The organism is Streptomyces djakartensis (genome assembly GCF_014651075.1).
In the GTDB taxonomy this organism is placed as follows: Bacteria; Actinomycetota; Actinomycetes; order Streptomycetales; family Streptomycetaceae; genus Streptomyces; species Streptomyces djakartensis.
In genome coordinates this window covers 341,731-456,387 of the sequence record NZ_BMWE01000002.1, presented here as the reverse complement: position 1 = coordinate 456,387, position 114,657 = coordinate 341,731, and the positions used below count along the sequence as shown (strand labels likewise).

General features: G+C 71.4%; 105 protein-coding genes, 1 tRNA gene and 1 riboswitch (2 of these 107 cut by a window edge). Of the genes, 69 read left to right on the top strand and 37 right to left on the bottom strand.

Annotated elements, in window-relative coordinates; all coding sequences use genetic code 11:
• Positions 1–1,073: the 5' portion of a ThuA domain-containing protein gene (locus IE212_RS05560; RefSeq protein WP_229864082.1), read on the bottom strand. It extends 1,360 nt beyond the left edge of the window; 1,073 of the gene's 2,433 nt are visible here — the first part of the coding sequence; the start codon lies at positions 1,071–1,073; the stop codon falls past the left edge of the window.
• 235 nt (positions 1,074–1,308) lie between these two features.
• Between IE212_RS05560 and IE212_RS05555 the strand changes: the two genes are divergently transcribed.
• Both IE212_RS05555 and IE212_RS05550 read left to right on the top strand, forming a co-directional pair.
• Positions 1,309–2,286 carry a multicopper oxidase domain-containing protein gene (locus IE212_RS05555; RefSeq protein ID WP_190196551.1) on the top strand — a complete coding sequence of 326 codons (978 nt, stop codon included), beginning with the start codon at positions 1,309–1,311 and terminating at the stop codon, positions 2,284–2,286.
• Positions 2,287–2,391: 105 nt separating this feature from the next.
• Positions 2,392–3,429, top strand: coding sequence for a LacI family DNA-binding transcriptional regulator (locus tag IE212_RS05550; protein WP_190196550.1), 1,038 nt, complete (start codon positions 2,392–2,394; stop codon positions 3,427–3,429).
• 15 nt (positions 3,430–3,444) lie between these two features.
• Here the strand turns inward: IE212_RS05550 and IE212_RS05545 are convergent, their stop codons facing one another.
• Entirely contained in the window at positions 3,445–4,230 is a 786-nt protein-coding gene (locus IE212_RS05545) for a VOC family protein (RefSeq protein WP_190196549.1), read from the bottom strand.
• A gap of 219 nt (positions 4,231–4,449) precedes the next feature.
• On the opposite strand from IE212_RS05545, the gene IE212_RS05540 reads away from it, so the two are divergent.
• On the top strand, positions 4,450–4,695 hold the full coding sequence (locus tag IE212_RS05540) for a WhiB family transcriptional regulator (RefSeq protein WP_190196548.1): 246 nt from the start codon (positions 4,450–4,452) through the stop codon (positions 4,693–4,695).
• A 126-nt stretch (positions 4,696–4,821) separates the two neighbouring features.
• On the opposite strand, the gene IE212_RS05535 is transcribed toward IE212_RS05540, so the two are convergent.
• The 6 genes from IE212_RS05535 to IE212_RS05510 all read right to left on the bottom strand — a co-directional run bounded on the left by IE212_RS05535 (position 4,822) and on the right by IE212_RS05510 (position 13,444).
• Positions 4,822–5,799 (bottom strand): acyl-ACP desaturase, encoded by a 978-nt coding sequence (locus IE212_RS05535; protein WP_190196547.1) that lies wholly within the window; start codon positions 5,797–5,799, stop codon positions 4,822–4,824.
• Positions 5,800–5,990: 191 nt separating this feature from the next.
• Positions 5,991–6,767 carry a dimethylargininase gene (gene ddaH, locus IE212_RS05530; protein WP_190196546.1) on the bottom strand — a complete coding sequence of 259 codons (777 nt, stop codon included), beginning with the start codon at positions 6,765–6,767 and terminating at the stop codon, positions 5,991–5,993.
• Positions 6,768–7,064: 297 nt separating this feature from the next.
• Positions 7,065–9,368: an ATP-binding cassette domain-containing protein gene (locus IE212_RS05525; RefSeq protein WP_190196545.1), complete on the bottom strand. Its 2,304-nt coding sequence runs from the start codon at positions 9,366–9,368 to the stop codon at positions 7,065–7,067.
• A gap of 10 nt (positions 9,369–9,378) precedes the next feature.
• Positions 9,379–11,004 (bottom strand): ABC-F family ATP-binding cassette domain-containing protein, encoded by a 1,626-nt coding sequence (locus IE212_RS05520; protein WP_190196544.1) that lies wholly within the window; start codon positions 11,002–11,004, stop codon positions 9,379–9,381.
• 319 nt (positions 11,005–11,323) lie between these two features.
• Entirely contained in the window at positions 11,324–11,740 is a 417-nt protein-coding gene (ssgD, locus tag IE212_RS05515) for a spore wall synthesis regulator SsgD (RefSeq protein ID WP_190196543.1), read from the bottom strand.
• A gap of 297 nt (positions 11,741–12,037) precedes the next feature.
• Positions 12,038–13,444, bottom strand: coding sequence for a DUF1996 domain-containing protein (locus IE212_RS05510; RefSeq protein WP_190196542.1), 1,407 nt, complete (start codon positions 13,442–13,444; stop codon positions 12,038–12,040).
• A gap of 790 nt (positions 13,445–14,234) precedes the next feature.
• Here IE212_RS05510 and IE212_RS05505 point away from each other — a divergent pair.
• From IE212_RS05505 to mmpA, 3 genes are all read left to right on the top strand, one after another.
• Positions 14,235–14,558 carry a hypothetical protein gene (locus tag IE212_RS05505; RefSeq protein WP_062930312.1) on the top strand — a complete coding sequence of 108 codons (324 nt, stop codon included), beginning with the start codon at positions 14,235–14,237 and terminating at the stop codon, positions 14,556–14,558.
• Between the two features lie 74 nt (positions 14,559–14,632).
• A complete protein-coding gene (locus IE212_RS05500; protein ID WP_190196541.1) occupies positions 14,633–15,328 on the top strand; it encodes an endonuclease V in 696 nt (231 codons plus the stop codon).
• A gap of 70 nt (positions 15,329–15,398) precedes the next feature.
• Complete coding sequence (gene mmpA, locus IE212_RS05495) at positions 15,399–15,545, top strand: morphogenic membrane protein MmpA (protein ID WP_190196540.1); 147 nt, start codon at positions 15,399–15,401, stop codon at positions 15,543–15,545.
• 78 nt (positions 15,546–15,623) lie between these two features.
• Here the strand turns inward: mmpA and IE212_RS05490 are convergent, their stop codons facing one another.
• Entirely contained in the window at positions 15,624–16,799 is a 1,176-nt protein-coding gene (locus tag IE212_RS05490) for a saccharopine dehydrogenase family protein (protein ID WP_190196539.1), read from the bottom strand.
• Positions 16,800–17,029: 230 nt separating this feature from the next.
• On the opposite strand from IE212_RS05490, the gene IE212_RS05485 reads away from it, so the two are divergent.
• Genes IE212_RS05485 through IE212_RS05475 form a run of 3 tightly spaced genes read left to right on the top strand, consistent with a single transcriptional unit; the run spans position 17,030 to position 21,622 of the window.
• A complete protein-coding gene (locus tag IE212_RS05485) occupies positions 17,030–18,190 on the top strand; it encodes a CaiB/BaiF CoA transferase family protein (protein ID WP_190196538.1) in 1,161 nt (386 codons plus the stop codon).
• On the top strand, positions 18,187–19,401 hold the full coding sequence (locus IE212_RS05480) for an acetyl-CoA C-acetyltransferase (RefSeq protein WP_190196537.1): 1,215 nt from the start codon (positions 18,187–18,189) through the stop codon (positions 19,399–19,401). Before IE212_RS05485 ends, IE212_RS05480 begins: the two co-directional genes overlap by 4 nt.
• 34 nt (positions 19,402–19,435) lie before the next feature.
• A complete protein-coding gene (locus IE212_RS05475) occupies positions 19,436–21,622 on the top strand; it encodes a 3-hydroxyacyl-CoA dehydrogenase NAD-binding domain-containing protein (protein ID WP_190196536.1) in 2,187 nt (728 codons plus the stop codon).
• On the opposite strand, the gene IE212_RS05470 is transcribed toward IE212_RS05475, so the two are convergent.
• Positions 21,608–22,312, bottom strand: coding sequence for a MerR family transcriptional regulator (locus IE212_RS05470; protein ID WP_190196535.1), 705 nt, complete (start codon positions 22,310–22,312; stop codon positions 21,608–21,610). The two genes, IE212_RS05475 and IE212_RS05470, sit on opposite strands and share 15 nt — an antisense overlap.
• Before the next feature lie 220 nt (positions 22,313–22,532).
• On the opposite strand from IE212_RS05470, the gene IE212_RS05465 reads away from it, so the two are divergent.
• Entirely contained in the window at positions 22,533–23,999 is a 1,467-nt protein-coding gene (locus tag IE212_RS05465) for an amino acid permease (protein ID WP_190196534.1), read from the top strand.
• A gap of 71 nt (positions 24,000–24,070) precedes the next feature.
• On the opposite strand, the gene IE212_RS05460 is transcribed toward IE212_RS05465, so the two are convergent.
• The gene (locus IE212_RS05460) at positions 24,071–25,594 is read right to left on the bottom strand and encodes a M1 family metallopeptidase (RefSeq protein WP_190196533.1); all 1,524 of its coding nucleotides are present in this window, start codon (positions 25,592–25,594) and stop codon (positions 24,071–24,073) included.
• A 203-nt stretch (positions 25,595–25,797) separates the two neighbouring features.
• Between IE212_RS05460 and IE212_RS05455 the strand changes: the two genes are divergently transcribed.
• The 3 genes from IE212_RS05455 to IE212_RS05445 all read left to right on the top strand — a co-directional run bounded on the left by IE212_RS05455 (position 25,798) and on the right by IE212_RS05445 (position 30,834).
• Entirely contained in the window at positions 25,798–27,756 is a 1,959-nt protein-coding gene (locus tag IE212_RS05455) for a Xaa-Pro dipeptidyl-peptidase (RefSeq protein WP_190196532.1), read from the top strand.
• On the top strand, positions 27,753–29,027 hold the full coding sequence (locus tag IE212_RS05450; RefSeq protein ID WP_190196531.1) for a M14 family metallopeptidase: 1,275 nt from the start codon (positions 27,753–27,755) through the stop codon (positions 29,025–29,027). The genes IE212_RS05455 and IE212_RS05450 overlap by 4 nt, the downstream gene beginning before the upstream one ends.
• 82 nt (positions 29,028–29,109) lie before the next feature.
• On the top strand, positions 29,110–30,834 hold the full coding sequence (locus tag IE212_RS05445; protein WP_190196530.1) for a BCCT family transporter: 1,725 nt from the start codon (positions 29,110–29,112) through the stop codon (positions 30,832–30,834).
• An 85-nt stretch (positions 30,835–30,919) separates the two neighbouring features.
• On the opposite strand, the gene IE212_RS05440 is transcribed toward IE212_RS05445, so the two are convergent.
• A complete protein-coding gene (locus tag IE212_RS05440; RefSeq protein WP_190196529.1) occupies positions 30,920–31,870 on the bottom strand; it encodes an FAD-dependent oxidoreductase in 951 nt (316 codons plus the stop codon).
• Positions 31,871–31,936: 66 nt separating this feature from the next.
• Between IE212_RS05440 and IE212_RS05435 the strand changes: the two genes are divergently transcribed.
• Together IE212_RS05435 and IE212_RS05430 are read left to right on the top strand one after the other, a co-directional pair.
• Entirely contained in the window at positions 31,937–32,959 is a 1,023-nt protein-coding gene (locus IE212_RS05435) for an oxidoreductase (RefSeq protein WP_190196528.1), read from the top strand.
• A gap of 52 nt (positions 32,960–33,011) precedes the next feature.
• Positions 33,012–34,652, top strand: coding sequence for an ABC-F family ATP-binding cassette domain-containing protein (locus IE212_RS05430; protein ID WP_190196527.1), 1,641 nt, complete (start codon positions 33,012–33,014; stop codon positions 34,650–34,652).
• 126 nt (positions 34,653–34,778) lie between these two features.
• Here the strand turns inward: IE212_RS05430 and IE212_RS05425 are convergent, their stop codons facing one another.
• The 4 genes from IE212_RS05425 to IE212_RS05415 form a co-directional block, all read right to left on the bottom strand.
• Positions 34,779–37,160: a Tex family protein gene (locus IE212_RS05425; protein ID WP_190196526.1), complete on the bottom strand. Its 2,382-nt coding sequence runs from the start codon at positions 37,158–37,160 to the stop codon at positions 34,779–34,781.
• 102 nt (positions 37,161–37,262) lie between these two features.
• Positions 37,263–37,394: an LPFR motif small protein gene (locus IE212_RS35385; protein WP_268250573.1), complete on the bottom strand. Its 132-nt coding sequence runs from the start codon at positions 37,392–37,394 to the stop codon at positions 37,263–37,265.
• 124 nt (positions 37,395–37,518) lie between these two features.
• Complete coding sequence (locus IE212_RS05420) at positions 37,519–38,388, bottom strand: SCO6745 family protein (RefSeq protein WP_190196525.1); 870 nt, start codon at positions 38,386–38,388, stop codon at positions 37,519–37,521.
• 146 nt (positions 38,389–38,534) lie between these two features.
• Complete coding sequence (locus IE212_RS05415) at positions 38,535–39,290, bottom strand: enoyl-CoA hydratase/isomerase family protein (protein ID WP_190196524.1); 756 nt, start codon at positions 39,288–39,290, stop codon at positions 38,535–38,537.
• A 218-nt stretch (positions 39,291–39,508) separates the two neighbouring features.
• Here IE212_RS05415 and IE212_RS05410 point away from each other — a divergent pair, with 218 nt between their 5' ends.
• Positions 39,509–40,015 carry an ATP-binding protein gene (locus IE212_RS05410; protein WP_190196625.1) on the top strand — a complete coding sequence of 169 codons (507 nt, stop codon included), beginning with the start codon at positions 39,509–39,511 and terminating at the stop codon, positions 40,013–40,015.
• Positions 40,016–40,059: 44 nt separating this feature from the next.
• On the opposite strand, the gene idi is transcribed toward IE212_RS05410, so the two are convergent.
• The 3 genes from idi to galE all read right to left on the bottom strand — a co-directional run bounded on the left by idi (position 40,060) and on the right by galE (position 43,004).
• Positions 40,060–40,653, bottom strand: a complete 594-nt coding sequence (gene idi, locus IE212_RS05405) for an isopentenyl-diphosphate Delta-isomerase (RefSeq protein ID WP_190196523.1) — start codon at positions 40,651–40,653, stop codon at positions 40,060–40,062.
• Between the two features lie 295 nt (positions 40,654–40,948).
• Positions 40,949–41,887 carry a cation diffusion facilitator family transporter gene (locus tag IE212_RS05400; RefSeq protein ID WP_190196522.1) on the bottom strand — a complete coding sequence of 313 codons (939 nt, stop codon included), beginning with the start codon at positions 41,885–41,887 and terminating at the stop codon, positions 40,949–40,951.
• A gap of 145 nt (positions 41,888–42,032) precedes the next feature.
• Positions 42,033–43,004 carry a UDP-glucose 4-epimerase GalE gene (gene galE, locus IE212_RS05395; RefSeq protein ID WP_190196521.1) on the bottom strand — a complete coding sequence of 324 codons (972 nt, stop codon included), beginning with the start codon at positions 43,002–43,004 and terminating at the stop codon, positions 42,033–42,035.
• A gap of 321 nt (positions 43,005–43,325) precedes the next feature.
• Between galE and IE212_RS05390 the strand changes: the two genes are divergently transcribed.
• From IE212_RS05390 to IE212_RS05305, 19 genes are all read left to right on the top strand, one after another.
• Entirely contained in the window at positions 43,326–45,140 is a 1,815-nt protein-coding gene (locus IE212_RS05390; protein ID WP_190196520.1) for a DUF5941 domain-containing protein, read from the top strand.
• On the top strand, positions 45,137–45,889 hold the full coding sequence (locus IE212_RS05385; RefSeq protein ID WP_190196519.1) for a phosphocholine cytidylyltransferase family protein: 753 nt from the start codon (positions 45,137–45,139) through the stop codon (positions 45,887–45,889). Before IE212_RS05390 ends, IE212_RS05385 begins: the two co-directional genes overlap by 4 nt.
• Positions 45,877–46,938, top strand: coding sequence for an iron-containing alcohol dehydrogenase family protein (locus tag IE212_RS05380; protein WP_190196518.1), 1,062 nt, complete (start codon positions 45,877–45,879; stop codon positions 46,936–46,938). The genes IE212_RS05385 and IE212_RS05380 overlap by 13 nt, the downstream gene beginning before the upstream one ends.
• A complete protein-coding gene (locus IE212_RS05375) occupies positions 46,916–47,695 on the top strand; it encodes a CDP-alcohol phosphatidyltransferase family protein (protein WP_190196517.1) in 780 nt (259 codons plus the stop codon). The genes IE212_RS05380 and IE212_RS05375 overlap by 23 nt, the downstream gene beginning before the upstream one ends.
• Before the next feature lie 5 nt (positions 47,696–47,700).
• The gene (locus tag IE212_RS05370) at positions 47,701–48,573 is read left to right on the top strand and encodes a glycosyltransferase family 2 protein (RefSeq protein WP_190196624.1); all 873 of its coding nucleotides are present in this window, start codon (positions 47,701–47,703) and stop codon (positions 48,571–48,573) included.
• A 99-nt stretch (positions 48,574–48,672) separates the two neighbouring features.
• Entirely contained in the window at positions 48,673–49,602 is a 930-nt protein-coding gene (locus tag IE212_RS05365; RefSeq protein ID WP_190196516.1) for an ABC transporter permease, read from the top strand.
• The gene (locus tag IE212_RS05360) at positions 49,595–50,386 is read left to right on the top strand and encodes an ABC transporter ATP-binding protein (protein WP_190196515.1); all 792 of its coding nucleotides are present in this window, start codon (positions 49,595–49,597) and stop codon (positions 50,384–50,386) included. Before IE212_RS05365 ends, IE212_RS05360 begins: the two co-directional genes overlap by 8 nt.
• 358 nt (positions 50,387–50,744) lie before the next feature.
• Positions 50,745–51,647, top strand: coding sequence for a squalene synthase HpnC (gene hpnC / locus IE212_RS05355; RefSeq protein ID WP_190196514.1), 903 nt, complete (start codon positions 50,745–50,747; stop codon positions 51,645–51,647).
• Entirely contained in the window at positions 51,644–52,594 is a 951-nt protein-coding gene (gene hpnD / locus IE212_RS05350) for a presqualene diphosphate synthase HpnD (protein ID WP_190196513.1), read from the top strand. The genes hpnC and hpnD overlap by 4 nt, the downstream gene beginning before the upstream one ends.
• A 152-nt stretch (positions 52,595–52,746) precedes the next feature.
• A complete protein-coding gene (locus tag IE212_RS34795) occupies positions 52,747–53,190 on the top strand; it encodes a DUF6380 family protein (RefSeq protein WP_229864068.1) in 444 nt (147 codons plus the stop codon).
• Entirely contained in the window at positions 53,187–54,599 is a 1,413-nt protein-coding gene (hpnE, locus tag IE212_RS05345) for a hydroxysqualene dehydroxylase HpnE (protein WP_190196512.1), read from the top strand. The genes IE212_RS34795 and hpnE overlap by 4 nt, the downstream gene beginning before the upstream one ends.
• Positions 54,596–55,738, top strand: coding sequence for a polyprenyl synthetase family protein (locus IE212_RS05340; protein ID WP_190196511.1), 1,143 nt, complete (start codon positions 54,596–54,598; stop codon positions 55,736–55,738). Before hpnE ends, IE212_RS05340 begins: the two co-directional genes overlap by 4 nt.
• A gap of 124 nt (positions 55,739–55,862) precedes the next feature.
• Positions 55,863–57,857, top strand: a complete 1,995-nt coding sequence (gene shc / locus IE212_RS05335; protein ID WP_190196510.1) for a squalene--hopene cyclase — start codon at positions 55,863–55,865, stop codon at positions 57,855–57,857.
• A complete protein-coding gene (locus IE212_RS05330; protein WP_190196509.1) occupies positions 57,857–58,492 on the top strand; it encodes a phosphorylase family protein in 636 nt (211 codons plus the stop codon). The genes shc and IE212_RS05330 overlap by 1 nt, the downstream gene beginning before the upstream one ends.
• Positions 58,493–58,497: 5 nt before the next feature.
• Complete coding sequence (gene hpnH / locus IE212_RS05325) at positions 58,498–59,520, top strand: adenosyl-hopene transferase HpnH (protein ID WP_190196508.1); 1,023 nt, start codon at positions 58,498–58,500, stop codon at positions 59,518–59,520.
• Positions 59,521–59,524: 4 nt separating this feature from the next.
• Positions 59,525–60,682: a flavodoxin-dependent (E)-4-hydroxy-3-methylbut-2-enyl-diphosphate synthase gene (ispG, locus tag IE212_RS05320; protein ID WP_190196507.1), complete on the top strand. Its 1,158-nt coding sequence runs from the start codon at positions 59,525–59,527 to the stop codon at positions 60,680–60,682.
• A gap of 56 nt (positions 60,683–60,738) precedes the next feature.
• A complete protein-coding gene (locus IE212_RS05315; RefSeq protein ID WP_190196506.1) occupies positions 60,739–62,154 on the top strand; it encodes an aspartate aminotransferase family protein in 1,416 nt (471 codons plus the stop codon).
• Between the two features lie 67 nt (positions 62,155–62,221).
• A complete protein-coding gene (locus IE212_RS05310; RefSeq protein WP_190196505.1) occupies positions 62,222–62,875 on the top strand; it encodes a helix-turn-helix domain-containing protein in 654 nt (217 codons plus the stop codon).
• Positions 62,872–62,991 (top strand): DUF6126 family protein, encoded by a 120-nt coding sequence (locus IE212_RS05305; RefSeq protein ID WP_190196504.1) that lies wholly within the window; start codon positions 62,872–62,874, stop codon positions 62,989–62,991. The genes IE212_RS05310 and IE212_RS05305 overlap by 4 nt, the downstream gene beginning before the upstream one ends.
• A gap of 4 nt (positions 62,992–62,995) precedes the next feature.
• On the opposite strand, the gene IE212_RS05300 is transcribed toward IE212_RS05305, so the two are convergent.
• Complete coding sequence (locus tag IE212_RS05300; protein WP_190196503.1) at positions 62,996–63,793, bottom strand: tyrosine-protein phosphatase; 798 nt, start codon at positions 63,791–63,793, stop codon at positions 62,996–62,998.
• 180 nt (positions 63,794–63,973) lie between these two features.
• Between IE212_RS05300 and IE212_RS05295 the strand changes: the two genes are divergently transcribed.
• The 3 genes from IE212_RS05295 (at position 63,974) to IE212_RS05285 (ending at position 68,570) form a co-directional block, all read left to right on the top strand.
• The gene (locus tag IE212_RS05295) at positions 63,974–66,043 is read left to right on the top strand and encodes an alpha-galactosidase (protein WP_190196502.1); all 2,070 of its coding nucleotides are present in this window, start codon (positions 63,974–63,976) and stop codon (positions 66,041–66,043) included.
• 317 nt (positions 66,044–66,360) lie between these two features.
• Positions 66,361–66,515, top strand: a riboswitch (cyclic di-AMP (ydaO/yuaA leader).
• 4 nt (positions 66,516–66,519) lie between these two features.
• Positions 66,520–67,473, top strand: a complete 954-nt coding sequence (locus IE212_RS05290; RefSeq protein WP_190196501.1) for a M23 family metallopeptidase — start codon at positions 66,520–66,522, stop codon at positions 67,471–67,473.
• 311 nt (positions 67,474–67,784) lie between these two features.
• Complete coding sequence (locus tag IE212_RS05285) at positions 67,785–68,570, top strand: SGNH/GDSL hydrolase family protein (protein ID WP_190196623.1); 786 nt, start codon at positions 67,785–67,787, stop codon at positions 68,568–68,570.
• Positions 68,571–69,013: 443 nt separating this feature from the next.
• On the opposite strand, the gene IE212_RS05280 is transcribed toward IE212_RS05285, so the two are convergent.
• A complete protein-coding gene (locus IE212_RS05280; RefSeq protein ID WP_190196500.1) occupies positions 69,014–69,613 on the bottom strand; it encodes a TetR/AcrR family transcriptional regulator in 600 nt (199 codons plus the stop codon).
• Between the two features lie 74 nt (positions 69,614–69,687).
• Positions 69,688–70,866, bottom strand: coding sequence for a glutamate dehydrogenase (locus tag IE212_RS05275; protein ID WP_190196499.1), 1,179 nt, complete (start codon positions 70,864–70,866; stop codon positions 69,688–69,690).
• Positions 70,867–70,993: 127 nt separating this feature from the next.
• On the opposite strand from IE212_RS05275, the gene IE212_RS05270 reads away from it, so the two are divergent.
• Positions 70,994–72,214 carry an MBL fold metallo-hydrolase gene (locus IE212_RS05270; protein ID WP_190196498.1) on the top strand — a complete coding sequence of 407 codons (1,221 nt, stop codon included), beginning with the start codon at positions 70,994–70,996 and terminating at the stop codon, positions 72,212–72,214.
• 46 nt (positions 72,215–72,260) lie between these two features.
• On the opposite strand, the gene IE212_RS05265 is transcribed toward IE212_RS05270, so the two are convergent.
• Positions 72,261–73,373 carry an ABC transporter substrate-binding protein gene (locus tag IE212_RS05265; protein ID WP_190196497.1) on the bottom strand — a complete coding sequence of 371 codons (1,113 nt, stop codon included), beginning with the start codon at positions 73,371–73,373 and terminating at the stop codon, positions 72,261–72,263.
• 14 nt (positions 73,374–73,387) lie between these two features.
• Positions 73,388–74,170, bottom strand: a complete 783-nt coding sequence (locus IE212_RS05260; RefSeq protein WP_229864066.1) for an MBL fold metallo-hydrolase — start codon at positions 74,168–74,170, stop codon at positions 73,388–73,390.
• A gap of 591 nt (positions 74,171–74,761) precedes the next feature.
• Between IE212_RS05260 and IE212_RS05255 the strand changes: the two genes are divergently transcribed.
• From IE212_RS05255 to IE212_RS05200, 12 genes are all read left to right on the top strand, one after another.
• A complete protein-coding gene (locus IE212_RS05255) occupies positions 74,762–75,691 on the top strand; it encodes a sulfotransferase family protein (RefSeq protein WP_190196496.1) in 930 nt (309 codons plus the stop codon).
• A gap of 70 nt (positions 75,692–75,761) precedes the next feature.
• Positions 75,762–77,078, top strand: a complete 1,317-nt coding sequence (locus tag IE212_RS05250; RefSeq protein ID WP_190196495.1) for an ATP-grasp domain-containing protein — start codon at positions 75,762–75,764, stop codon at positions 77,076–77,078.
• Positions 77,075–77,917, top strand: coding sequence for an ABC transporter substrate-binding protein (locus tag IE212_RS05245; protein WP_229864064.1), 843 nt, complete (start codon positions 77,075–77,077; stop codon positions 77,915–77,917). Before IE212_RS05250 ends, IE212_RS05245 begins: the two co-directional genes overlap by 4 nt.
• A gap of 7 nt (positions 77,918–77,924) precedes the next feature.
• On the top strand, positions 77,925–78,779 hold the full coding sequence (locus IE212_RS05240) for an amino acid ABC transporter permease (protein ID WP_190196494.1): 855 nt from the start codon (positions 77,925–77,927) through the stop codon (positions 78,777–78,779).
• A 3-nt stretch (positions 78,780–78,782) separates the two neighbouring features.
• On the top strand, positions 78,783–79,589 hold the full coding sequence (locus IE212_RS05235) for an amino acid ABC transporter ATP-binding protein (RefSeq protein ID WP_190196493.1): 807 nt from the start codon (positions 78,783–78,785) through the stop codon (positions 79,587–79,589).
• Complete coding sequence (locus IE212_RS05230; RefSeq protein WP_190196492.1) at positions 79,576–80,394, top strand: 3'(2'),5'-bisphosphate nucleotidase CysQ; 819 nt, start codon at positions 79,576–79,578, stop codon at positions 80,392–80,394. The genes IE212_RS05235 and IE212_RS05230 overlap by 14 nt, the downstream gene beginning before the upstream one ends.
• The gene (gene cysC, locus IE212_RS05225; RefSeq protein WP_190196491.1) at positions 80,391–80,939 is read left to right on the top strand and encodes an adenylyl-sulfate kinase; all 549 of its coding nucleotides are present in this window, start codon (positions 80,391–80,393) and stop codon (positions 80,937–80,939) included. Before IE212_RS05230 ends, cysC begins: the two co-directional genes overlap by 4 nt.
• 26 nt (positions 80,940–80,965) lie before the next feature.
• A complete protein-coding gene (gene cysD / locus IE212_RS05220) occupies positions 80,966–81,871 on the top strand; it encodes a sulfate adenylyltransferase subunit CysD (RefSeq protein ID WP_190196620.1) in 906 nt (301 codons plus the stop codon).
• A gap of 2 nt (positions 81,872–81,873) precedes the next feature.
• Positions 81,874–83,193: a sulfate adenylyltransferase subunit 1 gene (locus tag IE212_RS05215; RefSeq protein WP_190196490.1), complete on the top strand. Its 1,320-nt coding sequence runs from the start codon at positions 81,874–81,876 to the stop codon at positions 83,191–83,193.
• Positions 83,194–83,306: 113 nt separating this feature from the next.
• A complete protein-coding gene (locus IE212_RS05210; RefSeq protein ID WP_229864080.1) occupies positions 83,307–84,062 on the top strand; it encodes an ABC transporter ATP-binding protein in 756 nt (251 codons plus the stop codon).
• Positions 84,049–84,987 (top strand): ABC transporter permease, encoded by a 939-nt coding sequence (locus IE212_RS05205; protein WP_190196489.1) that lies wholly within the window; start codon positions 84,049–84,051, stop codon positions 84,985–84,987. Before IE212_RS05210 ends, IE212_RS05205 begins: the two co-directional genes overlap by 14 nt.
• Positions 84,984–86,045: a LysR family transcriptional regulator gene (locus tag IE212_RS05200; RefSeq protein ID WP_190196488.1), complete on the top strand. Its 1,062-nt coding sequence runs from the start codon at positions 84,984–84,986 to the stop codon at positions 86,043–86,045. Before IE212_RS05205 ends, IE212_RS05200 begins: the two co-directional genes overlap by 4 nt.
• Here IE212_RS05200 and ddaH (IE212_RS05195) read toward each other — a convergent pair.
• Positions 86,008–86,868, bottom strand: coding sequence for a dimethylargininase (gene ddaH, locus IE212_RS05195; protein WP_190196487.1), 861 nt, complete (start codon positions 86,866–86,868; stop codon positions 86,008–86,010). The two genes, IE212_RS05200 and ddaH (IE212_RS05195), sit on opposite strands and share 38 nt — an antisense overlap.
• Positions 86,869–87,153: 285 nt before the next feature.
• Between ddaH (IE212_RS05195) and IE212_RS05190 the strand changes: the two genes are divergently transcribed.
• From IE212_RS05190 to IE212_RS05115, 16 genes are all read left to right on the top strand, one after another.
• Positions 87,154–87,942 carry a class I SAM-dependent methyltransferase gene (locus IE212_RS05190; protein WP_229864062.1) on the top strand — a complete coding sequence of 263 codons (789 nt, stop codon included), beginning with the start codon at positions 87,154–87,156 and terminating at the stop codon, positions 87,940–87,942.
• A 1-nt stretch (position 87,943) separates the two neighbouring features.
• Positions 87,944–89,245 carry an MFS transporter gene (locus IE212_RS05185; protein ID WP_190196617.1) on the top strand — a complete coding sequence of 434 codons (1,302 nt, stop codon included), beginning with the start codon at positions 87,944–87,946 and terminating at the stop codon, positions 89,243–89,245.
• A gap of 11 nt (positions 89,246–89,256) precedes the next feature.
• Positions 89,257–90,612: a lysine N(6)-hydroxylase/L-ornithine N(5)-oxygenase family protein gene (locus IE212_RS05180; RefSeq protein ID WP_190196486.1), complete on the top strand. Its 1,356-nt coding sequence runs from the start codon at positions 89,257–89,259 to the stop codon at positions 90,610–90,612.
• 57 nt (positions 90,613–90,669) lie between these two features.
• Positions 90,670–91,074, top strand: a complete 405-nt coding sequence (locus IE212_RS05175) for a cupin domain-containing protein (protein ID WP_190196485.1) — start codon at positions 90,670–90,672, stop codon at positions 91,072–91,074.
• Positions 91,071–92,666: a class I tRNA ligase family protein gene (locus IE212_RS05170; protein ID WP_190196484.1), complete on the top strand. Its 1,596-nt coding sequence runs from the start codon at positions 91,071–91,073 to the stop codon at positions 92,664–92,666. The genes IE212_RS05175 and IE212_RS05170 overlap by 4 nt, the downstream gene beginning before the upstream one ends.
• 6 nt (positions 92,667–92,672) lie before the next feature.
• The gene (locus IE212_RS05165) at positions 92,673–94,736 is read left to right on the top strand and encodes an FAD-dependent oxidoreductase (protein WP_190196483.1); all 2,064 of its coding nucleotides are present in this window, start codon (positions 92,673–92,675) and stop codon (positions 94,734–94,736) included.
• A 527-nt stretch (positions 94,737–95,263) separates the two neighbouring features.
• Positions 95,264–97,315, top strand: a complete 2,052-nt coding sequence (locus IE212_RS05160) for an ATP-binding protein (protein WP_190196482.1) — start codon at positions 95,264–95,266, stop codon at positions 97,313–97,315.
• A 56-nt stretch (positions 97,316–97,371) separates the two neighbouring features.
• Entirely contained in the window at positions 97,372–97,806 is a 435-nt protein-coding gene (locus tag IE212_RS05155) for a roadblock/LC7 domain-containing protein (protein ID WP_190196481.1), read from the top strand.
• A gap of 2 nt (positions 97,807–97,808) precedes the next feature.
• Positions 97,809–98,180, top strand: coding sequence for a DUF742 domain-containing protein (locus tag IE212_RS05150; protein WP_190196480.1), 372 nt, complete (start codon positions 97,809–97,811; stop codon positions 98,178–98,180).
• Positions 98,158–98,787, top strand: a complete 630-nt coding sequence (locus IE212_RS05145) for a GTP-binding protein (protein WP_190196479.1) — start codon at positions 98,158–98,160, stop codon at positions 98,785–98,787. Before IE212_RS05150 ends, IE212_RS05145 begins: the two co-directional genes overlap by 23 nt.
• 61 nt (positions 98,788–98,848) lie before the next feature.
• Positions 98,849–99,421, top strand: a complete 573-nt coding sequence (locus IE212_RS05140) for a GAF domain-containing protein (RefSeq protein ID WP_190196478.1) — start codon at positions 98,849–98,851, stop codon at positions 99,419–99,421.
• Positions 99,422–99,600: 179 nt separating this feature from the next.
• Complete coding sequence (tdh, locus tag IE212_RS05135; protein WP_190196477.1) at positions 99,601–100,629, top strand: L-threonine 3-dehydrogenase; 1,029 nt, start codon at positions 99,601–99,603, stop codon at positions 100,627–100,629.
• 35 nt (positions 100,630–100,664) lie between these two features.
• The gene (locus IE212_RS05130; RefSeq protein ID WP_190196476.1) at positions 100,665–101,858 is read left to right on the top strand and encodes a glycine C-acetyltransferase; all 1,194 of its coding nucleotides are present in this window, start codon (positions 100,665–100,667) and stop codon (positions 101,856–101,858) included.
• 31 nt (positions 101,859–101,889) lie between these two features.
• The gene (locus tag IE212_RS05125; RefSeq protein ID WP_190196475.1) at positions 101,890–102,813 is read left to right on the top strand and encodes a LysR family transcriptional regulator; all 924 of its coding nucleotides are present in this window, start codon (positions 101,890–101,892) and stop codon (positions 102,811–102,813) included.
• Between the two features lie 81 nt (positions 102,814–102,894).
• Positions 102,895–103,251 (top strand): MmcQ/YjbR family DNA-binding protein, encoded by a 357-nt coding sequence (locus IE212_RS05120; RefSeq protein WP_190196474.1) that lies wholly within the window; start codon positions 102,895–102,897, stop codon positions 103,249–103,251.
• A 135-nt stretch (positions 103,252–103,386) separates the two neighbouring features.
• A tRNA-Pro gene (locus IE212_RS05115) sits at positions 103,387–103,460 on the top strand.
• A 106-nt stretch (positions 103,461–103,566) separates the two neighbouring features.
• Here IE212_RS05115 and IE212_RS05110 read toward each other — a convergent pair.
• The 9 genes from IE212_RS05110 to IE212_RS05070 all read right to left on the bottom strand — a co-directional run bounded on the left by IE212_RS05110 (position 103,567) and on the right by IE212_RS05070 (position 110,602).
• Entirely contained in the window at positions 103,567–104,094 is a 528-nt protein-coding gene (locus IE212_RS05110; RefSeq protein ID WP_033308005.1) for an NUDIX hydrolase family protein, read from the bottom strand.
• 84 nt (positions 104,095–104,178) lie between these two features.
• Positions 104,179–105,318 carry an amidohydrolase family protein gene (locus tag IE212_RS05105; protein WP_190196473.1) on the bottom strand — a complete coding sequence of 380 codons (1,140 nt, stop codon included), beginning with the start codon at positions 105,316–105,318 and terminating at the stop codon, positions 104,179–104,181.
• A gap of 1 nt (position 105,319) precedes the next feature.
• Positions 105,320–106,723 (bottom strand): type I glutamate--ammonia ligase, encoded by a 1,404-nt coding sequence (locus IE212_RS05100; RefSeq protein WP_190196472.1) that lies wholly within the window; start codon positions 106,721–106,723, stop codon positions 105,320–105,322.
• Positions 106,724–106,754: 31 nt separating this feature from the next.
• Entirely contained in the window at positions 106,755–107,567 is an 813-nt protein-coding gene (locus IE212_RS05095; protein WP_190196471.1) for an SAM-dependent methyltransferase, read from the bottom strand.
• 152 nt (positions 107,568–107,719) lie between these two features.
• Complete coding sequence (locus tag IE212_RS05090) at positions 107,720–108,550, bottom strand: hypothetical protein (protein WP_190196470.1); 831 nt, start codon at positions 108,548–108,550, stop codon at positions 107,720–107,722.
• A gap of 286 nt (positions 108,551–108,836) precedes the next feature.
• Positions 108,837–109,484, bottom strand: coding sequence for an HhH-GDP family DNA glycosylase (locus IE212_RS05085; protein WP_190196469.1), 648 nt, complete (start codon positions 109,482–109,484; stop codon positions 108,837–108,839).
• A gap of 2 nt (positions 109,485–109,486) precedes the next feature.
• A complete protein-coding gene (locus tag IE212_RS05080; RefSeq protein WP_190196468.1) occupies positions 109,487–109,831 on the bottom strand; it encodes a DUF3140 domain-containing protein in 345 nt (114 codons plus the stop codon).
• Between the two features lie 34 nt (positions 109,832–109,865).
• Positions 109,866–110,348 (bottom strand): Dps family protein, encoded by a 483-nt coding sequence (locus IE212_RS05075; RefSeq protein ID WP_190196467.1) that lies wholly within the window; start codon positions 110,346–110,348, stop codon positions 109,866–109,868.
• Entirely contained in the window at positions 110,345–110,602 is a 258-nt protein-coding gene (locus IE212_RS05070) for a WhiB family transcriptional regulator (protein WP_190196466.1), read from the bottom strand. Before IE212_RS05070 ends, IE212_RS05075 begins: the two co-directional genes overlap by 4 nt.
• A 184-nt stretch (positions 110,603–110,786) precedes the next feature.
• Here IE212_RS05070 and IE212_RS05065 point away from each other — a divergent pair, with 184 nt between their 5' ends.
• Together IE212_RS05065 and IE212_RS05060 are read left to right on the top strand one after the other, a co-directional pair.
• Positions 110,787–111,974 carry a thiolase family protein gene (locus IE212_RS05065; RefSeq protein WP_190196465.1) on the top strand — a complete coding sequence of 396 codons (1,188 nt, stop codon included), beginning with the start codon at positions 110,787–110,789 and terminating at the stop codon, positions 111,972–111,974.
• Positions 111,975–112,049: 75 nt separating this feature from the next.
• Complete coding sequence (locus IE212_RS05060) at positions 112,050–112,823, top strand: sulfite exporter TauE/SafE family protein (RefSeq protein ID WP_190196464.1); 774 nt, start codon at positions 112,050–112,052, stop codon at positions 112,821–112,823.
• Here the strand turns inward: IE212_RS05060 and IE212_RS05055 are convergent.
• The 3 genes in view from IE212_RS05055 to IE212_RS05045 are tightly spaced (at most 45 nt apart) and all read right to left on the bottom strand, a layout consistent with a single transcriptional unit that may run on beyond the window.
• The gene (locus IE212_RS05055; RefSeq protein WP_190196463.1) at positions 112,809–113,609 is read right to left on the bottom strand and encodes an HAD-IIA family hydrolase; all 801 of its coding nucleotides are present in this window, start codon (positions 113,607–113,609) and stop codon (positions 112,809–112,811) included. The genes IE212_RS05060 and IE212_RS05055 overlap by 15 nt on opposite strands.
• Before the next feature lie 27 nt (positions 113,610–113,636).
• Positions 113,637–114,407 carry a precorrin-6A synthase (deacetylating) gene (gene cobF / locus IE212_RS05050; protein WP_190196462.1) on the bottom strand — a complete coding sequence of 257 codons (771 nt, stop codon included), beginning with the start codon at positions 114,405–114,407 and terminating at the stop codon, positions 113,637–113,639.
• A gap of 45 nt (positions 114,408–114,452) precedes the next feature.
• On the bottom strand, positions 114,453–114,657 hold the 3' end of the coding sequence (locus IE212_RS05045) for a DUF309 domain-containing protein (protein WP_190196461.1). The gene runs 335 nt beyond the window's last position; the window shows 205 of its 540 coding nt (coding positions 336–540); the start codon falls outside the window, past its right edge; the stop codon is at positions 114,453–114,455.

Sequence of the window (114,657 nt, the reverse complement as noted above, 5' to 3'; positions counted from 1 at the left end):
ACGGTGAGCGTCCCGGCCAGGGTGACCCGCTTGGTCTGAGGGTCGTAGACGTGGATCTCGCCCTTGCCCTTGCCGATGTCGGGGTTGTTCCAGTCGGTGATCACGGGCTGCGAGGAGTCCGCGCCGCCGCGGCCGATGTAGAACACCCGGCCGTCGGGCGCGGTGACCAGCCCGTGCGGTTCGCCGATCTGGTCGTTCTGCCCCGGCTGGTTGGGCCTGGTCAGGCGCTCCGCCGTGTAGTTGGCGTTGATGGTCGCCTTGCAGTCGGCCTGCTCCAGCCGGGTCGTCCACATCAGCGCACCGCGCAGGTGCGCCCGGAAGTCGGTCTCGTCGTAGGACGACACCGTGCCACCCATGCCGGTGTAGAAGGAGCGGCCGCCGTCGTAGTCGCGGCACCAGCTGACCGGATGGTCCCAGCCGTTGGAGCCCGACCCGGGCTGGTAGGTCGATTCCCGGACCCGGGCCACCGTATGGACCTCTCCCGACGGGTTCTTCACCCAGTTCAGCCACTGGTCCGGGCGTTTCCACTGCACCGGCAGGTCCTTGGTGGCCGGGTGCCGGCGGTCGCCGACCTCGACGGTCGCGCGCTGGACGGCCGCCGGGCTCGACGCGGCCGGGCGGGCGCCCACCAGTTGGGTGAACCAGTCCGAGTACGGCTCCGCGCGCGCCGCGTCATGGATGCCGACGAATCCGCCGCCGGCCTCCATGTACGCCTCCAGGCCCGCCTCCTGCTCCGCGTCGAGGACATCGCCCCCGCCGGTCAGGAACACGATCGTGTTGAAGCGGCCGAGCTTCGCCTCGTCGGTGAACACCGAGGCGTCGTCGGTGGCCTGCACCTTGAAGCGGTGGTCGGCCGGGCCCGACAGGCCGATGTCCTCGATCGCCTCGATGCCGGCGTTCACCACCGGCGACTCCTCCCCGGCCGCCGCGGAACCGTGGAAGATCAGCACCCGGACGTTCGCGCCGCCCGGCGGCGACTTGATCGACATCGTTGTCAGCGGGGGTTCCGGATAGGGCGCCGCATCGGCGGCCGGCCCCGACAGCAGTCCGGCGGTCACGACCCCGGCGGCCATGGAGGCCGCCCGGAGACGTCTTCTCTTGCTCGGCCCTCGCAAGTGCACGGGCACCTCCTCGGTCAGCAACACCGCCAAGGAAGCTAAACCCCTTTGCCCGTCCCGCCAATACCTATGACCGGGATGCCATCAACTTTGTCTTGAGTGTGGATAAACGGGAGGGCGACCGGTACCGTCGCACCGGTTCATCACAGGTACGCCTCCGTAAAAGCCTGACCAGGGTGGGGAGTTCCGCATGGACAGACGCAGCTTCAACCGGGGTGTGCTGCTGGGCGGGGCGGCCGCCGCGGCATCGCTGTCCGTGGCTCCGGAGGCCGTCGGCGCCGACAGGCCGGCGAGGACGGCCCCCGCCGGGGGCGAGGTCAAGCGGATCAAGCTGTACGCGGAGAAGCTGGCCGACGGTCAGATGGGCTACGGCCTGGAGAAGGGCAAGGCGAGCATCCCGGGTCCGCTCATCGAGCTCAACGAGGGCGACACGCTCCACATCGAGTTCGAGAACACGATGGACGTCGCGGTGAGCCTGCACGTCCACGGCCTGGACTACGAAATCACCAGCGACGGCACGAAACTGAACCGCAGTCACGTCGAGCCGGGCGGCACGCGCACCTACACCTGGCGCACCCACGCCCCCGGCCGCCGCAAGGACGGCACCTGGCGGGCGGGCAGCGCGGGCTACTGGCATTACCACGACCACGTCGTCGGCACCGAACACGGCACGCGGGGCCTGCAGAAGGGCCTGTACGGCCCGGTCATCGTCCGCCGCAAGGGCGACGTCCTGCCCGACCGGACACACACCGTCGTCTTCAACGACATGCTCATCAACAACAGGCCGCCGCACTCGGGCCCGCACTTCGAGGCCACCGTGGGCGATCGCGTGGAGTTCGTCGTGATCACGCACGGCGAGTTCTACCACACCTTCCACATGCACGGTCATCGCTGGGCCGACAACCGCACCGGCATGCTGACCGGCCCGGACGACCCCAGCCAGGTCATCGACAACAAGATCACCGGCCCGGCCGACTCGTTCGGCTTCCAGGTGATCGCGGGGGAGGGGGTCGGTGCCGGCGCCTGGATGTACCACTGCCACGTGCAGAGCCACTCCGACATGGGGATGGTGGGGCTGTTCCTGGTGAAGAAGCCGGACGGGACGATTCCCGGGTACGACCCGCACGAGCACGGGCAGGAGTCGCCGCCGGGCGGACACGACCACTGACGGGCGCGTGCGGCGGGAGGGGCGGAGGCCCTGACAGAGAGCGCTCTCACCGGGCCGGGCGGCGGGGCTATCCTGATCCGCAGCCGCAGGTGAGGAGCGCCGACCGTGACCGACACAGCACCGCGTCCCACCCTGGAGGCCGTGGCCGCCCGGGCCGGGGTCTCGCGGGCCACCGTCTCGCGCGTGGTCAACGGCGGCGACGGGGTGCGGGACGTCCTCGTCGAGCGGGTCCGCAAGGCCGTCGAGGAGCTCGGGTACGTGCCCAACCAGGCCGCCCGCTCCCTGGTGACCCGGCGGCACGACGCGGTCGCGGTCGTCGTCGCCGAACCGGAGACCCGGGTGTTCGCCGACCCGTTCTTCGCGCTCCAGCTGCGCGGCATCAGCAAGGAACTCACCGCCCACGACAACCAGCTCGTCCTGCTGCTCACGGAGGGCCGCGACGACCACGCCCGGGTCGGCAGGTACCTGGCCGGCGGGCATGTGGACGGGGCGCTGGTCTTCTCCCTGCACCTCGACGACCCGCTGCCGGAGCTCGTCCAGCGGGCCGGTGTCCCCACCGTCTTCGGCGGGCGCCCCGGCTGGAGCGGCGACGGTCGGAATGTGGTGTACGTCGACAGCGACAACCGCGGTGGCGCCCGCGACGCCGTCCGCCACCTGGCCGGCCTCGGCCGTACCCGCATCGCGCACATCACCGGCGCCCTCGACCAGACGTCCGCGGTGGACCGGCTCGACGGCTACCGGGACGTCGTGGCGGACGCCGACCCGCGGCTCATCGCCGAGGCCGACTTCACCCCCGCCGGAGGCGAGCGGGCCATGCGCCGGCTCCTCGACCGCTGCCCGGACGTGGACGCCGTGTTCGCCGCGAACGACCTCACGGCCGCGGGGGCGCTGCGCGTGCTGCGGGAGGCCGGCCGCCGCGTTCCCGACGACGTGGCCGTGGTCGGCTTCGACGACATGCTGCCCGTCGCGGAACAGACCGATCCGCCCCTCACGACAGTCCGTCAGGACATCGAGGAGATGGGACGCCTCATGGCCCGTCTGCTGCTGCGCGACCTCGACCGCGGCACCTCCCACGAGGACGCTGCGGGCGCGCCGGCCGGCGTCGTCCTGCCGACGACGCTGGTGCGACGGGCCTCGGCGTGATCCGGCGGGTGTGCCTCAGGCCGCCGGCGGCTCGCTGCGGATCACCGCGAAGCGGGCGCCGTAGGGGTCGGTGAGCTTGGCGACGCGGCCGACGTCCGGCAGGTCCGTGGCGGGCATGCGGACCGTGCCACCGCGCTCCCGGGCCCGGGCGACCGTGGTGTCCGTGTCCGCCACCTCGAAGTAGGGCAGCCAGTGCGCCTCCTCCTCGGCGGGGTCGTCGGCGAGTGGGACGACACCGCCGAACATGGCGTCCTCGTCCGTTCCCGCGGGATGGAAGGTGGTGTAGGTGCCGCCGGGGAAGTCGACGGCGTACGTGTCGAGGCCGAGCACCGAGTGGTAGAAGGCGGCCGAGGCCGGGACGTCCGCCGTGTACAGCTCCAGCCAGCACAGCGAGCCGGGCTCCCGCACGACGTCCAGGCCCTTGTTGCGGCCCGGCTGCCACAGCCCGAAGGGCACCCCGGCCCGGTCGGCGAGGAGCGCCATGCGGCCGAGGTCCAGCACGTCCATGGGCTGCATCAGCACCGTGCCGCGCGCCTGCTCGGCCGCCTTCGCCGTGGCGTCCGCGTCCGGTGCCTGGAAGTACACGGTCCAGGAGGGCGGGCCCTGATCCGGTGTGGTCTGCATGCCTCCGGCGACGGTCCTGCCGCCGAGCTGGAAGAGGCCGTAGCCGCCCACCTCGGGCCCGCCCGGCTGGAACCGCCAGTCGAACAGAGCGCCGTAGAAGGAGGCGGCGCCGTCGATGTCGGGAGTGCCGAGATCGATCCAGTTCGGAGCGCCGGTGACATAGCGGGTGGTGAGCATCGTGGCCCTCCTCGTACAGAGTCCCGTCGTCTCTCTGCCGAGTCTCGCACCGCCCACCTGAACCCGCCGCCGGAGCGATCGAGCGGTTGCCCCGTGATCCCGCGCGCCGCCGTGCGCCACCGCCTCCGGCAGGCGACCATCGAGCCGGCCGGAGGTCCGTGAACGCGTGTTGATCCCGCGTTGATCGAACGTTTTTCATCGGCCGCGATGCTTCTGACCATGTACATCGACACGATCACCTCGCCCGAAGCCGCCTGGCAGCAGGAGGCGTTGTGCGCGCAGACCGGGGCGGACTTCTTCTTCCCCGAGCCGGGCAGTTCGGTGCGGGAGGCGAAGCGGATCTGCGGAATGTGCCCGATCCGCGCCGCCTGCCTCGACCACGCGCTGAGCAACGACGAGCGCTTCGGCGTCTGGGGCGGCCTGTCGGAGAAGGAACGTCTGGAGCTGCGTCGCGCGTCGCGCTAGTGCCGGGCGTCGCGACGGGGCGAACGTTGCTTGCCGCGGCACTGGCCACCCGGAACGCCGTGCGGCCCCGGCCGCTCGGGGCGGTCGGGGCCGCACGGTCGCAGGATCGTGAGTGCCGGTCCGCCGTCAGGCGCCGGCCCGGGCCGCCATACGGGCCTTGCGGGCGGCCAGCTTCTCGTCGAACTTGGCCGCCTCGGAGTCCAGGCCGCCCATGTACAGGCCGAGTTCCTCCTGAGCCTTGCGGCCCTCCGGGCCCAGGCCGTCGATCTCCATGATCTTCAGGAAGCGCAGCACGGGCTGGAGCACGTCGTCGTGGTGGATGCGCAGGTTGTAGACCTCGCCGATCGCCATCTGCGCGGCGGCCCGCTCGAAGCCGGGGATGCCGTGACCGGGCATCCGGAAGTTCACGACCACGTCCCGGACGGCCTGCATGGTCAGGTCCGGGGCGATCTCGAAGGCCGCCTTCAGCAGGTTGCGGTAGAAGACCATGTGCAGGTTCTCGTCGGTCGCGATGCGGGCCAGCATGCGGTCGCAGACCGGGTCGCCGGACTGGTGACCGGTGTTGCGGTGCGAGATGCGGGTGGCGAGCTCCTGGAAGGAGACGTAGGCGACCGAGTGCAGCATCGAGTGCCGGTGGTCGTGCTCGAAGCCCTCACTCATGTGGGCCATCCGGAACTGCTCCAGCTTGTCCGGGTCCACGGCGCGCGAGGTGAGCAGGTAGTCCCGCATCACGATGCCGTGCCGGCCCTCCTCGGCGGTCCAGCGGTGCACCCACGTGCCCCAGGCGCCGTCCCGGCCGAAGAGCGAGGCGATCTCGTGGTGGTAGCTGGGCAGGTTGTCCTCGGTCAGAAGGTTGACGACGAGCGCGATACGGCCGATCTCGGTGACCTTGGAGTGCTCCTTCTCCCAGGCCTCCCCGTCCTCGAAGAGGCCGGGGAAGTTGCGCCCGTCGCTCCACGGAACGTACTCGTGCGGCATCCAGTCCTTGGCGACCTGCAGATGCCGGTTGAGCTCCTTCTCGACCACTTCCTCCAGTGCGTACAGCAGCTGAGCGTCGGTCCAGGCGCCGGCGGGGCTGCCGAGGTGGGGAGTGGTGATCGTCATGGACTCTCCAGGGGACATGCGTACGAGCGATGTGCGGAAACCTACGGCATCGTAGGCTACGTTTCCGTAGGTTACGAGGCCGTAGGTTAAGGGCCGTGTAAAGCCCCCTGATCAGCGGGGTCGTCCGGACGTGCCCACCGCCGCCCTTCAGTCGCAGGTCGAGGACCGGGCGGAGTGGTGCGCTCACCCGGTCAGACGTACAGCTCGCGCAGCCGCACCGAGAGGCATGTCACACACCCCTCCAGCTTCTCGAACTCGCTGATGTCCACGACGACCGGCTCGTAGCCGAGGTCCGCGAACAGCTCCGCGGTCTTCGGGGCGCTCGCCGCCATCAGCAGCTTGTCGCCGCCGAGCAGCACGACGTGGGCGCCGGTCTCCTCCGGCACGTGCAGGAAGCGCCCGAACAGTGACGGCGTGTCCATCTTCGGGATGTGCCCGATGACCGTCCCGTCCGGCAGCGCGGTGACCGCCGACTTCAGGTGCAGCACCTTGCTCACCGGCGCGGAGACCACCCGCGCGCCCAGCGGTTCGAACGCGGCGCGCAACTGCCGGACGCCGGCGGCGTTGGTGCGCCCGCCGCGGCCCACGTACACGGTGTCACCGACCTTGAGCACGTCGCCGCCCTCCAGGGTGCCCGGATCCCAGATCCAGTTCACCGAGCAGCCGAGGCCGGCCACGGCCTCCTCGACCCCGGCGGTCTCCTCGCGCCGGGAGTCGGCGCCCGGGCGCGCGATCAGCGCGACGTTCTTGTACATCACGACCGTGTCCTCGACGAACACCGAGTCCGGGCAGTCGTCGGCCGGGTCCACCTCGATGGTTTCCCAGCCGTGCGTGCGCAGGGCCTCCACGTACGCCTCCCACTGCTCGACCGCGAGATCGGCGTCCACCCGCTGCCGCTCGATGTGTGTCACCAGCCCTTCGGCAAGACGCGGGCTGGGGCGGCGGACGAGGGCCTTCTTGCTGGGCACGAGCGTGACTCCGTATTCGGATGGGAGGTGTCTGGAGCGCGCCGACGGAGCCTCCGGGGTCGACCGGAACCCATCGGACGTCGGCCGACCATCATGCAGGGCGAGCCCGGGAGACGACACCCCCGGGGGAGGGACGAAAAGCCCGGCACGGTCGCGCTCCACTCAGCGGGTACCTCCACCGGCAGGGCCGACACGTGCGGCCGGCCCACCTCGGCGCCGTGCAGGAACAGCCACCCACAAGGGCCCCGGCCGGGCGGGCCCGGGCCGGCTCAGCCGGTGGCGACACCGTCACCCCCGTCACACCGGCACGCCGGTCTCCGCAGGGGCACCCGCCTGACACCGTGCCCGCCGCAGGTGCTCCCCGGTGAACGATCCCTCCGCCTCCAGAAGCTGAGCCGGCGTCCCCTCGAAGACGACCTGGCCGCCGTCCCTGCCGCCGTCCGGGCCGAGGTCGATCACCCAGTCGGCCCGGGCGACCACGTCCAGGTTGTGTTCCACGACGACCACCGTGTTGCCCGCGTCGACCAGCCGGTCCAGCAGGGCGACGAGTCCCGCCACGTCCGCCATGTGCAGCCCGGTCGTCGGTTCGTCGAGCACATAGACCGCGCCCGTCCGGTGCAGCCGCGTGGCCAGCTTGATGCGCTGGCGCTCACCGCCGGAGAGCGTGGACAGGGGCTGCCCGAGCGTCAGGTACGTCAGCCCGACGTCCCGCAGGGCGCGCAGTCGGCGGCGTACGCCCGGGTCGTCGAAGAAGCCGAGCGCCTGCTCGGCCGTCATCTGAAGGACGTCGGCGATGGAGGCCCCCCGTACGGTCATCCGCAGCACCTCCTCCTTGAAGCGCCGCCCCTCGCAGTCGTGGCAGGTCGTCGTCACCGGGTCCATGAAGGCGAGGTCGGTGTAGATGAGCCCCCGGCCCTCGCAGGTGCCGCAGGCCCCGCTGGAGTTGAAGCTGAAGAAGCCCGCCCCGGTCCCCGTCTCGCGGGCGAAGATCTTCCGCACCGTGTCCATGACCCCCAGGTACGTCGCCGGAGTGGACCGGCCCGAGATCCCGATCGACGACTGGTCGACCACCACGGCGTCCGGGTGCGCGGCGGTGAACTCCCCGGCCAGGGTGGTCTTGCCGGACCCGGCCACGCCGGTCACCGCCGTGAGCACCCCGGCCGGGAACCGTACGGTCACGTCGCGCAGGTTGTGCCGGTCGGCGCCCTTGACCCACAGCTCGCCGGTGGCCTGCCGCACGTCCTCCTTGACCGCCGTCCGGCGGCGCAGACACCGCCCGGTGAGCGTGCCGGACGCGGCCAGCTCGCCGGGTGTGCCCTCGAACACGACCCTGCCGCCCTCGGCACCGGCCCCCGGCCCCATGTCGACCACATGGTCGGCCAGCGCGATGACGTCCGGGTCGTGTTCGACGACCAGCACGGTGTTGCCCTTGTCGCGCAGCCGCAGCAGCAGGTCGCCGAGGCGGCCCACGTCACGCGGGTGCAGGCCGACGCTCGGCTCGTCGAAGATGTACGTCATCCCACTCAGGCTGGAGCCCAGGTGCCGCACGGTCTTCAGCCGCTGCCCCTCCCCGCCGCTGAGCGTGGCCGTCTCCCGGTCGAGGCTGAGGTAGCCGAGGCCGATCGCCTCGATGCGCTCCAGCGCGGCCACCGCCGCCCCCGCGACGGGCCCCGCCACCGGGTCGTCGATCTCCCTCAGCACCGCGATCAGGTCCGTGACCTGCATACGGGCGCAGTCGGCGATGTTCCGGCCGCCGATCCGGGTGGCGAGCGCCGCCGCGTTCAGGCGAGCCCCCCGGCAGGCCGGGCAGACGTCGTCCACCAGGAACTCCCGGACCAGGTCGCGGGTCTTCTGGCTCATGGCCGACAGGTCCCGTTTGAGATACAGCCGCTCGAAACGGTCGGCCAGTCCCTCGTACTCCGTGGTCCAGGTGCCGCCACTGCCCTTCACCGTGACCGTGCTGCCGGGCCGCCCGCGCATCAGGAACTCACGCTCGGCGGTGGTGAACCGTTCCACCGGCTTGTCCGGGTCCAGGTCGTCGCTGTTGGTGTACGTCTGCCCCTGCCAGGTGCCCGCGGCGAACGGCGGGAAGCGGACCGCCCCGCCGGCCAGGGAGCGGTCCGGGTCCAGGATGCGGTCCCAGTCGGGCCGCACCGTCCGGCCGAGGCCGTCGCACTCGGGGCACATGCCCGACGGGTCGTTGAACGAGTACGCCGTGGCCGGCCCGGCGCTCGGGGTGCCGTGCCGGGAGAACAGCACGCGGATCACCGAGTAGACGTCCGTCATGGTGCCCACGGTCGACCGGGAGTGGCCGCCGACCGGCCGCTGGTCGACGACGATCGCGGGGGAGAGGTCCTCCAGTCCGTCCACGTGCGGTCGCTCGTACTTGGGCAGCCGGTTGCGGACGAACCAGGGGAACGTCTCGTTCAGCTGGCGCTGCGACTCCACCGCGATCGTGTCGAAGACGACGGACGACTTCCCCGACCCCGAAACGCCGGTGAACACGGTCAGCCGGCCCTTCGGGATGCGCAGGGTGACGTCCTTGAGGTTGTTCTCACGGGCTCCGGTCAGGGTGATGACATCGTGCGTGAGGTCGGTCATACAGCCGACGCTAGGCGGGAAACCCGACAGCCTCTGGCGTGATTTCCCTCAGTTCTCCCTCCTCCAGCAGCAGCCAGCGCCTGATGCCGACCGACTCCAGGAACGGCAGGTCGTGACTGGCCACGATCAGCGCCCCCTCGTACGACTCCAGGGCCGTGGTCAGCTGCCGCACGCTCGCCATGTCGAGATTGTTGGTCGGCTCGTCGAGCATGAGCAGCTGCGGCGCGGGCTCGGCCAGCATCAGCGCGGCCAGCGCCGCCCGGAAGCGCTCGCCGCCGGACAGCGTCGCCGCCTTCTGGTCGGCTCGCGCGCCCCGGAACAGGAAGCGGGCCAGCCGCGCCCGGATCCGGTTGTCGGTCGCGCCGGGCGCGAACCGGGCCACGTTCTCGGCGACGCTCCGCTCCCCGTCGAGGACGTCGAGCCGCTGCGGCAGGAACCGCAGCGGGACGTGCGCCGTCACCTCGCCCGACTCCGGTGCCAGCTGCCCGGCGATGGTCCGCAGCAGCGTCGTCTTGCCCGCCCCGTTGCGCCCGATCAGCGCGATCCGCTCGGGGCCGCGCAGCTCGAAGCCGCCCGTCACCCGGGCGCCGTAGCGCAGCACGACGTCCTGGAGGGTGAGCACGGTACGCCCCGGTGGGACGGCCGTGTACGGCAGGTCGACCCGGATCTCGTCGTCGTCCCGGACCGCCTCGACCGCGTCGTCCAGCCGCTCCTTGGCCTCGGCGAGCTTCGCCTCGTGCATGATCCGGTGCTTGCCCGCTGACTCCTGCGCCGCGCGCTTGCGCGCCCCCATGACGATCTTCGGCTCTCGCTTCTGGTCCCACATCTTCTGCCCGTAGCGCTTGCGGCGGGCCAGCTTGACCCGGGCGTCGGCCAGTTCGCGTTTCTGCTTGCGGAAGTCCGCCTCGGCGGCGCGCACCGTGCGCTCGGCCGCCTCCTGCTCGATCGCGAGGGCCTCCTCGTAGTCGGAGTGGTTGCCGCCGTACCAGGTGATCCGCCCGGAGCGAAGGTCGGCGATCTGGTCGACGAGTTCCAGCAGTTCACGGTCGTGGCTGACGACGACCATCACGCCCGGCCAGGACTGCACGGCCGCGTACAGCCGTCTGCGCGCGTACAGGTCGAGGTTGTTGGTCGGCTCGTCCAGCAGCAGCACGTCGGGCCGGCGCAGCAGCAGCGCGGCCAGGCGCAGCAGCACGGACTCGCCGCCCGACACCTCGCCGACGGCGCGGTCCACATCGACGTGGCCGAGGCCGAGTTCGCCGAGGGTGGCCAGGGCACGCTCCTCCACGTCCCAGTCGTCGCCGACGGTCTCGAAGTGCGCCTCGGACACGTCGCCCGCCTCGATGGCGTGCAGTGCGGCCCGCTGCGCGGAGATGTCGAGTACTTGGTCGACGCGCAGGGTGGTGTCCAGCGTGACGTTCTGTGGGAGGTAGCCGATCTCCCCGGCCACGCGGACGGTGCCGTCGACCGGTGCGAGCTCACCGGCGATCAGCTTCAACAGGGTCGACTTCCCTGACCCGTTGACACCGACCAGGCCGGTCCGCCCCGGGCCGAAGGCGGCGTCGAGGCCCTCGAAGACGGGGGTGCCGTCGGGCCAGGTGAAGGCGAGGGACGTGACAGTGACGGAAGTAGGCATGCGGGCCTCTTTCGCGGTTGCTTGCGATCAGGGGCAAACGCGTGTCGAGACACCTGCGACCAGAGGAAAAGGCTCCATGGGCACGTCACGGGCATGAGAGAAGCCCTGTACCGGCAGGACGGCTCGGACGCCGAGGTCGCACGCGGCGCACACACCTCATGGGTGTGACGCGGTGTCTCAGGACCTCAGACGAGCAACGTCCCTCTCCAATCGACGGCAACAGGACCGGTGCAACCGTAGAAGGGGGCGCTGAGCCTGTCAACGAATTAACGGCGGACCCACCGGCCGGTCCCTCCACGGCCGGTGGGGGCCGGTCAGCTCAGCACGCGTCCCGCATCAGTTCCGCCAGATCGTGGTCCAGGTCGAGCTGGAGGTGCTCCAGTCCGACCGGCACCAGCTCGCTCGTCGCCTCCAGGAACCGGCGCACCTCGCTGGAGCGGATGTGCACGACGGCGGTGCCCTCGGGGGCGTGGAACTCCAGCACCGTGCGGTCGTACCCGTACGGCCGCACCCGCACGTCGCCGTGGCCCTCGGCGCCCTGCAGGCCCGCCGAGAGCAGCTCGCGCGAGAAGGTCCAGCAGACGTCGACACCCTCCAGCGTCGCCGGGGCGGGGAAGGTCATGCGGACGGCGAACGGGTCACGTCGGTCGTAGTGCAGCGTCGCGGGAATGCTCGGCATACGCGGCGCGGCGGCGACGAGGCGGGCCTCCACGGGCTGCTCGATGACGATGGACAACGCCTTGCTCCCTTGCGACGGCTGGACGGACTTCCGGGCGTATGACACCGGGGCACTGGAAGAGACGACGGAATGAGCCAATCCGTGCACACGAACTGCGAGTGACCTCTGTCACCGCGTTCATGCACGGGAGTGACGTGGCTCTCCTCGCGTGCCTGGTGCTGACGGGAGGGGTTGTCCGGCCGTGCGCCCACCGGGCGGATGCCGACGTCGCCCAGCGCTGGGAGCGGCAGCGCGGGACTCAAGTGAAGCGGGGCGGGCGACGGCCGTACGCCGCCCGCCCCTCGGTCCGTCAGGTCAGCTGCACCTGCGTCCGGTGTTGATGCACTGCACCATCTTGTTCATCAGCTGTGCGTTGAACACGTTGATGAAGTCCCCGTGGTCGGTGACGGGCTTGTGCGCCTGCTCGGGGAAGCCGTCCAGGGCGAAGAACGGACGGGTCTTGCCGTTGTCCTTGAGGCTCGGCGCGTCCACGTCGTACACCAGGCGCTGCACCAGCTGCGGGATGGCCTTGAAGCCGCTCGGGCACCGGCCGCTCGCGTCGGCGAAGGCCACGTGCGTGCGGTGGTTGGCACTGTCGGCGTTCCGGCCGTCCCAGCAGCTCTGGAACTTGAAGGTGCGCACCACGTCGCTGCCGGACGGGCAGAGCGGGTACTTGTCCTTCAGCTGCACCTTGTTCTCGAAGCCGGTGCAGCTCCAGGAGGCGTTGGCGTTGGCCGTGCCGTTGGTGAACGCCTTGGCGTCACCGGTGATGACGCGCAGGAACTTCGGCATCGCCGCGACCTTGCCGCGCGGGCTGCCCACGAAGTTCAACGTGGCCGCCTTGGCGGTCAGGATCCGGCCGGTGTTGCCCTCGGCGCCGCCGCCCAGCTTGTCCGCGTCGAACTCCTTGGTGCCGTCACGCAACCGCAGCACCGGCCAGTAGTAGGTCGACTTGTCGCCCTGGTTGCGGCAGCTGGTCTTGCCGGCCGCCAGGGTCTGGTCGCTGGCGAAGGCGGTGTTGGCCTGGTTGCCGACGTAGTCGTGCATGTGGTGGGCGCCATTGGTGACGCCGGGCGCGACGATGACGTTGTCGGAGTTGTACAGCTTGTTGGCGTTGACACCGCACTTGGTGGTGAAGACGCCGGTGGAGGCCGTCGCCGTCTTGCGCGGGACGCGCACGTTCGGACGTACCTTGGTGATGTCCACGAAGTCGGCCGAGACGGGGCCGTTGCCGGCCTGACCGGCGTTGGTCTGGTTGCCGGTGGCGCGCAGCGTGCAGGCCGCCAGGGTGTCGAGTCCCTGCGGCTTGGCGGCGACCCGGCCGATGGCGATGGCGATCCGGTCGATCGTCGCCTTCCGCTTGTCCTTCAGCGGACTGACGATCGCGTTCTGGGCGAACCCGGGATCCTGCTGGATCGCCCGCTGGGAGGAGGCCAGGCGCTGGTAGGCCTCGGCCACCTGCTTGTCGAGGAGCGCCAGTTCCTTGTCGACCTGGGCGCGGGCCTGCGCCGGAACGGCTGTCAGCTTCTGGCCCACGTCGGGACAGTCGATGGTCGAGGAGGCGGCCTTGGCCTGGTTCTGGGCTCCGCTCGGCGCGCTGGGCTCGCCGGCCGAGGCGTAGATGTTGGCCGCGACCAGTCCGCCGGCTCCCACGGTCAGCGCTGCCACCGCGCCCACCACCCGGCGGGTGGTTCTCGATCTCTTCCGCGTGTTGCGTCTCATCAGGCCTCTCAGAGCATCTTGCGGAGCCGCTGGGGGCTTCCCGCGTCGGAACCTCTCTGAGATACGGATGCGGGCACGGAATGTTCACCGGGTGCGCGGATTCGTGGATTTTTTTCGACCACGGACCCCGGTGCGGTGACGCGCCACCCCGAGAGGGGTGACACCCTTGCGGTCCGGCCTCTGCCGCGCCCACGGCCATGAGCGGGGCCGATGCGCCGGACACCGAGCCGCGCCCGCGGTGTGCCCGGGTGTGCTCGGTGGCGGCAGAAGCACCTGGAAGTGCTGCCGGCCGCGCGGCGGGGCGAGGGGCGGATGCGCGGCGAGCGGTCGGCGCCTGGTCACCTCCGGGCCGAAGCACGCCCGGCTCGCCACCGGCGGCCGCACGTGCGCGGGTGCCGCGCTCCGGCGATCGGCCCCCCGGACGGCCACCGGCACACCCCTCCCGGCGAGCGACCCGGCCCGCGGCTCCTTCGCCCTCCCTTTCCGCGGCGCCGGGCACCGGCCTGCCGCCGCCGCGGGCCGCCACGCGCACCGGCGACGGCCGAAGGAACCTGGCGCGTCGCCGCCGGGCCCCCGCCCGCCTACCGCTCCGGCGCCGCCCGGCTGCGTCGCACCTGGGGCAGCGTCGGCACGAGCTCCTGCGAGCCCGTCGACTGCGCCCCGGAGCACGGCTGCTGGGCCATCGCCGGGCGGGGGCGGGTGGCCCGCCTGGAGCACTGAGCGAGCGGTATGCGGTGAGGGTCGGCAGTGTGGGTACTCGTTCACCGGACGTGAAAGGAAGTGAGCGAGAATGCCACGCGGTTCGAGCTCCAAGCGGGAGCGTCAGTACGAACACATCAAGGAGAGCGCGAAGGACCGGGGCGAGAGCACCGGCCGCGCCAAGGAGATCGCCGCACGGACGGTGAACAAGGAACGCGCCCGCTCCGGCGAGTCGAAGACGGCCAGCCGCACCTCCACGAAGGACATGTCGTCCGGCAAGCGCGGCGGGCAGCGGTCGGGGCAGGGCTCCCAGGGCCCCACCTACGACCAGCTGTACCAGGAGGCCAAGCGCAAGGGCGTAGAGGGCCGTTCCAGCATGAACAAGAGCCAGCTGCAGCGCGCACTGGGCAAGTGAGGCGCATGCCTGACGAGGCCGGCGGGACTTGTCGGTCCCGCCGGCTTTCGCGCACCCCGTAGGCTCGGGCCACCATGACGACGACCGTACCCGTCCCCGACGGCTGGCCCTCGACCGAGGAGCAGGCCCGTGCCGTACAGGACGAACTGCGTGAGCACGTGATCCTCGACGAACCGGGGCCACCGCCCGGGACGGGACACGTGACGGGGGTCGACGTCGCCTACGACGACGAACGGGACGTGGTCGCCGCGGCGGCGGTCGTCCTGGACGCGTCGAGTCTCTCCCTCGTCGCCGAGGCCACGGCGGTGGGCCGGGTCTCCTTCCCCTACGTGCCAGGGCTGCTCGCCTTCCGCGAGATCCCCACGGTCCTCGCCGCCCTCGACGCCCTGCCGTGCCCGCCCGGCCTTGTGGTCTGCGACGGCTACGGCCTCGCCCATCCTCGCCGCTTCGGCCTCGCCAGCCACCTCGGCGTACTGACGGGCCTGCCCACGATCGGCGTCGCGAAGAACCCGTTCACCTTCGCCCACGACGACCCGGCCACCCCGCGCGGGAGCACTTCGGCGCTGCTCGCCGGCACCGAGGAGGTCGGCCGCGCCCTGCGCACACGCGACGGTGTCAAGCCGGTCTTCGTCTCCGTCGGGCACCGCGTGTCCCTGCCCGTCGCCTGTGCCCACACCCTGGCGCTCACCCCCGAGTACCGCCTCCCGGAGACCACCCGCAGAGCCGACGCGCTCTGCCGTGAGGCGCTGCGGCGGACCCGCTCCGGCTGATCACCTGAGTACCGGCTCTGAGTACCCGTACGGATGCCCGGCCACCACCCCGGTCGGCAGGCTGGGGCGCATGACAACCCACCGCGCACCCAAGCCTGTTGCCCACCCGACCCAGACCGTCGAGCGGGCCGTCACCATCGGGCTGATCCTCGCCGTGCTGGCGGGTATCGGCTGGATCGCCGGGATGATCTACACCATCGCCGAGTGGCCGCTCTAGGTGTGCTGTCCGGCGGATCAGGGCCGAGAAGCGACAGTGTCTGATCGCCCCCGCGCGAGCCCTGGGCCGCACCCGGCCTCAGCGCGTGGACGCGACGCGGAAGCGGATGCCCGCCGCGCGCAGCCGTTCGATCAGCGCGTCCCCCATGGCCGCCGCCGTGGTGACCTGACCCGCCGTTCTCGGCAGATCGTCGAAGGCGAGGCAGAGCGCCGACTCGGCGAGCATCTTCGCCGTCTCGCCGTACCCGGGATCTCCGCCGGAGACCTCCGTGAGCACGCGCCGGCCACCGCCCTCGCCCACGAAGCGCAGCGAGAACCAGCTCTTCGCCCGCTTCTCGGGGCTCGGCCCGTCCCCGGGCCTGAGGCGGCCTGACAACCAGCGCCGCGCGGACGGCAGCTGGGCCGCGGCGGCCACGGCGCCCACGGCCGCGACCCCGCCCACGGCGACGGGCAGGCGCCGGACGGCCGCGTACTGCCGGTAGCGGAAGTCGGGCCCGTAGCGGCCGAGGGCCGACGCCGACCGCCGCACGATCTGCGGGTCGATGGTCGGCATCGGCAGCGCCCACGCGCCGACCTCCTTGGCGAACCGGGGCGCACCCAGCGCCGCCGAGACGCGCCGGCCGACCAGCCGCGGCTCGTGCCGCCGCCGGTCCCGCGCGGCCGCCGCCATCTCCCGCAGCCGCGCGAACTGGTTCAGGGCCGAGCCGAAGGTGCCGCCGGAGAAGGCCGCGTCGGCGGTCACGAAGCCGTCCACGGTGAGCGGCACGTCCTCCGGCAGCTGCCGCACGGTGAAGTACACGCCCAGGTCGTACGGGATCGAGTCGAATCCGGCGGCGTGCACCAGCCGGGCCCCGGTCTCACGCGCGCGTGCGTCGTGCCGCACGTACATCAGGTCCACGAACTCCGGCTCGCCAGCGAGGTCGAGGTAGTCGGTCCCGGCATCGGCGCAGGCGGCCACGAGTTCCTCGCCGTACGTCACGTACGGGCCGACCGTCGTGGCCACCACCCGCGCGCTGTCGGCGAGCGCGCGCACCGAGGCCGGGTCGCAGACGTCCGCCCGCAGCACTCCCACTCCCGCACCGCCGGGCAGCCGGTCCCGCAGCCGCTCCAGCTTCTCGGCGCTGCGGCCCGCGATCGCCCAGCGCAGTCCCTCGGGCGCGTGGCCGGCCAGATACTCCGCGGTGAGCGCTCCGGCGAAACTGGTGGCTCCGAAGAGCACGATGTCGTACGGACGGTCCCTGTTTTGCATGCTCATGACACCCCTAGGTCGCGCAGCCCGTGCCGCTGTCGGTGGCCGAGGCTAGCGTGAGGAGTGCGCAGCCCGACGAGGAGCCCGGAGGAGCCCGGAGGAACGACGGTACTGGACGCGGTCTGACCCCGTCCGGCAGATCACTAAGCGCTTGCTCGTTCGGGTCTTGTGCCGAGTGGAACGTGTTCTTAGCATCACTGGTGTTACATCGTTTGTGTCACGGCACTGGGGGTTCGATGACCACGGCAACGACGCCGGCGTGCGGACCGCTCACCGGAGTGCGGGTCGTCGAGCTGGCCGGGATCGGGCCCGGCCCGTTCGCCGCCATGCTGCTCGCCGACCTCGGGGCCGACGTCGTACGGGTGGACCGTCCGGACGGGCCCGGGCTGGCGATCGACCCGGCGTACGACGTCACCAACCGCAACAAGCGCTCGGTGGTCGTCGACCTGAAGTCCCCGGACGGCCCCGACCGGGTTCTCGACCTGGCCGCGCGCGCCGACATCCTGGTCGAGGGCTACCGCCCCGGCGTCGCCGAGCGCCTCGGCGTCGGCCCCGAGGCCTGCCACGCCCGCAATCCCCGGCTCGTCTACGGCCGGATGACCGGCTGGGGCCAGGACGGACCGCTCGCCCAGCGCGCCGGGCACGACATCGCCTACATCGCCCCCACCGGCACCCTCGGCATGATCGGCCGCCCTGACCAGCCGCCGGCGGTCCCCGCCAACCTGCTCGGCGACTACGCTGGCGGCTCCCTCTACCTCGTCGTCGGCGTCCTCGCCGCCCTGCACCACGCGCGCGCGACGGGCACCGGACAGGTCGTCGACGCCGCCATCGTCGACGGCACCGCCCACCTCGCCACGATGATCCACGGCATGCTCGCCGCCGGCGGCTGGCAGGACCGGCGCGGCGCGAACCTCCTGGACGGCGGCTGCCCGTACTACGGGACCTATGAGACGGCCGACGGCGGGCACATGGCCGTCGGCGCGCTGGAGCCGCGCTTCTACGCGGAGTTCCTCGCCGTCCTCGGCATCCAGGACCAGGCGGCGGCCCGCAAGGACGTCACTCGTTGGGGTGAACTGCGCGAACAGATCGCGGCCCGCTTCAAGACCCGTACGCGGGACGAGTGGACGGCTGTCTTCGACGGCTCCGACGCCTGCGTGGCGCCCGTGCTGTCGCTGCGCGAGGCCCCGCACCACCCGCACCTGGCCGCCCGCGGCACCTTCACCGACCACGGCGGCATCATCCAGCCCGCCCCGGCCCCCCGTTTCTCCGCGACCCCGGCCTCCGTCCGAACCGGCCCGGCCGTTCCGGGCGCCGACACCGCGGAGGTCGCCCGGGACTGGGACGTCCCCGGGCTTCTCCCGTCGTCCCGACACCCTCAGCGAAAGGCCTCCTCGTGAGCACCGAAGCGTACGTGTACGACGCGATCCGCACTCCGCGCGGACGCGGCAAGGCCGGCGGCGCCCTGCACGGCACCAAGCCCATCGACCTGGTCGTCGGACTCATCCACGAGATCCGTGCCCGCTTCCCCGGCCTCGACCCGGCCGCCGTCGACGACATCGTGCTCGGCGTCGTCGGCCCGGTCGGCGACCAGGGCTCCGACATCGCCCGGATCGCCGCCATCGCCGCGGGCCTGCCCGACACGGTCGCCGGTGTGCAGGAGAACCGCTTCTGTGCCTCGGGCCTGGAGGCCGTCAACCTGGCCGCGGCCAAGGTGCGTTCCGGCTGGGAGGACCTCGTCCTCGCGGGCGGCGTCGAGTCGATGTCCCGGGTTCCCATGGCCTCCGACGGCGGCGCCTGGTTCAACGACCCGATGACCAACCTCCAGGTCAACTTCGTGCCGCAGGGCATCGGCGCCGACCTGATCGCCACCATCGAGGGCTTCTCCCGGCGGGACGTCGACGAGTACGCGGCCCTCTCCCAGGAACGGGCCGCCACCGCCTGGAAGGAGGGGCGCTTCGAGAAGTCCGTCGTGCCGGTGAGGGACCGCAGCGGCCTCGTCGTCCTCGACCACGACGAGCACATGCGCCCCGGCACCACCGCCGACTCCCTCGCGAAGCTGAAGCCGTCCTTCGCGGACATCGGCGAACTCGGCGGCTTCGACGCGGTGGCGCTCCAGCAGTACCACTGGGTGGAGAAGATCGACCACGTCCACCACGCGGGCAACTCCTCCGGCATCGTGGACGGCGCCTCGCTCGTCGCGATCGGATCCAGGGAGGTCGGCGAGCGCCACGGCCTCACGCCCCGCGCGCGGATCGTCTCCGCGGCCGTGTCCGGCTCCGAACCCACCATCATGCTCACCGGCCCCGCACCCGCCACCCGCAAGGCCCTCGCCAAGGCCGGACTCACCATCGACGACATCGACCTCGTCGAGATCAACGAGGCGTTCGCGGCGGTCGTGCTGCGCTTCGTGAAGGACATGAACCTGTCCCTGGACAAGGTCAACGTCAACGGCGGCGCGATCGCGCTCGGCCACCCCCTCGGCGCCACCGGCGCGATGATCCTCGGCACCCTCGTCGACGAACTCGAGCGCCAGGACAAGCGCTACGGCCTCGCCACGCTGTGCGTCGGCGGCGGCATGGGCGTCGCCACCATCGTCGAGCGCATCTGACCCCCTCCCGACGGATCACACGGAGCACCTCCACATGAGACTTGAGCCCACCACCATCCGCTGGGAGCAGGACCGCACCGGCCTCGTCACCCTCGTCATCGACGACCCGAACCAGTCCGCGAACACCATGAACCAGGCGTTCCGCGACTCCCTCGCCGCCGTCACCGACCGCCTGGAGGCGGAGCAGGACTCCATCCGGGGCGTCATCATCACGTCCGCCAAGAAGACCTTCTTCGCCGGCGGCGACCTGCGCGACCTCATCCGGGTCACGCCCGAGACGGCCCAGGAACTCTTCGACGGCGGCATGGCGGTCAAGCGGAACCTGCGCCGCATCGAGACCCTGGGCAAGCCCGTCGTCGCCGCCCTGGGCGGCTCGGCCCTGGGCGGCGGTTACGAGATCGCCCTGGCCTGCCACCACCGCGTCGCCCTCGACACGCCCGGCTCGAAGATCGGCTGCCCCGAGGTCACCCTCGGTCTGCTCCCCGGAGGCGGCGGCGTCGTCCGCACCGTCCGCCTGCTGGGCATCGCCGACGCCCTGCTGAAGGTGCTCCTCCAGGGCACCCAGTACAGCCCGCGCCGCGCCCTGGAGAACGGCCTCGTCGACGAGGTGGCCGACAGCCGGGAGGACATGCTCGCCAAGGCCCGGGCCTTCATCGACGCCAACCCCGAGTCCCAGCAGCCCTGGGACAAGCCGGGCTACCGGATCCCGGGCGGCACGCCGGCCAACCCGAAGTTCGCCGCGAACCTGCCCGCCTTCCCGGCCACCCTGCGCAAGCAGACGGGCGGCGCCCCCTACCCGGCCCCGCGCAGCATCCTCGCCGCCGCCGTCGAGGGCGCCCAGGTCGACTTCGAGACCGCCCAGGTCATCGAGGCCCGCTACTTCGTGGAGCTCGCGGCCGGGCAGACGTCGAAGAACATGATCCAGGCCTTCTTCTTCGACCTCCAGGCCGTCAACTCCGGCGCGAACCGCCCGAAGGGCGTCGAGCCGCGCACGGTCCGCAAGGCCGCCGTCCTCGGTGCCGGGATGATGGGCGCGGGCATCGCCTACTCCTGTGCCCGCGCCGGCATCGAGGTCGTCCTGAAGGACGTCTCCCTGGAAGCGGCCGTCAAGGGCAAGGGCTACTCCGAGAAGCTGTGCGCCAAGGCCGTCGCCAAGGGCCGTACGACCCGGGAGAAGGCCGACGCGCTGCTCGCGCGCATCACCCCCACCGCCGAGGCGCGGGACCTGGCGGGCTGCGACGCCGTGATCGAGGCCGTCTTCGAGGACACCTCCCTCAAGCACAAGGTGTTCCAGGAGATCCAGAACGTCGTGGCGCCCGACGCGCTGCTCTGCTCCAACACCTCCACCCTCCCCATCACCACTCTCGCCGAGGGAGTGGAGCGCCAGAGCGACTTCATCGGCCTGCACTTCTTCTCACCGGTCGACAAGATGCCGCTGGTCGAGATCATCAAGGGCGAGCGCACGGGGGAGGAGGCACTGGCCCGCGCCTTCGACCTGGTCCGGCAGATCAACAAGACCCCGATCGTCGTGGGCGACTCGCGCGGCTTCTTCACCTCCCGGGTCATCGGGCACTTCATCAACGAGGGCGTCGCCATGGTCGGCGAGGGCATCGAGCCCGCGTCGGTCGAACAGGCCGCGGCGCAGGCCGGCTACCCGGCCAAGGTGCTGTCACTGATGGACGAACTGACACTGACCCTGCCCCGCAGGATCCGGGCCGAGACCAAGCGGGCCGTGGAGGAGGACGGCGGCACCTGGGTCGCGCATCCCGCCGAGGCCGTCATCGACCGCATGGTCGACGAGTTCGGCCGTCCGGGCCGCAGCGGCGGAGCCGGCTTCTACGACTACGACGAGGACGGCAGGCGCACCGGCCTCTGGCCCGGACTGCGCGAGCACTTCACCAAGCCAGGCCACCGGATCCCCTTCGACGACATGCGCGAACGCATGCTGTTCTCCGAGGCGCTGGACACCGTCCGGCTGCTTCAGGAGGGCGTGCTGACCTCCGTCGCCGACGCCAACATCGGCTCGATCTTCGGCATCGGCTTCCCGGGCTGGACGGGCGGCGTGCTGCAGTACATCAACGGGTACGAGGGCGGCCTGCCCGGATTCGTGGCCCGTGCGCGGGAACTCGCCGAGCGCTACGGGGAGCGGTTCACCCCGCCCGCCCTGCTGGTGGAGAAGGCGCAGCGGGGGGAGCGGTTCAGCGACTCAGTCCGGGGCTGATCCGGCCAGCCACTCGCCCAGCTCTTCCTTCAGCGACCGCTGGAAGGCCGTGAGGAGCGCCTGCACCACCAGCGGGTGCATGTGCGCCGACAGGGACCGCACGTCACGCGCGTCACGCTCGGCGACCTCGCCGCGGAAGAGCCGGGAGAGTTCACGGGCCGCGGCGCGCGAGTGTTCGAGGAGAACCTTGCGCGCCGCGAAGATCGCCTCCGGTGAGAGGGGCACGTCCAGCAGCCCGACGCCCAACCGGAGAAGACCGAGGTCGGCCTGGAACCCGCCGTCCGCCCTCCGGACCACGCCCATCGCGACGAGCCGCTCCACGTCCTCCTCGCCGAGCGGCCGCCCGGCGCGCCGCCGCAGCTCCTCCCGGGTGACCGTCTGCACGGCCTCCGGCGCCCAGGACGCCACCACCGCCCGGTGGACGGCGAGATCGTGCGCGCTCAGGTCCGGCGGCAGCTGCCGCAGATAGCGTTCGATGCCCGCCAGCGTCATGCCCTGGTGCCGCAGCTCCTCGATCAGCGCCAGCCGGGCCAGATGCTCCGGTCCGTACCGGCCCACGCGCCGGGGACCGAGCACCGGCGGCGGCAGCAGCCCCTTCGTGCCGTAGAAGCGGACCGTGCGCACCGTGACACCGGCCCGTGCGGCCAGTTCGTCGATCGTGAGGGTCGGCTCCTCGGTGTCGGTCGTCATGTTCAGCAGTATCGCTGTCTCACCAGCGCTGTGAAACCTCCGGAGATCACCGTGACGGCGGTGTGAGAAGCAGCGTTCTGTGACATACGCCACCGCGTGAGCCGCGTAGGGCGGGGGAAGGCGGCCCCTTGGTCTGTGCCTTTACAGCGGGCACGGACCCCATGCATGTCCGGACAGCCGAGCGCGACCCGCTCGGGCGCACCAGAGAGTGGATCCACCCGTGAGCAAGGACGCCGTGAACACGGCAACAGCCGCATCCCCGAGCGACGCGGCCCAGGTGCCCGCGGACGCGGGCGACGCCGGCTACAGCAAGGACCTCAAGCCCCGCCACGTCAACATGATCGCCATCGGCGGCGCGATCGGCACCGGACTCTTCCTGGGTGCCGGCGGCCGACTCCACAGCGCGGGCCCGGCCCTGGCGATCGCGTACCTGGTGTGCGGCATCTTCGCCTTCTTCGTGGTGAGGGCCCTCGGCGAACTCGTGCTCTACCGCCCCTCCTCGGGCTCCTTCGTGTCGTACGCGCGTGAGTTCCTCGGCGAGAAGGGCGCCTATGTCGCCGGCTGGATGTACTTCCTGAACTGGTCGACCACCGGCATCGCCGACATCACCGCGATCGCGCTCTACACCCACTACTGGAGCCTGTTCACCGACATCCCGCAGTGGGTCCTGGCGCTGGCCGCCCTGGCGGTCGTGCTGGCCGTGAACCTGATCTCGGTGAAGATCTTCGGCGAGATGGAGTTCTGGTTCTCGATCATCAAGGTCGCGACGCTCGTCGGCTTCATGCTCATCGGCGTCTTCCTGCTCGCGACGCGGTCCGAGGTGGGCGGGCAGACCCCGGGCCTGGGCGTGATCACCGACAACGGCGGCGCCTTCCCGCACGGCATGATGCCCGTCGTCCTGGTCATGCAGGGCGTGATCTTCGCGTATGCCGCCCTGGAACTGGTCGGAGTCGCCGCGGGTGAGACCGCGGAGCCGGAGAAGGTCGTCCCGCGCGCGGTGAACTCGATCATGTGGCGGGTCGGCCTCTTCTACGTCGGTTCCGTCGTCCTGCTGGCCCTGCTCCTGCCCGGCTCCGTCTACTCCGCCGACCAGAGCCCCTTCGTCACGGTCCTGTCGAAGATCGGCGTCCCGGCGGCGGGCGACGTGATGAACCTGGTCGTCCTGACCGCCGCGATGTCCTCGCTGAACTCCGGCCTGTACTCCACGGGCCGCATCCTGCGCTCCATGGCGATGGCCGGCTCGGCGCCGAAGTTCACCGCGCTCATGAACCGCAGCCAGGTCCCCTACGGCGGCATCCTGCTCACCTGCGCGGTGTGCGTGCTCGGCGTCGGCCTGAACTTCCTCGTGCCGGCCCAGGCCTTCGAGATCGTGCTGAACGTGGCCTCGCTCGGCATCGTCAGCACGTGGGTGATCATCATGATCTGCCACCTGGTCTTCGTCCGCCGCGCCAAGGAGGGCCAGGTCGCCCGGCCCTCCTTCCGCCTCCCCCTCAGCCCGGTCACGGAGATCGCCACGATCGCCTTCCTGCTGGCCTGCCTCGGCATGATGTGGAACGACCCCGAGGTCGGCCGCAAGACGCTGCTGCTCGTGCCGCTCATCGCGGTCATGCTGGTCGCGGGCTGGTTCGGCGTCCGCCGCCGGGTCTCGCAGACGGCCGACCAGGAGCTGTCGCGGCTCACGAGGTAACGGGCCGGGGCCGCTCCCAGGGTGGCGTCAGCCCGGGGCCAGGCCGGTCCGGGGGTGACGCCACCGCCGCGTCAGTGCGGGTGCCTCCCGCTGCCCCGCTCCGCGTGCTCGTGCACGCCGTTCGTCGCCGCGATCTTCCGCCATGACCTCGGCTGCGCCACCGCCCCGCCGGCCGTCCCGACGGACGCGGTCCGGGCCGCCGGTGCCGTCGGCTTGGACGGCTGGAACAGCCAGGTGTCGAACAGCGCGGCCAGAGGCTTGCCGGAGAGCTCCTCGGCGTACCGCTGGAAGTCGGCGACCGAGGCGTTGCCGTGGGCGTACTTCCGCGGCCAGCCCTTGAGGATCGCGAAGAACGCCTTGTCGCCGATCTCGTTGCGCAGTGCCTGCACGGCCAGCGCGCCCCGGTCGTAGACCGCGATGTCGAACTGGTTGTCAGGACCGGGGTCGCCGGGCTTCACCGTCCAGAACGGGTCGTCCGCCGGGTGCGAGGCGTAGACGTGGTCGGCGAGTTCCTGCGCCGTCCCCTCGCCCTCGTGCTCGGACCACAGCCACTGCGCGTACCGGGCGAAGCCCTCGTTGATCCAGATGTCCTGCCAGCGCTTGAGCGACACCACGTCGCCGTACCACTGGTGTGCCAGCTCGTGGACGACGAGGGACACGTTCGACCCGCCCGTGAACTGCCGCGGGCTGTAGTACGGCCGGGTCTGGGTCTCCAGGGCGTACCCGGTGGTCGTGTTCGGCACGTATCCGCCGAGCGCGTTGTAGGGGTACGGCCCGAAGTAGCCGGCCAGCCAGTCCGCGATCTCCCCGGTTCTCTCCAGGCTCGCCCTGGCCGCGCCGTCGTTCGCGCCGAGGTCCTTGCTGTACGCGTTGAGGACCGGGACGCCGCTCTCGGTCGTGCCGGTCGTGATGTCGAACCTCCCGACCGCGAGGGTGGCGAGATACGTGGCCTGCGGCTTGTCGGAGCGCCAGTTCCAGCGGGTCCAGCCGAGCCGTGAACTCGTCGACTGGAGGCTGCCGTTGGAGATGGCCTGGGTGCCGTCCGGGACCAGCACGGACACGTCGTAGGTGGCCTTGTCGAGCGGGTGGTCGTTGCCCGGGAACCACCAGGCCGCCGCCTCGGGCTCGTTCGCCGCGACCCCGCCGTCCGGCGTGCGGTGCCAGCTGGTGAAGCCGTACGCCTTCTTCGAGGACGGCACCCCGCGGTAGCGCACGACCACGGTGACGGGCGTGCCCTTGGCCAGAGGTGTCTTCGGCGTGATCTCCAGTTCGTGCTCGCCCGACGCCCGGAACGAGGCCTTCACGCCGTTGACGCGCACCTCGCCGACGTCGAGCAGGAAGTCCAGATCGAAGCGCGACAGGTCCTGCGTGGTGCGGGCCACGAGCGTCGCCGTGCCCTCCAGCTCGTCCGTGGCCGGCTGGTACTTCAGGCGGAGGTCGTAGTGGGAGACGTCGTATCCGCCGTTGCCGTAGGCCGGGTAGTAGGGGTCGCCGATGCCCGGCGCGCCGGGGGAGTAGGAGGCGGCAGATGCCGGGATCGCCAGCAGGAGAACGGCCGCCGCCAGGGCTCCCGGCGCGATGATTCTGCGGTGCACGCAACACTCCAAGTCGGTAGGGTCCCGAAGTCTTTCCGGAGCCTATTGACCCGTTGCGGCACCGGTCATGTCCATGGCCCCTGGTGTCACACGATCGCCATCCGGCCGACATGAGACCCCTGCCCGCCGGCGACCACCGCCGGACACGCCGGTCCGTCAGGTGCCGTCTTCTGAACAGGAGTTGACCGAGGTAGCGTCCGGCCATGCCGAAACGCACGCGCTTCACGACCTGGAGACCGCTCGCGACGGCGGCCGCGGCCGCCCTGCTGGCCACGCTGCTCACCCCGGCCGCGGCACACGCCGCCCCCCACGGCAGCCGGCCCGTCCACTCCTACGAGAACGCCATCCGCGAGGCCGTCTGGGTGGACACCGGACTCGACGGCGACGGCGACGGAAAGGCCGACCGGGTCGCCGTCGACATCGTCCGCCCCCGCGAACCCGCCCGGCAGGGCCGCAAGGTCCCCGTCATCATGGACGCCAGCCCGTACTACTCCTGCTGCGGGCGCGGCAACGAGAGCCAGAAGAAGACGTACGACGCGAACGGCGACGTCGTACGGATGCCGCTGTTCTACGACAACTACTTCGTGCCCCGCGGCTACGCCGTCATCGGCGTCGACCTGGCCGGAACCAACCGCTCGGACGGCTGCGTCGACGTCGGCGGCCGCTCCGACGTCCGGTCCGCGAAGGCCGTCGTCGACTGGCTGAACGGCCGCGCCAAGGCCTACACCACCCGCACCGGCACCACCCGCGTCAAGGCCGGCTGGACCAACGGCAGGACCGGCATGATCGGCAAGAGCTGGGACGGCACCATCGCGAACGGCGTCGCCGCGACCGGCGTCGAAGGCCTGAAGACCATCGTCCCGATCAGCGCCATCTCCTCCTGGTACGACTACTACTTCCAGCAGGGTGCCCCGCTGTACGACTCCGGCCCCGAATGGCTGTCCGACTTCGTCAACAGCCCCGCTGCCCGCGCCAAGTGCGGCGCCGTGCAGCGCAGGCTCGTCGACGGGGCCCCGCGCACCGGTGACTGGACCGCGCTGTGGAGCGAACGCGACTACGTCAGGGCCGCGCGGAAGGTCAAGGCCAGCGTCTTCCTGGTCCACGGCATGCAGGACCTCAACGTCCGTATGAAGCACGTCGGCCAGTGGTGGGACGCCCTCGCCGAGAACGGCGTCGAGCGCAAGATCTGGCTCTCCCAGACCGGCCACGTCGACCCCTTCGACTTCCGCCGCGCCGCCTGGGTCGACACGCTGCACCGCTGGTTCGACCACGAACTCATGGGCTACGACAACGGCATCGACCGTGAGCCGATGGCCGACATCGAACGGCACCCCGACCGGTGGACGACCTCCAGGGTCTGGCCGCCGAACGGCACCCGGGCCGCCACCCTGCGCCCCGACCGAGGCAAGGCGGCCGGCGTCGGCACCCTCGGCCTGCACCGCGGCCACGGCACCGAGACCTTCACCGACGACCCGGACCTGAGCGAGACCGACTGGGCCGGGCAGCTAGACAAGCCCACACCGGGGAAGGCCGGTTTCGTCACCCCGCCGCTCGGGCGCGCCCTTCGCCTGTCCGGCTCCTCCGAGGTCACCGTCACCGCGACGCCCTCCACGCCGACGGCCCATCTCTCCGCCGTCCTCGTGGACGCCGGCCCCGGCACCATCCGCGACTACGCCGACGACGGTGAAGGGATCACCACCCTCACCGACCGGACCTGCTGGGGCGCGAGCACCACCGGCGACAACGCCTGCTTCAAGGAGACGAAGGCCAGGACCGCCGACGTCGACCACACGGTCGTCAGCCGAGGCTGGGCCGACCTCGGCAACCACGCGTCGGACCTGAAGGGTTCCCCGCTCACCCCGGGCAAGCGGTACACGATCACCATCGACCTGGCGGCGACCGACCACGTCGTGCCCAAGGGGCACCGCCTGGCACTGATCGTCGCGGGCACCGACAAGGGCCTCATCGACCCTCCCGCGGACCGGCCCCGGCTCGAACTCGACCTGTCCCGCACCACGGCGCGTGTGCCGTTCGTCGGCGGAGCCGCCGCCTTCGCCCGGGCCACCGAGGGTGCGGCGTTCACCAGGCCCGACGCCGGCTTCCTGGACGGCGTACGGGTGCCGCGCACCTCCCACCGCGTCCCGGAGGGAGGAAGCCAGTGATCCGCGTCCGCGCACTCACCCTGGCAGCGGCGGCCCTCGCCGCGTCCCTTGCCGCCGTCCCGGCCCGGGCCACCACCGAATCCCCGCCGCGCACCGGCTTCGAACAGTCCCAGGGCGCGCGCTGGACGACCCAGCCCGAGGAACAGGACTTCCTCGAGGCGGTCGACCGGTCGAGCAGCCGCGTCTCGGTGACACGCATCGGCACCACCAAGCAGGACCGCCCGCTCCGGCTCGTCCGGATCGGCACCCGTCCGGCACCCAGCAAGGTGCTGCTCGTCTGCAGCCAGCACGGGGACGAACCCTCCGGCCGGGAAGCCTGCCTGACCACGATCCGCGATCTCGCGTACGCCCGCGACAGCCGCACCCGGCGCTTCCTGGACCGGACCACGGTCCTCGTGGTGCCCACGGCCAACCCCGACGGCCGGGCCGCCGACACGCGCGGCAACAGCGACGGCGTCGACATCAACCGCGACCACCTCGCCCTGCGCACCGCCGAAGGCCGGGCACTTGCCGCGCTCATCCGCGACCAGCGCCCCGACCTCGTGTACGACCTGCACGAGTACGGCGCCACACCCCCGTACTACGACAAGGACCTCTTCGACCTGTGGCCGCGCAACCTCAACACCCACCAGGCGGTGCGCGACGAGGCGAAGACCCTGTCCGAGGAGTACGTCCGCCCCGCCGCGCAGCGGGCCGGCCACTCGACCGGAACCTACGGCATCTGGACCGACCCCGTGACGGGCGAACCGGTCAAACAGGTCGCAGGAGACGGACAGGAGCGCATTTTGCGCAATATGTCCGGTGTGAAGCACGGGGTCGGACTGCTCATCGAGAGCCGCGTGGATCCACTCACGGACGCGGAGAAGCAGGACGCGGCGCTGAACAAACGGCGTCGGGTCACTTCCCAACTGGACGCGCTGGGAGGCCTGTTCCGGTACACCGACGAGCGCCGTGGAGCGGTCGAGGCGGCGACGGGCAGGGCCCGGCTCACGGGCTGGGCCGACACGGGCCCCGTCTACGTGGGCGGTGCCGACAACGACGCGCCCGAACCGGCGGACGTGATCGAGGACCCGCCGTGCGGCTACCGGCTCACCCCTGGGCAGTACGCCGAGGTCGGAGACGAACTCGCGCTGCACGGTGTACGCGTACGCAAGGGCGGTGAAGGAGTGCTCGTCCCGCTGCGTCAGCCCCTGAGGGCACTGGTCCCGCTGTTGCTGGACGCGCGGGCCGCGTACCACCTGACCCAAGCTGTTCCCGAAACGCAATGTTGAAGGGGGTGAATTTGCGCCACAGGTGGTAGGGGCGTTACGGAGGACTTACGTGCCTCCTACGTCCCAATGAAAGGTGCCGCCTGTGACGAACGACCGACCAAGCGATCACAGCCCCCCTGCGGGAGGCACGCTTCCGGGTTCGGAAGCGGGCCTCCCCGGTCAGGAACGGCCCAGAACCGACCGGATAGTCTTCGGCGTCACCGCGGCGCTCACCCTCGCCTTCGTGGTCTGGGGTGCGGTGGCGACCGACTCGCTCGAGGACGTCTCCACCAGCATGCTCAGCGGGCTGATGCACAACGGTGGCTGGGCGTTCATGCTCGCCGCCTCCGGCTTCGTCGTGTTCGCCCTGTGGCTCGCGGCCAGCCGCTACGGGCGCATCCACCTCGGAGCGGAGGGGGAGGAGCCCGAGTTCCGCACGGTGTCCTGGGTCGCGATGATGTTCAGCGCGGGCATGGGCATCGGCCTGATGTTCTACGGTGTGAGCGAGCCGCTCTCCCACTACTCGACCGCCCCGCCGGGCACCAATCCGGCCGACTCCGGCGACCGCATGGAGACGGCCATGGCCACCACCCTGTTCCACTGGACGCTCCATCCCTGGGCGATCTACGCGGTGGTGGGTCTCGGCATCGCCTACAGCACCTTCCGCAGGCGGCGGCGCCAGACCATCAGTGCCGTCTTCACCCCGCTCATCGGCGAGAAGCACGCGAACGGCGCCGCCGGCCGTGTCATCGACATCCTCGCGATCGTCGCGACCGTCTTCGGTTCGGCCGCCTCGCTGGGGCTGGGCGCGCTGCAGATCGGCTCCGGAGTCCAGGAGCTGAACTGGATGGACAAGGTGAGCACCGGGCTGCTCGTCACGATCATCGCGGTGCTGACCCTGGCCTTCGTCGCGTCCGCGGTCTCCGGTGTGGAGAAGGGCATCCAGTGGCTGTCCAACACCAACATGGTGCTGGCGCTGGTGCTCGCCCTGTTCGTGTTCGTCGCCGGTCCGACCATCATCGTCCTCGACCTGCTGCCGACCTCCGTCTTCGCCTACCTCGGCGACCTGCCCCAGCTGGCCGGCCGTACGGAGGCCAGCGGCGGGGAGGGGGTCGCGGACTGGCTCGGCAGCTGGACGGTCTTCTACTGGGCCTGGTGGATCTCCTGGACGCCGTTCGTCGGCATGTTCATCGCCCGCATCAGCCGGGGCCGCACCATCCGGCAGTTCGTCGGCGGCGTCATCCTGGTGCCCAGCACGGTCAGCCTGATCTGGTTCGCGATCTTCGGCGGCTCGGCGATGAAGATGCAGGAAGACGGGCGGCTCGGCAAGGAGGCGACCGCCGAGGGCCAGCTCTTCGACGTGCTCCAGCAGTTCCCCGTCGCGACCGTCACGAGCCTGCTCGTGATGATCCTCGTCGGCATCTTCTTCGTGTCGGGAGCCGACGCGGCGTCGATCGTCATGGGCACCCTGTCGCAGAAGGGCGCGCTCGAACCCGGGCGGTTCGTGGTGGTGTTCTGGGGTGTGGTCACCGGTGCGGTGGCCGCGATCATGCTTCTCGTCGGAAGCGGTCAGGGTGATGCCCTGACCGGTCTGCAGAACCTCACGATCCTCGCGGCGGCCCCGTTCGTCGTCGTGATGACCTTCATGTGCGTCGCCCTCATGCGCGACCTTCGCCGTGACCCGGTCATGGTCCGCGAACAGATGGGCTCCGAGGCCGTCGAGCAGGCCGTCATCGCCGGACACGAGAAGTACGACGGCGAGTTCGAGTTCCGCGTCGGTCCGGGTCGCGGCCCGGACGTCGAGGGAGACCCGATCGGCAAACACTGACCGGTGACCGAGCGGCCCGGCCTCTGGGCCCGGGCCGCTCGGTCCCCTCCGCCTGCTGTGTGTGACCGCGGCGGCTCGGTGGTGTTCAGGCGAGTGCCAGTCCGGCCGCCTCCTCCGCGCACCCCCAGGCCACCGTCACCCCCGCGCCGCCATGGCCGTAGTTGTGCACCAGCAGGCGCCCGCCGGGCAGCGGTTCGCTGTCCAGGCGCACCGCCGGGCGGGTGGGCCGCAGCCCGACCCGGTGGGCCAGCACCCGCGCCCCCTCGAGCTCCGGCCGCAGCGCGGCGCAACGGCGTACGATCGCCTCAGCCGTCGCGGGGTCCGGTTCCAGCGACCAGACGCCCTCCTCCGCCGTACCGCCCAGGACGAGTCCGCCCGGCTGCGGGAACATGTACGCGTACTCCCCGGCCGCGTCGGAGGAGACCAGCCAGGTGTCGATGCCGGGGTTCTCGACGACGACCAGCTGCCCGCGTACGGGAGTCACGGACTCGTCCGGCACCAGCTCCCGCGCGGCCAGGCCCGCGCAGTTGACCACGACCGGTGCCTCGACCTCGGCGAACGAGGTCACCGTGCGCTCCTCGACCACCCCGCCGGCCGCCACGAACCGCTCCCGCAGCCACGGCAGATGCGCCGACATGTCGATGAGCGGCAGCCGGGCCCGCACTCCGGCGCCCGCATACTCCCCGGCCGAGGTGGCGCGCAGCTCCGGCACCCGCCCCGCCAGCCACGCATCGACGTCGTCGAGACGCGTTTCGCCCAGCACCCCGTCGACCACGCGTACGCCGCTGCGCCCGGCCGACTCGGCCAGCTCCTGGTACACCCGCAGCGACCGCAACGCCCACGCCCGCGCCGACGCCACCGGCTCGATCCGGTACGGCCACCACAGCGCGCCCGCGACCGCCGAGGTGGTCGCCTCGACGGAGTCCCGCGTCCACACCCGCACCCGCCGCCCGCGCTCGGCGAGCACCACCGCGGTCGCCAGTCCGACGACCCCGCCGCCGACCACCACGATCTCGCCACCGCGCTCACCGCCCATGCCCGGACCGTAGCGGAATGCGTCCCGCCGTGCTCACATCACGCACGGTGTGGGAATACTCACCCCATGTGTGCCGAGTACGCGACCTTCGGCCTGGCCCCCGCGACGCGGGCCGGCGGCGTCCGCACCGACGGTGGTTACCAGGTCCACCGCGACTTCGTGGACTTCATCGTCGACGGACGCCCGCTGCTGTTCCAGCTCTCCGACCTCGACGCGGTCTCCCCGCTCGCCTCCGACGTACCACCCGCGATCTTCACCGCCCAGGTCCGCAGCCTGCTCCTGGAGAGCCCGGCCCCGCTGCCGGGCGGCCGGTACGTCGTCTACGGATGCCCCGAGTGCGAGGACCTGGCCTGCGGTGCCGTCACCGCGGTCATCCGCCGGGACGGCGAGGACTTCCTGTGGCGGGACTTCGCCTGGCAGACCGGCGAGCACGCCGACCTGGACCTCAACGCCTACCACGGCATCGGCCCCTTCCGCTTCCGCGGCGCCGAGTACCGCGCGGCACTGACCGCCCTGCTCGACGGCTCCGCCCCGGACACCCGGCGCCGGGTCCTGCTCATCGGCTCCCGCGTCGCCGTCCTGGCCAAGCTCGCCGCCGCGTTGCGCACCATCGGCGTCGGCGCCGACATCACCCACGACGTCGACGCGGTGCCCGCCGACGAACTGAGCCGCTACGACGCCGTCGCCTTCGGCCCCGGCGTCGGCGAGCGGGAACGGGCCGCCGTCCGGCGCGCCTTCGAGGACGCCCGGGTCCCGGTCACCTGCGTCGACGGCCTCGCCCCGATCGTCCCCCTCCTCGTCGCCCAGATCGAACACGCCCTGGACCGCGGCCCGGCCGAGCGGCGCCGCCTCACCGGTCTGACCGCGGACGGGGGGACGGCGGACATCGACGTCACCTCCGCCTGCCGGGTCACGCTCACCGCCTACCGCCTCGACCGGCTCGCCCGCCCTCACACCCGCGAGATCTTCGACGGCGTCCTCGAACCGGGCCGCCACCGCGTCGCCCTCGGCGCCAAGAGGATGAGAGGGCGGTCCTACCTGGTGGCGCGCACCTCCACGACTGTGCTGGTGACCGCCGTGCCCCACTGAGAACAGGCAGGCACCCGGACCGGCCGCGGCGGCGATTAGGATCAGCGACCTGATGACTGCCACCCTCGTCGCCAAGAACCTCGCCGCCGGGCACGGCGACCGCTCCCTGTTCACCGGCCTCGACCTCGTCGTCGCGCCCGGTGACGTGATCGGTCTGGTCGGAGCCAACGGTGCGGGCAAGTCCACCCTGCTCAGGATGCTCGCCGGCCTCACCGCGCCCGAGCAGGGCGAACTGCGGCTGTCCCCGCCGGCCGCCACCGTCGGCCACCTGCCGCAGGAGCCCGAGCGCCGGCCCGGTGAGACGGTACGCGGGTTCCTGGCCCGCCGCACCGGCGTCGCCCAGGCCCAGCGGGCCATGGACGAGGCGACCCAGGCCCTGGTCGAAGGGGCGCCCGGCGCCGACGACGCCTACGCCACGAGCCTGGAGCGCTGGCTCGGCCTCGGCGGCGCGGACCTCGACGAACGCGCAGAGGAGATCGCCGACTCGCTCGGGCTCGCGGTCGACCTGGACCAGCCGATGACGTCCCTGTCCGGCGGTCAGGCGGCCCGCGCCGGCCTCGCCTCCCTGCTGCTGTCCCGCTACGACCTCTTCCTCCTCGACGAGCCGACCAACGACCTCGACCTGGACGGCCTTGAGCGCCTCGAACGCTTCGTGAGCGGCCTGCGCGCCGGGACGGTGGTCGTCAGCCACGACCGCGAGTTCCTCACCCGCACCGCCACCAAGGTCCTCGAACTCGACCTCGCCCAGCGGCAGATCAACCTCTACGGGGGTGGCTACGAGGCCTACCTGGAGGAGCGTGAGGTCGCCCGCCGGCACGCCCGGGACGAGTTCGAGGAGTACGCCGACAAGAAGGCGGCCCTCCAGGACCGGGCCCAGACGCAGCGCGCCTGGATGGACAAGGGCGTGAAGAACGCGCGCCGCAAGGCGGGCAACGACAACGACAAGATCGGCCGCAAGTTCCGCAGCGAGGCCAGCGAGAAGCAGGCCGCGAAGGCCCGGCAGACCCAGCGCATGATCGAGCGCCTGGAAGTCGTCGAGGAGCCCCGCAAGGAGTGGGAACTGCGCATGGAGATCGCCTCCGCACCCCGCTCGGGCGCGGTCGTGGCGACCCTGCGGGACGCCGAGGTGCACCGCGGTGACTTCGTACTCGGCCCGGTCTCCCTCCAGATCGACCTCGCGGACCGGGTCGCGGTGACGGGCGCGAACGGCGCCGGCAAGTCCACGCTGCTCGCCGCCCTGCTCGGCCGTGTCCCCCTGCACTCCGGGCACGCCGCCCTCGGCTCGGGCGTCCTGCTCGGCGAGGTCGACCAGGCCCGCAAGCTCTTCCACGGCCAGGAGCCGCTGCTCGACGCCTTCCGCGCGGCCGTCCCGGACACCGAACCGGTCGAAATCCGCACCCTGCTGGCCAAGTTCGGTCTGAAGACCGACCACGTCCTGCGTCCCGCGGCCACGCTCTCCCCGGGCGAGCGCACCCGGGCCGCCCTGGCGCTCCTGCAGGGCCGGGGCGTCAACCTCCTCGTCCTCGACGAGCCGACCAACCACCTCGACCTGCCCGCCATCGAGCAACTGGAGGCGGCCCTCGACTCCTACGAGGGCACCCTCCTGCTCGTCACCCACGACCGCCGCATGCTGGACGCCGTACACCTGACCCGCCGTCTGGAGGTGGCGGACGGCAAGGTCACCGAGCGCTGACAATACGTCAGGCGGGTTCCCACCGGGGGAGGAGATGGCGCGAAGCGCCCCTCCCCGGGGGCGCGGGGAACTGCGCGACCAGCCACAACGGCCCCGCAGCTCCCCACAACCCCTCCGACGGAACCGTCAGCGCCTGCCACCCTTGGGATCCACCAACCCGGCCCGGCGCAGAGCATCGGCCATCGCACTGTTGGCCGGCGGCGGCGCCTGACGCGAACCACCGCCCTGGCCGCCGCGCCCGCCGCCCTGCCGCTGCTGCGGCGGACGCCCGCCGCGCTGCCGGCGCTCACCGGAACCGCCGCCCTGCCCCTGCGGGGCCGCCTCGTCGTCCAGCCGCAGCGTCAGCGAGATCCGCTTGCGCGGGATGTCGACGTCGAGGACCTTCACCTTGACGATGTCACCGGGCTTGACCACGTCCCGCGGGTCCTTGACGAACGTCTTCGACATCGCGGAGACGTGCACCAGCCCGTCCTGGTGGACACCCACGTCGACGAACGCCCCGAAGGCGGCGACGTTCGTCACCACGCCCTCCAGGACCATCCCGGACGACAGGTCGGAGATCTTCTCGACGCCCTCCTTGAAGGCGGCCGTCCTGAACGCCGGGCGCGGGTCGCGGCCGGGCTTCTCCAGTTCCCTGAGGATGTCGGTGACGGTCGGCAGACCGAACGTCTCGTCCACGAAGTCCTGCGGCCTCAGCGAACGCAGCACGGAGGTGTTGCCGATGAGACCGGCGACCTCCTGCCCCGCCGTCTTCACCATGCGCCGGACCACCGGGTACGCCTCCGGGTGCACACTGGACGCGTCCAGCGGATCGTCACCGCCGCGGATGCGCAGGAAGCCCGCGCACTGCTCATACGCCTTCGGGCCGAGCCGCGTCACCTTCTTCAGCTCACCCCGGGACTTGAACGGGCCGTTCGCGTCCCGGTGCGCCACGATGTTCTCGGCGAGCCCGGAGGTGATGCCGGAGACCCGGGACAGCAGCGGCGCCGACGCCGTGTTGACGTCCACGCCCACGCCGTTCACACAGTCCTCCACCACCGCGTCAAGCGAACGCGACAGCTTCACCTCGGACAGGTCGTGCTGGTACTGGCCGACACCGATCGACTTCGGGTCGATCTTCACCAGCTCGGCCAGCGGGTCCTGGAGCCGCCGGGCGATCGACACGGCGCCGCGCAGCGAGACGTCCATGTCGGGCAGCTCCTGCGAGGCGAACGCCGACGCCGAGTACACGGACGCGCCGGCCTCGGACACCATCACCTTCGTGAGGTTCAGCTCCGGGTGCTTGGCGATCAGTTCCCCGGCCAGCTTGTCGGTCTCGCGTGACGCCGTGCCGTTGCCGATGGCGATCAGCTCGACCGCGTGCTCCTTCGCGAGCCGGGCCAGCTTGGCGATCGCCTCGTCCCACCGGTTGGCCGGGACGTGCGGGTGGATGACGTCCGTGGCGACGACCTTGCCGGTCGCGTCGACCACGGCGACCTTCACACCCGTACGGAAGCCGGGGTCCAGGCCGAGCGTGGCGCGCGTGCCGGCGGGGGCTGCGAGCAGCAGGTCGCGCAGGTTCGCCGCGAACACCCGCACCGCCTCGTCCTCGGCGGCGGTGCGCAGCCGCAGCCTCAGGTCGATGCCGAGATGGACGAGGATGCGGGTGCGCCACGCCCAGCGGACCGTGTCCGTCAGCCACTTGTCGGCGGGGCGGCCCCGGTCGGCGATCCCGAACCGGTTCGCGACGATGCCCTCGTACGACGACGGGCCGTCGGTCGGCTCCTCGGGCTCCAGAACGAGGTCGAGGACCTCCTCCTTCTCGCCGCGCAGCATGGCGAGGACGCGGTGCGAGGGCAGTTCGGTGAACGGCTCGGCGAAGTCGAAGTAGTCGGCGAACTTCGCCCCCGCCTCCTCCTTGCCCTCTCGCACCTTGGCGGCCAGCCGCCCGCGCACCCACATCCGCTCGCGCAGCTCGCCGATCAGGTCGGCGTCCTCCGAGAACCGCTCGGTGAGGATCGCCCGGGCGCCGTCGAGGGCGGCCTGCGGATCGGCCACGCCCTTGCCGGCGTCGACGAACGCGGCGGCCGCGGCGAGGGGCTCGACGGACGGATCGCCGAGCAGCCCCTCCGCCAGCGGCTCGAGACCGGCCTCACGCGCGATCTGCGCCTTGGTGCGCCGCTTGGGCTTGTACGGGAGGTAGATGTCCTCCAGGCGCGCCTTGGTCTCGGCACCCCGGATGCGTGCCTCGAGCTCCTCGGTGAGCTTGCCCTGTTCGCGCACCGACTCCAGGATCGCGGTCCGCCGCTCCTCCAGCTCCCGCAGATAGCGCAGCCGCTCCTCGATCGTGCGCAGTTGCGCGTCGTCGAGCATCTCGGTCGCTTCTTTGCGGTAGCGGGCGATGAAGGGCACCGTAGAACCGCCGTCGAGCAGTTCCACGGCGGCCCTGACCTGCCGCTCCCGCACGCCGAGTTCCTCGGCGATCCTGCCTTCGATGGACCCTACTTCGAGGGACCCGGGTGTCGTCACGTCCCGTACCGCCTTCTCCACTGAGGTTGCGCGGCAATTGTGGCAGGTGGCACGGACACTCGGGGGCCAGGGCGGCACCCGGCACGTCGGAAGTGACCCCGATCAGGCCCTGCGGCCGTGGGCGGTGGAGGAAGCCCCGCCGAAGAGCCGGGCCAGAGCCCGGAAAGGCAGTGTCACGACGGTGGCGATGGCGCCGCCGATCTGACGCAGTACATCTGCGATGGCACGGAACACGTAACTCTCCTCTCCTCTCCCGGCCGCTCAGGCCGGGAGAGACCGGGTACCTCGCCATCGCCTCACCATGCGTTACGGCGACACTTTGTCCCTGGCGCGGTTCACGGCCGGGGCGCGGCGGGCCTCACGCCTTGCCCAGCAGATCAGCCGGATAGGCCCCCGCCGTGACCGCCGCGTGCGCGAACGCCCCTCCCAGATCGGTCAGCCGGGCCACGCCCTCCGGGCCCAGGTGCTCGTACGGGGCCCGGTCGAGGCGGTCGGTCTCCCGCTCGATCTCCTGCCGCAGGGCGGCGCCCCGCTCGGTGAGCTCGCCCGCCCCGTCCAGCAGTCCGCGCTCACGCAGCCGGTCCGTCGCCGCGTCCCAGTCCTCCTGGCTCCAGCCGCGGGTGGTGAACACCCACTTCGGTGTCATGCCCTTGCCCGTCGCCGTGTGGGTCACCATCGCCTCCAGACCGTCGAGCCCGGCGGACATCAGCACGGCCAGGTGCCCGTCGCCCCGGTGCTCGCGCAGCAGGGTCGCCGCGTGCCAGTACGCGAGGTGCGGCTCCTCGGGGACGGGCAGGTCGGCGTGGGCGGCGTAGAGCGGCCTCGCCCCGCGTGAACAGGCCTCGGTGGCGCGCAGCGCGAGCCGGGCGGCCTCGGCCATCTCCGCCGACGCCAGGGTCTGGTCGCCCAGCAGGCGGCGCAGTGTCGCGTCGACGGCGCGCGTGCGTGCCGCGAGCACCTGGCCGGGCGTGGCGCTCTCCCACACCGCCGGCACGTGCCGGGCCACCAGCTCGTACTTGTAGTTGTAGAAGGCGGCCGCCACCGCCCCGGCCCCGACGGGCCCGAGGGCGGCGGCCCGGACGGCGAAATTCACCGCGTGGGGACGGGTGATGCCGACGGCACCGAGCTCCCGTCCCAGGTCCGGCGAGAAGTAGTGCGTCGCGTGCAGGGAGTTGAGCACGTTCTGGCAGCGTCGGCCGGCGAGCGGCTCAAGGGCGGCAGTCGTCATGCCCGGCAGATTACCAACCGCTTGGTATGTCCTCCATGGTCGTGCGCCTCGTGGCAGGAAGGGGGGCTCGTCGCCGCCGGACTACGCGGGATCACCGGAGAAGGCCCCCGCCCGCCTCGTCGGACTGCTCCGCTCGCACGCCGACGTCATCCTGACGTAGGGACACTCCAGCCGAACCGCGGCCGCCTGCGCTCCAGGAACGCGGCGACCCCCTCCGCGGCGTCGCCGCCGGCGCGCGCCTGCCCGGCCCAGTACGCGTCCCGGTCCCTGCGCCCGTCCGCGAACTCCTTCGCCGCCGCCTGCGTCAGCTGCGAACGGGAGACCAGGATCCGGGTGAACTCGGCGATCCGCTTGCCGAGATCGCCCTCGGGCACCACCTCGTCGGCCAGGCCGGTGCGCAGCGCCCGGTCCGCGTCGATCAGCTCGCCGGAGAACAGCAGGTACTTGGCGGTGGCCGGTCCCACGAGGGACACCAGCCGCCTGGTCGACGACGCCGGGTACACGATGCCGAGCTTCGCGGGTGTCACACCGAACAGCGCCCCCTCCTCGGCGAGCCGCAGATCACAGGCCGCCGCGAGCTGCGCCCCGCCGCCCACGCAGTGCCCGCGCACGGCGGCCAGCGTCGGCTTGGGAAACGCGGCGAGCGCCTCCTCGGCCGCCACGGCCAGCCGTTGCGCCTCCTCCGGTGAACCCCGCAGCGTCGAGATGTCGGCACCGGCGCAGAACGTGCCGCCCTCTCCGGTGAGCACCAGCGCCCGCACGTCCGGATCATCCGCCAGGGTCTGGAGCAGCGGCGGCAGGGAGCTCCACATCGCCGCCGTCATGGCGTTGCGCTTCTCCGGATGGCGTATGACGACGGTCGCGACCGAGTCGGTCACGCTGTACAGCAGCTGCGGCTCCATGGGCCGGATGCTATCCGGTGGTCAAACACGTACAACCCGAATAGTTCGCCGAGACGGCACAACAGGGACAGGACCAGTCCCACAACTGACCGTGTCATACGCCAATGGTCAGAAGTGCTCGATAGTTGCTGACTTCTGTTCAGTCCCGGGGTCCGCATCGCATCGTTACCAACACTCGAGAGGTGGCGACTATCGAGCGCGAGGGTGGCGAGCGGACGATGGACAACGACGGGCGCGGGTTTGGCCCACGCCCAGAGGGCGGCGCGGCGCCCCTCGGCCCCGGGCCCGCGCATCCGCTGCCGTACGAGGGGGTCTGGCGTTTCACCGCTCCGGCGGTCGAAGCCTCGGTACCGCAGGCACGGCACGCCGTACGGGACCTGCTGCGGCGTCAGGGCGTGCCGGTCTCGGACGATCTCGCCCAGGGGCTGCTGCTGATCGTCTCGGAGCTGGTGACGAACGCCGTGAAGCACGCGGCTGTGCTGTCGCCGACGATCGCGGTCGAGGTGGCCGTCGGGGCCGAGTGGCTGCGTGTGTCCGTGGAGGACAACCACCCGTACCGGCCCAGCGCGCTGGAGACCGACCACGGCCGGACCGGCGGACGCGGACTGCTGCTGGTGCGCGAGATCACCCGGGAGGCGGGCGGCACGTGCGAGGTCGAGCACACCGCGAGCGGCGGCAAGGTGATCTGGGCCGCCCTGCCGCTCAAACCCGTGCACTTTCCTTAGGAGGCCTCACCCGCTCCACGGGGGTGTCACCCTTCTGAGCGCCGTCACCAGCCGGCCGACGACCCCGTCAGTTCCCTGATCGCCGGCCGGGCCGCGTCCAGGACGGTCATGAACCAGGACGAGAAGGTGTCCTTGGCGTGCCGCTCCGCCAGCTCGGGCGGGGTCACGAAGGCCGTCGACGCCACCTCCTCCGTATCCGGCCGCAGCACCGCCTGCACCATGCCGACGAAGAGGTGGTTGTACTCCTGCTCCACCAGCCCCGACTCCGGGTCCGGATGGTTGTAGCGGACCGTGCCTGCCTCCGCCAGCAGGGACGGGGAGGCGCCGAGCTCCTCGAAGGTCCGTCGCGCCGCCGCCGCGAAGGGCGCCTCGCCCGGATAGGGATGGCCGCAGCAGCTGTTCGACCACACACCGGGGGAGTGGTACTTGCCCAGCGCGCGCTGCTGGAGCAGCAGCCGGCCGTACTCGTCGAAGAGGAACACGGAGAACGCGCGGTGCAGCTGACCGGGCGGCTGGTGGGCGGCGAGCTTCTCCGCGGTGCCGATCGTCACGCCGTCCTCGTCGACCAGTTCCAGCAAAATCGCGTCTGCGGTGCCGTTCGACGGGTTGTGCGTCGCGGTGGCAGGTGTGATCGGCATACCCATCCTTCACATCGGTCTTCGCGCCCCAAGTCTGCCGTACGAATCCGGCACTCCCGGCACTTCACGGCCCGCCCGCATGTCCCGCCCGACGGCGCGGAGCGCGGGCGGCGCCGCTCCGCCGCCGGGAGAGGCACCCAGTAGCTGATCGTGCCCGGCCGGGTGGACCGAAAATCGTCCTTGCCGGTGCGGGGAGGGGGCAGGGCGCGGGCGTGCGCCGTAGCGCCGCGTCCCCCGGCGCACTCGCATCCGAATGCGCCCCACCAGTCACGGCCGCCTCACAGAACACTCCCCGTCAGTGACAGAGGTGCGCCTCGTGCTCCGCGTGACCGCTCGGCTCCAGCTGGAAGGTGCAGTGCTCGACGTCGAAGTGGCCGCCGAGGCAGTCCTGGAGTTCGTGAAGCATCTTCTCGTGCCCGATCGCGCTCAGCACGTCCGAGCTGACGACCACGTGCGCCGACAGCACCGGCATGCCGGACGTGATCGTCCAGGCGTGCAGGTCGTGGACGTCCTCGACCCCGTCGGTCGCCAGGATGTGGGCCCGTACCTCCGCCATGTCGACACCCTTGGGGGCCGCCTCCAACAGCACGTGCAACGTCTCGCGCAGCAGTTTCACGGTCCGCGGCACGATCATCAGCGCGATGACGAGCGAGGCGACGGGGTCGGCGGCCTGCCAGCCGGTCAGCATGATCACCCCGGCCGAGACGATCACCGTGACCGAACCCAGGGCGTCCGCCGCGACCTCCAGGAACGCGCCCCGCACGTTCAGGCTCTCCTTCTGTCCGCGCATCAGCAGCGCCAGCGACACCATGTTGGCGACGAGGCCGATGGCACCGAACACGATGGCGAGCCGTCCCTCCGTGTCCGCCGGCGTGATGAAGCGCTGGACCGACTCGTACACCACATAACCGCCGGCCCCGAGCAGCAGCAGACAGTTGGCCAGGGCGGCGAGGATCTCCGCGCGGGCGTAGCCGAACGTGGCCTGGTCGCTGGGCGGGCGGTTCGCGAAGTGGATCGCGAGCAGCGCCATGCCCAGGCCCAGGGCGTCCGTCGCCATGTGCGCCGAGTCCGCCACGAGCGCGAGCGAGTCGGCGAGGACGCCACCGACGATCTGGACGACGACGATGCCGAGCGTGATCGCGAGCGCGATCCGCAGCCTGCCGCGGTACGCCGAGGTCGCCGTGGAGCCGGCCGCCGCGCCGTGCGCGTGCCCGTGATCGTGACCAGCCCCCATGAAGGCCGCCCTCCTCTGTGCGCCGTGATCGGTTTCACCGGGCCCCAGTGAACTACGGGGAGGGGGTATGTGCAACGCGGCACTGAACACCGTTGTCATCTCCCCTGACCTGCGGAAACGATGTGCAGGTCAGGCGGCCCGCCCGTCAGCGTGAGTGGTGCAGCAGCCAGCCCCGCCAGGCCGACTCGGCCATCTCGCGCACCCCGCGCCGCGCGGTCCAGCCGAGTTCCGCTGCCGCCCGGTCCGCCGAGGCCACCGCTCGCGGCGCGTCCCCGGGGCGGCGCTCCTGCACGAGCGGTGGCCGCCGGTCGCCGGTGACCTCGCCGATGACCGAGATGAGCTCGCGCACCGAGACGCCCTCGCCGCGGCCGATGTTGACCGTCAGATCGCCCGCGGCGTTCCCCGCGGCGAGCCGCCGGGCCGCCGAGAGATGCGCCTCGGCCAGGTCGGCGACGTGAATGTAGTCACGGACGCAGGTGCCGTCCGGGGTCGGGTAGTCGTCGCCGAAGATCCTCGGTGCCTCGTCGCGCGTGAGCCGGTCGAAGACCATCGGGACGATGTTGAAGACGCCGGTGTCGGCCAGTTCCGGCGCCGCGGCGCCCGCCACGTTGAAATACCGCAGACATACGGTGGAGATCCCGTGTGCCCGGCCCGCCGCCCGCACCAGCCACTCCCCGGCGAGTTTCGTCTCGCCGTACGGGTTCACCGGCGCGCAGGGCGTGTCCTCCGTGATGAGGTCCACACCCGGGTCCCCGTACACGGCCGCCGACGAGGAGAACACGAAGCGCTCGATGCCCGCCGCGGCGACCGCGTCCAGCAGGGTCGCCAGACCGCCGACGTTCTCCCGGTAGTACCGCGTCGGCTGCGCCACGGACTCCGCGACCTGCTTGCGCGCCGCGAGATGCACCACACCCGTCACGCCGTGCTCGGCGAACACCCGCTTCAGCAGCTCCCCGTCGAATGAGGAGCCCTCCACGAGGGGCACCTCGGACGGGAGCCGCGCGGGCACCCCGGCCGAGAGGTCGTCGAGCGCGACGACGCGCTCCCCGGCCTCGGTCATGGCCCTGGCCACATGGGCCCCGATGTAGCCGGCCCCGCCGGTGATCAGCCAAGTCATGGTCGCCCACCTTAAGGGGTCCTTTCGCCGTGCCCGTCCGGGTCGCGCGGCCGAGGGGCCGCAACGACCGCACCCGGCGCGATGTCCCCGATGTCCGGTCTGGGAGCGCGGTTTGTGGGCCGGGCCCCGGATCCACGATGATGATCGCGGCGGTGGCTGGTGCGAACCACGTCGATCGATCTGCCGAACGGGTGGTGAACGCGGCCTTCCCGGCATCCGATAGCCTCTGCCGACGATGCCGCCCGGGAGCCACCGGCGCGGGACGCCCCCACCATGTACAGCACCGGCGCGGACGCGCCGGTACCCAGGGAGTGAGTTCGGTTGCCGACCGCCATCCTCACCGGTCAGCCGGTCCCCGGTTCGTCGATCGAGGGTGATCTGCGCTCCCTCGGCTTCGACGTGCGGACCGCGTCCGACGCCGCCGAGGCCGAGACCCTGCTCGCCGGCGTGCCGGGCGACGAACGGGTCGCGCTGGTCGACGCCCGGTTCGTGGGGCATGTGCACGCGCTGCGCCTCGGCCTCACCGATCCGCGCTTCCCGCTCGCCGCGATCCCGGGCGCCGTCACCGCGCAGTCCGCCGGCCGCCAGGCCCTGACCCGGGCGATGGCCCGCGAGAACTCGGCCGGCGGCGGCACCACCCTGGTCGAAAGCCTCGCCGACCGCATCCTCACCGCCCTCGACGCCGACGGCACCGACGTGCACCGCCCCGAACTGGGCAGCCTCGTCGCGACCGTCCCGGGCGATCCGCAGGCGCGCAACGAGGCCCGGCAGGCGGTGGCGGACGTCGACGACGAGGCCGTACGCCTGAAGTCGGCCGTGAAGTCACGCGACGGGTTCTTCACCACCTACTGCATCAGCCCGTACTCCCGCTACATCGCCCGCTGGTGCGCCCGCCGCGGCCTGACCCCGAACCAGGTCACCACCGCCTCACTGCTCACCGCCCTCATAGCGGCGGCCTGCGCGGCCACCGGTACCCGCGGCGGCTTCGTCGCGGCCGGCGTCCTGCTCATCGCCTCCTTCGTACTGGACTGCACCGACGGCCAGCTCGCCCGCTACTCCCTGCAGTACTCCACGCTCGGCGCCTGGCTCGACGCCACCTTCGACCGGGCCAAGGAGTACGCCTACTACGCCGGCCTCGCCCTCGGCGCCGCCCGCGGCGGTGACGACGTGTGGTCCCTCGCCCTCGGCGCCATGGTCCTGCAGACCTGCCGGCACGTCGTGGACTTCTCCTTCAACGAGGCCAACCACGACGCCACCGCCAACACCAGCCCCACCGCCGCCCTCTCCGACAAGCTCGACAGCGTCGGCTGGACGGTCTGGGTGCGCCGCATGATCGTCCTGCCGATCGGCGAGCGCTGGGCGATGATCGCCGTGCTGACCGCGGTCACGACCCCGCGGATCACCTTCTACGCGCTGCTCATCGGCTGTGCCTTCGCGGCGACGTACACCACGGCGGGCCGCGTGCTGCGCTCCCTGACCCGCAGGGCCCGGCGGACCGACCGGGCGGCGCGGGCGCTGGCGGACCTCGCGGACAGCGGGCCGGTCGCCGACGTCCTAGCGCGGATTCTGCGCAAGCTGCCCGCCAAGCCGCCGTTCGGCGCCCGGTTCCTCATCGCCCTGCCCGGCGCGGTCCTGCTGGTCCTCACGGCGGCGCTCGAGCCGTACGGCAGCGCGCTGCCCGTCGCCGCCGCGGCCCTGTACGCGCTCACCTCGGCGGCCGCCGTCGCGCTGCCCCTCAAGGGCGCCCTCGACTGGCTCGTTCCGCCGCTGTTCCGCGCCGCCGAATACGGCACCGTCCTGGTCCTCGCGGCCAAGGCGGACGTGGACGGAGCCCTCCCCGCGGCTTTCGGGCTGGTGTCGGCGGTCGCCTACCATCACTACGACACGGTGTACCGCATCCGCGGCAACGCCGGAGCGCCCCCCGCCTGGCTGGTGCGTTCCATCGGGGGGCACGAGGGACGGACGTTGCTCGTCACCGTCCTCGCCGCGCTGCTCACCGCCTCGCAGTTCACGCTCGCGCTCACGGTCCTCGCCGTGGCCGTGGCCCTGGTGGTGCTCGTCGAGAGCATCCGCTTCTGGGTGTCCGCCCACAAGGGTGGCGCGCCCGCCGTACACGATGAAGGAGAACCCGCATGATCGGCCTCGTGCTGGCGGCCGGCGCCGGACGGCGTCTGCGCCCCTACACCGACAGCCTTCCCAAGGCGCTGGTGCCGGTGGGTCCCGCGGGCATAGAGGGCGAACCCACGGTTCTCGACCTCACCCTCGGCAACTTCGCCGAGATCGGGCTCACCGAGGTCGCCGTCATCGTCGGCTACCGCAAGGAGGCCGTGTACGCGCGCAAGGAGGCGCTGGAGGCGAAGTACGGCCTCAAGCTCACCCTCATCGACAACGACAAGGCCGAGGAGTGGAACAACGCCTACTCCCTGTGGTGCGGACGTGACGCCCTCAAGGACGGTGTGATCCTCGCCAACGGCGACACCGTCCACCCGGTCTCCGTCGAGAAGACGCTGCTCGCCGCCCGCGGCGACGGCAAGAAGATCATCCTCGCCCTGGACACGGTGAAGCAGCTCGCCGACGAGGAGATGAAGGTCGTCGTCGACCCCGACAAGGGGATGACGAGGATCACCAAGCTGATGGACCCGGCCGAGGCCACCGGCGAGTACATCGGCGTCACCCTCATCGAGGGCGACGCGGCCCCCGAGCTGGCCGACGCGCTCAAGGCCGTCTGGGAGACCGATCCCCAGCAGTTCTACGAGCACGGTTACCAGGAGCTGGTGAACCGCGGCTTCCGTATCGACGTGGCGCCGATCGGCGACGTCAAGTGGGTGGAGATCGACAACCACGACGATCTCGCCCGGGGACGGGAGATCGCGTGCCAGTACTGACCCGGCTCATCCCCTCCCCGCTCGTCGTCGACATCCGCCCGGGCGCCCTCGACGACCTGGCGTGCGTCCTCGCCGACGAGCGCATCTCGCACTCCGGCCGCCTCGCCGTCGCCGTCAGCGGCGGCTCCGGCGCCAAGCTGCGTGAGCGCATCTCGCCGAGCATGCCCGGCGCCACCTGGTACGAGGTCGGCGGCGGCACCCTCGACGACGCGGTCCGGCTGGCGAGCGACATAAAGGCCGGCCACTTCGACGCGGTCGTCGGCCTCGGCGGCGGCAAGATCATCGACTGCGCCAAGTTCGCCGCGGCCCGCGTCGGCCTGCCCCTGGTCGCCGTGCCCACGAACCTCGCGCACGACGGCCTGTGCTCGCCGGTCGCCACCCTCGACAACGACGCGGGCCGCGGCTCCTACGGCGTGCCGAACCCGATCGCGGTCGTCATCGACCTGGACGTCATCCGTGAGGCCCCGGTCCGCTTCGTCCGCGCCGGTATCGGCGACGCCGTCTCCAACATCTCGGCGATCGCCGACTGGGAGCTGGCGAACCGCGTCAAGGGCGAGCGCATCGACGGCCTCGCCGCCGCCATGGCCCGCCAGGCCGGCGAAGCCGTGCTGCGGCACCCGGGCGGCATCGGCGACAACGCCTTCCTCCAGGTGCTCGCCGAGGCGCTCGTCCTCAGCGGCATCGCCATGTCGGTGTCGGGCGACTCGCGGCCGTCCTCCGGGGCGTGCCACGAGATCAACCACGCCTTCGACCTGCTCTACCCGAAGCGGGCCGCCGCCCACGGCGAGCAGTGCGGACTCGGCGCGGCCTTCGCGATGTGGCTGCGCGGAGCGCACGAGGAGTCGGCGTACATGGCCGAGGTGCTGCGACGGCACGGGCTGCCCGTGCTGCCGGACGAGATCGGCTTCACCACGGACGAGTTCGTCAAGGCCGTCGAGTTCGCCCCGGAGACCCGGCCCGGCCGCTACACCATCCTCGAACACCTCGACCTGAACACCGAACAGATCAAGGACACCTACGCCGACTATGTCAAGGCCATCGGTAGCTGAACTCCGCCCCGTCGTTCACCCCGCGGGGGTGAAGGACCGGCGCAGCGGTGAGCACTGGATGGGACGCCTCTACATGCGCGAGGTGTCCCTGCGGGTCGACCGCTACCTGGTGAACACCAGGGTCACGCCCAACCAGCTCACGTACCTGATGACCGTCTTCGGTGTACTCGCGGCCCCGGCACTCCTCGTGCCGGGGATCACGGGCGCCGTGCTCGGCGTGGTGTGCGTCCAGATGTACCTGCTGCTGGACTGCGTCGACGGCGAGATCGCGCGCTGGAAGAAGCAGTACTCCCTCAATGGTGTCTACCTGGACCGCGTCGGCGCCTACCTCACCGACGCCGCCGTGCTCACCGGCTTCGGCCTGCGCGCCGCCGACCTGTGGGGCAGCGGCCGCATCGACTGGCTGTGGGCCTTCCTCGGAACCCTGGCCGCCCTCGGCGCCATCCTGATCAAGGCCGAGACCGACCTGGTCGGCGTCGCCCGGCACCAGGCCGGCAAGCCGCCGGTGAAGGAGGCCGCCGCCGAGATGCGCTCCTCCGGTATGGCACTGGCCCGCAAGGCCGCCGCCGCCCTGAAGTTCCACCGCCTCATCCTCGGCATCGAGGCGTCCCTGCTGATCCTGGCCCTGGCGATCGCCGACCAGATCCGCGGCGACCTGTTCTTCACCCGCCTGGGCGTGGCCGTGCTCGCCGGCATCGCACTCGTGCAGACCCTGCTGCACCTGGTGTCGATCCTCGCCTCCAGCAGGCTGAAGTGAGCGGCATGAAGGTCGGCGCCGTCATCATCACCATGGGCAACCGCCCCGACGAGCTGCGCGCCCTGCTCGACTCCGTCGCGGGGCAGGACGGCGACCCGGTCGAGGTGGTCGTGGTCGGCAACGGCTCGCCCGTCCCGGACGTCCCCGAGGGCGTCCGCACCATCGAGCTGCCCGAGAACCTCGGCATCCCCGGCGGCCGCAACGTCGGCATCGAGGCCTTCGGCCCCGCCGGCCGGGACGTCGACATCCTGCTCTTCCTGGACGACGACGGCCTCCTCGCGAGCCCCGACACCGCCCAGCTGTGCCGCAAGGCCTTCGAGGCCGACCCGAAGCTCGGCATCGTGAGTTTTCGCATAGCCGACCCCGACACCGGGGTCACCCAGCGCCGTCACGTGCCCCGGCTGCGCGCCTCCGACCCGATGCGCTCCTCCCGCGTCACCACCTTCCTCGGCGGCGCCAACGCCGTCCGCACCCGCGTCTTCGCCGACGTCGGCGGACTCCCGGACGAGTTCTTCTACGCCCATGAGGAGACCGACCTGGCCTGGCGCGCCCTCGACGCGGGCTGGATGATCGACTACCGGTCCGACATGGTGCTCTACCACCCCACGACCGCGCCCTCGCGGCACGCGGTCTACCACCGCATGGTCGCCCGCAACCGCGTCTGGCTGGCCCGCCGCAACCTCCCCGCGCCGCTCGTCCCCGTCTATCTCGGCGTGTGGCTGCTGCTCACCCTCGTACGCCGCCCCTCCCGTCCCGCCCTGCGGGCCTGGTTCGGCGGATTCCGCGAGGGCTGGACGACCCCGTGCGGACCTCGCCGGCCCATGAAGTGGCGTACCGTGTGGCGGCTGACCCGACTGGGCCGGCCCCCCGTCATCTGACAAGCTCGTGTCCGGCAGTACCCGGGAGAGGCCGTACCCTGGCCCCGGCTCATGCGGGCCCGCACAGGCCGCGCATCTCGAAGACGAAAGTTTCCACTAGTGAGTGAGACAACGCATGACGCCACGGTCGCGGTGAGCGCGTCCGCGGCGCCCGACGAGGGCCTCACGGCGAAGGAACTCGCCGCCAGGCACGGGCTGAGTGTGAGCGGCGCCCGGCCCTCCCTCATCGAGTACGTCCGTCAGCTCTGGGACCGGCGGCACTTCATCCTCGCCTTCTCCCGGGCGAAGCTGACCGCCCAGTACAGCCAGGCCAAGCTCGGCCAGCTGTGGCAGGTGGCCACTCCGCTGCTGAACGCGGCCGTGTACTTCTTCATCTTCGGCCTGTTGCTGGAAGCCGACCGGGGCATGAGCCGCGAGGTGTACATCCCGTTCCTGGTCACGGGCGTGTTCGTGTTCACCTTCACGCAGAGCTCGGTGATGGCGGGCGTGCGCGCGATCTCCGGCAACCTGGGTCTGGTCCGGGCCCTGCACTTCCCGCGGGCCTCGCTGCCGATCTCCTTCGCGTTGCAGCAGCTCCAGCAGCTGCTGTTCTCGATGATCGTGCTGTTCGCCATCACGATCGGCTTCGGCCACTACCCCGACCTGTCCTGGCTGCTGATCGTGCCGGTGCTCGTCCTGCAGTTCTGCTTCAACACCGGCCTGGCTCTGATCATGGCCCGGGCGGGCGCCAAGACCCCGGACCTCGCGCAGCTGATGCCGTTCGTGATGCGGACGTGGATGTACGCGTCCGGTGTGATGTTCTCCATCCCGATCTTCCTGCAGGACAAGCCGGAGTGGGTCGCGAACGTCCTCCAGTGGAACCCGGCGGCGATCTACATGGACCTGATGCGCTTCTCCCTCATCGACGACTACAGCTCCAGGTTCCTCCCCGACCACGTGTGGGCGGCCGCGGGCGGCTGGGCCGTGCTGTTCGCCCTCGGTGGCTTCGTGTACTTCTGGAAGGCGGAGGAGAGGTACGGCCGTGGCTGAGCCGACGCAGCAGGGCGAGCGGATCCCGACCGTCATCGCGGACGACCTGCACATCGTCTACCGCGTCAACGGCGCCAAGACCGGCAAGGGCAGCGCCACCGCCGCCCTCAGCCGCATACTCAAGCGGGGCTCCGACGACGCGGAGCGGGGCGTGCGCAAGGTGCACGCCGTGCGGGGCGTCTCCTTCGTGGCGTACCGCGGTGAGGCCATCGGCCTCATCGGCTCCAACGGCTCCGGCAAGTCCACCCTGCTGCGTGCCATCGCCGGTCTGCTCCCCGCCGAGCGGGGCAAGGTGTACACCGATGGCCAGCCCTCGCTGCTCGGTGTCAACGCGGCCCTGATGAACGACCTGACCGGCGAGCGGAACGTCATACTGGGCGGGCTCGCCATGGGCATGTCCCGCGAGGAGATCAAGGACCGCTACCAGGACATCGTCGACTTCTCCGGCATCAACGAGAAGGGCGACTTCATCACCCTGCCCATGCGCACCTACTCCTCCGGCATGGCGGCCCGGCTCCGCTTCTCCATCGCCGCGGCCAAGGACCACGACGTCCTGATGATCGACGAGGCCCTGGCCACCGGCGACCGCAAGTTCCAGAAGCGTTCCGAGGACCGTATCCGGGAGCTGCGCAAGGAAGCCGGCACGGTGTTCCTGGTCAGCCACAACAACAAGTCGATCCGCGACACCTGCGATCGCGTGCTGTGGCTGGAACGCGGCGAACTGCGCATGGACGGCCCGACCGACGAGGTGCTCAAGGAGTACGAGAAGTTCACGGGCAAGTAGCCCCATGCGGCCGGGGCCCCGACGGAACTGTTCCGGCGGGGCCCGGCGTCTGCAAAGGAAACGTCAACTCCGGCTCATCCCGGGAATCTTGGGGTCTTCGGTGTGTTGTCGTGATGGACAGGACACCCTGGCGAAAGCCGACGCGTTGTGCAACGTAAGCTGTACCGGTCTCGAAACATGGCAATCAGGGCGATAATGCGCGACACCACCCGTCGGACCGCCGTGCGGACGGCTGGGCGGCGTGTCCGAAATAGTGCGTATTGGGTCGGCAGTGTAGAACGGGAGATGTGACGGCGATGGCTACGGAAACTCCCCCGCTCCACGCAGCACGTGCCGTCCCCGTGCCGGGCAGTCGGCGGTGACGGGAACCGGCACGGCGCGCGCCCTCGACCCGGAGCGCGGCACTCTCGGCAAGGCCGGCGGCGAGAACTTCCCGGTGGCCCCGTTCTTCCTGCCCCGGGCCTGGCGCCAGGACCTCATGGCCGTCTACGGCTTCGCCCGCCTCGTCGACGACATCGGTGACGGCGACCTGGCCCCCGGCGGCGCCGACGCCCGGCTGCTCGGCGTGCCTCCCGAGGAAGCCGGGAACCGGCCGGCCCTGCTGGACGCCTTCGAGGCCGACCTGCGCAGGGTCTTCGACTCGACGCCGCGTCACCCCCTGCTGCGCCGCCTGCGGCCGACCGTCCGCCGCTGCTTGCTCACCCCCGAGCCGTTCCTCCGGCTGATCGCCGCGAACCGCCAGGACCAGCTGGTCAGGCGGTACGAGACCTACGACGACCTGCTCGCGTACTGCGAGCTGTCCGCCAACCCGGTGGGCCGTCTCGTCCTCGCGATCACCGGCACCTCCACACCCGAGCGGATCCGCCGCTCCGACATGATCTGCACCGCCCTCCAGATCGTCGAGCACCTGCAGGACGTGGCCGAGGACCTCGGCCGCGACCGTGTGTACCTGCCCGTCGCCGACATGAAGAGCTTTCACGTCCAGGAGGCGGATCTCGCCACGAAAACCGCCGGAGCGTCGGTCCGTGCGTTGATTGCGTACGAAGCGCGAAGGGCCCGGGAGCTCCTGAATGAAGGTGCCCCTCTGGTGGGTAGCGTCCACGGCAGGCTGAAGCTGCTGCTCGCAGGGTTCGTGGCGGGGGGAAGGGCGGCCGTCCGCGCGATCGCCGCCGCCGATTACGACGTTCTTCCCGGCCCGCCCAAGCCCGGCAAGGTCCAGTTGCTGCGTGAGGTGGGCGTGACTCTGCGAGGAGAGGGGTGATCCGGACCGTGGAGTCGGAACCACACGCGTCCCCACCGGTACTCGCCGCCTACAGCTACTGCGAGGCCGTCACCGGGCGGCAGGCCCGTAACTTCGCCTACGGCATCCGGCTGCTTCCGACGCCCCAGCGCCGCGCGATGTCGGCGCTGTACGCGTTCTCACGGCGGGTCGACGACATCGGCGACGGCGCGCTGGCCGGCGGCGTCAAGGTCGCCAGGCTGGAGGAGACCCGGGCGCTGCTCACCCGGATCCGCGAGGGAGAGGTCGACGAGGACGACTTCGACCCCGTCGCCGTCGCCCTCGCACACGCCGCCGCGCACTTCCCGATCCCGCTGGGAGGCCTGGACGAGCTCATCGACGGTGTCCAGATGGACGTCCGCGGCGAGACGTACGAGACCTGGGACGACCTCAAGGTCTACTGCCGCTGCGTGGCGGGCGCCATCGGGCGGCTCTCGCTGGGCGTGTTCGGTACGGAACCGGGGGCGCGCGGCGCCGACCGAGCGCCCGAGTATGCCGACACGCTCGGACTCGCGCTCCAGCTCACCAACATCCTCAGGGACGTCCGCGAGGACGCTGCGGACGGGCGCATCTATCTGCCCGCCGACGACCTCGCCAAATTCGGCTGCTCGGCCGGCTTCGGTGGGCCACGACCGCCGGAGGGCTCCGACTTCGCGGGCCTCGTGCACTTCGAAGTGCGACGGGCCCGGGCTCTGTTCGCCGAGGGCTACCGGCTGCTCCCCATGCTCGACCGGCGCAGCGGCGCCTGTGTCGCCGCGATGGCCGGCATCTACCGCCGCCTGCTCGACCGCATCGAGCGCGACCCGGAGGCCGTCCTGCGCGGCCGTGTCTCCCTGCCGGGCAGGGAGAAGGCCTACGTCGCCGTCCGCGGACTGTCCGGTCTGGACGCACGGCACGTGAGCCGACGGTCCATCAGGAGGCGCGCGTGACGAACCGGCGCAGCGGTGGTCAGGTCTTTGAGGGTGCCCGCTCTCGGCACGCCGGGCGGACCCCCGCGTACTGGTTGGCCTCGGGTGCCCGCCCGGTGCGGGGAGCGGCGCCACGCCTCGGCCGCCGGGCTGCGGCCCAGGGGCGCCGGGCCATGCCGGGCCTGGCCGTGCCGGGCGGTGCGTCGGCGTGCGGCCTGGCCGTGTCGGGCGGCGTGGCGTCATGTGGCCTGGCTGTGTCGGGCGGTGCGTCGGCGTGTGGCCTGGCCGTGTCGGGCGGCGTGGCGTCATGTGGCCTGGCTGTGTCGGGCGGTGCGTCGGCGTGTGGCCTGGCCGTGTCGGGCGGCGTGGCGTCATGCGGCTCGGCTGTGTCGGGCGGTGCGTCGGCATGGGGCCGGTGCCTGCGCGGTGCGGCCGGGCGGCCGCCGGTACGGGACCGGGGGAGGAAACGCTTCGCGGTCGCTGACATCCCCCTCCCCGGCACCGCCGCGGACAAGCGGCGGGCAACCCTCCGCCGCGGGGCCGCGTCCCTGACTGAGACGGCCGGCCGTGCGCCGTTCGAGAAGCACGGCCACCGCGCAGGAGAGGGTGCGCCATGACCCACGGCACGCGGTCCCGGGGACCGGTCGAGGACCGGCGGCACGCCGTCGTGGTGGGCGGCGGACTCGCCGGCATCACCACCGCGCTCGCGCTCGCCGACGCCGGGCTGCGCGTCACCCTGCTGGAGAGCAGGCCCAGGCTCGGCGGCCTGGCCTTCTCCTTCCGGCGCGGGGAGCTCACCGTCGACAACGGACAGCACGTCTACCTGCGCTGCTGCACCGCCTACCGCTGGTTCCTCGATCGCATCGGGGGCGCGGCGCTGGCTCCGCTCCAGGACCGGCTCGACGTACCCGTCCTGGATCTCGCGCGCCCCGAGGGACGCAGGCTCGGCAGGCTGCGGCGCGACGCGCTGCCCGTACCCCTGCACCTCGGGCGCAGCCTCGCCACCTACCCGCACCTGTCGCTCGCCGACCGCGCAAAGGTGGGCCGGGCGGCGCTCGCGCTCAAGGGACTCGACCCCGCCGATCCCGCCCTGGACGCCCAGGACTTCGGCAGCTGGCTGGCCGCGCACGGTCAGTCCGCCCGGGCCGTCGAGGCCCTGTGGGACCTCGTCGGGGTCGCCACCCTCAACGCGGTGGCGGGCGACGCCTCCCTGGCGCTCGCCGCGATGGTGTTCAGGACCGGCCTGCTGTCGGGCCCGGGCGCGGCCGACATCGGCTGGGCACGCGTCCCGCTCGGCGAGCTGCACGACCGGCTGGCCCGCGAGGCGCTCGACTCGGCGGGCGTGCGCACCGAGGTCCGTACCCGCGTCACCTCCGTCTCCGGCTACGACGGCGGCCGGTGGAGCGTCCAGGTCCCCGGCGAAACGCTCGAGGCCGACGCGGTAGTGCTCGCCGTGCCGCAGCGCGAGGCCCACGGCCTGCTGCCCGCCGGTGCCCTCGACGCCCCCGGACGGCTCCTGGAGATCGGTACCGCGCCGATCCTCAACGTCCATGTGGTGTACGACCGGAAGGTGCTGACCCGGCCGTTCCTCACCGCCCTCGGCACCCCGGTGCAGTGGGTCTTCGACCGGACCGAGGCGTCCGGGCTGCGCGAAGGGCAGTACCTCGCCCTGTCCCAGTCGGCGGCCCAGGACGAGATCGACGAGCCCGTGGCCGTGCTGCGCGAGCGGTACCTGCCCGAACTGGAGCGCCTCCTGCCGCTGACCCGCGGCGCCGAGGTGAGGGACTTCTTCGTCACCCGGGAGCGCACCGCGACGTTCGCTCCCACCCCCGGCGTCGGGCGCCTCAGGCCCGGCGCCCGCACCAAGGCATCCGGCCTCTACCTGGCCGGAGCGTGGGTCGCCACAGGGTGGCCCGCGACCATGGAGAGTGCGGTCCGCAGTGGAGTCGGTGCGGCGGACGCCGTGCTGGGCGCCCTGGGCCGGCCCCGCCCGCACCGCCTCTTCGAGTTCGAGGAGGCGGCGTGACGCTCGATCAAGGCAGCGCGGCAGGCGGCCCCCGCACCCTCGGTACCGCAACAAGAGGAGTAACTGTGCCCACTGTGCCCCCGGCCTCCGAGGCCGCTCGAGAGACCGCGGTGGACGTGACCGCGCTCCTGGAGCGCGGCCGGACCCTGGCCATGCCGGTACTGCGGGCGGCCATCGACCGCCTGGCACCTCCCATGGACACCGTTGCCGCCTACCACTTCGGATGGATCGACGCCCAGGGCAGGCCCGCCGCAGGTGACGGGGGCAAGGCGGTGCGCCCCGCTCTCGCCGTGCTGTCCGCCGAGGTCATGTCCGCCGCCCCCGAGACCGGCGTCCCCGGCGCCGTCGCGGTGGAACTCGTCCACAACTTCTCCCTCCTCCACGACGACCTGATGGACGGCGACGAACAGCGCCGCCACCGCGACACCGTGTGGAAGGTGCACGGCCCCGCCCAGGCCATCCTGGTCGGCGACGCCCTGTTCGCCCTCGCGGGCGAGGTGCTCCTCGAACTCGGCACCGTCGAGGCCGGCCGCGCCACCCGCCGTCTCACCACCGCCACCCGCGCCCTGATCGACGGTCAGGCCCAGGACATCTCCTACGAGCACCGCGACCGCGTCACCGTCGAGGAGTGCCTGGAGATGGAGGGCAACAAGACCGGCGCCCTGCTCGCCTGCGCCAGCTCCATCGGCGCGGTCCTCGGCGGCGCCGATGACCACACCGCCGACACCCTCGAGAAGTACGGCTACCACCTGGGCCTCGCCTTCCAGGCCGTCGACGACCTCCTCGGCATCTGGGGCGACCCGGACTCCACCGGCAAGCAGACCTGGAGCGACCTGCGCCAGCGCAAGAAGTCGCTGCCCGTCGTGGCCGCGCTCGCGGCGGGCGGGCCGGCCTCCGAGCGGCTCGGCGAGATCCTCGCCGCCGACGCCAAGAGCAGCGACTTCGAGAACTTCTCCGAGGAGGAGTTCGCCGCCCGCGCCGCCCTCATCGAGCAGGCCGGCGGACGCGAGTGGACCGCCGACGAGGCCCGCCGCCAGCACACCATCGCCATCGAAGCCCTCGACGCCGTGGACATGCCCGACCGGGTGCGTGCGCAGTTCACGGCGCTCGCCGACTTCGTCGTCGTACGGAAGAGATGATCACCATCGGCCGAATAGCTCTCGCGTAGTCGCCGGCCGGTGCGGCGAGTTCCGGACCCTGCACCGGCCGACGGCGGACCCACAGCAGATGCACTGCCTTGCACCACTGCACGAAGGGGAAGCCATGACAGCGACGACCGACGGAAGCACCGGGGCCCTGCCGCCCCGCGCCGACGCGGCCAGCGAACACGACATCGAGACCCCCGAGGCGGCCGGGGTACGAGAAGCCGCCGCACGCGCCGCCCGGCGTGCCACCGACTACCTGCTCTCCCGGCAGGACGCCCAGGGCTGGTGGAAGGGCGACCTCGAGACCAACGTCACGATGGACGCCGAGGACCTGCTGCTGCGTCAGTTCCTCGGTATCCGGGACGAGAGGACCACGCGGGCCGCCGCCCTCTTCATCCGGGGCGAGCAGCGCGAGGACGGCACGTGGGCCACCTTCCACGGCGGACCGGGTGAACTCTCCACCACCATCGAGGCGTACGTCGCCCTCCGCCTGGCCGGTGACGCGCCCGAGGCGCCGCACATGGCGCGGGCCTCCGCCTGGATCCGTGAGCAGGGCGGCATCGCCGCCGCCCGGGTCTTCACCCGGATCTGGCTGGCCCTGTTCGGCTGGTGGAAGTGGGAGGACCTGCCCGAACTCCCCCCGGAGATCATCTTCTTCCCGAAGTGGGTGCCGCTCAACATCTACGACTTCGGCTGCTGGGCCCGGCAGACCGTCGTGCCGTTGACGATCGTCTCAGCCAAGCGGCCGGTACGCCCCGCGCCGTTCCCGCTCGACGAGCTGCACACCGACCCCGGCCGCCCCAACCCGCCCAGGCCGCTCGCACCGGCGATCAGCTGGGACGGCGCCTTCCAGCGCCTGGACAAGGGGCTGCACCTCCTGCGCAAGGTCGCGCCGCGCAAGCTGCGCGGAGCCGCCATGAACAGTGCCGCCCGCTGGATCATCGAGCGGCAGGAGAACGACGGCTGCTGGGGCGGCATCCAGCCGCCGGCCGTGTACTCGATCATCGCCCTGCACCTGCTCGGCTACGACCTGAAGCACCCCGTGATGCGCGAGGGGCTGGCGTCCCTCGACCGGTTCGCCGTCTGGCGGGAGGACGGAGCCCGGATGATCGAGGCCTGTCAGTCACCCGTGTGGGACACCTGCCTGGCCGCGATCGCGCTCGCCGACGCCGGACTGCCCGCCGACCACCCGCAGTTGGTGAAGGCGGCGGACTGGATGCTGGGCGAGGAGATCGTCCGGCCCGGTGACTGGTCGGTGCGGCGGCCCGGACTCCCGCCCGGGGGCTGGGCGTTCGAGTTCCACAACGACAACTACCCCGACATCGACGACACCGCCGAGGTGATCCTCGCGCTGCGCCGGATCACCCACCACGACCCGGTACGGGTGGACAAGGCCGTCGGACGCGGCGTGCGCTGGACCCTCGGCATGCAGTCGAAGAACGGCGCGTGGGGCGCCTTCGACGCCGACAACACCAGCCCGTTCCCGAACCGGCTGCCGTTCTGCGACTTCGGCGAGGTCATCGACCCGCCCTCCGCCGACGTCACCGCCCACGTCGTCGAGATGCTCGCCGTGGAGGGCCTCGCCCACGACCCGCGCACCCGGCGCGGCATCGAGTGGCTGCTGGCCGAACAGGAGCCTGACGGCTCGTGGTTCGGACGCTGGGGCGTCAACTACGTGTACGGCACCGGGTCCGTCGTACCCGCCCTGGTGGCCGCCGGCATCCCCGCCGCGCACCCGGCGATCCGGCGGGCCGTGACCTGGCTGGAGTCGGTCCAGAACGACGACGGCGGCTGGGGCGAGGACCTGCGCTCCTACCAGGACGCCGGGGAGTGGAGCGGCAGGGGCGCCTCGACCGCATCCCAGACGGCCTGGGCCCTGATGGCCCTGCTCGCCGCGGGGGAGCGGGACTCCAAGGCCGTCGAGCGCGGCATCGAATGGCTCGCCGCCACCCAGCGGGAGGACGGATACTGGGACGAGCCGTACTTCACGGGGACCGGCTTCCCGTGGGACTTCTCGATCAACTACCACCTCTACCGGCAGGTGTTCCCGCTCACCGCACTCGGCCGGTACGTCCACGGGGAGCCCTTCGCCGACCGGCACAAGGCACGCTGATGAGCGCCCAGCCCGCCCCGCTGCTGATCGCCTGCGCGCTCGGCATCGAGCAGCTCGCCCTGCGCACGGGGGAGCGGGGCGGCGCCGGCGGGCCGGTCACCGTGCTGCGCACGGGCATGGGGCCGGCGGCGGCCGGGCGGTCCGTCACCCGGATGCTCACCGAGGCGGCCCTGCGCGACGCCGCAGTCCTGGCCACCGGCTTCTGCGCGGGGCTCGCCCCGGACATGCACCCCGGTGACCTGGTCGTCGCCGAGGAAACCCGCGACCCGCGCGGCACCACCGGCTGCGTGGGGGCCGATGTGCTGGTCAAGGAGCTGGTGAAGGCGGTGCCCGGGCGGACCGTGCACACCGGGCCGCTCACCGGCTCCGACCACGTCGTACGCGGTCACGAACGGGCCGAGCTGCTCGCGACCGGCGCGATCGCGGTCGACATGGAGTCGGCCGCAACGCTCCTGAGCGCCGTGCGCGCGGGCGAGCGCCCGGTTGCGGCCGTCCGGGTGGTCGTGGACGCTCCAGAACATGAACTCGTCCGGATCGGCACCGTACGCGGTGGAATATCAGCGTTCCGCGTCCTTCGCTGCGTCCTTCCCGCTTTCTACGAATGGCACCGTTCCTTGCTGCTCCCCAGGAGGTGAGCCAGATGGCCATGCCGCTCCGACAGTCCATCAAGGTCGCTACGTACTTGGCTGAACAGAAGCTCCGCCGGCGCGACAAGTTCCCGCTGATCGTCGAATTGGAGCCGCTGTTCGCCTGCAACCTGAAATGCGAGGGATGCGGCAAGATCCAGCACCCGGCCGGGGTGCTCAAGCAGCGGATGCCGGTCGCGCAGGCCGTGGGGGCGGTACTGGAGTCCGGCGCCCCGATGGTGTCCATCGCCGGTGGCGAGCCGCTGATGCATCCGCAGATCGACGAGATCGCGCGTCAGCTGGTGGCCAGGCGCAAGTACGTCTTCCTGTGCACCAACGCACTGCTCATGCGCAAGAAGATGGACCACTTCGAACCCTCGCCGTACTTCGCCTTCGCGGTGCACATCGACGGGCTGCGCGAGCGGCACGACGAGTCGGTGGCCAAGGAGGGCGTGTTCGACGAGGCGGTGGAGGCGATCAAGGAGGCCAAGCGTCGCGGCTTCCGGGTGACCACCAACTCGACCTTCTTCAACACCGACACCCCGCAGACCGTCATCGAGGTGCTGAACTTCCTCAACGACGACCTCCAGGTCGACGAGATGATGATCTCGCCCGCGTACGCCTACGAGAAGGCCCCCGACCAGGAGCACTTCCTCGGTGTGGAGCAGACCCGCGAGCTGTTCAGGAAGGCCTTCGCCGGCGGCAACCGGCGGCGCTGGCGGCTCAACCACTCCCCGCTCTTCCTGGACTTCCTGGAGGGGAAGGTCGACTTCCCGTGCACCGCGTGGGCGATCCCCAACTACTCGCTCTTCGGCTGGCAGCGGCCCTGCTACCTGATGAGCGACGGGTACGTGCCGACGTACCGGGAGCTGGTCGAGGACACCGACTGGGACAAGTACGGCCGCGGCAAGGACCCGCGCTGCGCCAACTGCATGGCGCACTGCGGCTACGAGCCCACCGCCGTCCTCGCCACCATGGGCTCGCTGAAGGAGTCCCTGCGCGCCCTGCGCGAGACGGTCTCCGGGAACCGGGAGTGACGCGATGACCGCCATCCCGCTGGGCGTCCCCGAGCTGCCGGCCCGGCCGATCGCGGAGCGGCGCGTCTCGCGCCGGATCCAGGTCGGCCCGGTGGCGGTCGGGGGCGGCGCCCCGGTGTCGGTGCAGTCGATGACGACGACCCGTACGTCGGACATCGGCGCCACGCTGCAGCAGATCGCCGAGCTCACCGCGTCCGGCTGCCAGATCGTCCGGGTCGCCTGCCCCACGCAGGACGACGCCGACGCGCTGGCGACCATCGCGCGCAAGTCGCAGATCCCGGTGATCGCGGACATCCACTTCCAGCCGAAGTACGTGTTCGCGGCCATCGAGGCGGGCTGTGCGGCCGTCCGCGTCAACCCGGGCAACATCAAGCAGTTCGACGACCGGGTCAAGGAGATCGCGCAGGCCGCCCAGGACCACGGCACCCCGATCCGCATCGGCGTCAACGCCGGGTCACTGGACGGGCGCCTGCTGAAGAAGTACGGCAGGGCCACGCCCGAGGCGCTGGTGGAGAGCGCGCTGTGGGAGGCGTCGCTGTTCGAGGAGCACGGCTTCCGGGACATCAAGATCTCCGTCAAGCACAACGACCCGGTCGTGATGATCGAGGCCTACCGGCAGCTCGCCGGGCAGTGCGACTACCCGCTGCACCTGGGGGTGACGGAGGCGGGACCGGCGTTCCAGGGCACGGTCAAGTCGGCCGTGGCGTTCGGGGCGCTGCTCTCACAGGGCATCGGCGACACGATCCGGGTGTCGCTGTCGGCGCCGCCCGCCGAGGAGGTGAAGGTCGGCATCCAGATCCTGCAGTCGCTGGGGCTCCGGCAGCGCAGGCTGGAGATCGTCTCCTGCCCGTCCTGCGGACGCGCCCAGGTCGACGTCTACAGGCTCGCCGACGAGGTCACGGCCGGGCTCGAGGGCATGGAGGTGCCGCTGCGGGTCGCCGTCATGGGATGCGTGGTCAACGGACCCGGCGAGGCACGGGAGGCCGACCTCGGCGTCGCCTCCGGCAACGGCAAGGGACAGATCTTCGTGAAGGGCGAGGTCATCAAGACCGTCCCCGAGTCGAGGATCGTCGAGACGCTGATCGAAGAGGCGATGAAGCTCGCCGACCGGATGGAGCAGGACGGCGTGGGCCCGGGGGAGCCTGCCGTCACCGTGAGCTGAGCGGCACGGAAGACGAAGGGGGCCCGAGCGTGACGATTCCGGAGAGAGCCACAGGAATGACAACCGCCGAATCCGCGTCGGAGTCGTCGCGGGCCGGGGCGTTCGACCTCGGCAAGCTGCTGGCCGAGCGCGGAGCCGAGCGCTACGAGCTGCACACCCGGTACCTCAACCACCAGCTCCCGCGCATGCTGCACACCATCGGCTTCGACAAGGTCTACGAGCGTGCCGAGGGCGCCTACTTCTACGACGCGGACGGCAACGACTACCTGGACATGCTCGCCGGGTTCGGGGTGATGGGCCTCGGCCGCCACCACCCCGTGATCCGCAAGGCGCTGCACGACGTCCTGGACGCCTCTCTCGCCGACCTCACCCGGTTCGACTGCCAGCCGCTGCCGGGCCTGCTGGCCGAGAAGCTGCTCGCGCACAGCCCGCACCTGGACCGGGTGTTCTTCGGCAACAGCGGCACCGAAGCGGTGGAGGGCGCACTGAAGTTCGCCCGGTTCGTCACCGGCCGGCCCAGGGTCCTGTACTGCGCGCACGCCTTCCACGGCCTGACCACCGGCTCCCTCTCCGTCAACGGCGAGTCCGCCTTCCGCGACGGCTTCGCCCCGCTGCTGCCCGACACGGCCGTACCGCTCGGCGATCTCGACGCGCTGGAGCGTGAGCTGAACAAGGGCGATGTCGCCGCACTGATCGTCGAGCCCATCCAGGGCAAGGGCGTGCTGGCCGCCCCGCCAGGCTATCTCCTGGCCGCCCAGGAGCTGCTGCACCGGAGGGGGGCGCTGCTCATCGCCGACGAGGTGCAGACGGGCCTCGGCCGGACCGGCGACTTCTACGGCTACCAGCACGAGGAGGGCGTCGAGCCCGATCTGGTCTGCGTGGCCAAGGCACTGTCCGGCGGCTATGTGCCGGTCGGGGCCACCCTCGGCAAGGACTGGATCTTCAAGAAGGTCTACTCGTCCATGGACCGGGTGCTGGTCCACTCGGCGAGCTTCGGCTCCAACGCGCAGGCCATGGCGGCGGGCCTCGCGGTGCTGTCGGTGATGGAGAACGAGCAGATCGTCGCGGGCGTCCGCGCGACCGGCGAGCTGCTCAGATCCCGGCTGGCCGCGCTGACCGGCAGGTACGAGATGCTCGCCGACGTCCGGGGCCGCGGCCTGATGGTCGGCATCGAGTTCGGCCGGCCGAAGTCGCTGAAACTGCGCAGCCGCTGGGCCATGCTCCAGGCCGCGCGCAAGGGACTGTTCGCGCAGATGGTCGTGGTGCCGCTGCTCCAGAAGCACCGGATCCTCACCCAGGTCTCGGGCGACCACATGGAGGTGATCAAGCTGATCCCCCCGCTGGTCATCGGGGAGCGGGAGGTGGACCGGTTCGTCGACGCCTTCACCGCCGTGATGGACGACGCGCACGACGGCGGGCTGGTCTGGGACTTCGGCAAGACACTGGTGAAGCAGGCGGTGGCCAACCGATGACACCTCCGCCTCTTGCCTCAGAGGCAAGGAATTTGCCGCTCTGGCAAGAGTGCGGCTGAATGGAGGCATGAGCTCCTCCGAGCCCGAGCACCCCGCCGGGCCTCATTCCGAAGCCGAGCCGCCCGCCGGCCAGGCCGGTGCGCTGCCCGCCGTGGCCCCGCAGTTGCGGGCGCTGCGGCGGCAGGCCTCCCTGACGCTCGAGGCCGCCGCCCGCGCCGCCGGACTGTCACCCGCGCATCTCTCCCGGCTGGAGACCGGGCAGCGCCAGCCGTCACTGCCGATGCTTCTCGCACTCGCTCGCGTCTACGGTACGACCGTCTCCGAACTGCTCGGCGAGACGGTCCCCGGCCGGGACGCCGTGGTGCGTGCGGCCGGCATGGAACCGACGACGGCGGGTGGCTGGACGTACTGGCAGGCCGGCGCCGCCGGGCGGGGGATGCAAGCCCTGCGTGTCCATGTGCCGTACGGCTCCCAGGGTGACATCGTGCGCGTGCACCCGGGCGAGGAGTGGCTCCATGTGCTGCGGGGCCGGCTGCGACTTCGCCTCGGAGACGCCACACACCGGCTGGCTCCCGGTGACAGCGCCCACTTCGACTCGCTCACCCCGCACCGCATCGCCGCCGAGGACCACGACGGCGTCGACCTGCTCTTCGTCCACACCCTGCTGCAGAGCCCCACGGCCGCCCTGTGCCTGGGCCCTACCCCTGGAGACGCGTCATGAGCGACATGGAGGAGAAGTTCCCGCGCGCCCTGTGGGTGCGGCTGTTGGTCTACCTCGCGGTAGGGCACCTCTTCGCCGCGTTCGTCTGGTTCCTGTTCGAGGCGGGGGCCCGCTAGGTCCTCAGTCGAGCAGCCGCTCGCGCAGCCGGTCGCGGGACTCCGGGGTGAGGCCGAGGCCCTTCTCCAGATAGGCCTCGACGCCGCCCCACGTCTCGTCGATGGTGTCGAAGGCCGCCGTCAGGTACTCGGCGCGCGCGTCGAACAGGGGGCTGAGCAGCTCCATGACCTCGGGGGAGTAGGCCGAGGCGTGGGAGCTGCTGCGGTGCACCTTGTAGCGGCGGTGCTTGGCGTTGGACTTCAGGTAGTCGTCGACGATCGCCTCGCGCTCGACGCCCAGGGCGAGCAGCGTCACCGCGATGGACAGGCCCGCGCGGTCCTTGCCCGCCGCGCAGTGCATCAGCGCCGGGACGCTGTCCTCCACGAGCGCGTGCAGCACCTGGGAGTGCTCGGCGGTGCGGTTCCTGATGATCGTGCGGTACGAGGTGATCATCCGGTTCGCGCCCTTGCCGTCCGAGAGGATCGCGCGCAGCTGTTCCAGGTCCCCGTCGCGGACCATCTTCCAGAACTCGGCGCCGTCGGCCGGGTCGCTCAGCGGCAGGTTCACGTTGCGCACGCCCGGCAGCTCGACATCCGGCCCCTCGAGCTTCTGGTCGGCCGCGTTGCGGAAGTCGAAGATCGTGTGCAGGCCCAGGGTGGCCAGGAAGGCGGCGTCCTCGCCGGTCGCGTGCGCGAGGTGGCCGCTGCGGAACAGCACTCCCCGCCGCACCCGCCGTCCGTCCACGGTCGGAAGTCCGCCCACATCACGGAAGTTGCGCACTCCGGCCAGCTCGGGTTCGGTCGACGGGACCTGCTGTGTCACGGGGGCTCCTCCCAGTCGGTGCCCGTCGGCGCGGCTCGCCGGCAGGCACCACTCGACGATACGACATGGCTGCCAGGGGCAATCAGTTGTCCACAGGCGTTGCCCGGAGCCCCCGGAGCCCTTGATTATGTTGGGGCCTGGTCGCACCTGGTCGGGCTTGTTCGAATCTGTGAGGGCGCGATGCTGGACATCTCCGAAGACGGTCGTACGTGGGTCCTCTCGGGGCCGGCCAGCAGCTACGCCGTCCACGTCACCGGACGGGACGAGCTGCTCCACCTGCACTGGGGCCCGCGGATCGGCCTAGCCGACGCCGAGGCCCTCGCCGTCCGCCCGCTGCCGGAGTACTGGCCCTTCGAGTCCCAGCTCGACGGCCGTGAGGAGTACCCGGTCGAGGGCGGCCCCCGTTTCGTCCGGCCCGCGCTGTCCGTCCGCACCGGCGAGCGGCGCGGTACGGAGTGGACCTTCGAGGGGCATGACGCCGGGGGCGGTGAGCTGCGGCTCCGTTTCCGCGACGGCGGCCTGGCCGTCACGCTGCACTACCGGATGCGCGACGACGTGGTCGAGCGCTGGGTGACCCTGGAGAACCAGGGGCCGGCCGTCGAGGTGCTGCGTGCCGACTCCGCCACCTGGACTCTGCCGGACCGCGACACCTGGCGGCTGTCCCAGCTGCACGGCCGCTGGGGTGCCGAGTCCCGGCTGCGGCGTTCCCCGCTCACCCACGGAGAGAGGGTCATCGGCAGTCGCCGCGGCCACACCGGTCACCAGCACCTGCCGTGGGTCGCGCTGGACACCGACGCGACCGAGGAGCGCGGCGAGGTCTACGGATGCGCCCTGGGCTGGTCCGGTTCCTGGCGGATCGCGGTGGCCCAGCTCCCCGACGCGCGCGTGCAGATCACCGGTGGCGCCGGGTACGACGACTCGGGCCTGCTGATGCTGGGCACGGGGGAGTCGTACACGACGCCCGTCTTCGCCGGGCTCTGGAGCGACGGTGGCTTCGGTGGGGCCAGCCGGGCCTGGCACGCCTATCAGCGGACCCATGTGGTCCCGGACGCGGACCGGGACCGGCCGGTGCTGTTCAACTCCTGGGAGGCCACCGAGTTCGACATCTCCGAGGAGCAGCAGCGGGCGCTCGCCGAGCGGGCCGCCGCCATCGGCGTCGAGCTGTTCGTGGTCGACGACGGCTGGTTCGGGGCGCGTACCAGCGACCGGGCCGGGCTCGGCGACTGGACTCCCAATCCCGGCCGTTTCCCGGGCGGGCTGGGGCCGCTCGCCGACCATGTGCACGGACTGGGCATGCAGTTCGGGATCTGGGTCGAGCCGGAGATGGTGAACCCCGACAGCGACCTGTACCGCGCTCACCCGGACTGGGTGCAGTACCAACCGGGACGAAAGCGGACGGAGTTCCGCAATCAGCTCGTCCTCAATCTCGCCCGCGAAGACGTCCAGGAGTACCTCTGGCAGCAGCTCGACGGGCTCCTCTCCAGCGCCCCGATCGACTACGTCAAGTGGGACTTCAACCGCTGCTTCTCCGACGCCGGCTGGCCGGACGACCCCTACCCGCAGCGGCTCTGGGTCGACCACGTCCGTGCCCTGTACTCCCTGCTGGACCGGCTGCGAGCCGCCCACCCGGAGGTGGCCTTCGAGTCCTGTTCGGGCGGCGGCGGCCGGATCGACCTCGGTGTGCTGGGCCGCACGGATCAGGTGTGGACCTCGGACAACACCGACCCGCTCGACCGGCTCGCCATCCAGCACGGCTTCAGCCAGATCCACCCGGCCCGGGTCATGGCCGCCTGGGTCACCGACAGCCCGAACGCCATGCTCAACCACCGGGCCAGCTCCCTGCGCTTCCGGTTCGTCAGTGCCATGGCCGGGGTGCTCGGGGTCGGCGGCGACCTCACGAAGTGGACGGAGGGGGAGCTCGCCGAGGCCCGGGAGTGGGTGGGGCTCTACAAGGAGATCCGGCCCGTGGTGCAGCGTGGCGACCTCTACCGGCTGCGCCCCCCGGAGGGCGGGCTGAGCGCGGTGCAGTACGTCCTCGGTGACGAGACCGTCGTCCTGGCCTGGCTCCAGGCACAGCGCTACGGCGAGCCCGTTCCGGCGCTCCGTCTGCGCGGCCTCGACCCGGCAGTTCAGTACGAATGCCTTGAAACGGGCGAAGTTCACCGTGGGGCCGTCCTGCTGCATCACGGACTGCGGGTCGCTCTGCGCGGGGATCTGGATGCCGCGGTCGTCCGTCTTAAGCGTAAGTAGTTATTTCTGTCCGATTAGGGTGCTTAGGTCGCTTCGTCACAACGTGCCCCGACTGTAAAGGAAGTGAGGTCGGGGTGCGTGACCATCGTCATACTTGTGACGATCTGTTGTTGCCATGCTCACGTAATCCATGCAATTACCAAGGGTGTTGCGGAAGACCGAGGATCGGTAATTCACGCTCGGTTACGGGAAATGTGCCGATGCGTCAAGGAAAACGCCGTCGTGCGAAACCGCAAGCTTGTCCCGTTGCGTCTTGGTCGCTTACGTTTCCAGACCAATCCGGACGGACGCCCAATCCTGCCGCCGCCCGGAGCCCCACACACAGACCCGACGCACGGCAGGAGCGGGGGACCCACAGGTACGACGCCTGTTCCGGTTCCCGGAACGGCTTGGGGTCAAGCCGCACCCCGGTGCGGCCGGGCATCTCCAGCCCGCACCCGACAGCTCACCTCGCAGGCGCCGGAGAGGAATTCGTCATGCCCGCGAAGGGTAAGCACCGCCGCCCCAAGACTCAGCGCCTCACTCGCTCCATAGCCGTCGCCGGAACCGGCGGGGCCGCTCTCGCCCTTCCGCTCATGGGAGCCGCCGGGGCCCACGCCGCCGCCCCGCAGTCGGCCCCGGAAAAGGCCGTCCAGTCCGCTCCGGCCGCCGGGAAGAAGGCCGCCGAAAAGGCCACGGGTGCGCGTACGTACACCGTGAAGGCCGGTGACTGTCTCGCGAAGATCGCCGACGAGCAGAGCGTCGGCGGCGGCTGGAAGAAGCTCTACGCGGACAACCGTGACGCCGTCGGCGACGACCCGTCGCTGATCCACCCGGGCCTGAGGCTCTCGATCGGCCAGCGGGCGGCGGCCGCCCCCAAGCCCTCTTCCCCGTCGAAGGCCCCGGCCTCCGAGTCGACGGCCTCGAAGTCTTCGGCGTCCTCGGCGCAGTCCTCCTCGAAGGCTTCCGCCCCGACCGGTGCGACGGCCGCCAAGCCGGCCGCCAAGCCGGCTGCCAAGCCGGCCGCTGAGAGGGCTGCCAGTGGCTTCAGCCTCCCCGTGGAGGGCGCCGTCGTGGGCACTCCGTACCGCATGTCCGGCAGCATGTGGTCCAGCGGCTACCACACCGGTGTGGACTTCGTCGTTCCGACCGGTACCTCCCTGAAGGCCGTCGGCGCGGGCACGGTCGTCTCCGCCGGCTGGGGCGGCGCGTACGGCAACCAGGTCGTCATCCAGCTGCAGGACGGCAGGTACGCGCAGTACGCCCACCTGTCCCAGCTCTCCGTCTCGGCCGGCCAGACCGTGACCGCCGGGCAGCAGGTCGGCCTCTCCGGCGCGACCGGCAACGTCACCGGACCGCATCTGCACTTCGAGATCCGCACCACGCCGGACTACGGATCCGACATCGACCCGGTCGCCTACCTGCGCTCGCACGGCCTCTCCGTCGGCTGACCGGCCGCAGGGCCACCTGTCTGACGCGCCGCCGAAGGCCGGACCCGATTCCCGGGTCCGGCCTTCGGCTGCCCTGCACGGCCGGGCACTTCGCCTTTTGGACCTGTGGAGCCACTTCCGGATCACAGACCCCCGGATCTGGCGGCTGAACCCCTGAACGTCGCTGACGGGCTGACTGTTCCGGAGTTGGCGAACCCCTGGGAGTGGCTTATCTCACCGGCCGTCAACCCCTTCCTACGGTCGCGTAAGTCACATTCGAAGGTGAATCATGAGCGGCTGTGGCAGACGATTCGAAGAGTGACAGCAGAGCAGTGATCGGGTCGTACGTGGCGGTGGGGGACAGCTTCACCGAGGGCGTCGGTGATCCCGGCCCCGACGGGGCGTTCGTCGGCTGGGCCGACCGGTTCGCCGTCCTGCTCGCCGACCGCCGGCCCGAAGGGGACTTCCGGTACACCAACCTCGCCGTGCGCGGGAAGCTCCTCGACCAGATCGTGGCGGACCAGGTCCCGCGGGCCGTCGAGATGGCCCCTGACCTGGTCTCGTTCTGTGCCGGTGGCAACGACATCCTCCGGCCCGGCACGGATCCGGACGAGGTGGCCGAGCGCTTCGAGCGGGCGGTCGCCCAGCTGACCGCCGTGGCCGGGACGGTGATGGTGACGACCGGGTTCGACACCCGGGGCATGCCCGTGCTCAGGCATCTGCGCGGCAAGATCGCCACGTACAACGGGCATGTCCGGGCCGTCGCCGACCGGTACGGCTGTCCGGTGCTCGACCTGTGGTCCCTGCGCAGTGTGCAGGACCGCCGGGCGTGGGACGCCGACCGGCTCCACCTGTCCCCGGAGGGGCATACGCGGGTGGCGCTCCGCGCGGGCCAGGTGCTCGGCATCGACGTCCCGGCCGACCCCGAGCAGGCCTGGCCGCCGCTGCCGCAGCGCGGCACCCTCGGTGTCCGGCGGGACGACGTCCAGTGGGCGCGTGAGTTCCTGGTGCCGTGGATCGGGCGGCGGCTGCGCGGGGAGTCGTCGGGGGACCATGTGACGGCCAAGGGGGCGCTGTCGCCTGACGACATCAGGATGCGGATCGCTTCGGTGGCGTGACGGTGGGTGGGGGGTCGGGGCCGTGCCGGGGGGTGTCCGTCCTCGGAACGGCGCGATGGAGTCGGATATCGAGTGACTGTCCGTTGACGCGCCAACCGCTGCGGGCGGACACCCCCCGACACGTCCCCTTCCGTGCGTACGCGGCTGCGGGTGCGTCGTGGCCGTCCCAACTGCGGGCAGTCGTGGCCGCCCCAACTGCGGGCAGTCGTGGCCCTCCTAGCTGCGGGCAGTCGTGCCGCTGGGGCGGCACGGGTGGGCGCAGCGGCACCTCGTCGCGCCGAGTTGCGCAACGCCCCGCCCCTCGCACCAACGCCCAGCACCTCGCAACGCCGGGCTCCGCACCCACCCGCCCCCAGCACCCACGCCGGGTACCTGGAACCGGGCGCCGCCGCTGCGGGCAGTCGTGCCCACTGGGGCGATGGGGGCATGTGGGTCCCTCCTGCTCAGGGCCTTCGCAGGCCCAGTTCGCGACAGAGGGCTTCCTCCGCCCACTCCTGGGCCCGGGCCCGCGGCATCCCGCCCGCGTAGGACGTCAACTGCACGGCCAGACCGTCGAGCAGCGCGGTGAGGCGGAGGGCCGCGCCCTGCGGGTCGGGGCAGTGGAACTCGCCGGCGGCCACGCCCTCCGCGATGACCTCGGCCAGGGCCGCCTTCCACCGCCGGTCCAGGTCCTGGGTGACCGCCCGCAACGCCGGCTCGCGCAGCGCCGCCGCCCAGCCCTCGATCCACAGCCGCCATCCTTTGGCCTGACCTGTCGGGGCGTACCAGCGCACGGCGGATCTCAGCCGGCGCAACGCCGTCGTACGGCGGTCGAGCAGCTTGCGCAGATGCGCGAGGTCGCCCTCGGCCGCATGCCGGAACGCGGCGGCGACCAGCTGCTCCTTCGTCGAGAAGTGATAGAGCACCAGTGCGTTGCTCACCCCGAGCGCCGAGGCCACGTCGGAGATCCTGACCGCTGCCACACCCCGGGACTCGATCTGCTCGACGGCGGCGCGCAGCAGTTCCTCCCGCCGTTCCGCCACGCTCAACCGGACTCTCGTCACGCCGTCACCCTATACGCGGGCGTGCGGCTCCTCGACGGGGCGATTCAGGCGTCCGGCGCAGAGCGGCCGGTGCCTCAGCGGTACCAGCCGAACCGGTCCGCCAGCTCGGGCAGCCGCTCCGCCACGATCGCGTGGGCGGCGGCCCGCGGTGTGGTGCCGTCGGCCTGCGCGCGGACCAGCATCCGCTCCACCAGGGCCCGCATCGAGCGGCGCGTGTGCGCGAACGCCTCCTCCGGGTCGGCGCCGATGTCCCCGAAAAGCGTCCACCACCACCAGGCGTTCGTCCCGGAGTTGACCACGACGTCCGGCAGTACGGTCACCCCGCGCTCGGCCAGCAGCGGTTCGGCCTCGGGGTGTACGGGCATGTTGGCCGCCTCGACGACCCAGCGGGCGGTGATCCGCCCCTGGTTGCCGGCGTCGATCGCGTACGGGACGGCCGCGGGCACCAGGATGTCCGCGTCGGCCGACAGCCAGGCCTCGCCCGGCAGTTCGCGGTCGCCGGGCCGCAGGGCGGAGCGGTCCACGGTGCCGTGAGCGTCCCGCGCGGCGAGCAGCGCCTCGACGTCGAGCCCCGCCGGGTTGGCGATCGTGCCCTTGATGTCGGCCACGGCCACGACGGTGAGCCCCGCGCGTGCGAGGAAGCGTGCGGTGGCCCCGCCCATCGTGCCCAGCCCCTGGACGGCGACCCGCGTCCCCGCGTACGGCACGCGGGCCCGGTCCAGGGCCGTCAGAGCCGCCTCGGCCACACCACAGCCGCCGGCCAGTTCGTCCAGTCCGATGCCGTCCACCTCGACGGCGAACGCGTCCCGCAGACGCCGTCGCGCCTCGGTCTCGTCGTCCAGCAGCGGGTACACGGCCTGGATGGAGGAGACCAGCCCGGCCTCGGCCGCGGCCCGGTCCACCAGGTCCTGAGTGAGGCCGAGATCCTCGCCGGTCGTCCACATGTTCTCGACGTACGGCCGCATGGCGCGCAGGTAGCGCACCAGCAGCGGGTACGCCTCGGGGTCCCTGGGGTCGCAGTCGATGCCGCCCTTGGCGCCGCCGAGCGGGATGTAGCGGCTGTCGGGGTCGTAGTGCAGGGCCTCCTTCATGGTCATGCCACGGGCCAGGCCGGCGACCTCCTCCAGGGTGCAGCCCGGCCGCATCCGCAGTCCGCCACTGGCGACGCCGCGCACCAGCCGGTCGACCACCAGAAAGCCCTGGTGGCCGGTGAGGTGATCGGTCCAGGTGAGGGACAGCAGAGGGGCGGTCACGCGGGGCTCCTTCGCCGGATTACTGAATCGTGGGTCAGTATGCCTGGGGAAGGACCCCCGGTGCCCGGGTGTTGTCGCAGGGGCCGACGATAATGGACAGTCTGACGACTCCACCCCTGGAGGTACCGTGGCCGGTTTCCGTTCCCTGAGCTCCGGGCTCCGTGCGCTTCGGCCCGGTGCGTTCGGCGCGGACCCGCGCGGTGAGCGCATGGCGCGCATCCGCAGATCGCCCCATTTCAAGGACGGGGTCTTCCAGAACCCCGGCGGTCCCGCGAGCACCCGGCCCTCGGGCTCGGCCCTGGACTTCGCGAAGGTCTTCTTCGACAAGGAGACCCGGCCCCGGCGCGCCCCGAAGGGCGCGGTGCCGGTGCACGCCACCACCCTCGCCGACATCGCCCGGCCCCCGGCGACGGGGCTGCGGCTGACCTGGCTGGGGCACTCCAGCGTACTGGCGGAGATCGACGGGAAGCGGGTCCTGTTCGACCCGGTGTGGGGTGAGCGCTGCTCCCCGTTCTCCTTCGCGGGACCCAAGCGGCTGCACCCGGTGCCCCTGCCGCTGGCCGCACTCGGCCCGGTCGACGTCGTGGTCGTCTCGCACGACCACTACGACCATCTGGACATGCCCACGATCAAGGCGCTGGCCGGCACGGACACGCTGTTCGCCGTGCCTCTCGGTGTCGGGGCGCACCTGGAGCACTGGGGCGTGGCCGAGAGCCGGCTGCGCGAACTGGACTGGCACGAGTCGACGACGATCGGCGGCCTCACCCTGACCGCCACTCCCGCGCGGCACTTCTGCGGCCGGGGGCTGCGCAACACCCAGCACACCCTGTGGGCCTCCTGGGTCGTCGCCGGTGAGCGGCACCGGATCTACCACAGCGGCGACACCGGCTACTTCGAGGGCTTCAAGGAGATCGGCGCGGGGCACGGGCCGTTCGACGCCACGATGATCCAGCTCGGCGCGTACTCCGACTTCTGGCCCGACATCCACATGACGCCCCAGGAGGGGCTCCAGGCGCAGCTGGACCTGCAGGGAGGCAAGCCGCACGGCGTGCTGCTGCCGATCCACTGGGGGACCTTCAATCTCGCCACCCACGCCTGGGCGGAGCCGGGGGAGTGGACGAAGGACCTGGCCGGGGAGGTGGGACAGGACGTGGCGTTCCCCCGGCCGGGCGAGCCCTTCGAGCCGGCCGGGAAGCTGCCCGGGGAGCCTTGGTGGCAGGCGGTGTCCGCACCCATCGCCCGTCCGTGGCGACACACCACGAGGGGGGCCGGCGCGCCGGTCACCGCGCCGTCAGTGGCGCCCGCGCCGGCCGCTCCGGACGGTCTCGACTTCGCGGGCGAGAAGTGATCCCGGCGGTACTGCGGCGCCTGAGGAGCGGGGAGGTCCGCCAGCGTCATGGAGCGTCTTCCGTGACCGGCGGAAGCCCCGCCGACCGCAACGCCCTCGTGAGCGGGCCCAGATCGTAGATCCCCGTCAGGTCCGACGACTCGAGCAGCCGCAACCGCGCGGCGTGCCGCGCCTGGGTGCGCAGGGTCGGGGCCAGCGGGTCGTTCGTGAACGTGATCCCCTGCCAGGCGGCGCCGAGCACGGCGGCGGGAAGCGCCTTGCCCGTCAAGCGCTTGAGGTGGGCACCGGCCGCGGTCCTGGCTTCCCCGGGGTGGGCGGCGATCCAGGTGTTGGCGGCGACGGATGCCCGTACGACCGCGTCGACCACGTCCGGATGCTTCGCCAGGAACGACGGCGAGACGACGACGTTCGTCGTGACGAACCGGCGGCCGGGCCACAGGTCCGCCTCGTCCAGCAGCACGCGCGCCCCCTCGGCGGCCAGGATCGAGGCGGTCGGCTCGGGAACCCAGGCGCCGTCCAGCGAGCCGGACCGGAAGGCGTCCACCGTCACCCGGTTGTCGGCGCGTACCAGGGAGACGTCACCCCGTCCGGTCACCGGATCGATCTTCCATCCCCGGCTCGCCGCCCAGTGCAGGAACGCCACGTCCTGGGTGTTGCCCAGCTGCGGTGTGGCGATCCGTTTGCCCTTCACCTCGTTCAGGGAGCGAATGCGGTCGGGGTTCACCACGAAGCGCACACCACCGGAGGCGGAGCCCGCCACGATCCGCAGCGCGTTGCCGCCCGACCGCAGGTATCCGTTGATCGCGGGCGACGGTCCGATCCACGCGATGTCGACGGAACCGGCGTTGAGGGCCTCGATCACGGCCGGGCCGGCGTTGAAGGTCCGGGGAGCGACAGCCGTCCCCTTCAGCTCCCGGGCGAAGAAACCCCGCTCGAGGCCGACGAGCGCCGTGGCATGGGTGAGATTGGGCAGGTAGCCGACGCGCACGGTGTCGACGGAGAGTTTCGGGCCCCGGGCGGGTGCCCCGGCCGCGCCCGCCGCGACCGGCCGGTTCTTTCCGTATCCGCATCCCGCCAGCAGGCTCAGTGCGACGGTGAGCGCCACCGCCGCCGCGAGCAGCCGGGTCAGGGGAACTGACGGTAACGGGGCAAGGCGCATGAGGGTCCTCGAGGTCAGGTGTGGAATCCGGGAGGAGGAGGGGAGGCCGCCGCGGGGACATGAGCCATGAGGCCGGGGTGGGCCACCTCGACCGGCCCGGTGAAGGCCCGGGCGGCTGCGTTCACGGCGGGTGCCTGACCGGTGCCCGGCCACAGATGCGTGAGCAGGAGCCGTGCTGCCCGCGCTGCCTCAGCGTACTCACCCGCCAGACGTGCGCTCAAGAGGAACTCCTCGTCTGCACGCGGCACTTGATCGACGTACGTGGCCTCGCACAGCAGGACATCGGCGTCCCGTGCGAGGGCGGTCACCTCGGGACTGGGCCCGGTGTCCCCCGTGTAGGCCAGGGACATGCCGCCCGCGGACAGCCGGACGCCGGCGTTCGGGACGAAGTGCGGCAGCAGGCGGGTATCGACACGGAAGGGGCCGATCCCGAAGCTGTCGCCGCCCTGGAACTCGCGCAGTTCGAAGGAGTCCCTCAGCATCCCCGGCCGGTCCAGGCAGAGCACGGCGTCGAGCGCGGAGGGCAGCGTGTACACGGGCAGGGGAGCCGGTGGCTCGTCGGTGAGGGCCCGGGCGCGCAGCAGCGGGTTGAGGTCGGCGCAGTGGTCCGGATGTCCGTGCGTGACCAGCACGGCGTCGACCTGCCCGGCCGTCACATACTCCTGGAGCGCGGGGAAGGTCGCGTAGCCGGGGTCGACGAACAGGCGGAAGCCCTCGCTCTGAACCAGATATCCGCTGCACGGCTGGTCCTTGACCGGCCATGCTCCGCAGCCGCCCAGAATCGTGAGGTGCATCATGCGGTGTTCCTGTTCAGAGGTGCGGCCTTGCGAGTTGACGGGATTTCCGATCTTACGCCCGCCTCGGAAGTGCTCAACTCGGCGCGTCAAGGGTGCCTCGGGGATTCTGGGCGAATCGGCCGAACGATGTGCCTTCACGGGGGCTTCTCGGCCAATCGGACGGCTCACGCAAGCTGCAGTGTGCACCGTTCCCCGCCGCCCGGAATATCCGCTTCCCTTTCTTTGCGGCAGCTAAGTGAAAGTAAATTCTATGAGCCGCGTCGGTCCGTAGGGGTGTTCGGTCGGCTAGGGGTGAGGTGATTGTTCTGTTCGCCCCGTTTTCGTCATAAGGGGCGCTTATCTGCGAGGCGGGGACGGTGGCAGTGTCCTGCGGGCAACGCTCTTGGCTGAAAGGCGCTCTGGACGGATGGGGTGGAAGTTTCTTTGGTTGACATTGATGTCAAGCACTTGCAACGATTTGATCAACATTAGAGTCAGAGTTGTCCGCTGATTACCGAAAGGTATCCGCGGGCAAGTGAGGGGATGGTTGTGCAGCAAGATGTTCCGGATGCCAGAGGCATTCGGGCGGAAAGAGTCCTCGTTGTCTCGCTGATGAAATCCGGCACCCATCTGGTGCAGGAACTGATGCTGGCTCTCGGCTACAAGATCTACGGTCAGTCCAGGATTCCGCAGGAAATCCGGCCGGTCCTGGGTGACGAGACGCGTGATCGAATCGTGCGCATGGTGCACGGCGACCAGGCGGCCGACGCCCTCAAAGGGCAGGGCGAAGAGGCCTTCCGGGTCGGCGCCGATCAGGCGTGGGAGGCGCTCGGCTGGGCCTGGCAGCAGCGTCTCGGAATGCCTCTGGTCAACCGCTACGGCGCTCAGCTCACCCATACCGAAGCCGTCGATCAGGCTCTGCGGCGCACCTCCGACACGCCTTTCTCCTGGACGCCGGAGAACACCTGCTGGATCGTTCCGGAACTCGACATCAAGAAGGTCGACGGGAAATTCATCGAGGAATGGTCCCGGACCGGTGAGCCGCGGATCCTCTTCATGTACCGCGATCCACGCGACATGGTCCTGTCGATGGTGAACTTCCTGCTCGGAAGGACCGCCCAGGGGTTCGGAAACTTCAGCGAGTTTCAGGTGTTCAACAACATCCTGGCCGCCAAGGGCTCCCTGGAGGAGCGTCTTCTTTACGCCCTGTCGGATCCGGCCTTCCCGGGCAGCGGTGACCATGAGCGGATGCTCTGGCTCCTGAACCACCCCAAGGTCTGCAACATATCGTTCGAGGAAATGGTGGGGCCGCAGGGCGGTGGCTCGGCCGACGCCCAGCTCGACGTGGTACGGCGTGTGATCGAGTTCGTCGGTGCCGACGCGGACCCCGAGAAGACCGCTGACGGGATCTTCCGCAGGGACTCGTTCTCCTTCTTCAAGGGCCAGATCGGCAGCTGGCGGGAGGCGTTCACCCCGCGGGTCGAGCAGCTGGCGCACGAGCGCCTGGCCAAGGCCCTGGAGCTGTACGGCTACCCGGCCTGAACCCCCGCCCTGGGCCGTCGCCCGCGGACCTTGTTCCCTCGCACGCCGAACCAAGGAGCTCCGAAACCGCATGACAGAGGTCACCAGCCGGACCCGCACCCTCGTGCTCGTGATGAGACGCGGGCTGAGCACGTCTCCGGACCACGTGCAGACCATGCTCGACCTGGACATACGGACCCACCTCCTCACCGTCGACACGGAGCCCTGGGCGAACGATCCCCGCTTCGCCTCAGTACGCCGGCTCCCGCACGACTCCGACCAGCGTGACTTCGTGAAGGCCGCCGTCGAGACCGCCCGGGAACGCGGCGCCTCCGCTGTCATCACCTTCATCGAGCCGGACATCGAGATCGTCGAGGAGGCCAACGCGGAGCTCGGCCTCGACTGGGCGATCCCCGAGGCCGCCCGCATCTGCCGCGACAAGCTCCGGCAGCGGACGTTCCTGGCCGAGCACGGCATCCCGTCGGTCTGGTTCCACCCGGTCACCGACATCGAGTCGGCCGTGGAGGCAGCCACCGACCGAGGGCTGCCGCTCATGGTGAAGCCGACCCGGGCCGCCGCCAGCGACTGCGTGGAACTGGTCAGCGACGTGAACCGGTTGAGGGCCTCCCTCAAGGTGATCCAGGGCTACATCGAAAGCGGCCGCAACTTCTACTTCTCCGGCGCCCCGGAGTCCTGGGCGGTCCTCGAGGAGTACCTGCCGGGCGAGGAGATCACCCTCGACGGCGTCGTACTCGACGGGCAGTTCGTCCTCGGCGGCGTCCACAACAAGAAGCACTCGACCGGCCCGCACTTCGAAGAGGACCTGTACACACTGCCGTTCAAGACCCCGGAGCACGAGGACGAGGTCGCCGGCATCGCCGCGAGCATCACCCGTGCACTCGGCGTGAAGCACGGCCTGTTCAACGCCGAGATGCGGCAGGACGCCGAAGGCCGCTACCGGGTCGTCGAGTTCTCGATCCGCGTCTCCGGTGGCCACGTCTACCGGCACATCAAGGACGTGTACGCCATCGACTTCGTGCGCATGTTCCTGCGCGCGGCGTGCGGCGAGAGCGTCGAGGACATCCTCGCCCAGGAGAACCAGAAGCAGCCGCCCCGGATGACCGTGTGCGCCAAGGTCGTCTACCGCAACGGGCGGGTCGTGCGCAACAGCGTGGGCGAGGCCATGCACTCGCCGTACTTCCGCACCTACTTCCCCGTGGCCAAGCCCGGCACGGACGTGGTCTCCGGCGAGAAGGGCTTCGACTTCACCGGCCTGCTGTCCGTGTGGCACCCCTGGCAGCCCGGCCAGGACCCGGCCGTCGTCCACGACGTGGCCCGCGCCCTCGCGGAGAAGCTCGACGTGGAAGTCGTCGACGCCGACGAGACGCAAGGGCAGAAGACCCGGTGACGGCGTCGCCACACGCCAGACGCCGCCGGGCCGTCGTCGGCGCGATGCTGCCGGTGGCCCTCCTCACCGCCTCCTGCGGTGACGCGGCCACCGAGAAGGCCGCTTCACCGCTGGTCAAGAACGTCACGCTTGTGAAGTCCGGGAAGCTGGTGGTCTGCACCAACGTGCCCTACGAGCCGTTCTCCTTCTCCCGCAACGGCAAGGTCGTCGGCTTCGACATCGCACTCATGGACAAGGTGGCCCGGCGGCTCGGGGTGAAGCAGGAGATCGTCGACATCGACTTCGACCCGATCCGGAGCGGCGCGGCCCTCAACTCCGGCAGGTGCGACGTCGCCGCGGCCGGCATCACGATCACCGAGGAGCGCAAGAAGAACGTCGCCTTCTCGGACTCGTACTTCGACGAGGCGCTCAGCCTGATGAGCCCCAAGGGCAAACCGGTGGCCACGCTCGACGAGGCCAGGTCCGGCAGACTTCGCGTCGGCGTGCTGACCGGCACCACGAGCATGAAGGCCGCGGTGGACAAGGGCATCGAGCCTCAGGAGTACAAGGACTCCGGCAAGCAGCTCACCGCTCTGCGCTCGGGGAGCGTCGACGTCATCGTGCAGGATCTCCCCGTGGTCACCAGCTGGCTCAAGAAGCCCGAACTGGCCGGGAAGTTCGCCGCCGGACAGCCCATCAGCACCGGAGCGCACTACGGCTTCGTCGTGAAGAAGAAGGGCAGTGAGCACCTGCTCAAGGTGATCAACGAGGTGATCGCCGAGGCGAAGCAGGACGGCAGCTACGCCCAGCTCCACCAGAAGTGGCTCGGTGTCCCACCCGAGCAGAGCGCGACTTCCTGAGGGAGCCATGGCCAAGACGTCCGCAGCTCCCCTGCCCCTCGACCCCGCTCCCGCACCCTCCGCGACAGCCGGTTCCAGCCCGCGCCGCCGTCGACGCATCAGCCTGACCGTGCAGTACGCGGTGTTCGTGATCGTCGTCGCCGCGGTGGGGCTCCAGGTCGACTGGGCCGCCGTCCAGGAGCACTTCCTCGACCTGGGCGTCGCCCGCGAGACCTTCCCCGAACTGCTCACGGTGGCGCTGCGCAACACCGTCCTCTACACGCTCTCCGGGTACGTCCTCGGCTTCCTGCTCGGGCTCGTGCTGGCCCTGATGCGCCTGTCGTCCGTACCGCTGCACCGCTGGACGGCCCTGCTCTACATCGAGATCTTCCGGGGACTGCCGGCGCTGGTGATCTTCCTGATCATCGGCTTCGGGATCCCGGTCGCCTTCCCCGGATTCGCGCTGCCCGGGGACATCTACGGGCAGGTGGCGCTGGCACTGGGCCTGGTCTCGGCGGCGTACATGGCCGAGACCTTCCGGGCCGGCATCCAGGCCGTGCCCAAGGGGCAGATGGAGAGCGCCCGTTGCCTGGGCATGTCGCACACCCGGGCGATGTTCTCGATCGTGGTGCCGCAGGCCCTGCGCATCGTCGTGCCGCCTCTGACCAACGAACTCGTCCTGCTCTTCAAGGACTCCTCGTTGGCGTTCGTCCTGGGGGTCACGGCGGCCACCACCGAACTCGCCAAGTTCGGTTCCGACGTGGCGGCCGACCAGGCCGATTCCACCCCGCTCGTGGTGGCCGGTCTCGGCTACCTCCTCATCACCGTCCCGCTCGGGATCCTGGTGCGCCGGCTGGAGAGCCGCCGCGCCGAAAGGGGCTGACGCATGGCCACGGCTCAACCAGCCGTCGAAGTGGTCGCACTGCACAAGTCGTACGGAGGGCTCGACGTCATCAAGGGAGTCGACCTGCGCATCGCGCCGGGCGAGGTCGTGTGCGTCATCGGCCCCTCCGGGTCCGGCAAGTCCACGCTGCTGCGCTGTGTGAACATGCTCGAGGAGCCCACCTCGGGCGTCGTCACGGTCGACGGTGTCCGCATGAACCACCCCGACACCGACCTGGACGCGGCCCGGCGGCGGATGGGCATGGTGTTCCAGATGTTCCACCTCTTCCCTCACCTGACGGTGCTGGGAAACGTGACCATCGCCCAGCGGCGTGTCCTGAAGAGGGACCGAGCCGAGGCGGAGCGTGTGGGGCGTGACTGCCTGGCCCGCGTCGGCGTCGCGGAGAAGGCCGACGCCTACCCGGCGCAGCTGTCCGGCGGGCAGCAGCAGCGCGTCGCCATCGCCCGGGCGCTGGCGATGAACCCCAGCGTGATGCTCTTCGACGAGCCGACCTCCGCCCTCGATCCCGAACTCGTCGGCGAGGTACTCACCGTCATGCGCGACCTCGCTCTGGACGGCATGACGATGCTCGTCGTCACGCACGAGATGGCTTTCGCGCGGGACGTGGCCGACCGCGTCGTCTTCATGGACGCCGGAGTGATCGTCGAGGAGGGCCTGCCGTCGCAGGTCATCGACGATCCCCGCCAGGAACGCACCCGCACCTTCCTCCAACGGGTTCTCGGGCCGCAGGGTTCTGCTGAACCGGGGCCGGGCTCGACCAGCACGGGGAGAACACATGAGTTCCACTGACACACACGACACGGGTGAGGCGCACCAGGACGACCACGCCTTCGCGCGGGCCTGCGCGGAGGAGGCGGGCGCGCGGCTCATGGAGATCAGAGCAGCGGCGGCGCCGGACACCGACCCGCGCGAACTGAAGGCCGCCGGCGACCGTGGTGCCCAGTCGGTCCTCGCCGACTTGCTCAAGCGGCACCGGCCGTACGATGCGGTCCTGTCGGAGGAGGCGGCCGACGACCGGGGCCGGCTGAGCGCGCGCCGGGTCTGGATCATCGATCCGCTCGACGGCACCCGCGAGTTCGCCGAGCCTCACCGCGAGGACTGGGCCGTGCACGTGGCCCTGTGGGAGGAGGGCCGGCTGAGGGCGGGAGCCGTCGCGCTGCCCGCACGCGGCACCGTCCTGTGCACCGACGATCCGGTGCCGCCCCGGGCGGCCGTCCGGCGGCGTCCGCGGATGCTGGTCAGCCGCACCCGGCCGCCGGAGTTCGTCACCCGTCTGGCCGAGGAACTGGGCGCCGACCTCGTACCCCAGGGTTCGGCCGGGGCCAAGACCGCGTCCGTCGTGCTCGGCGAGGCGGATCTCTACGTGCACGCCGGCGGCCAGTACGAGTGGGACTCGGCGGCACCCGCGGCCGTCGCCGCCCACTACGGCTGCACCGTACTCAGGCTCGACGGCAGTGTGCCGCGCTACAACCGGGCCGATCCGATGCTGCCCGACCTGGCCGTCTGCGCACCGGAGCTGCACGAGCCGTTCCGGGCGGCGTTCGCCCGGGTCTGCCCCGACTGGCCGGTCGCCGAGGAGGGCGCGGGCGTATGACGGCCGTCTTACACCAGGGTTGTACCGTCTGGCTGACCGGACTGCCGAGCTCCGGCAAGACCACCATCGCCGCCGCGCTCGCCGAACGGCTACGCGGCGACGGACACCGCGTCGAGGTGCTCGACGGTGACGTGATCCGCTCGTTCCTCTCGGCCGGCCTCGGCTTCAGCCGCGAGGACCGCTACACGAACGTGCAGCGCATCGGGCTGGTCGCCGAGATCCTCGCCCGGAACCGGATCATCGCCCTGGTCCCGGTGATCGCCCCGTACCGGGACAGCCGTGAGGCCGTGCGCAAGCGCCACGAACAGAGCGGGACCCCGTACCTGGAGGTTCACGTCGCCACGCCCGTGGAGGTGTGCGCGAAACGCGATGTGAAGGGGCTGTACGCCAAGCAGGCCGCAGGCGAACTGACCGGTCTGACAGGGGTGGACGACCCCTACGAGGTGCCCGAGTCCCCGGACCTGCGCATCGAGACCCAGAACCAGACCGTGCAGGAGTCCGCCGTGATGCTGCACGCTTTGCTGATCGTGAGGGGGTTGTTGTGACGGGGGCGACCGCAGCGCAGTCGCACATGCCGGTGTCGCGGATCTGGAGCCACCTGGACTCGCTGGAGTCGGAGGCGGTGCACATCATCCGTGAGGTGGCGGGTGAGCTGGAGAACCCGGTGCTGCTGTTCTCCGGAGGCAAGGACTCCATCGTCATGCTGCACCTGGCGCGGAAGGCGTTCGCCCCGGCGCCGGTCCCGTTCCCGCTGCTGCACGTGGACACCGGGCACAACTTCCCGGAGGTGATCGCCTACCGGGACCGGACGGTGGCCCGGTACGGGCTGCGGCTGCTCGTGGCCGACGTGCAGGACTACATCGACCGCGGAGTCCTGCGCGAGCGCCCCGACGGCACCCGCAACCCGCTCCAGACCCTCCCGCTGACCGAGGCCATCCGGCAGCACCGCTTCGACGCGGTGCTCGGCGGCGCACGGCGGGACGAGGAGAAGGCGCGGGCCAAGGAACGGGTGTTCTCCCTGCGGGACGAGTTCTCGCAGTGGGATCCGCGCCGGCAGCGCCCCGAGCTCTGGCAGCTCTACAACGGCCGCCACGCTCCGGGCGAGCACGTGCGGGTCTTCCCGCTGTCCAACTGGACCGAACTCGATGTGTGGCAGTACGTCCAGCGCGAACGGATCGAGCTGCCGGAGATCTACTTCGCCCACGAACGGGAGGTGTTCCGGCGCTCCGCGATGTGGCTGACAGCGGGGGAGTGGGGCGGACCCACCGCGTCCGAACCGGTGGAGAAACGCCTGGTCCGTTACCGGACGGTCGGGGACATGTCCTGCACCGGCGCGGTGGACTCGGACGCCAGGACCGTCGAGCAGGTCATCACGGAGATCGCCGCGACCCGGCTGACCGAGCGGGGCGCCACGCGCGCCGACGACAAGCTCTCCGAAGCGGCGATGGAAGACCGCAAGCGCGAAGGGTACTTCTAGGGATGAGGACGACCACCGAGCAGACCGCCGAGGGGCCGGCGGGCGCCACCACCCTGCTGCGCTTCGCCACCGCGGGCTCCGTCGACGACGGCAAGTCCACGCTGGTGGGACGGCTTCTGTACGACTCGAAGAGTGTGCTGGCCGACCAGCTGGAGGCCGTCGAGCAGGCATCCCGCAACCGCGGCCGGGACACCCCGGACCTCGCACTGCTGACCGACGGTCTGCGCGCCGAGCGCGAGCAGGGCATCACCATCGACGTGGCGCACCGCTACTTCGCCACCGCGCGGCGCCGGTTCGTCCTGGCCGACTCCCCGGGCCACGAGCAGTACACCCGGAACATGGTCACCGGCACCTCCACAGCCGACCTGGCCGTCGTCCTCGTCGACGCCCGCAAGGGGGTGGTGGAGCAGACCCGCCGCCATGTCGCCATCGCCGCTCTGCTGCGGGTGCCGCACGTGGTGCTCGCGGTGAACAAGATGGACCTCGCCGGTTACGAGGAGGCGGTGTTCGCGCGGATCGCGGTGGAGCTGACCGCGTACGCGACCGAACTGGGCGTCCCGGAGATCACCGCGATCCCGATCTCGGCGCTGGCCGGGGACAACGTCGTCGAGCCGTCCGCGAACATGGACTGGTACGGCGGCCCCACCGTCCTCGAACACCTGGAAAGCGTCCCGGTGAGCCGCGACCTGTCCGGCGACGCGCGCCTCCCGGTGCAGTACGTGATCCGGCCGCAGACCGCCGAGCACCCCGACTACCGCGGATACGCGGGCCAGATCGCCGCCGGCAGCTTCCACGTCGGAGAGTCCGTCACCGTGCTGCCCTCCGGCCAGGTGACGACCATCGCGGCCATCGACGCCCTGGGTGTCCCCGTCCCGAGCGCCTCGGCCCCTGAGTCCGTGACCGTCCTGTTCGACGACGCCCTGGACGTCGCCCGCGGTGACCTGGTCGTGCCGACCGCCGGCGCCCCCGAACTCACGCGGCGTGTCGAGGCGACGGTCTGCCACCTGCATGAGAGGCCCCTCGTCGTGGGGGCCCACGTGCTGCTCAAGCACACCACGCGCACGGTCAAGGCGGTCGTCAAGGACCTCCCCTACCGGATCGACACCGGACACGGTCTGGCGCGCCGTCCCCGGCCGGATTCCCTGACCGCCAACGACCTCGCGACGATCGTGCTGCACACCTCCGAGCCGCTGGCCATGGACGGATACGCGCACTCGCGCCGCACCGGATCCTTCCTGCTGATCGATCCGGCCGACGGGGCCACACTGGCCGCGGGCATGGCGGGCGCCGCGTTCACGGACGGCTGCGAGGGAGGCCTGTGAACCGGCCGGTGTACGACCCCCCGCGCACGGCCGAGTCCATCGCGACGGCCGGCAGGCCGCCGGGCCCGCGGGCGGCCCCGGCGCACGCCCCCGCGGCCCCGCCCGCGCTTGAACTGCGAGGGGTGTCCAAGTCCTTCGGCCGCCCCCGCGGCGATCAGCTCGTGCTCGACGACATCAGCCTGGCCGTGGCACCCGGCGAGTTCGTGTGTCTCCTGGGTGCCTCCGGCTGCGGCAAGTCCACCCTGCTCGCCCTGGCGGCCGGGATCGACGAACCCAGCGCGGGGGAGGTCTCGGCGGTGGGCCCGCGCCCCGCGCTGATGTTCCAGGAACATGCCCTGTTCCCGTGGCTGACCGCCGGCAAGAACATCGAACTGGCGCTCAGGCTCAGAGGAGTTCCGCGGCGTGAGCGCCGCCTTGAGGCGGAACGCCTGCTGGGGCTCGTCCGCCTGAGCGGCGCGTACGGCAAACGGGTGCACGAGCTGTCCGGCGGCATGCGCCAACGCGTCGCGCTGGCCCGCGCCCTGGCCCAGGCGTCACAAGTCCTGTTGATGGACGAGCCGTTCGCGGCGCTGGACGCGATCACCCGCGACCTTCTGCACGAGGAGCTGATCCGGGTCTGGCAGGAGTGGAACCAGCCCGGCACGGACGCCCGCAGCCTGTCGGTGCTCTTCGTGACCCACAACGTCCGGGAGGCGGTGCGGCTCGGCGGCCGGGTGGTGCTGCTGACCTCCCGGCCGGGCCGGATCGCCCGTGAGTGGCGCATCGACCTGACGTACCCCAGGCGTCTGGAGGACGAGGCAGTGGCGGAGAAGTCGAAGGAAATCACGGAAGAGTTACGCAAGGAAATCAGCCGTCATGCCAGGAGCTGACACCAGACGGCCCCGGAGGGCGGCGGATCCCCGGACCCTCCTGCCCAACACCCCGCGGGACGGCAACGAACTGGACGGGCTGAGTACCGGGCTGGACGCTCTGCAGAGCGCACAGCACAAGGGCGGCGCCAGGCTGGGCAAGGTGCTGCTGACGCGCGTGACGCCCCCCGTGGTGGCCATCGCCCTGATCCTGACGGTCTGGGAGCTGGTCCACCTCGCGGGGGTCAAACCGGACTACGTCCTGCCCGGACCCCGCGCGGTGTGGGACGCCCTGGTGGAACAGTGGTACCTGGGCACCACGCTGGGCGTGATCGGCCAGAGCGTCTCGCGCGGCGCCCTCGGCTTCCTGGCGGCGATCGCCATCGGTACGCCCCTCGGACTGCTCGTGTGGCGTGTACGGCCCGTCAGGACCGCCGTCGGGCCGATCCTGTCCGGGTTGCAGTCCCTGCCCTCGGTGGCGTGGGTCCCGGCGGCGGTCATCTGGTTCGGCCTGACGGACACCGCCATCTACGCCGTCGTGCTGCTGGGTGCCGTACCGTCCGTCGCCAACGGGCTGGTGGCGGGCATGGACCAGGTGCCGCCGCTGTTCGTGCGCGCCGGGCGGTCGCTGGGCGCACGGGGCCTGCGGGGAGTGCGTCACATCCTGCTGCCCGCCGCCCTGCCCGGTTACCTCGCAGGGCTGAAACAGGGCTGGGCGTTCTCCTGGCGGTCCCTGATGGCCGCCGAACTCATCGCGGGATCCCCGGAGATGGGGTACGGGCTGGGCCAGATGCTGGAGAACGGGCGCGTGGCGCAGGACATGCCTCTGGTCCTCGCGACGATTCTGCTGATCCTGTGCGTCGGCATCAGTGTCGAACTCCTTGTCTTCGCACCATTGGAGCGGTACGTGCTGCGTACCCGTGGGCTGCTGGAGCGTGCGCCGTGAACGGTCAGAACGTCTTCGAGAGCGAGGGCATCACCGCCGGGGACCTGCGGGGTCTGCGCTACTTCCTGGCCGTGGCCGACGAGTTGAGCTTCGGCCGGGCCGCGGTGCGACTGCACATGACGCAGCCGGGACTCTCCCAGGGCATCAAGGCGCTGGAGCGCCGGCTCGGCATGCCGCTGTTCGAGCGTGACCGGCAGGGCGTCGCCCTGACGGCCGCGGGCCGGGTACTGGAGCCGAAGGCCCGGCAACTGCTCGCCCACGCCGAGGAGTTCGATCGCTTCGCCAGTGTGCTGGCAGGCCGTCACAACGGCAAGCTCACCCTCTCCTACTCCCGCTCGGGCGGCATCGGGCTGGCATCCGAACTGACCAGCCGATTCCGTGAGCAGTACCCCCACATGACCGTCGAGACCGCGACGGGCCACACCCACTCGAACGTCGAGAGGATCCGGATGCGCGCGATCGACGCCGGCTTCATACGGCCGCCGATCGACGGCGACGACCTCCAGTGCTCCGTCATCGCCTACGACCGCGTGGTCGTCGCCGTCCCGACCGGCCACCCGCTCGCGGACCGGCCCGGCGTTTGTCCGGCGGACCTCGCCGGCGAGCCGCTGGTGTTCTTCCCGCGTGAGCGCAGCGGCCTGTGGGAGTCCATCCTCGGCGCCGTGTACGGCCAGGGTGCCGCGCCGGAGATCAGCCGGCTGGAACCCGACGAGGCCCACATGCTGGCGGCCGTGGCACAGGGGGCGGGCATCACGCTGGTCACCGAGCCGTCGGCGGCGCTGCTGGCCGTGCCGGGCGTGGTGTTCAAGTCCTTCGCCGAGCCGGTCGCCGTGCCGATGGCGCTGGCCTGGCGGAAGGACAACGCCAATGCCGCCCTGCACACCTTCGTGTCGTTCGTCCACGGTGCCGTAGGACCGGCCGTGCCTCCTTCGTCCGTGCCGGAGGCCGTCGCCGCCGGGCGGCCAAGGCGCGGACGGCCGTCGGACGGCGCGGCGGTCGCCCGGATCCCGCGCACCCTGGCTAAGCGGGAACTGCGTCCGTCCGGTGTTCGGCGGTGAGCGGCATGCGGATCTCCTGCGTGCAGCACTTGGCGCCGCCGCCGGCCTTCAGCAGTTCGGACAGGTCCACGCCGACGGGGTTGAAGCCGTGCGCGCGCAACTGCTCGATCAGCCCGGTCGCGGCCTGTGCCAGGACCACGTTGTACCCGTCGCTGACCGCGTTGAGGCCGAAGACCGCGGCATCGGCTTCGGAGGCGATCAGCGCGTCGGGGAACAGGTCGCGCAGCACCGCGAGACTGCCGGGGGAGAAGGCGGACGGGTTGTACATGATCTGGTCGTCGTCGAGCACGGCGAGAGCGGTGTCGAGGTGGTAGTAGCGCGGATCGGTCAGGGTGAGGCTCACCACCGGGCGCCGGAAGTACTCCTGGGCCTTGAGATGGCCCGCGGGGTCGGAGCGGAAGCCGCAGCCGGCCAGCAACCAGCGGCCGGTGACGAGGTAGTCGCCCTCGCCCTCGTTCACGTGGTCGGACTCACGCACCTCCAAGAAGCCGTTGGCGCGGAACCACTCGGCGTAGGCGGGTGCCTCGGCGGCGCGCTCCGCGTTGCGGAAGCGTGCGGTCAGCACCCGGCCGTCCACGACGGTGGCCCCGTTCGCGGCGAAGACCATGTCCGGCAGACCGGGCAGGGGATCGATCAGCTCGACGGTGTGTCCCAGCGCGACGTACAGGTCTCGCAGGTCCTCCCACTGCGCGACGGCCAGTCGTTGGTCGACCGGTTTGCTCAGGTCCATCCATGGATTGATCGAGTAGGTGACGTCGAAATGGGTCGGCGGACACATGAGGTACCGCCGCCTGCGGAACACACGCGAGTGCTCATCGAGCATCAGGGCTGCCTCCGGCGTGCTTTCGGAATTCCGGTACGGAGCAATGTGCACGTTTCGCATTCGGGAGTGCACTTAACCAGTGGCTCACGAAAGGCGAGGGCCTGTCCAATCCTTTCTCCTAATCAGCTCATAACGCGGCTCTATAGCGAAGACAGGAGGCCTGAGATGATTTCAGGAACCGCTTGACAAGGGGCTCTACGCGCTGCGAAGGTCACGGTAAATGTTCATATGGCATGGGAGGGATGGGGTGTGGGAAAAGCATTAGCCTTGACGAACGGTGAAGTCGTGTCAGTTTCCGATGCGCGCATCGAGGCGGCCTTGGACGCCGGGGATCCGGATATCGGCACGCTGTGGGAACTGTGCATGCTCTTCGAGTTCGACCGTGAGGAGACCGCCGACGGAATAGCCGAGTGGCTGGGGCCCGCGGAGGGGCTCCGCATTCTCGACTGCGCCTGCGGAAGCGGCTTTCCCGCGCTGGAGCTGATCCGCCGCGGCTATGACGTGACCTGCACCGACGGCAGCGAACTGATGCTGACGCACTTCCGGCGCAACGCCCGCATCGAGGGCCTCGACGTCCGGCCCGAACTCGTGCTGTGGGAGGACCTCCCGCGCCGGCACGCCGAGGGCTTCGACGTGGTGATGAACCGCGGCGGGGGCAACTACATCTACGCCGGCGCCTGGGACGACGAAGGGCTGGCCGACCAGTCCACGATGGCCGAGGCCATCGGCCAGTGGGTGGCCTGCGTGCGTCCCGGCGGGCGCTTCTACGTCGACATCACGCGTGCCGAGGATCTGGAGCGGCGCGAGGACCAGTCGGTCGTCCACCCCACCCTGCGCATCGGGCAGCACACCGTCGACATCGCCGAGACCATCTCGATCGACCGGTCCACGGGGATCCGCACCTGGTCGAGCAGGCTGACGGTGGACGGCATCCACTCGGAGTTCCAGCGGCGGTCCCGCTACCTGCGCCACGACCAGCTCATCGAGATCCTCAAGGGCTGCGGCCTCACCGACGTGCGCAAGACGCCCGTCGCCGGTGAGTACTACGACATCTACACCGGAGTGCGTGCCTGACATGAAGTTCCGGTCTCTGCACCCCAACCTCCGCGTCCGCATCGTCGTGGGATCCGTGCAGCGCTTCCTCCACGTCATGGTCATGCCCCTGATGACCGTGTTCCTGGCCCAGCGGTTCGGTGTTGCGGCGGCGGGTGCGATGGTCCTGGTCATCGCCGTGTGCGAGGTGTCGGGATCGCTGATCGGTGGCTACCTGGCCGACATCCACGGCCGCCGCCCGCTGCTGCTGGCGGGTGAGGCGGGTGTCGTCGTCGCGTACGTGACGATGGCAGCCGCCGCGATGCCCTGGTGGGAGAACGCCGGCGTCATCTACGCCGGCTTCCTCGCCGGGAGCCTCGCCTCCAACCTCGCGGTGCCGGCGAACGACGCGATGGTCGTCGACGTCAGCACCCCCGAGTCACGGCAGTTCGTCTACACGATCAACTACTGGTCGATCAACCTCGCCCTCGCCTGCGGTGTTCTCATCGGTGGCTTCCTGTACGGGGACTACTTCCCCCAGATGCTCGCGGCCGTCGCCGCCGGATCGCTCGCCGTGTTCCTGGTCACCTTCGTCAAGATCAGCGAGACGGCTCCGGCCGACACGGCTTCGCAGAAGTCCGAGTCGGCGCGCGCCTACATCCGCAGCTTCGCATCCGGATACCGCGCGGTCCTCGCCGACCGGCTCTTCTCGGCGCTTCTCATCGCGGCGACCCTCCGCATGGCCATCGAAGTCCAGATCAACTACTACATCAACGTACGGGTCAGCGAGACCTTCGAGGAACAGCGGCTGTTCAGCTTCGGATCCTGGGACGCGACCGTCAACGGCGTCGAGATCCTCGGCATCCTGCGCGCCGAGAACACGCTCCTGGTGGTCCTGCTCGCCCTGGTCGTCCACCGGGTGCTGCGCCGGATGAGCGACGGGCCGCGGCTGTACGCCGGCGTGATCCTGTTCACCGCCGGCTACATGGTGATGGCCGTGTCGGGCAGCGGCTGGGTACTTCTCCTGGCCATGCTGGTCCTCACCGTCGGCGAGCTGCTCAACGTGCCGGTGCAGCAGACCATGCTGGCCGACCTGGTCCCCGAGCAGTCGCGCACCAAGTACATGGCGGTCTTCAACCTCAACGTCCGCCTCGCCCTGCTCATCGCCTCGCTGTGCATGACCCTCGGAGCGGTCGTCTCGCGCTGGGGGGTCGCGGCGCTGTACGGCGTCTTCGGAGTCGTGATCATCCTCAAGTACCGCACCGTCCTGGTCGCACGCGCCCGGGAACGGGCCGCGCTCGACGGGGAGGGCTCCGAACTCGTGGGGCGTCCGGCACAAGACTGAAAGGGAAACACATGGATTCGTCGCGGACGGACGGCCCTGTCGTCGACGTACTGGGCGTGGGGTTCGGCCCGGCCAACCTGGCACTCGCGATCGCGGTCACCGAGCACAACGAGACCGGCGGCACCGCCCCGCTCACCGCCGAGTTCCTCGAACGCAAACCCGCGTTCGACTGGCACGGCGGCATGCTCATCGAGGGCGCCACCATGCAGGTGGCCTTCCTCAAGGACCTCGCGACGATGCGCAATCCGGTCAGCCGTTTCGGCTTCGTCCCCTACCTGCACGCCCGGGACCGGCTCGTCGACTTCATCAACCACAAGGTCCTGTATCCGTCACGCGTGGAGTTCCACGACTACCTCTCCTGGTGCGCGGGCCAACTGGACCACCTGGTCCGCTACGGCCACGAGATGGTCTCCGCCCGGCCGGTCACCGAGGACGGGGTCGTCACCCACTTCGAGGTCATCGCCCGCGACGAGGGCAAGGGCGAACTGACCGTCAGGAAGGCCCGCAACCTGGTGCTCGCTCCGGGCCTGATACCCCGTATGCCCAGCGGGCTCGAGGTCTCCGCGCACGTACGGCACAGCTCGACCACGCTGCACGACCTCGCGCGGCTGGACGCCTCGGAGCGCACCCCGCGCCGATTCGTCGTCCTGGGCGCGGGGCAGAGCGCCGCCGAGGTCGCCGACCACCTGCACCGCGCCTACCCGGCCGCCGAAGTGCACGCGGTCTTCTCCCGGTTCGGCTACAGCCAGGCCGACGACAGTCCCTTCGCCAACAGGATCTTCGATCCCTCGGCCGTCGACGACTTCCACGGCGCGCCCCAGCAGGTCAAGGGCTCGCTCTTCGGCTACCACGCCAACACCAACTACTCGGTCGTGGACGTCGACCTCATCGAGGAGATGTACCGCCGGATCTACCAGGACAAGATCGTCGGCGTCGAGCGTCTGCGCCTGCACAACGTCTCGGTGATGCGCGACGTCCAGGAGTCCGACGAGTCCGTGAAGCTGACGATCCATCACCTGCCCACGGGTCGCACCACCGACCTGGAGGCCGATCTGCTGGTGTGCGCCACCGGCTACCGCGCAGCCGACCCGCTGGACCTGCTCGGCCCCGCCGGAGACCTGCTGCGCCGTGACGCGGAGGGAAGACTGCTCGTCGAGCGCGAGTACCGGGTCGCCACCACGGCCGAGGCGGAGGCGGGCGTGTACCTCTGCGGAGGCACCGAGCACTCTCACGGCATCACCTCCTCACTGCTGTCCAACGCCGCCGTACGGGCCGGCGAGGTCCTCGACTCCGTGCTGGAACGCACCGGACGCGCGGTGAACCCGGCCGTCGCGCGGCAGGACGCCGCCCCGGCCAAGGCGTACTGACAGCCGACCAGGACCGATGGACGCCCCACAAGCGCGTGCTGAGAGAACGAGAGGCACATGATCAGGACGTTCCGTATCCACGAAGAGAACGCCGCCCAGGAGTTCGGCATGGCCTGCCAGCGCCTGGTGCCCTGGGCCGGACAGGGCGAGGAGCCGCCCTTCGGCGCCATGGCCTGCTTCCTGTCCCCAGGAGACAGATCCGCGCCCGACTGCCACGACCAGGACGAGGTGATGATCACCTTGGGCGGCCGGGGCACGGTCGACGTCGGCGAGGAGAGCGCCGCCATCGACACCGGCACGGTGCTGGTCATTCCCCGCAACCAGACCCACGTCGTGCACAGCTCCGGTGACACCGGCCTCAGCTGGGTCTCCTTCTACTGGCCCCTGCACGAGCCGGAGAACCCGCAGAACCCGCAGAACCCGCAGAACCCGCAGAACCCGAAGAACGGGGACGAGGCATGAGCGCGTCCACCCTCACCTGGATCACCGCGACTCCGCCGACGCCCAACGGCGAACTGCACGTGGGCCACTTGGCGGGCCCCTACCTCGGCGCCGACGTGCTGCGCCGCTTCGTCCTCGCCGAGCGCGAGCGCGTCCTGATGACCAGTGGCCTCGACGACCACCAGAGCTACGTCGCCGTGCGCGGGGAACTCGACGGACACACCGGCGAGGAGGTGGCGGACCTCAACGGCGAGCGCATCACCCGCGGCTGGGAACTCGCCGGAGCCGACTTCGACCGGCTGGTCGCGCCGCGCCGCGATCCGGGGTACGCCGAGTTCGTCCAGACGTTCTTCCAGAAGCTGTACGACAACGGAGTGCTGGTGCCCCGCACCCGGCCGCTCCCCTACTGCGTGCCCTGCGACCGCTGGCTCTACGAGGCGTATGTCACCGGAGGGTGTCCGCACTGCGGCAGCAGCTCCAACGGCAACGCCTGCGAGCCGTGCGGCCGGCCCAACGACTGCGGCGACCTGGTCGATCCGCACTGCGTCGTGTGCGGCGCGGCGGCCGAGCTGCGCCCGCAGACCCGCCTCTACCTGCCGCTGGCGCCCTTCGCCGACCGACTGGCCCGCTTCTGGCGGGACACGCTGATGCCGCCGCACCTGCGGGCGCTGTGCGAGCGGATGCTCGGGGACGGCATGCCGGAGATCGCGGTCAGTCACCCCTCCGACTGGGGTGTCCCGGTGACCGTGCCCGGCTTCGAGGACCAGCGGACCTTCGTGTGGTTCGAGATGGCGCCCGGGTACCTCCTGCAGTGCGATCCCGACTCCGCCCGGCCCTCCGTCGGTCCCATCCAGTTCTTCGGCTACGACAACGGCTACTTCCACGCCGTGCTCTTCCCGGCGCTCTTCATGGCCTGGGACCCGGAGATGCCGCTGGCCAGGGCGTTCATCGTCAACGAGTTCTACCGGCTGGAGGGGAAGAAGTTCTCCACGAGCCGCCGGCACGCGGTGTGGGCGCTGGAGGCGCTGAAGGAGGGGGGCGCCGACGCCCTGCGCTTCCACGTGCTGCGGGACCGGCCCAACGGCCGGCAGACCAGCTTCAGTCGCGGCGACCTCGTCCGGGCTCGCGAGCACCTCGACACCGTGTGGAACGACTGGCTGAACCGCCTGATGGAGGCCGTACGCGTGGAGACGGGCGGCGTCGCCCCGGCCGAGCGACCGGCCGGAGCCGACGGCTGGAAGCTGCTCGAGGCACGCCTCACCCGCCTCTGCCACGAGCTGCGCGAGGCGTACTCCGTCGAGGGGTTCGACACCCGCCGCGCGGTCGCTCTCCTCGACGAAGTCGTGTGCCTCGGGGCCGACTTCGGACACGTCCACCGCCACGAGCGGGAGCGCCCAGCGGGCCGCGACGCGTACCGGGCCGCCCTCAGTGGTGAACTCGCCGTGGCGTCGGCGCTGGCTGCCTGGGCGGCCCCGATCGTCCCCATGGGCGCCGCCCGGCTCAGCGAGGTCCTGGGATGGGACCCCGGACGGCGCGTGGACGCGGCGGCGCTGACCCCGCCCCCGGCGGGGACGGTGCTCACGCTGCCGGACGGCCCGGTCTTCGGGAGCTGACGGCCGATGCGAGTACGGGATGCGCGCCGGCGCCCCCGGGTGGCCGTGGTGGGGCCCTTCAGCGGGCCACGCGCCGCCTGGGGCGAACTCCTGAGCAGCGCGGTCGACTCGGTGCGCCGGGCCCCCGTCGAGTGGGAGTTCTTCGACGACCAGGGTGACGCGGAGCAGGGCCGGGTCAGGGCGGACGAGATCGTCACCGACGGCGGATTCGCCGCGGTCGTCGGCCACTTCAACAGCCTCGGTGCCCGCGAGGCGCTGCCGGTCTACCGGGAGCACCGGTTGCCGGTGCTGCTGCCGCTCGCCACGGCACCCGGGCTGCTCGACGGGTCCGACGGCCTCGCGCTGAGGTTGTGCTCCGACGACGCCGGGCAGGCCGCGGCCGTGGTGGCGGCCTGCCGCGAGCAGGGGTACGAGCGCCTGGACGTGGTGCACGACGGTACCGGCTACGGGCTGCGCCTCGCCGGACTCCTGCGGGAGGCCGCCGAGCCGGAACTGCGGGTCGGTGTGCACTCCCGGTGGCACGCGGCCGAGGGGGCGGCGGTCGCGCTCTGCGGTGTCCACCACGGGGCGGCCGCGCTGCTGCGGAGCCGTACGCCGCTGGAGCCGGGACAGTGGATCGTCGCCACCGACGACTGCGACGTACCCGAGTTCGCCGAGCTCGCCGGGGCCGCCGTCGAGGGCGTGCGGGTCGCCCGGCTGGCCGGAGGACCATCGGCGCGGGTGGTGGCGGCCTGCGCGGCGTTGGCGGGAGCTCTCGGCAAGCATCCGGAGCGCCGTGGCGAGCGGCTGGTGCAGACCGTGCGGGGCGAACTGGCCTGGGTGCTGGACGCGCGGGGCGAGCCGGTGCAGGGTTCACCCGGCGCCGGCTGGGAGGTGCTGCCCGTCGCGGCCCCTCCCACGTCTCGGGGTTCCTTCGACGTGGCAGTGGTCGGAGCGGGCGTGGTCGGCAGGGCGACGGCGGCCGAAGTCGCGGAGCGCGGACGGTCGGTGGCGCTGCTGGACGGTGGTGGAGACGCCGCCAGCACGGTGTCCGGGGCACTGGTGCGGGCCTTTGAGGCCGACCCCGCCGAGCGGGCCCGGGCGATCAGATCGTTCCAGCTTCTGTGGGGCCGTGAGGAGCGGGCGGCCGCCCATGGTTTCCGCAGGACCGGCGCGCTGGTCCTGTTCGGCCCGGGGGGCAGGGCCGCCGCGGACGAGGGAGTCGCCGACCTGGTCGCCGGGGGCCTTGCCGCCGAGGTCCTGGACATCGACGACGTGACCCGCCGCTGGCCGCTGATCGAGGGCGGAGGTCTTGAGGGCGCGGTGTGGGAGCCGGGTGGCGGGTACGCGGTGGCGGCCGTGGCGCTGGCCGCGATGACGGACCGGGCGCGCCGTGCCGGGGCGCACATCGTGCACGGCACCGCCATCCGGACGCTGGCCGCCGGCTCCGGTTCCGAAGTCGTCGTGGACGGTCACCTGCACGCGGCGGCGGCGGTGCTGGCAGCGGGCTGCGGCACGCCCGAACTGCTCGGTGAGCACTGGCCGGCCGGGCACACGGCCCGCACCAAGCGAATCCAGTACGCGATCTTCGAGCGGCCGTCCGGCACGGGGGGCGACCCGTTCCCCGCGCTGGTCGACCTGACCACCGGGATGTGGGCGCGGCCCGACGGCCTGGACGCGGTGCTGGCCGGATTTCCGGTGGAGGAGTGGAACGTGCCGCCCGCCGCCGACACCGTCCTGACGTCGGATCAGATCGACCTGCTCCGGGAACGGGCAGGTCCGCGGCTGCCGTTCCTGACCGGGGCGAAGGCGCTCACCAGCGTTCGCGGCCGCGACCTGTACGTCAGTCCGGCACCTCTGCTGGGACCCGTGCCCGGCATTCCGCGCACCGTGGTGGCGGCGGGCTGGTCGGGCTCCGGGTTCAAGTCGGCTCCGGCGGCGGCCGAGGCGGCGGCCGAGCTGGCCGACCGCGTCTGCCACGGTCAAGGCCTGAACAGCCGCGGCAGTCATGGCCAGACCGATACGTTGAGTGACGAAGAGTGGGAGGGCGAGAAGGCCACGGAGGACCCCGAGGCGCTTCCGGCGGGCTGACCCGGGCGGACACCGGGCCGACGGCGAGGGCCGGGGAGCGACAGGCTCCCCGGCCCTCGCCGTCGGTCCGGTGTCCGCTTCTGACCAGGACGGATCGAAATTCCTTCGTTCGCGGCCGACTGTGTCCGGGGGTTATCGGTCTGTCGTGCGAGGCCTCATACCAGAGCAGGACGCTTGCCCTATGAGTTTGTCAACTGCCCACCGCACATGATGCGCTGACGACTACTGTCAGTGTCCGTCGGGAGTCAGACGGATCAGGGAGTGGGGACCGGCACGTGCAGGCGCAGGGCGGACGAGGGGGTCGACGCGAGGAGGATCCCCGTTGCCCGCGCACGACCGACGCCGGTCCGGGCACCCCCGCGGCTTCCGGGGCACCGCACCCGGAATCCGGGCGCGTCCGAGCCACGCACAAACGGGGCGGCCCGGGGCGCTCTGCTCGGGGCGCGCGGAAGCGGCCGCGTGAGCCCGGGCGCACCCTCGCAAGCCCCCCTGGCACCCAGTCCCGACGGACCAGTAGCAGGACACCGATGTCTCACTTCCGCGCCCCGGCCGCACACGCAGACCGCCGTGAGGGCGGCCGGCACGGGCGGCCGCCCGCCCGCACCGCACCCGCGCTGCCCGAGACCCACATACGGCCCCAACTGCTGCGGATCGCCGTGCTGCCCCCCGTCGCCGTCGCCCTCAGCGGCTGTGCGGCCGTACTCTTCGTCATCCGGTCCACCGGAGCACGGCCGGGCCTCACGCTGTGGGCCGTGCTCGCCGGGGCGGTCTCGGTGACCCTGGTCGGCATCGTCGTCGCGGCGGTGGCCGCCAACCGCGCCGCCAGGTCCCTGCACGACCGCATCGCAGTGCTGCGCCGCACCACCACGCGGCGCGAGGCCGACCTGCGCGCCCTGGTCGAGACACTGCGCCGCGGCGACGGACCGCCGCAGAACAGCCCCGAGAGCCCCCGCGGCGGCACCGCCGAGGACGCCGACGACGTGGAACTCCTCGCCGCGGATCTGGCCCGGGCACACCACTGTGCCGTCACCGCCGTCGTCCAGGCCTCGCAGCTCTCCAGCCAGACGGGCAGCGAACAGAAGCTCGACGTCTTCGTCAATCTCGCCCGGCGCCTGCAGTCACTGGTGCACCGGGAGATCTCCATCCTCGACGAGCTCGAGAACGAGATGGAGGACCCCGAACTGCTCAAGGGGCTCTTCCATGTCGACCACCTGGCCACCCGCATCCGCCGCCACGCCGAGAACCTCGCGGTGCTCGGCGGGGCCGCCTCCCGCCGCCAGTGGAGCAACCCGGTCTCCATGACCGAGGTGCTGCGCTCGGCCATCGCCGAGGTCGAACAGTACTCGCGGGTCAAGCTGGTGCCGCCGATCGACGGCACCCTGCGCGGGCACGCGGTGGCCGACGTCATCCACCTGCTGGCCGAACTCGTCGAGAACGCCACGGTGTTCTCCGCCCCGCACACCCAGGTGCTGCTGCGCGCGGGCCTCGTCACCTCCGGGCTCGCCGTCGAGGTCGAGGACCGCGGCCTGGGCATGCCCCTGGAGGAGCAGACGCGGATGAACGCGCTGCTCGCCGACCCCGACCAGGTGAACGTCGCGCGGCTGCTCGCGGACGGCCGCATCGGGCTGTTCGTCGTCTCGCAGCTGGCCCGGCGGCACGGCATCACCGTCCGCCTCCAGACCAACATCTACGGCGGGGTGCAGGCCGTGCTCGTCGTGCCGCAGGCGCTGCTGGGGCCGGAGCCGAAGGCGCCCGGGGACGGCGCGGACCTGCCGGATGTCGGGCCGGCGGGCACGGACCGGCTGGCGGTGCCGGTGCGGCAGCACGGCCGGCCCGAGCATGACGGGCAGCACACGCAGGGGCAGGAGGACGGGGCCGGGGCGGACAAGCCGCTCGGAGGCGCGGTACCCGACGGGCCGTTCGGGGATGCGCCCGACCCCCGTGCGGCGTCCGTCGCCGGATTCCCGCTCGCGTCGGTGCCCGCGTCCGGCTCACCGTCGCCGGCCCCGCTCGCGGCACCGGCCACACCCGCCGGATACCGGCACGGAGCCCAGCAAGCCCCGCAGGGCAGCCCGGCGAGTGGCCCGCACACGCCCCTGCCCGTGCGCGGCACCCGTCGTGAGCGTCCCAACCCGGCCGAGGCGCGGCCCGGCATCCGGCCCGACGACCGTCAGCTCCTCGCCGAGAACGTGACCACGCCGCCCGCCCCCCGCAACGGCGCCGTGCGCGGCACCATGGGCAAGCCGCAACTGCCCCGCCGCCGCGCCCAGGAACACATCGCGCCCCAGCTGCGCGACGGCCCGGCACCGCGCCAGGACCCCGACCACCTCGCCGGCCACGACCCCGGCCTGATGGCGGCCTTCCAGCGCGGCATCAGCCTCGCCGAGGCGCAGCAGCACCTGGAGACCGAGAACACGGCGTGGGACGAGGCGCGGGCGGCCCACAGCGAGCCGGGGCACCTGGATGAGACGTCCGTGGAGCCGGCGTCCACGGAGCCGACGCACCTGGAGTCCGCGCACAGGAACCCGATGTCCGACCACACCGTCACCCGGCACGACGGGAGCACCCCCACCGGATGACGACCCCCGCCCCCAGCGCTCCCGCAGACCTTCGTAACCCAAGGAGTCGATCCACCATGGCGAGCGATGCGCCGACCGCCCACGTATCCGATCTCGACTGGCTGATGAGCGGCCTCGTGCAGCGCGTACCGCACACGACCGCCGCCGTGCTCCTGTCCTGCGACGGGCTCGTGAAGTCCGTGCACGGACTCGACCCGGACAGCGCCGACCACATGGCCGCCCTGGCCTCCGGTCTGTACTCCCTTGGCCGCAGCGCCGGCGTCCGCTTCGGAGACGGTGGCGACGTACGGCAGGTCGTGGTCGAACTCGACTCGACGCTGCTGTTCGTCACCACGGCGGGCTCCGGCACCTGCCTGGCCGTGCTCGCCGGGCGAGAGGCCGACGCGGCGGTGCTCGGCTACGAGATGGCGATGCTGGTCAAGAGCGTCCGCCCGTACCTGGTGACCGCTCCCCGCCAGCAGTCCGTCGAATCCCCGGCGATGAGGCCTTGAGCGTGACGGCGGCCGGCGACGGGCCCTGGCTCGACGACGCGGCCGGGCGGCTGGTACGCCCGTTCACGGTCAGCAACGGCCGTACCCGTCCGACCGTCGCGCTCGACCTGATGTCGCAGCTGATGGCCACCGGGGCGACCCCCCTCGGCTATCTCGGCCCCGAGCACGCGCAGGCGCTCGACCTGTGCCGCGCGCCCGTCCCGGTCGCCGAGGTCGCCGCCCATCTGAAACTGCCGGTGGCCGTCACCAAGGTGCTGCTGGCGGACCTCGTCGACTGCGGGGCGCTGACCACCAAGCCCCCCGCGTTCCACCACAACCCGACGGACCGGGCCCTTCTGGAGGCAGTGCTCGATGGACTACGACGACAGCTCTGACTACGCCGCCGGGCCCGGCCGCGGCTCGGACCCGTTCCCCACCGCACTGAAGATCCTGGTGGCGGGCGGGTTCGGCGTGGGCAAGACGACCTTCGTCGGCGCGGTCAGCGAGATCGCGCCGCTCAGCACGGAGGAGCTGCTCACCACTGTCGGCGCCGCGACCGACAACCTCGACGGGATCGAGAACAAGGTCGAGACGACCGTGGCCATGGACTTCGGCCGGATAACGCTCGACCGGGAACACGTGCTCTACCTGTTCGGCACTCCCGGCCAGGAGCGGTTCTGGTTCATGTGGGACGAGTTGTGCGCCGGCGCGCTGGGTGCGGTCATCCTCGCCGACACCCGCCGGCTGCAGGACTGCTTCGCGGCCGTCGACTTCTTCGAGCAGCGCGGTCTCGAATTCATCGTGGCCGTCAACGAGTTCGACGGTGCCTACCGCTACGACCCCGAGGAGGTGCGCGCCGCGCTCGACCTGACCGAGGACATCCCCGTCGTGCGCTGCGACGCCCGGATCTCCAGTTCCGGGGTCCAGACCCTGCTGACCCTCGTGCGCCACCTCATCGCCCACACACCCGCCCCCACGACGGGGCACGGCGCCCACACGTGACACCGCAACCCCTACCAGGGAGCCCGTATATGACGCATGCCCACAGCGCGGGAGCACGCCCATGAGCTACGACCCGCCCCGCCCGGCCGGTCGTCTGCTGCTCACACCCGAGGACAAGGAGGCCCCCGCCCGCCTTCGCCGACTGCGCGAGCTGGGCCTGGGGGAGCGCCCCGAACCCGCACTCGACGCCTTCGCGCACCGCCTCGCCGAGCTCACCGCGGCACCCTACGCCATGGTCAACTTCCCGCACGAGCAGGGGCAGTTCTACGCCGGCCTGTCCGTCCCGGCCGTCGCACCGGTCCTGCTCAGCGACGGCACCGGCCCGCGGTTCGGCCGTACCCTGCCCCGCGACCATGGGTTCTGCCCCCATGTGGTGGCGCGCCGCAAAGCACTCGTTCTCGAGGACGTCCGCGACTACCCGCGCTTCGCGGGCAACCCGGTGGTCGACGAGTTCGGCATCCGTTCCTACCTCGGGGCGCCGCTGGTCGACGGCACGGGCCTCGTGCTGGGCACGGTCAGCGCCGCCGACGTCGAACCCCGGCCGTGGGGAAAGCCGGGCCTGAGCGCCATCAAGGAACAGGCCGCGCAGCTCGTCCCGCTACTGGAGGGCCGGGGCGGCCTGCCGCTCTACTGACGCCCGCGTTTGCTGTGCCTGCTGGGAGTGTGAAGGAAAGCTGAGGCGGCGCTTAAGAAATCCTCGATGGACCGGTGCGGCCGCCGTACGGCAGATTGCTGTGCGATTCCACTCCCCACCCGGCCCACGGGCTCCTTCGGTATGCCCGGAGCCGGGACTCACCCACAGGAGCCGTAGCGGTGAAGGCGCTGGTCAAACAGAAGGCGGAGCCCGGGTTGTGGCTCGCGGACGTCCCGGAGCCCACCGTCGGGCCCGGCGACGTCCTGATCAAGGTGCTGCGCACCGGTATCTGCGGCACCGACCTGCACATCAGGGCCTGGGACGGCTGGGCGCGGCAGGCCATCCGCACCCCGCTCGTGGTCGGGCACGAGTTCGTCGGCGAGGTCGTGGAGACCGGGCGCGACGTCACCGACATCGGCGTCGGCGACCGGGTCAGCGGCGAGGGCCATCTGGTCTGCGGGAAGTGCCGCAACTGCCTGGCCGGACGACGGCACCTGTGCCGGGCCACCGTGGGGCTGGGGGTGGGCCGGGACGGGGCGTTCGCCGAGTACGTCGCCCTGCCCGCCGGCAACGTGTGGGTGCACCGTGTGCCGGTCGACCTCGACGTCGCCGCGATCTTCGACCCGTTCGGCAACGCCGTGCACACCGCGCTGTCCTTCCCGCTGGTCGGCGAGGACGTCCTGATCACCGGGGCGGGCCCCATCGGCCTGATGGCCGCCGCGGTCGCCAGGCACGCCGGCGCCCGCAACGTCGTGATCACCGACGTCAGCGAGGAGCGGCTGGAGCTGGCCCGCAAGATCGGAGTGAGCCTCGCGCTGAACGTCTCCGACGCCGGCATCGCGGACGGGCAGCGCGCCCTCGGACTGCGTGAGGGCTTCGACATCGGTCTGGAGATGTCCGGCCGTCCCGAGGCGCTGCGCGAGATGGTCGCCAACATGACGCACGGCGGCCGGATCGCGATGCTCGGCCTGCCCGCCGAGGAGTTCCCCGTCGACTGGGCGAGGATCGTCACCTCGATGATCACCCTCAAGGGCATCTACGGCCGCGAGATGTTCGAGACCTGGTACGCCATGTCCGTGCTGCTGGAAGGCGGCCTCGACCTCGCCCCCGTGATCACCGGCCGGTACGGCCACCGTGACTTCGAGGCGGCGTTCGCCGACGCGGCGAGCGGCCGCGGCGGCAAGGTCATCCTCGACTGGACGGCGTGACCTCCCACTTCCGCGAGCATTCCCAGGAGCTTTCCATGTTCGACTCCGTACGCGACGACCTGCGCGCCACCCTGGACGAGATCCGCGCCGCCGGTCTGCACAAGCCCGAGCGCGTCATCGGCGGTCCGCAGTCCGCCACGGTCAACGTCACCGCGGGCGGCCGCCCCGGCGAGGTCCTCAACTTCTGCGCCAACAACTACCTCGGTCTCGCCGACCACCCCGACGTGGTCGCCGCCGCCCACCAGGCCCTGGACCGCTGGGGTTACGGCATGGCCTCGGTCCGCTTCATCTGCGGCACCCAGGAGGTGCACAAGGAGCTGGAGGCGCGGCTGTCGGCGTTCCTCGGGCAGGAGGACACGATCCTGTACTCCTCGTGCTTCGACGCCAACGGAGGCGTCTTCGAGACGCTGCTCGGCCCGGAGGACGCCGTCATCTCCGACGCCCTCAACCACGCGTCGATCATCGACGGCATCCGGCTCTCCAAGGCCCGCCGCCTGCGGTACGCCAACCGCGACCTGGCCGAACTGGAGGCCCGTCTGAAGGAGGCCTCCGACGTGCGCCGCCGTCTGATCGTCACCGACGGCGTCTTCTCCATGGACGGCTACGTCGCCCCGCTGCGCGCGATCTGCGACCTCGCCGACCGCTACGACGCGATGGTCATGGTCGACGACTCGCACGCCGTCGGCTTCGTCGGCCCCGGCGGCCGCGGCACCCCCGAGCTGCACGGCGTCATGGACCGCGTCGACATCATCACCGGCACCCTCGGCAAGGCCCTCGGCGGTGCCTCCGGCGGCTATGTCGCCGCCCGCGCCGAGATCGTCGCCCTGCTGCGCCAGCGCTCCCGCCCGTACCTCTTCTCGAACACCCTCGCCCCGGTGATCGCGGCGGCCTCGCTCAAGGTGCTCGACCTGCTGGAAGCGGCGGACGACCTGCGCGTCCGGCTCACCGAGAACACGGCCCTCTTCCGTGGCCGCATGACCGAGGAGGGCTTCGACGTCCTCCCCGGCGACCACCCCATCGCCCCGGTGATGATCGGCGACGCCGCGGTCGCCGGGCGCATGGCGGAGCTGCTGCTGGAGCGCGGCGTCTACGTGATCGGCTTCTCGTACCCGGTCGTGCCGCAGGGACAGGCCCGGATCCGCGTCCAGCTGTCGGCCGCCCACTCGGCGGACGACGTCAACCGCGCGGTCGACGCCTTCGTGGCGGCCCGGGCGGAGCTGTCCGGCTGAAAAGCACCGGCGACCTGAGAGAATCGGTCGCATGATCGAAGCGCGGCGGCTCCACATTCTCCGTGCCGTGGCCGACCACCGCACGGTGACGGCGGCGGCCGCCGCGCTGTACCTGACCCCGTCGGCCGTGTCCCAGCAGCTCGCCGCGCTGGAGCAGGAGACCGGGCACCGGCTCGTCGAACGCGGCGCCAAGGGGGTGCGGCTCACCCCCGCCGGCGAGATCCTGCTCAGCCACACCAACGCGGTCCTCGCCCAGCTGGAGCGGGCCGAGGCCGAGCTCGCCGCCTACGCTTCGGGCGAGGCCGGCACGGTCACGGTCGCCTCCTTCGCGACCGGTATCGCCCTGGTGGTGGCGCCCGCGGTGGCCCGCCTCGCCGACGTGGCGCCCGGCATCCGCATCCGCGTCCAGGACGCCGAGGGCGACGCCAGTCTGCCGATGGTGCTGGACCGGCAGGTCGATGTCGCCGTCGCCGTCGAGTACCGCGGCGCCCCGCCCGCCGACGATCCTCGACTGGCGCACGTACCGCTGTACGCCGAGCCCTTCGACGCGGTCGTCCCGGTCAGCCACCGGCTGGCCGACGCGGCGGAGGTCCCGCTCGCCGAACTGGCCAAGGACTCCTGGATCGGTCCGTATCCCGGCAACCCCTGCCATGACGTGGTCGTGCTGGCCTGCGAGAACGCCGGCTTCCAGCCTCGTATGGAGCACTCCTCGGACGACTTCCGCGCGGTCGTGGCCCTCGCCTCGGCCGACGCCGGCGTCGCCCTGGTACCCCGCTCGGCGCTGCGCGGCATGGATCTCGCCGGGGTGGTCGTCCGCCCCGTCGACGGCACGGCCCCCACCCGGCGCGTCTTCGCCGCCGTACGCCGGGGAGCCGAGCAGCATCCGCTGATCCGCCCGGTGCTGGACGCGCTCGGCGGGGCGGCGCAGACGCAGCCGCTGCCGTTGCCGCTGTGAGCACTCTCCTGACCCTGGACGCCGGGACCGGCAGGCGCCCTCACCAGGTGATTGTCAGTGGCAGCCGCTACCGTGCCTGCCATGCCGGATGCCGAAGACGTACGCCGTATCGCCCTGTCCCTGCCGGACACGACGGAGAAGATCGCCTGGAGCATGCCCACGTTCCGGGTCGCGGGAAAGATGTTCGCGACGCTGCCGGAGGACGAGACGTCCATCGCCGTGCGCTGCCCCAAGGACGAGCGGGACGAGCTGGTGCTCGCCGAGCCGGAGAAGTTCTGGATCGCCGGCCACGAGGCACAGTTCGCCTGGGTGCGGGCCCGGCTCGACGCGCTGGAGGACGAGGGCGAGTTGCGGGACATCCTCGCCGACTCCTGGCGTCAGGCGGCCCCGGCCCGGCTCCTGGAAGCACACCCCCGGCTGGGTCTGCCGGTGGACTGAAAGGGACGGGGAGAAAGCCCGCGACGCGCCTGTCCGGCGACCAGTCGCCCGGAAACGGATGCGCGATCACCCGCGCGAGTGCGGTATTGTTTCCCTGCGCGTTCGGCCGGGGGAATCCCCAGGTCAGACGGGCAACGGGACGTGGCGCAGCTTGGTAGCGCACTTGACTGGGGGTCAAGGGGTCGCAGGTTCAAATCCTGTCGTCCCGACAGCATCGACAGCGGGCCCGCCGGAAACGGCGGGCCCGCTGCTTTTGTCGGTTCAGCCGCCGACCGTCCGGATCGCCGCCCCGGCGCGGCACCTCCGGCGGGCCGGCTAGATCACACAGCCCGCGTGCGCCAGCGCCTGCTTGAGCAGCACCCCGTGGCCGCCCGGCATCTCGCTCTGCACGGCCTCGGAGACGGCCTCCTGCGGGCTGAACCACACCAGGTCGAGCGCGTCCTGCCGGGGGCGGCAGTCACCCGTCACCGGCACGATGTAGGCGAGGGACACGGCGTGCTGGCGGGGGTCGTGGTACGGCGTGATGCCCTGCGTGGGGAAGTACTCCGCGACCGTGAACGGCTGGAGCGACGCCGGGACGCGGGGCAGTGCGACCGGGCCGAGGTCCTTCTCCAGATGGCGCAGCAGGGCGTCACGGACGCGTTCGTGGTGCAGCACGCGGCCGGATACCAGCGTCCGGCTGACCGTACCGTCGGGTCCGATGCGCAGCAGCAGACCGACGCTGGTGACTTCGCCGCTGTCGTCGACGCGGACCGGGACGGCCTCGACGTAGAGGATCGGCATGCGGGCGCGTGTCATCTCCAGTTCGTCGGAGGACAGCCAGCCGGGCGTGGTTTCGGTCATGTCAGACATTGCTTGATCATACTTTCAGCCGTTCGGACTTCCTGGGTAGCCGCTCCTCGAGAACTGTGACCGGCCACACGTCGTTCATTCCCCTCCCGGGGAGTCGTCCGGCAGCCGGTAGACGCGGACGGCGTTGTCCCGCCCCGCCCACCGGGCGAACCGCAGCGCGTCCCGCGCGGACAGTTCGTCGGCGTCCACCCGGCCCTGAAGCAGCTCCGCCAGGCCCTGCCGGAAGGCCAGGGCCCCGAGGTGGTAGAACTCGGCCACACCGTAGGCGTCGGAGCTGTACAGCAGTTTGCGGAACGGTGTGATCTCCAGGGCCTCAGCGAGGACCGCCCCGGCCCGGGCGGGACCGACGTGGTGGAGGGTGAGGCCGACGTCGAAGTACACGTGCTCGAAGACCGTGGCGAGATAGGCGGCCTGGCGATGGTGGGGCCAGCAGTGCAGCAGCAGCACGGGAATCGTCCCGGCAGTCAGGTGCAGCCAGTCCGTGAGCAGGGCCGGGTCGGCCCGGTGCAGCCGGATGTCGCTGTCACCGAAACCGGTGTGCAGCTGCAGCGGCAGGCCGAGGTCGACGGCCGTCCACAGCAGGTGCCGTACGAGGACGGGGTCGTCCAGGCGGCCGCCCGCGGGAAGCCAGTGCCGGGCGGCCCCGGTGACCACCGCGTCCGAGGGGCGGGCCGGGTTCAGGTCGAAGCCGGTGCGGTAGGCGGCCACCGACTTGACGGCCACCACGCCGGGACGCCGAACGGCGTCCAGAGCCGCCGCGCGGAAGGCGTCCGCGTACGCGTCCGGCTCCACCCCCGCCTCCCGCACCGACTCGGCGACGCTCTCCAGCCGTACGACCTCGTGAGCCGACCCGCCCGCCGCGTCGGCGACCTCGCGCGGAGCCGTCAGCCGGCCGGGGCAGTAGCCGGTGTCGACGCAGAAGACGTCCGTGCCGGCGGCCCGCAGGAAGCGCCGGTGCACCTCACGCCAGCCCAGTTCGAGGCGCCGGGCGAGATACTCGTCGGCGGGCGCGTGCCGAGGCAGGTCCAGGAGCGGAGCGCAGTGCCGGCGCACGGCGACGCCCACGGGGCTGTCGAAGGGGGAGACGCCGGGCCAGGCGTCGCCCTCGGTGAGGAGCGGCTCGAAGGCCGCGCGGTCGAGGTCGGCGGACACCGTGCCGTGGCAGTGGTGGTCGACCAGCCCCAGGGCGTCGAGCGCCTCGCGGACCGCGCCCACGTCAGTACTTCCAGCGGTACGCCGCCGCCACCTGGTCGTCGTCCAGCCCGGCGACGGACGCCAGCTCGCCGCGCCGCACGGCGATCACCGCGTCGGCCAGGACCGGGCCGAGCGCCCCCCGCAACGACTCGTCCGCGCGGAACTCCTCGACGGCCCGCTCCAGCGAGACCGGCAGCCGCCGTACGCCCCGGGCCGTCGCCTCCGCCTCGGTCAGCCGCGCCGGGTCACCCGTGATCTCCTCGGGCAGCGCGGCGGACGACCTCAGGCCGTCGAGACCGGCGGCGATCAGACAGCCGATCGCGAGGTAGGGGTTGGCGGCCAGGTCCACGGGCTTGATCTCCAGGTTCGCCGCCCGGTCGCGCAGGCCCGCGGTGCCGGTGACGACCCGCAGGGCGGTCTCGCGGGTCTCCCGGCCCCAGGCGGTGAACACCCCCGCCCACTGGGAGGGTCTGAGCCGCAGATAGCTGGCGGGGCTCGGCGCCGTCACCGCCGTGAGGCCGGGCAGATGAGTGAGGAGGCCGGCCGTGAAGGACTCCGCCTCGGGCGTCATTCCGTACCGGCCCTCGCCGCCCGAGTGCAGATTGACCCCGTCGCGCCAGGCGGAGAGGTGGACGTGCCCGCCGTTGCCGACGCCCCGGCCCACGACGGCCGGGGCGAAGGAGACGCGCAGCCCGTGCCGCCCGGCCACCGCCCGGACGGTCTGCCGTACCAGTACGCTGCGGTCAGCCGCGGCCACCGGATCCACGGCACCCACCGTGATCTCGAACTGCCCGGCCGCGTACTCGGGATGGACCTGCTCGACGTCGAGCCCCTGGGCCGCGCACGCCGCCAGCAGGTCGGCGGTGAACTCACCGAGTTCGACCTGCCGGGCGGCACCGTACGCGGGGCCGGTCGTCGCGGGCACGAACGTGTCGCCGGGCGCGTCGCCCCGGGCCACGGTCCACTCCACCTCCACGGCCGCCTTGAAGGTCAGGTGGTGCCGTTCGGCCGCCTCGGTGACGATCCGCCGCAGGAACGTGCGCGAGCAGCCCGGGTGCCGCTCCCCGTCCTGAGTGATCCGGTCGACCGGTGCCCACGCCCAGCCGGGCTGCCCGGCCAGCACCACGAGCTGGTCGAGGTCCGGGTACAGGCGCAGGTCACCGTCGGGTGATCCGAGGACGTCCGTGGTGACGATGGAGTCGTTCGCCAGGAACGTGTCGAACACCGGGGACATGCCGATGCCCCAGGCCGCGGCCGAGGCCAGCCTGGCCGTCGGGACGGTCTTCACCCGGCCGATGCCCGCGGTGTCGACGTAGGACAGCACGACGCCGTGCACGCCGCGCCCGGAGAGCTCGCCGCTCAGCGCGGTGGCCCGCTCGACGTCACCGGGACGGCCGCCCGGCACCGGATCGGCCAGGGTGGTCATACGCCCTCCTCGGCAGGGGGTGAGAGCCCGGTCAGGGTTTGACAGCCACCGCGCCGTACTGCGGCACCAGCACGGACGAGTCCGCGTCGGCACGCCACTGACCGCACGACACCATGCCGGGTTCCAGCAGTTCGAGGCCCTCGAAGAACGCGGCGATGTCGGCGCCGCTGCGGGCGGTGATCGGGGGAGTGGCGTTCTCGTTCCAGAACTTCATGGCGGGGATCTGGCCCGCGCCGCCGAGTTCCTCGTCGAAGGTCGGGTGGGTGAGGACCAGACAGCTGCCGGAGGGCACCGCGGCCATCACGCGGCGCACGATCTCCCGGGCCTTGCCGGTGTCCAGGACGAAGTTGAGGATGCCCAGCATCATCACGGCGACGGGGCGCGTGAAGTCGAGGCTCTGCCCGGCCCGTTCGAGGATGGCGTCCGGGTCGTGCACGTCGGCGTCGATGTACGCGGTGAGACCGTCCCGGCTTCCGGTCAGCAGGGTGCGGGCGTGCACCAGCACGATCGGGTCGTTGTCGACGTAGACGATCCGGGAGTCGGGCGCGATCCGCTGGGCGATCTCGTGCGTGTTGTCCGCCGTCGGCAGCCCCGTGCCGATGTCGAGGAACTGCCGCACCCCGCGCTCACCGGCCAGGAACGACACGGCCCGGCCGAGGAAGTCCCGGTCCGCCCGGGCGATGTCCCGGATGACCGGGAACATGTCGGCGACGTGCTCACCGACCCGCTGGTCGACCTCGTAGTTGTCCTTGCCGCCGATCCAGTAGTTCCACACGCGCGCGTTGTGCGCCACACCGGTGTTCAGCCTCGCCGAGCCGCTCGTCGGGGTGTGGCTCTCACTCACGTCTCTTCCTCTCCTCGCACGAGCGGCCGGAGCCGGCCGCCGCCGCCCCATTGTGCCGCTCCGGTGATCACGCTGTCCCGGAAATCGGCAGAGCCGGCAGCACCGGCCGGGGCCGTCGCGGCGCGCTGTGGAGGAGAACACCACCGGCCTTACTACTGGACCTCGCTGGGCGCGGGGGACGGGGTCCTGCCGGCCAGCACGTCGTTCAGTCGCTGGGTGCCGATCCGCACCGCCTGTTCGAGGGAGTCGTGCTCGTCCCCGTGGAGTCCGCCCGCCGTGACGGTGATCGCGTCGTCGCCGACGCGTACCGCGGCGACGTCCAGGGTCAGCGTGGCAGCCGCGCCCCCGGTCGTGCCCTGCACCGTCACGCGCAGGCCCTCACGGGCGTCGCCCACCTTGGGCAGCGACGTCTCGATGACCTGGACGGTGCGCTGTTCGCCGTCCTCGGTCATGGTGAACCGGTCGCACTTCTCCGGCAGGGCCGCCATCCAGTCCAGGGAGTCCTGCGGGCCGGTCCGGCCGTAGGAGGCGACCTGGTACAGCAAGCGGGAGTCGCCCTGCTCGAAGCCGCGCAGCGCGTTCGCTCCCGGCGGCTTGCCCAGCAGGTCGTCGTCGAAGAGGGAGTTCATGAGCCGCTGGCAGTCGGCGGCGTCGGCCTTGGCGGTGAGGAAGTCGGAGACGTCGACCGTGCCGATGAGCAGGCCGTCGTGCCAGTTCTCGGCTTCCGCGTCCTTCACCTGGGTCCAGTCGTCCTCGATGTCCGCCTCGGTGATCAGAGCGGTCCGGGCGGCGTTCTCGGTGAGGGTGGCGCTGGGCGAGGGGGACGGGGTCTGCCGCTTCCCGGCGGCCTGGGACGCTGTGACGCCCGAGGCGCGTGAGCCGTCTTCGTCGCCACTGTCCGAGCAGGCGGCGGTGGTCAGGAGCGTGCCCGCGGCCAGGGCGGAGGAGAGAACGCGGGCGAGCCGCGACGGACGACGGGTCATCGCAAGGGCCTCCTGAGAACGCGAAGCGTGGCCCCAGCGCACCACCCGCGCCGACGGACCACCACCGGCGCCGGACCGTTCGGGTGAGGTCCGCGCGCACCCCGGCAGCCTCACCCGCCCCGGCCGCGCGGCCCGCCTGCCCTGGCGGGGAGCGCCGCAGGGCAATCCCATGAAGCGGACCGTTCATTCGCCGGGGCCCGATCCGGCAGGTGGTCCGGAACGCGGGAGGAGGAGTCTGCGGGCGCTCGCCCGACGGTGGAGGGAGGCTGGTTGCTCGGGTGAGACGTCAGCCGGCTCGCCGCAGGACGTCCTGCGCCACGTCCTTGTCCACCGCCGCCCGTACCAGCGCGGCGGCGAGGACAGCGGGGTCGGTGCTCCCGGCCAGTTCGGCGAGGCGCCCCGGGTCCGCCGGCAGCTTCAGCCGCTCGGCGCCCTGCAGCGCCTTGGCGTCCAGATAGGGGGCGGCCTCCGGCCAGACGCGCTGCGCCTCGCGCAGGAAGATGTCGGCGCCGGCCGGCCCCATGCCCGGGAACGCCTGCAACAGATGGCGGAGTTCGGGGACCTCGCCGTCCGCTTCCCGGCGCAGCCGCCGTAGGTCTCCGCCCCACCGTTCGTTCAACAGCTCGGCGGCCTGGCCGAGTTGTGTGGCCGTGCGCTCGTCGTAGCGCCGGTAGCCACCCTGGCCGAGCGCGTCCACCCGCTCCTGCCAGGTCGCCCCGGCCATGCGGCGCGGATCGCGCAGCCCCGCCTCGTGCAGGGCACGTGCGGTGGCCAGCGCGATCGAACCGCGGATGCGGGCACTGAGCAGATGGGACAGCACCAGCAGCCGGTACAGCGGCTGCGGCGTGTCCTTCAGCCGGATGCCGGCCTCGTCCGCGTAGGTCCGGCCGTGCGCGCCGAGGAGTTCCCGGACGACGCGCTCCTGCCGGCTCATGGCTAGCCCTTCAGCGGGTCGTGGCCGACGGTCATCAGCCGGTGCCTCAGACGTGTGTCCTCGGCCGTCACCTCGGGGAGCGGCTCGTTCTCCAGGTCCACCTGCGAGGTGACCCGGTCCACGACGTTCCGCATCACCCGCAGGTCGTCCTCGGTCAGATCGGTGCGCCGCTTCTGGAGGATCGCCAGGACGTGCTGTCCGGTCTCGGTCCCCGCCTGCTCGGGCAGCGGCTCCGCTTCCTCGTCGGCGTCCCGCGTCCGCAGCCAGGCCGCGAGTTCCTGTGAGGTCATGTTCACCACGCGGTGGAAGTCCTCCCACAGCGCGTCGAGTTCGAGGGCGTCGGTCATCTCGTGCCCCTTCCGTACGTTCGTGCGCGTCGGGTCAGCTCTGGCGGGGGAAGTTCTCCGCGTCGAACATCCACCGCTGCTTCTCCAGCTCGGCGGTGAGGCCGATCAGCAGGTCCTGGGTGACCGGGTCCGCCTTCTCGGTCGCGTCGATACGCTCGCGCAGCCGGCCGATCGCGTCCTGGAGCGAGTCCACCATCACCCGCACCGCGTCCGAGTCGCGCACCCAGCCCTCCCCGGGGGCGGGCAGGGTGAAGGTCTTGGCGATGGTCTCGGGCCGCCCGTCCGGCGGGACGCCGAGTGCCGCGGACCGCTCCGCCACCGTGTCGGCGAAGTTCCGCGCGGCCGAGACGACCTCGTCGAGCTGGAGGTGGATGGACCGGAACCGCGGTCCGACGACGTTCCAGTGCGCCTGCTTCCCGATCAGTGAGAGTCCGAGCAGATCGACCAGTGTGTCCTGGAGTGCCTCGCAGGCGACCTTCCGGGCCTCGTCGGGCAGTGTGCTCCGCACGGCCGTCATAGGGCGCTTCTCCTTCCCGCGTTCTTCCTCGTCGTCCTGAGCAGTGCGTCACGCTCCTCCTCGCAGGTGCCGCCCCACACGCCCGAGGCCTGGCCGTTGCTCAGCGCGTAACTCAGGCAGTCGTCGGTGACGGGACAGCGCGCGCAGATCCGTTTCGCGGCGTCGACGTCCCGAAGGGCGGGTCCCGTGGTGCCCACGGGAAAGAACAGCTCAGGGTCCTCGTCCACGCAGGCGGCGCTCCGCAACCACTCCATGGACGCGCGGGTGCCCCGGGCCCACTGACGCAAACCCGAAGCGGAACGGTGGAAACCGGCCGTCCTCACCTGCGATAACACTCCTCAAGAGCCCTCGCCCCTCGGAAAGCTTTCCAGCGGTGCCGGCAAGGGTCTATAGTCCGAAACTAGCGGTGCTAATTAACTGGTGGTGTGAGGAGCCCTCGTGCGTACCGTCCACTTCGCGGCCGCCCGCCGCACCCCGATCGGCAGGCTGCGGGGATCCCTCTCCTCGGTACGGCCGGACGACCTCGCCGCGGCCGTCGTCCGCGCCCTGGTCACCGACGTGCCCGCGCTGGACCCGGCCCGCGTCGACGACGTCTACTGGGGCGCCGCCAACCAGGCAGGCGAGGACAACCGCAACGTCGCCCGCATGGCCGCGCTGCTCGCCGGCCTGCCCGAGTCCGTACCCGGCGCCACGGTCAACCGCCTCTGCGCCTCGGGTCTGGAGGCCGTGACGACGGCCGCCCGCACCATCGCCGCCGGCGAGGCGGACATCGTGATCGCGGGCGGCTCCGAGTCGATGAGCCGCGCCCCCTTCGTCCTGCCCCGCCCGGACGAAGCCCTGCCGCACCGTATCGAGACCGCGGACACCCGCCTCGGCTGGCGCCTGGTCAACCCCGCGATGCGGGACCTGCACGGCCTGCTGTCCATGGGCGAGACGGCGGAGGAGGTCGCCGCGCGGTACGGCATCCCGCGCGAACGCCAGGACGACTTCGCGCTGCGCAGCCACCAACGGGCGGTCCTGGCCCGCAAGTGCGGTCACTTCGACGACGAACTGCTGCCCGTGGAGCGCCCCGACGGGGTGGTCGTCGACACCGACGAGTGCGTCCGCGAGGACACCTCTTACGAGAAGCTCTCCCGTCTGAAGCCGGTGTTCCGGGAAGGCGGCACGGTCACCGCGGGCAACGCCTCCCCGATGAACGACGGCGCCGCCGGTCTCCTCCTGGTCAGCGAGGAGGCACTGAACGACCTGGGCCTGGAATCCATGGGCCGCTACGTCGCCGGCGCCTCCGCGGGCGTCCACCCCGACGTCATGGGCATCGGGCCCGTCCCCGCCACCCGCAAGGTCCTGGGCCGCGCCGGCTGGAGCATCGGCGACCTGGAGGAGGCCGAGTTCAACGAGGCCTTCGCGGCCCAGGCCCTGGCCTGCGTCGACGAGCTCGGCATCGATCCCGAGCTGGTCAACCCGAGCGGCGGCGCCATCGCCCTCGGACACCCCCTGGGCTGCTCGGGCGCGCGCATCCTGACGACGCTGCTGCACCGGATGCGGCGTACGGGTGCGGGCCGGGGACTGGCCACGATGTGTGTCGGGGTGGGGCAGGGGAGCGCGCTGCTGGTCGAGCGGGTCTAGGACGCCGGAGCGGGACAACCACCAGGCGAGACGGCCCTGCGGGCCCGGTTCGTTGCACATAGCATCAGTGTTCGCATGAACACCATGACGCTCTGGCACATCACCGGCTGGGAGTTCGCCGCCCTCGCCTTCGCGGCCCTGCTCGTCGGCTTCTCCAAGACCGCCGTGAGCGGGGCCAACACGGTCAGCCTGGCGATCTTCGCCGCGGTGCTGCCCGCCCGCGCCTCCACCGGCGTCCTGCTGCCGGTCCTGATCGCCGGGGACCTGCTCGCCGTCGCCACCTACCGGCGGCACGCCCACTGGCCGACGTTGTGGCGGCTGTTCCCGGCGGTCGCCGCGGGCGTCGTGGTCGGCACCGTGTTCCTGATGTGGGCGGACGACGCGATCGTCCGGACGTCGATCGGCGCGATCCTGCTGCTGATGGCGGCGGTGACGGTGTGGCGCAGGCGTACGGCCGGCAAGGAGGAGGAACCGGCGTCGGTCACCACCCGGGCGGGCCGCCTGAAGGCCCGCTCCTACGGTGTCCTCGGCGGCTTCACCACCATGGTCGCCAACGCGGGCGGCCCGGTCATGTCGATGTACCTGCTCTCGGCGGGCTTCCGCAAGCTCGGCTTCCTCGGCACCTCGGCCTTCTTCTTCCTGATCGTCAACGTCTCCAAGCTGCCCTTCAGCGCCGGGCTCGGCCTGATCGACGCCCGCTCGCTCCTGCTCGACCTGGCGCTCGTGGTGTTCGTGGTGCCCGGCGCGCTGTTCGGCAAGTGGGCGGTGCACAAGATCAACCAGCGGTTGTTCGAGCAGCTGGTCATCGCGGCGACCGTCGTGGGCGGCCTGCAGCTACTGCTGCGCTGACTCCCGCAGCAGCGCCGGAAGATCCGCGAACGAGTCGATCACGTGATCGGGCGTGCCGTCGGCGGCCTCGAGCGCCTCGGGCTGGAACTTGCCGGTCCGCACCAGGACTCCGGTGACACCGGCCCGCTGCGCCGCGAGCACATCGGACTCGACGTCGTCTCCGACCATCACGGCCTCGTCCGCGCCGACGCCCAGCCGGGAGAGCGCCGCCTCGAAGAACGCCCGTGCGGGTTTGCCGGTGATCTCGGCCTCCACGCGCGCGGCCCGCTCGAGACCGGCGAGGAACGCCCCGGAGTCCAGCCGCAGCCCCTCGGCCGTACGCCAGTACAGGTTGCGGTGCATCGCCACCAGCCCGGCCCCGCGCTGCAGATGCCCGAAGGCCCGGTCCAGCGCCTCGTAGCCGAACCCGGGCCCGGCCCCGCCGACCAGCACGACATCGGGCACGGCATCGGTCTCCGTCATGTCCACGACGGTCACACCGTCGAGGTCCTCCTCGATGTCGCCGCTGTTCAGCAGGGCGCACCGGGCGCCGGGACGGTGCTCGGCGAGGTACGCGGCGGTGGCGGCGGGCGCGGTCAGGATGTCGTCGGCGGACACCGGGAACCCCGCGTCCGCGAGCGTCCCGGCGATCGACGACCGGGTGCGGGAGGTCGTGTTCGTGACCAGCAGGACGGCCGGACCGGCCTCCCGCACCTCACGCAACGCCTCCACGGCCCCGGGCAGGGGCCGCCACGAGACGGTGAGCACACCGTCGATGTCGATGAGCACGGCACGCACGGACTCCATGCCTGGACGATAGCCACCCGGAGCCGGTCAGTCGCGGGGGTGCCGGCGCAGCAGATACGTGTCCATGATCCAGCCCTTGCGCTCGCGGGCCTCGGCACGCAGCCGCTCGATGCGGGGAGCGGCCTCGGCGATCGGTCCGGAGACGAGGATCTCGTCCGGAGTGCCGAGGTAGGCGCCCCAGTAGATGTGGATGTCCTCCTGCGCGTACCGCCGGAAGGCCTGGTGGGCGTCGAGCATGACCACCACGTCGTCCGCGTCCTCCGGCAAGCCCTCCGCGAGCCGCCGGCCGGTGGTGATCTGCACCGGCCCGGCCACCCGGTTCAGCCCCGTCCGGTGCCGGGCGGCGAGCGCCGAGACACTGGAGATGCCCGGCACGACGTCGTACTCGAACGCCACCGTGCCCCGGTCCAGCACCTCCTCCAGGATCCCCAGCGTGCTGTCGTACAGCGCGGGGTCTCCCCACACCAGGAACGCGCCGGTCTCGTGCGGGCCCAGATCCTCGCCGATCAGCCGCTCGTAGACGCCGGCACGGGCGCTGCGCCACGCCGCGACGGCGGGGGAGTAGGCCGTGCCGCCGGCGGCACGGTCCCGCTCCGGGTCGCGCGCCTCGACGATCCGGTACGTCCCGTCCGTCAGGTGCGTGGCGAGCAGGTCCCGGCGCAGGCCGGTGAGATCGGCCTTGGCCTCGCCCTTGTCCAGGATGAAGAACACGTCCGTGTCGCGCAGCGCCCTGACCGCCTGCAGGGTCAGCTGGTCGGGGTCGCCCGCGCCGATGCCGATGACATGAATCCGTCGCACGCCCCCGAGTCTGCCGCACCCCAGCCTGGGCCCTCGGCCGCCGGATCAGGCTCCCGGGCGCGTTCCCCGCAGCCGGGGCGCCCGCGCCCGCGCGTCCACGGCCCGGCCGTTGTGCTCCACCTCCTGGGCCAGTTCGCGGGCCCATACGGCGACCCTGTCGATGTCGATTCCGTACGGGACGGGAGTACCGGAGCCGGACACCCACGCCTCGGCCGCGCCCGCACCGCGCCGCAGCAGCCGAGCCCCGCCG

What these genes read in the sequence shown, in the direction of transcription:
- IE212_RS05430 (WP_190196527.1), top strand. Translation starts at nt 33,012, where the DNA reads ATGACTGCCACCCTCGTCGCCAAGAACCTCGCCGCCGGGCACGGCGAC.
- IE212_RS05265 (WP_190196497.1), bottom strand. Translation starts at nt 73,373, where the DNA reads ATGCGCCTTGCCCCGTTACCGTCAGTTCCCCTGACCCGGCTGCTCGCG.
- IE212_RS05180 (WP_190196486.1), top strand. Translation starts at nt 89,257, where the DNA reads ATGGATTCGTCGCGGACGGACGGCCCTGTCGTCGACGTACTGGGCGTG.
- IE212_RS05170 (WP_190196484.1), top strand. Translation starts at nt 91,071, where the DNA reads ATGAGCGCGTCCACCCTCACCTGGATCACCGCGACTCCGCCGACGCCC.
- IE212_RS05475 (WP_190196536.1), top strand. Translation starts at nt 19,436, where the DNA reads ATGAGACTTGAGCCCACCACCATCCGCTGGGAGCAGGACCGCACCGGC.
- IE212_RS34795 (WP_229864068.1), top strand. Translation starts at nt 52,747, where the DNA reads ATGCCGGGCCTGGCCGTGCCGGGCGGTGCGTCGGCGTGCGGCCTGGCC.
- IE212_RS05370 (WP_190196624.1), top strand. Translation starts at nt 47,701, where the DNA reads ATGAAGGTCGGCGCCGTCATCATCACCATGGGCAACCGCCCCGACGAG.
- IE212_RS05520 (WP_190196544.1), bottom strand. Translation starts at nt 11,004, where the DNA reads ATGCCTACTTCCGTCACTGTCACGTCCCTCGCCTTCACCTGGCCCGAC.
- IE212_RS05165 (WP_190196483.1), top strand. Translation starts at nt 92,673, where the DNA reads ATGCGAGTACGGGATGCGCGCCGGCGCCCCCGGGTGGCCGTGGTGGGG.
- ddaH (WP_190196487.1), bottom strand. Translation starts at nt 86,868, where the DNA reads ATGCTCGATGAGCACTCGCGTGTGTTCCGCAGGCGGCGGTACCTCATG.
- IE212_RS05440 (WP_190196529.1), bottom strand. Translation starts at nt 31,870, where the DNA reads ATGGGCGGTGAGCGCGGTGGCGAGATCGTGGTGGTCGGCGGCGGGGTC.
- IE212_RS05255 (WP_190196496.1), top strand. Translation starts at nt 74,762, where the DNA reads ATGAAATCCGGCACCCATCTGGTGCAGGAACTGATGCTGGCTCTCGGC.
- ispG (WP_190196507.1), top strand. Translation starts at nt 59,525, where the DNA reads ATGACCGCCATCCCGCTGGGCGTCCCCGAGCTGCCGGCCCGGCCGATC.
- IE212_RS05235 (WP_190196493.1), top strand. Translation starts at nt 78,783, where the DNA reads ATGGCCACGGCTCAACCAGCCGTCGAAGTGGTCGCACTGCACAAGTCG.
- IE212_RS05240 (WP_190196494.1), top strand. Translation starts at nt 77,925, where the DNA reads ATGGCCAAGACGTCCGCAGCTCCCCTGCCCCTCGACCCCGCTCCCGCA.
- IE212_RS05075 (WP_190196467.1), bottom strand. Translation starts at nt 110,348, where the DNA reads ATGACGGCCGTGCGGAGCACACTGCCCGACGAGGCCCGGAAGGTCGCC.
- IE212_RS05310 (WP_190196505.1), top strand. Translation starts at nt 62,222, where the DNA reads ATGAGCTCCTCCGAGCCCGAGCACCCCGCCGGGCCTCATTCCGAAGCC.
- IE212_RS05385 (WP_190196519.1), top strand. Translation starts at nt 45,137, where the DNA reads ATGATCGGCCTCGTGCTGGCGGCCGGCGCCGGACGGCGTCTGCGCCCC.
- IE212_RS05260 (WP_229864066.1), bottom strand. Translation starts at nt 74,170, where the DNA reads ATGATGCACCTCACGATTCTGGGCGGCTGCGGAGCATGGCCGGTCAAG.
- IE212_RS05510 (WP_190196542.1), bottom strand. Translation starts at nt 13,444, where the DNA reads ATGAGACGCAACACGCGGAAGAGATCGAGAACCACCCGCCGGGTGGTG.
- IE212_RS05540 (WP_190196548.1), top strand. Translation starts at nt 4,450, where the DNA reads ATGTACATCGACACGATCACCTCGCCCGAAGCCGCCTGGCAGCAGGAG.
- IE212_RS05085 (WP_190196469.1), bottom strand. Translation starts at nt 109,484, where the DNA reads ATGAGCCGGCAGGAGCGCGTCGTCCGGGAACTCCTCGGCGCGCACGGC.
- IE212_RS05535 (WP_190196547.1), bottom strand. Translation starts at nt 5,799, where the DNA reads ATGACGATCACCACTCCCCACCTCGGCAGCCCCGCCGGCGCCTGGACC.
- cysD (WP_190196620.1), top strand. Translation starts at nt 80,966, where the DNA reads ATGCCGGTGTCGCGGATCTGGAGCCACCTGGACTCGCTGGAGTCGGAG.
- IE212_RS05100 (WP_190196472.1), bottom strand. Translation starts at nt 106,723, where the DNA reads ATGACCACCCTGGCCGATCCGGTGCCGGGCGGCCGTCCCGGTGACGTC.
- IE212_RS05410 (WP_190196625.1), top strand. Translation starts at nt 39,509, where the DNA reads ATGGACAACGACGGGCGCGGGTTTGGCCCACGCCCAGAGGGCGGCGCG.
- IE212_RS05090 (WP_190196470.1), bottom strand. Translation starts at nt 108,550, where the DNA reads ATGACCCGTCGTCCGTCGCGGCTCGCCCGCGTTCTCTCCTCCGCCCTG.
- IE212_RS05250 (WP_190196495.1), top strand. Translation starts at nt 75,762, where the DNA reads ATGACAGAGGTCACCAGCCGGACCCGCACCCTCGTGCTCGTGATGAGA.
- galE (WP_190196521.1), bottom strand. Translation starts at nt 43,004, where the DNA reads ATGACTTGGCTGATCACCGGCGGGGCCGGCTACATCGGGGCCCATGTG.
- cysC (WP_190196491.1), top strand. Translation starts at nt 80,391, where the DNA reads ATGACGGCCGTCTTACACCAGGGTTGTACCGTCTGGCTGACCGGACTG.
- idi (WP_190196523.1), bottom strand. Translation starts at nt 40,653, where the DNA reads ATGCCGATCACACCTGCCACCGCGACGCACAACCCGTCGAACGGCACC.
- IE212_RS05485 (WP_190196538.1), top strand. Translation starts at nt 17,030, where the DNA reads ATGACCACGGCAACGACGCCGGCGTGCGGACCGCTCACCGGAGTGCGG.
- IE212_RS05230 (WP_190196492.1), top strand. Translation starts at nt 79,576, where the DNA reads ATGAGTTCCACTGACACACACGACACGGGTGAGGCGCACCAGGACGAC.
- IE212_RS05160 (WP_190196482.1), top strand. Translation starts at nt 95,264, where the DNA reads ATGTCTCACTTCCGCGCCCCGGCCGCACACGCAGACCGCCGTGAGGGC.
- IE212_RS05140 (WP_190196478.1), top strand. Translation starts at nt 98,849, where the DNA reads ATGAGCTACGACCCGCCCCGCCCGGCCGGTCGTCTGCTGCTCACACCC.
- IE212_RS05400 (WP_190196522.1), bottom strand. Translation starts at nt 41,887, where the DNA reads ATGGGGGCTGGTCACGATCACGGGCACGCGCACGGCGCGGCGGCCGGC.
- IE212_RS05455 (WP_190196532.1), top strand. Translation starts at nt 25,798, where the DNA reads ATGCCGAAACGCACGCGCTTCACGACCTGGAGACCGCTCGCGACGGCG.
- IE212_RS05470 (WP_190196535.1), bottom strand. Translation starts at nt 22,312, where the DNA reads ATGACGACCGACACCGAGGAGCCGACCCTCACGATCGACGAACTGGCC.
- IE212_RS05185 (WP_190196617.1), top strand. Translation starts at nt 87,944, where the DNA reads ATGAAGTTCCGGTCTCTGCACCCCAACCTCCGCGTCCGCATCGTCGTG.
- IE212_RS05305 (WP_190196504.1), top strand. Translation starts at nt 62,872, where the DNA reads ATGAGCGACATGGAGGAGAAGTTCCCGCGCGCCCTGTGGGTGCGGCTG.
- IE212_RS05060 (WP_190196464.1), top strand. Translation starts at nt 112,050, where the DNA reads ATGAACACCATGACGCTCTGGCACATCACCGGCTGGGAGTTCGCCGCC.
- hpnE (WP_190196512.1), top strand. Translation starts at nt 53,187, where the DNA reads ATGACCCACGGCACGCGGTCCCGGGGACCGGTCGAGGACCGGCGGCAC.
- shc (WP_190196510.1), top strand. Translation starts at nt 55,863, where the DNA reads ATGACAGCGACGACCGACGGAAGCACCGGGGCCCTGCCGCCCCGCGCC.
- IE212_RS05055 (WP_190196463.1), bottom strand. Translation starts at nt 113,609, where the DNA reads ATGGAGTCCGTGCGTGCCGTGCTCATCGACATCGACGGTGTGCTCACC.
- IE212_RS05505 (WP_062930312.1), top strand. Translation starts at nt 14,235, where the DNA reads ATGCCACGCGGTTCGAGCTCCAAGCGGGAGCGTCAGTACGAACACATC.
- mmpA (WP_190196540.1), top strand. Translation starts at nt 15,399, where the DNA reads ATGACAACCCACCGCGCACCCAAGCCTGTTGCCCACCCGACCCAGACC.
- IE212_RS05525 (WP_190196545.1), bottom strand. Translation starts at nt 9,368, where the DNA reads ATGACCGACCTCACGCACGATGTCATCACCCTGACCGGAGCCCGTGAG.
- hpnH (WP_190196508.1), top strand. Translation starts at nt 58,498, where the DNA reads ATGGCCATGCCGCTCCGACAGTCCATCAAGGTCGCTACGTACTTGGCT.
- IE212_RS05125 (WP_190196475.1), top strand. Translation starts at nt 101,890, where the DNA reads ATGATCGAAGCGCGGCGGCTCCACATTCTCCGTGCCGTGGCCGACCAC.
- IE212_RS05500 (WP_190196541.1), top strand. Translation starts at nt 14,633, where the DNA reads ATGACGACGACCGTACCCGTCCCCGACGGCTGGCCCTCGACCGAGGAG.
- IE212_RS05205 (WP_190196489.1), top strand. Translation starts at nt 84,049, where the DNA reads ATGCCAGGAGCTGACACCAGACGGCCCCGGAGGGCGGCGGATCCCCGG.
- IE212_RS05330 (WP_190196509.1), top strand. Translation starts at nt 57,857, where the DNA reads ATGAGCGCCCAGCCCGCCCCGCTGCTGATCGCCTGCGCGCTCGGCATC.
- IE212_RS05295 (WP_190196502.1), top strand. Translation starts at nt 63,974, where the DNA reads ATGCTGGACATCTCCGAAGACGGTCGTACGTGGGTCCTCTCGGGGCCG.
- IE212_RS05290 (WP_190196501.1), top strand. Translation starts at nt 66,520, where the DNA reads ATGCCCGCGAAGGGTAAGCACCGCCGCCCCAAGACTCAGCGCCTCACT.
- IE212_RS05490 (WP_190196539.1), bottom strand. Translation starts at nt 16,799, where the DNA reads ATGAGCATGCAAAACAGGGACCGTCCGTACGACATCGTGCTCTTCGGA.
- IE212_RS05555 (WP_190196551.1), top strand. Translation starts at nt 1,309, where the DNA reads ATGGACAGACGCAGCTTCAACCGGGGTGTGCTGCTGGGCGGGGCGGCC.
- IE212_RS05175 (WP_190196485.1), top strand. Translation starts at nt 90,670, where the DNA reads ATGATCAGGACGTTCCGTATCCACGAAGAGAACGCCGCCCAGGAGTTC.
- IE212_RS05110 (WP_033308005.1), bottom strand. Translation starts at nt 104,094, where the DNA reads ATGACCGAAACCACGCCCGGCTGGCTGTCCTCCGACGAACTGGAGATG.
- IE212_RS05545 (WP_190196549.1), bottom strand. Translation starts at nt 4,230, where the DNA reads ATGCTCACCACCCGCTATGTCACCGGCGCTCCGAACTGGATCGATCTC.
- IE212_RS05080 (WP_190196468.1), bottom strand. Translation starts at nt 109,831, where the DNA reads ATGACCGACGCCCTCGAACTCGACGCGCTGTGGGAGGACTTCCACCGC.
- IE212_RS05315 (WP_190196506.1), top strand. Translation starts at nt 60,739, where the DNA reads ATGACAACCGCCGAATCCGCGTCGGAGTCGTCGCGGGCCGGGGCGTTC.
- IE212_RS05155 (WP_190196481.1), top strand. Translation starts at nt 97,372, where the DNA reads ATGGCGAGCGATGCGCCGACCGCCCACGTATCCGATCTCGACTGGCTG.
- IE212_RS05130 (WP_190196476.1), top strand. Translation starts at nt 100,665, where the DNA reads ATGTTCGACTCCGTACGCGACGACCTGCGCGCCACCCTGGACGAGATC.
- IE212_RS05120 (WP_190196474.1), top strand. Translation starts at nt 102,895, where the DNA reads ATGCCGGATGCCGAAGACGTACGCCGTATCGCCCTGTCCCTGCCGGAC.
- IE212_RS05070 (WP_190196466.1), bottom strand. Translation starts at nt 110,602, where the DNA reads ATGGAGTGGTTGCGGAGCGCCGCCTGCGTGGACGAGGACCCTGAGCTG.
- IE212_RS05375 (WP_190196517.1), top strand. Translation starts at nt 46,916, where the DNA reads ATGTCAAGGCCATCGGTAGCTGAACTCCGCCCCGTCGTTCACCCCGCG.
- IE212_RS05145 (WP_190196479.1), top strand. Translation starts at nt 98,158, where the DNA reads ATGGACTACGACGACAGCTCTGACTACGCCGCCGGGCCCGGCCGCGGC.
- IE212_RS05215 (WP_190196490.1), top strand. Translation starts at nt 81,874, where the DNA reads ATGAGGACGACCACCGAGCAGACCGCCGAGGGGCCGGCGGGCGCCACC.
- IE212_RS05435 (WP_190196528.1), top strand. Translation starts at nt 31,937, where the DNA reads ATGTGTGCCGAGTACGCGACCTTCGGCCTGGCCCCCGCGACGCGGGCC.
- IE212_RS05415 (WP_190196524.1), bottom strand. Translation starts at nt 39,290, where the DNA reads ATGGAGCCGCAGCTGCTGTACAGCGTGACCGACTCGGTCGCGACCGTC.
- IE212_RS05420 (WP_190196525.1), bottom strand. Translation starts at nt 38,388, where the DNA reads ATGACGACTGCCGCCCTTGAGCCGCTCGCCGGCCGACGCTGCCAGAAC.